We start from the raw sequence: 115,343 nt of genomic DNA, 5'->3' as shown, positions 1-115,343 counted from the left end.
AGCACCGGGACCAATAACACTTGCTTACTGCGGCCCGGACTCACTGGACAGCCAGTACCTTTCCTTGCTGGGCAATGTAACAGCCGTTTCAATGGAAGATGGGCAGCTTGTTCTCGAGACCGGTGAGAACGGGGACAGGATGCTCTTTGTTAAGGGAGAAATCGCCGAGCAATAAGATCACCATTTAACAACTTTTCTTTTTTCGGGAAGGAAGAGTCCCCGGGACCTTTCATCCCACCAAATTTAATTTATACTTAATTGCTCTTTCTCGTTTTAAGATATCCTATGGATAGGGAAGAACACAAACTGACACTTGGGTGGAGAGAGTGGGTCACATTGCCGGAACTCGGCCTTCCTGCGATCAAAGCAAAAGTGGATACAGGTGCAAAGACATCTGCAATACATGCATTCAATGTGGAGCATTACATCGACAACGGCATTGAAATGGTCCGTTTCATGGTCCATCCCATACAAAATAACAAGGACCTACAGGTAGAGTGTACAGCACCCCTGAAAGACCGCAGACAGGTGACAGATTCCGGCGGACACAGGGAAATGAGGTATGTCATCGAAACCGATATCATTGTTGCATCCAGTCGTTATCCGATAGAGATTACACTTACAGACCGTGATACCATGCGTTTCAGGATGCTTCTGGGACGTCGTGCAATAGAGAATCGGGCATTTGTAGATCCTGCTGCATCCTACATGCATGGAAAGCTCGATGCACACAAGATATACAATTTAAAGACCGAGGTTGACAAATGAAGATCGCCTTATTATCAAGAAACCGTAAGCTTTACTCATCCCGCCGCCTGATCGAAGCAGCAGAAGAAAGAGGACATGATGTTCAGGTAATAGATGTTCTAAGAGCCTATATGAACATCACATCCCACAGGCCAACCATTCACTACAAGGGTGAGGAGCTTGATGGATTTGATGCAGTTATCCCTCGCATCGGTGCATCCGTTACTTTCTATGGTACTGCTGTCCTCAGGCAATTCGAAATGATGGGAGTATACCCTTTGAACGAGTCGGTAGCCATAACCCGCTCTAGAGATAAACTTCGCTCCCTGCAGCTGCTTTCCCGAAAAGGCATAGGGCTCCCTGTAACAGGTTATGCCAGCAAGCCTGATGATATTAAAGACATGATCAAAATGGTAGGAGGTGCACCTCTTGTCGTCAAACTTCTTGAAGGTACACAGGGAATCGGAGTAGTACTTGCCGAGACACAAAAGGCTGCAGAAAGCGTCATAGAAGGATTCATGGGCGTAAAGGCCAACATCCTTGTCCAGGAATACATAAAGGAAGCAAGCGGAGCCGATATCCGCTGTTTCGTCATCGGTGGAAAGGTTGTCGCATCCATGAAAAGACAGGCACCTTCAGGAGAGTTCAGGTCCAATATACACAGGGGAGGAACTGCGGAGATCATCAGGATCACACCGGAAGAGCGCTCTACCGCAGTACGTGCTGCAAAGATCATGGGACTCAATGTTGCAGGTGTTGATCTTTTACGATCCAATCATGGTCCCCTTGTAATGGAAGTTAATTCCAGCCCCGGATTGGAAGGCATCGAAAAGGCTACCGGGAAAGATATTGCAGGAATGATCATTGACTATGTCGAGAAGAACTCTAAAACCGGCAAGACCAGGACACGTGGTAAAGGTTAATCTATGCAGGAACCGATAACAATTGCAGGTATAACAGTTCAGCCGGGAACAAGGACATCAATTGAATTACCAATCCCCAGCTTTTATACACATACCTCAGCGTCAATGCCGATCCATGTTGTACATGGAAATAAACCGGGACCTTGTCTGTTGATCTGTGCTGCTATCCACGGAGATGAGATCAATGGTGTTGAGATCATACGCCGTATCCTCACACACAAAACGCTCAACAAGATAAAAGGTACACTTATTGCAATTCCAATTGTAAATGTATTCGGCTTTGTTTCCCAGTCCCGCTATTTGCCTGACAGACGTGATCTGAACCGATCATTCCCCGGTTCAAGATCCGGTTCAATGGCATCCCGTCTGGCAAATATGCTTATGACAGAGATAATTGACCATTGTACCCATGTTATAGATCTTCATACAGGAGCCATTGCTCGGGAAAATCTACCACAGATCCGTGCCTGTTTGAGAGGGGAACCAGAAACCGAAGCTATTGCACGTGCTTTTGGTGTGCCTGTAATTATTAATTCTGAACTACGCGATGGATCGTTGCGCGAAGCAGCTCGTGAACATAACAATATACCGGTCCTTTTGTATGAAGCAGGCGAAGCACTCCGATTTGACGAAGTCTCTATTAGAGCAGGAGTAAGAGGAATCCTCGGAGTCATGTCTTATTTGGGAATGAGACCAAAAAGCAGAAAGAAGAAAGAGTATGAGACTCTTATATCCAGATCTACCCAATGGGTCAGAGCTCCGGAAAGTGGAATACTACGTTCAGTTATTCCTCTGGGAACTCTGGTTAAAAAAGGCGATATATTAGCCTACATAAATGATCCATTAGGGGAGATCGAAACGAACGTAACAAGCACAGTATCAGGGATCGTCATCGGAAAAACGAACCTCCCACTTGCACATGAAGGTGAAGCTATTTTCCATATCGCAAAATTTGTGAAGGAAGAAGAGATCTCCAATTACATCGAAACATATCACGATGAACTTGACCCTCTAACTGATGAAGTAAAAAGTGAGCAAGTGCCTCTGGTGTAAATTTCTGGATTATAATGGCAGTAATAATGAACAGAACTATAGCTCAAAAACTCCAGAAAGCACAATTATACATCAGAACAAGATTGAAGATATCCAATCACACAGAAATTGTTTTATTTCGTGCCTGCATATTATGATTAACACTGTTTCATACACGGAGTGAATCACTTAATCATGAATGATATCATCATCTGGTTACTCATACTTCTTTGCCTGAGCCAATCGGCTCTGTTTTCGGGATTGACCATCGGTCTTTTTGGATTAAGCCGCCTCAGGCTTGAGATCGAGGCTGAAGCTCACAACATACATGCAATAAAGGTCCTGAAGCTGAGAAAAGACCCGCACTTGCTGCTTTCCACCCTTTTGTGGGGTAATGTGGGTGTCAACGTACTGCTCACCCTCTTAACGGACTCAGTAATGATAGGTAGCTCTGCTTTCATCTTCTCCACGGTATTCATTACCTGTTTCGGAGAGATCCTTCCACAGGCATATTTCACTAGGAATGCCCTGAAGATGGGAGCTTCACTGACACCTATTGTAAAATTCTACATAATGCTGTTGTATCCTGTCACAAAACCTTCCGCAATGGTGCTTGACAGATGGCTTGGTACGGAGAAACTTGAGTTCTTCAAGGAGACATCCCTTAGGATAATGCTGCAGAAGCACATCAGGGAGGATACCAGTGACATCGACAGGCTGGAAGGCGTTGGTGCCCTCAATTTCCTTTCACTGGATGACCTCAGCATAAAGCAGGAAGGTTCCATTATAGACCAGAATTCCATAATTGAGATCGAATCATATAACAATCGACCGATCTTCCCCGAGATAGGGACCCCGGAGTTCGAGGAACTGCTACAGAAGATAGCCAAACCTGCCAAGAAGTGGATAATCGCTGTCGATGAAAACGATCATCCTGTCGTGGCCATCGATTCCACGTCGTTCATAAGGGATGCGATCTACAAAAGGCCATTCTATCCACTAAGATATTGCCATGTCCCTATAATCGTAAAAAGCCCTAAGGAAAAAATAGGGGATGTAATCCATAAGCTGAAGGTATATCCTGTCGATTCAGAGGATGATGTCATCGATAACGACCTCATACTTTACTGGAACGACGAAGATCCTGAAAAGATCGTCATAACAGGTTCTGACATCCTTGGTCGGCTGTTCAGGGGTATCGTAAACAGGATGAGATAACAAAGACGATTGACTCATTTTATTGATGACACATTGATGTCCTGAGTTCTGACCAAAGCAGATATGTTTTTATCCTATATCCTGTATTATGAACCATTCCGGAATGCACATAAATAAAAAAGTATTTGTTTTATCGAATGATGCATTAAATTCAATGGAAATAGCTATCACCAACAACAAGACAGGATACTAAAAAATGCGAGATTTTGTGATAATTGCCCATAAAGCTGTGACAAAAGGCGACTTTTCCCTGAACGACATGCCCGGTTCAGCCGGCCGCATGGACATCCTTTGCAGATGCATCAACTCATCGTTGTTCCTGTCCCATGACCTGAGAAGGGACGTTCAGGTACACCTCGTACTGCTTGGCGATCCGGATCCCGGGAAGATAGTACGTTTTGATGGTGAATACATAAGATATCTTAACCCTGACGAAAGAAGCGCGGGATCGCTTATTAAAAAAGCACTCCAGAAGGAAGCCGGGGAAAGGGAGACACGCTCCACGCCGGGAGTTTTCATGAGAAAGGGCGGACTTGACACCCTCCTGTCCGAGTTCAGTGAAAAAGGGCGCAGGTTCATCTACCTGCACGAGAACGGAAAGGATATCCGTGAGATGACGGACCTTGACGACAATGCTGTATTCATACTTGGTGACCATGTGGGCGTCACGGAAGAGGAAGAGCAGATGATAGATGAAAAGGGTGCAGAAACAATCTCACTGGGCCCGATACCATTACATGCAGACCACTGCATAATACTGATCAACAATGAGATCGACAGGACAATGGCAGAGAAGGTCCAGTAATTTAAGGAACAGGAACAAGGAAGTGACCAGGTGAACATACTCGATACTGCAAAGAAGATCGTCCAGGAAGGACCTATTTGTGACCACTGTATGGGAAGACAGTTTGCAAAGCTCTCCACCGGACTGACCAATGACCAAAGGGGAAGTGCCATTAAGCTGGCACTTGCCATGGAAGGAGACCGCCTGAGAAAGGACGAGGGTGACAAGGAGATACTGGAAGAGCTGAGCAGCTCAAGTGTCAACGCCCGCAAATCATTGAGAAAAGAAGGCGAAGATGAGAAATGCTGGGTATGCCTGGGACTTTTTGAGAAGCTTGACGATTGGGCTGAAAGGGCCGAGATCGCACTGAAGAATTATGAGTATTCCACATTCCTTGTGGGAACAAAGATGAGCGGGCTCCTGAGCGAGAACGAGGAGATCCTCTGGACCGAGTCTGAAGCAACCCATGCAGAGCAGTTCAAGTCCGAGCTTAACCGTGAAGTGGGCAAGCTCATAGCAAAAAGGACGAACAAGGAAGTAGAGCTTGAGACACCTGATATACTTGTAACACTGGACCTTGCTAATGAGGAAGTAATTCTCCAGGTCCGCTCGGTCTATATCCTCGGAAGGTACAGGAAGTTCGTGCGAACCATCCCGCAGACACGCTGGCCATGCCGATCATGCAAAGGAAAGGGATGTGAGGCCTGCAACTTCACAGGAAAGCAGTACCCTGAATCCGTGGATGAGCTTACCAAAGCTCCTGTTATCGAGGCCCTCAAATGCATGGACACTAAGTTCCACGGTGCAGGCCGTGAGGATATCGATGCACTTATGCTGGGAACCGGCAGGCCTTTCGTTGTAGAGGCTGTGGAACCACTGCTCAGGACATGTGACCTCAAGGAAGTTGAGAAACAGATCAATGACCAGGCTGAGGGCAAGATCGAAGTTATCGGCCTTACCTTTACACCAAAGGGCACTATCGAGGCTTTGAAGACCTCAAAGGCGGATAAAGTTTATAACCTTAAAGTTACATTCAAAGAGCAAATTCCAGAAGAGAAGCTCAGATCGGCAATCAATGAACTAATTGGTGCACAGATCGGCCAGAGAACACCACAGCGTGTTTCCCACAGGAGAGCGGATCTGGTACGTAAGCGAACGGTTCATGACATGAAGCTTAATGAACTGACAGAAGACCATGCAATGATCGAAGTCCATTGCGAGGGTGGTCTTTATGTCAAGGAATTAATATCCAGTGACGAAGGCAGGACAGTGCCAAGCCTTACAGGACTTATCGGAACCCAGGCAACTGTTGCCGAGCTGGACGTTATCGGTGTCGATATCTAATCGGCAAACCATCAGATTTATCAAACATAGGTCTTATCCACGACCTGAACAACGGAGGAAAATAATGCCAACATCACACGGTGAAAGAGCCTGCACAAGGTACAAATTGAAGAAGACTGTTAGGGAAAGAGGACTCTCCCCTGTAAGCAAAGCGATCCAGGAATTCGATAACGGACAGATGGTCCACATCGACATCGATCCAAGCGTACAGAAAGGAATGCCAAACGCAAAGTTCCAGGGCAAGACCGCAAAGGTCATGGGACAGCGTGGAAGAGGATACCTCTTACAGGTCAGGGACGGAAACTCCATGAAGGAAGTTATCGCCCTCCCACAGCACCTTAAACCACAGAAATACAACTAAGTTAATGTTCCAGACTAGCAATAGTCTGGATACTTACTCATTCAGATATCGTAAGATATAGTCGATAGTTATATCTGTATCGACATCTATCTGAAAGAGTACGTCTGCTACAACTGTGGCCCTCAAAACGGTAATCTATACTTAATTTCAAAGAGTGTATTTTAATGATAGTCAAACAAGTTCAGAGTGAAGAGTTATTGACTGTTTCCGAAGTCAAGGAAATACTTAACGATATAATGGAAGAGCGCACGGAACGTGGCGAAGAACTGGGATACGAGCTACGTAAGGCCATCAACCATGCAGACATGTTCGCAAAGATCAACGCGGAAAAGTCCAGAGAACTTGTGAACAAACTTCTTGAGCTGGAGAAGATGAAACCTGAGATCGCAATCCATATTGCTGATATCGTTCCTCAGAGCAGGGATGAGCTCAGGGCCCTTTATGCAAAAGAGAGATTTACCCTGACCGAAGAAGAGCTGGATGCAATATTGAATCTGGTGCTTGAGTCAATGGAATAATTTATATCTCATACTTACTTTTTTTTGATGGAAACAGTAAGTTTCATCATCGATGCACAACATACGGGAGGATACTATGAGAAAGAGGGGAACACCACCTGAGAAAGAGGACTACGCATGGGTTCTTGACTACCTGCCATACGGCAGCACAACGGACAAACGTCCATCATACCAGAAGAAACCCCTGGTCCAGGCTATTGGTGACAAACACTTTGTACTTATGGAACTTGTTCCAAAAGAAGGAGCAGCTCCGGAGATACAGTCCCGCGTTTACATTGGTGACGGGGACCGCGATGTTATCGACCACGTAAAGCACAGGATACACTATGCGGAACTGAGCCATGGTGCAGAGCTTGAGATCCCTCATGTGCTTGAGGAATGTGTCAGGCATCAGGAAGAGAAGTTCGTCAAGTTCTTCAACGAAGCGCATCCGATAACAACAAGGCTGCACATGCTTGAGCTGCTTCCGGGTATCGGGAAGAAGCTAATGTGGGCAATAATCGACGAGCGTAAGAAAGGCGAGTTCAAGAGCCTGAAGGACCTTCACGACCGTGTCGGAGGTGTCCATACACCTGAGAAGGTAATTGTGAACCGCATACTTGAAGAGCTTAAGGATGACAACATCAAATACAGGCTCTTTACAGCAGCAACGCATCCGTCCAAAAAATAATTAAAGACAGGTGTAATCGCCTTGGTAAGAAAGATCCTGCAAAAATATGGCATCCGGGGCGGGTGCCATGACCAACATTTTTTGATCGACGAACGAATTCTCGACTCCATTGTCGAAGAGGCCAATATCACCGAAGATGATGTTGTACTTGAGATCGGCGGCGGGATCGGCAATCTTACGGAAAGGCTTCTTGAAAAAGCAGGAAAGGTCATAGTCATAGAGCTCGACCCGCAGCTTGTGGATGTCCTTCATGACCGGTTTCCGGACAATGAAAAACTTGAGGTCATACACAGCGATGTCCTGAAGGTCGATCTCCCTAAGTTCAACAAAGTTGTTGCAAATCTTCCATATTCCATATCCTCACCGATCACTTTCAAGCTCTTTGAGCAGGACTTTGAACTGGGCATACTGATGTACCAATACGAGTTTGCACAGAGGATGGTAGCCAAAGCCAATACAGAAGACTACAGCAGGCTTTCTGTGAACACTCACTATTTTGCTGATGCATCCATCATTATGAAGATAGCACCATCCGCATTCTCGCCACCTCCCGAAGTGTGGTCCGCAGTCGTCAAGGTTGTCCCCCGTCCGGCACCATTCCATGTGGATGAGCCGGAGTTCTTCCTGAACCTTGTCACAGCCGGATTCCTCCAGAGAAGAAAAAAGCTCAGGAATGCGATCATCAAAGGCAACCATTTGCTGAAGGTACCAAACATCAAGCAGATCGTCGATGAACTGCCAGAGGAACTCATGAGCAAACGTGCCGAGAACCTTGAGCCGCAGGAACTGGCAGACATTGCAAACCACATCTGCAAAATGAAGAATGCGATGTAAAGACCATGGTAACGATCACCTACCGGAACGCCGACATAAACCTTGATGAACAGGTCTACGACCCTGCCGAGGATTCCTACCTTCTAGCCGATGTTGCGATCGATAGTGCAAAGCCAGGAATGAAAGTCCTGGAAGTTGGCGCAGGCACCGGTTTTGTTTCAGCTGTTCTCCAGAGCAATGTTGATGTTGATCTGATCGCCACTGAGATCAGCCCCCTCGCCGCCTCATGTGCACGTTCCAATAATGTAGAGGTTATACGGGCAGACATGTTCAGTTGCTTCAGAGCCGGAACAACATTCGACCTGATCCTTTTTAATCCCCCATACCTACCCACAGCAGAGGATGAGAAAGTTCCCGGGTGGCTCAATTATGCCTTTGACGGCGGACCTGATGGCAGGGATGCAGTTAACTGTTTTATCGACGAAGTCCCGGAATACCTCAACGCCTACGGGATGGTGCTGATCCTCATATCCTCACTAACAGGTATAGATCAGGTAAAGGAACGCATGGAAGACCATGGTTTCAAAGTTGAGACCTGCGGAAGTGACAGGGACTGCTTCTTTGAGGAACTGGTGGTCCTGAAAGGTATTCTTCAACCCTGATATTTTTGGCCTGCCACAATACGTCAGCACATTCTAAACATAGGCCACCATAGGTTTTGCACACATTCCACACAACTCTTATATACGAGTCCTTACCATTTTTATTTAGGGAAACCGTATATAGTTCTAATTATAACCTTCATGCGAAGTGAATTCTGATATTGGAGTAAAAGGAGTGATTAAAAGATGCAATACAGCATGGGCATTGACGCAGGCGGAACATATACCGATGCAGTCATAATAAGGGATTCTGACGGAGAGATCATCGACTCTACTAAAGCCAGAACAACCTATCCGGACCTTTTGATAGGAATTCAGAACGCACTTGACGGACTGGACCAGGATTACCTGAAAGATGTAAAGCTTGTCTCCGTATCCACCACACTTTCCACTAACACAATTCTTGAAGATACCGGCTACCCGGTCGCACTTATAATGGCAGGAGACTATGTTATACCAGAAAGCCATTCCATTAGAAATTACATAATTGTTGAAGGCGGGCATGGGCCCAACGGGGAAGAACTAAAAAGACTGGACCTCGATACTGCCAGGGAGTTCATCCTGGAAAACAAGGACAAGGTCTCTGCATTTGCCATTTCATCCTATTTCAGTATCCGTAATCCTGAGCATGAGCTTGCCATAAAAGAGCTCATCAAAGAGCTGACAGGACTACCCTCCGTTTGCGGACATGAACTGTCCCAGGACCTTGGAGCTTACAACCGCGGAATCACAGCATACCTTAATGCACAACTGATCCCTATCACAGACCATTTCATAGAGACCATTATCGGCGAGATGGAAAGAAGGAGTATAAAGGCAAGGCTGCTTATGCTCAAATGTGACGGCTCTGTGGTGGGTATCGATGAAGCAAAGGAGAAACCTATCGAGTCGATCTTCTCAGGACCCGCAGCAAGTCTTGTGGGAGCTGCATACCTCAGCAAGGCTAAGACCTGCACCGTAATTGATGTAGGAGGCACCAGTACCGATGTCTCTATGATAGAGAACGAGCTGCCTGAGCTCTGTGATGAAGGTGCGATCGTAGGAGGCTGGCAGACAAAGGTCAAGGCCATCCGTATGGAAACATCTGCAATGGGCGGTGACAGCCACATCTGGATAAAGAACCAGCAACCCAACATTGGCCCCAGGAGAGTTATCCCGATCTGTGTGGCTGCAACAAAGTATCCTTCAATGATCGAAAAACTGAAGATGTCGAGGATACCCTCAAGAATGCTTCTCAGCGATAACATACAGCCCACAAAGTTCTTCATCCGGTCAGGAAAAGAACCAACATCCGAGCTCAGCCCCTCTGAAAAGGAGATCTTTGACAGGATAGGGGATGATCCGGTATCCATTAACAGTATTTTCCTTGAAAAGCTCCCATCGCCTGCATTCCTGGACTCACTGATCCAGAAAAGGCTGATACAGGCAATCGGATTCACCCCAACGGATGCACTCCATGTCCTTGGCGACTATAACGAATGGAACACTGAAGCTTCTAATACCGCTGCCACTGTGCTTAGCCGGATGACTCACCAGAGCAAGATGGAGTTCTGCCAGCAGGTAAAGAGCGAGGTTACTAAGAACATGGTCATCTACCTGATGTCATACCTTCTGAAAAATGTCGAACCGGAAGAGATCAGAAAGGTCATTGAAGGTGATTTCCACACCAAGTTCAAGCTTGATGTCCCGGTAGTCCTTCTGGGAGGACCGGTAAGCGCCTACGTAGAAGATGTAAGGAACCTGATTGATGCAGATGTTATACTTCCGGAACACTCGGAAGTAGGTAATGCTGCAGGGGCTCTTGTAGGAAAAGGCATCAAGAGGATCGAGATACTTATCAAGAACGTCAGGAAGAAATCTAAGATCAGTAATATAGTGTTCGCACAGGGTCAGCGTACAGTCTTCCAGACACATCCGGAAGCCCTCAAATATGCAGATAAGCTTGGACGGGAACTTGTCCTTGGCTATATGAAAGAAGCAGGACTTGATGCTGAAGATGTGCGTATAGAAGTGACCAGGAACGACATAACAATGCATGGCGACAGCCTGCCACTGGAAACAAAGCTCGTTTTCGTGGGAATTGGCACACCAAAGAGGGAGATCTGAGAACAAGGATGAAAATGACCACAGCCTGCCGATATGAATAATGATCTCTACGAGGGGTCAAACTGGCATCAGCAGGATATCAACTGGCAGGCTGTAATCTGAGATCATTGAGATGTCCTCATTATCATTGAACTTCTCAAACTTCACAACAAAATCCGAATGTTCATATACCAGGAATCATTCCTAACTTGCTGGATAACGATTACAATGTTGATCAGCAATTGATTCTGCTTTTTAGTGCTACTGGTAAAATGGCATGTTTCGGCAATATGATATGCTGTTTTTGAAACTGATTGCACTAAGCAATAAAATAAATTCACTATAAAGGAATAAGATCATGAAATACAGTCTTGGCATTGATGCAGGAGGAACTTATACCGACGCCGTTCTCATAAGCGACGCGGACGGAAAGATCGTTGATTCTACAAAAGCAAGGACAACATACCCGGACCTTTTGATAGGTATACAGAATGCTTTTAATGCCCTTGACCAGTCCATTCTCGAAAAGGTAGAACTTGTATCTGTATCCACTACACTTGCAACCAACACTATCCTGGAAAAGACCGGCTACCCTGTGGGACTTATCCTTGTCGGCAAGACCGATACACCGAAGAATTCAGCGATCAAGTATTACATTTCAGTAGACGGCGGACATAGTTCCGGAGGTAATGAGGCCGCCCCATTGGATATCGATTCGGTAAGGGAGTTCGTAGAGGCAGTTAAGAACAAGGTCTCAGCATTTGCCGTTTCATCTTATTTCAGCGTCAGAAACCCTGAGCACGAACTCAAGGTAAAGGAAGTCATTACAGAACTTACCGGAATGCCGGTTGTCTGCGGACACGAGCTTTCCCAGTCCCTTGGAGCATACGACAGGGGAATTACCGCATTCCTGAATGCTCAGCTGCTCCCCATAGCAAACCAGTTCATGAATACGGTGGCTTCTGAGGTCAAGCGCCGTGGGATAAATGCAAAGCTGATGATGCTCAAATGTGATGGTTCCATAGTAGGAATGCAGGAAGCATTGAAACATCCGATAGAATCAATATTTACAGGACCTGCCGCCAGCCTTGTGGGTGCAGCTTACCTTTCAGATGAACCCAGTTGTGTGGTCATCGATGTGGGCGGCACAAGTACCGATGTATCCCTGACTGTCAACGGACTGCCACAGATATCCGATGTCGGTGCTATCGTAGGTGGATGGCAGACAAAGGTCGAGGCCATCAAGATGGAAACATCTGCAATGGGCGGAGACAGCCATGTATGGGTCATGAACCATGTGATCAGCATTGGACCAAGAAGGGTCGTACCCCTATCTGTGGCAGCTACAAAATATCCGAGGATCATAAAGAAGCTGAAACAGGGCCAGTCAATTTCAAGATTGAAGCTGGGCGAGAACATCCAGCCGACAAAGTTCTTTATCAGGACAGCGCAGGAACCTATCGAACTTACACAAAGGGAAGAGGAACTGCTGAACAGGATCGGGGATGAACCACTTACTGTAAGTGAAATTTACTGGGACAAAAATATAATGCCTTCTCCGATGCTACTTGACAGCCTTATACAAAAGAGGCTCATCCAGGCCATCGGATTTACACCGACCGATGCATTGCATGTGCTTGGAGATTACGACGAGTGGTCCACAGAAGCGGCAATCCTTGGTGCGGAACAGTTGTGCATCTTTGCAGATATGGAAGTAAAGGAACTATGCACACTTGTCAAAGAAAAGGTTGCAAAGAACATGGTATTGAACCTTTTATCATACCTCATGGAAACCGTAGATGCAAAAGAGATCGAAAAAGGTCTTGACGGTGAGTTCCTTGCAGGTTTCAAGGTCGATGTACCGGTTGTTCTCCTTGGAGGACCTGTCCGTGCATACACCGAAGAGATCAAGAAATTCGTAGCTGCAAAGATCCTTCTTCCTGAATATGCTGAGGTAGGAAATGCTGTCGGCGCCCTTGCAGGAAAAGGTGTGAAAAGGATAGAGCTCCTTATCAGGGCAACCTTCGGTGAATCAAAGTATAATCTCAAACCAACATCCATAACGGTCTTTGCACCTGATGGAAAACACGAGATGAACAACTACGAGGAAGCAATTGAATTTGCAGAAGAGCTTGGTCACAAACTGGTCATGGACTACATGAAAGATGCAGAACTGGACGACGGAAATATCAGCATAGAGATGACAAAGAAAGTTATCAACCCGCTGAATACCGGAGTTCCTCTGGAGACCAAGTATGCATTCATGGGAATTGCTGAACTCAACAAGTAAGTCATATCCTTAAATATCAAAATCCCGTATTCTATTTCCGGGAATTTGATATGACACTCACAGGACATGCCTATGCACTAGGTGCAGGAACCATCATTAATGCAATCGCAACATGGAAAGGAGCCGCTTTCGGCGTCGACCTGAAGACCTTTGCCGATGTTGAACTTACAAAGAGCAGCCCGGCAATAAGCGGCACCATTGAAAATGTTCCACAGGGAGATACAACACTGATCGAGAGGTCAGTGGAACTTGTCCTTGAGCATTTTGACATTGAGATGGGAGGCACTGTCCACACCAGCAGTGAAGTACCACTGGCAAGCGGCCTCAAAAGCAGTAGTGCAGCTGCCAATGCAACTATCCTTGCAACTCTTGATGCCATTGGCGAGACAATGGAACCCATGGACGCAGTACTTCTTGGCGTAAGGGCTGCAAAGGATGCAGGCGTTACCATCACAGGCGCCCTTGATGATGCCTGTGCTTCTTTTTTTGGCGGTATCGTCGTAACGGATAACAGGAAGAACGAGCTGGTCAGGCGTGCAGAGAAAGAGATGGACGTTATCATCTTTGCGCCTGACAGGCAATCTTTCAGTTCGCAGACCAACGTACAGGACTCCGAGCTTATAGCTCCCTGGGTAGATATGGCATATGAGCTTACGCTTGAAGGTGAATATGAAAAGGCCATGACGCTTAATGGTTTCCTCTATTGCGGAGCACTTGGTTTCAGCACAGACATAATGATGGATGCACTGAGGATCGGAGTCAAAGGCGTCAGCTTATCAGGCACGGGACCTGCATATTCTGCACTTGTGGAAAAGGATCTTGCAGAAGAACTCATAAAAATATGGGAAGAGTGTGGTACGAGCGGAAAAGTCATAAATACCAAGATTAATAATGAAGGTTTAATGAAACCTTAATTTACGTGGGTGAACATGACCGCTATAGATGAAGTTCGCAGTAAGATCGAGAAACTGGATCAGGACATCATAAGCCTGATCGCGAAAAGGACCGATCTTGCAGAAGAGGTCCTGGAAAGCAAAAAGGAAGAACACCGTTCTATCAATGATGATACACAGAACCAGGTAGTTCTTGACAGGGCAGCCAACATTGCAACCGAAAAAAACCTTGATTCCGGCGCTGTAAAAGAAATATATGAGATCCTTATCAGGATGAGCATTGAGCGCCAACATGAACTTAGCGGGGAAGGAAACCTTCCCTGAATGGAGACAAAATATGGTAGACATTTCAATACTAATGGGTTCCGAGTCAGACCACGCGATCGCAAACCGTGTTACAAAGGTGCTGGATGATACAAAATATTCATATGAGGTCAATGTGATCTCCGCACACAGAGACCCGGAAAAACTTGAGGAGCACATCGCTGCCAGTGATGCAAAGGTCTTCATTGCCATCGCAGGACTCTCAGCCGCACTCCCCGGAGTGATCGCTTCCAAGACAATGAAACCTGTTATAGGTGTGCCTGTCAGTGCAAAGCTAGGCGGACTTGATGCATTGCTCTCTGTTGTGCAGATGCCACCGGGAGTACCTGTTGCCAGCGTTGGTATCGATAACGGTGCAAACGCCGCAAAGCTCGCAATAAGGATACTTGACCTTATTGAATGATAGAGCTGATAAAAAAGCGATCAAAAAAAAGAAACTTAAATTCCAGTATAAATGGATAATCGGGCAGGTAGGCTACTACCACCTCTTTTCTATATTTTTTTAACAAGCTTCGCACTTAATTGAATGCTTTTTTTAGCTATTGCTAAAGAATATATAACAGAATTCAGGCTTCATAGCAATCTTAGCATTATGCCTATGAAGAGATCATCCGGTCATATATAAAAAATACATCTGAAAACATACCGTCTCATACCTTTCAGAAAGGTTTGAAATAGTTAAATATATTTACTTGAATGCCTCTAGTATAATAATAGCGAAAATTCTCGAAATAATTATGTTCATACATATTTCCTATAGACAACTGCATATCATACTGTTTAAATTGTGAGTTAACCATGGACAACGAAATGACTGCTAATGAAGAAGCCGAACTTTTCGGTGAAGATTTTAACACTACAAGTTCAATAGATGTACCTGAGTTACTGATAGACCAGGTCATCGGGCAGGACCACGCCGTTGAAGTTGTAAAGAAAGCAGCCAGCCAAAGGCGTCATGTAATGATGATAGGTACTCCTGGTACCGGTAAATCAATGCTTGCAAAGGCAATGGCTGAACTTTTGCCAAAGGAAGAACTTGAGGATATAATGACATATCCGAATCTTGAGGACAATAATAACCCCAAGATCAGGGAAGTACCTGCCGGAAAAGGCAGGGAGATCGTGCTGGCCCATAAGATGGAATCACGAAAGAAGGCACAGTCACGCAACATGCTGATGATGTTCCTGGTCTTTGGTATTGTGATGTATTCCTTTTACGTCGGCCAGTTACTGTGGGGTATTATTGCAGCTATCATGATACTGATGCTGACAAGACAGTTCATGCCAAAAGAAGAGATGATGATACCAAAGCTCATCGTTTCAAATTACCAGAAAGAGCACGCACCATACATCGACGCAACAGGAACACACGCAGGTGCACTTCTTGGAGATGTCAGGCACGACCCGTTCCAGTCAGGCGGACTTGAGACCCCTTCCCACGACAGGGTCGAGAGCGGAGACATTCACAAATCACACAAAGGCGTTCTCTTCATTGATGAGATCAACACCCTTAAACTTGAATCCCAGCAGAGCCTGCTCACAGCACTGCAGGAGAAAGAATATGCAATTACCGGGCAGTCCGAACGCAGTTCCGGTGCACTGGTAAAGACCGAGCCTGTGCCATGTGACTTTATCATGGTAGCAGCAGGTAACCTGGATGCCATGGAAAAAATGCATCCTGCACTTCGCTCACGTATAAAGGGTTACGGGTATGAAGTCTTCATGAGAGATTCCATGGAAGACACAATTGAGAACAGGAAAACACTGGTCCGCTTCGTAGCACAGGAAGTTGTACGCGACGGTCACATCCCGCCATTTGATAAGGAAGCTGTGAACGAGGTCATCAGGGAAGCCAGAAGAAGGGCAGGTCGTAAAGGTCATCTTACACTTAAGTTCCGTGACCTTGGCGGACTTGTAAGGGTCGCCGGTGATATCGCTCACTCCGAAAATGCAGAGGTCACAACTGCAAAACATGTACTTGCAGCAAAGAAGATCGCACGTTCCATCGAACAACAACTGGCAGACAGCTATCTGGAAAGGCGTAAGGACTACCAGCTCTTCACAAAGATCGGAGCATCTGTAGGAAGGGTCAACGGTCTTGCGGTCATGGGCGGAGATTCAGGAATTGTGCTTCCTATCATGGCAGAGGTCACACCAACACAATCTACCGGACATGGACACGTTATCGCCACTGGTATGCTGAAAGATATAGCAAAAGAAGCTGTGCAGAACGTTTCAGCCGTCATCAAGAACATAACCGGAGAAGACCTGATCAATCACGATATTCATATCCAGTTCATTGGAACCTATGAAGGTGTGGAAGGTGACAGTGCATCAATATCCATCGCAACAGCTGTGATATCCGCAATGGAGAACATTCCGATAGACCAGACAGTTGCCATGACAGGTTCCCTCTCTGTAAGAGGAGATGTACTTCCAATCGGAGGAGCCACCTACAAGATAGAAGCTGCAGCACAAGCAGGTATCAAGAAGGTCATCATTCCAAAGTCCAACGAAGCTGACGTCCTTATTGAAGAGAACTACAAGGACATGGTCGAGATCATACCGGTAACAACCATTGCCGAAGTTATCGAGCACAGCCTTGTAGGTGCTGACAAAGCAAATATTGTCGAAAAGCTGAAGAAACTGACCGAAATGAACGCCATTCCTAAATCCGAGATGGAAGCGCTCACAGGAAGCAACAATGTCTGAAGTTTGTTTTTACGACGTCAGGGTGATCGATGGTACATCCACCTCGATCGTCCTTGACAACGGCAATATTGAAGAGATATCTGTAAACTACAGCAGGGGTTGCGGGGCACGCGCATTATGCGGAGGTTCCTGGGGATTAACCACAGCAGAAGGTAATTTTGAAATCAAGGATGCCATCACTTCTGCTTCAGAGCTTGCAGGGCAGATGGACACGATCTCACCAAAGGAGAAAGTTGAGCTCAAGTCCATGGAAGCTCCTATTCTAAAGGACATCCCGGTCGCTGAGATCGACCCACAGGACATTCCAATTGAAGAGAAGGTCCAGTTGCTAAAGGACATTGACAGCCACGCAAAAGTGGACGGTATAAGCAGCACTTCCGCAGTCTATTCTGAGACCTCTGTTAAAATTCAATACATCAATTCAGAGGGTATTGATTGCGAATATGACCTCATCAGAACAGGATTTGCCATCAGTGCAGTAGCAAGCGAAGGAGGAGTATACCAGGTCGGCAGGGAAAGCCGATTCGGGGTTTCCGGCTATGAGCTTTTCGAGAAGAACGACGTTTTTGCTCTTGCAGAATCAGCAGGTAGGACTGCAGTTGAACTGCTAGGTGCAAAAGCTGCAAAGGGTGGAACACTACCCGTCATACTTGACCCTGAACTTGCAGGCGTATTTGCCCACGAGGCAGTGGGCCATGCTTCCGAAGCAGACCTTGTCCTTGAGGGAAGTTCCATACTTGCAAACCGCATAGGTGAGCAGATCGCATCACCACTTATCAACATAATAGATGATCCAACTCTTCATGAATATGGTTACTATCCTTTTGATTCAGAGGGTGTACAGTCATCAAAGACCACGATAATAAAAGATGGTGTCCTGAACTCATACCTGCATTCAAGGGAAACAGCAGCAGCCCTTGGTGGAATTCCAGGAAATTGCCGTGCACAGGGATATTCATCACCTATCGTCAGGATGAGCAACACATATATCGACAACGGAAATTCTAATTTTGACGAGATGCTCGAGGAAGTAAAGGACGGAATGTACCTTACCGGCTCACGTGGTGGCCAGGTCAATACAGGAGAAGGAATATTCCAGTTCAATGCCGAGAAAGGTTATCTTGTTGAGAACGGGGAAGTAACAACATTGCTACGTGACGTATCCCTTTCCGGCAAGACCCTTGAGATACTCAACAATGTAACACTGGTCGGAAACGATCTTAAGATGCATTCGGGAAGATGTGGAAAAGGCGGCCAGCTTGCACCTGTATCGGACGGATCTCCACATATATCCATTTCAAAAGCGCTGGTAGGAGGTGCCTGATATGTTCGATCTTGCTGAAAAGACACTGAAAATAGCTGAACAACTGGGCGCCGATGAAGCCGAAGTTTTCATCATTCACAACCGTTCGATCACTGCGGACCTGAAAAGGAGAACGATCGAATCAGGTAAAGAAAGGGTCAATGAGGGAATAGGCATCCGCACTATCGTCAATGGTGCAGTCGGTTTCGCAAGCACTAACATAGTGGAACGCATCGATGATGCTGTAAAAGTAGCCGTATCTTCTGCAAGGATAAGGGAAAGCGATCCGGACTGGACATCCCTGCCCTCAAATTCAAAATATCCTGAAGTATCGGGGACCTTTGACAAAAAAATAGACGAACTCGGGCTGGACGAGTGTATCTCACTTACCGGAGAGATGATCAATGGTGCATTATCCATACCAAACGTCAACACGACCTCAGGTAGCTTCTCTACAACGGTAACCAGACAGATGATAATGAACACCAACGGTGTTGAAGTGGTCGATGAAGGCACAGGAGTTTCCGGTTTTGTGGATGTGATCACAACAGAAGGAGACATCTCCACAGCCTATGACTTCGAAGTCTCACGCTCTCTTGACATTGATACTTTCAATATCGGAAAGAATGCGGCAGAGCTTGCATTAAGATCGCAGAACGGCATGTCCATCGAACCGCAGAAGACAAATGTGATACTACATCCATTCGCATTCTCAGATATCCTTGGAAATACCTTTGAACCATCTCTTGATGCTGACAATGTGCAGAAGGGAAGATCATCACTTATAGGTAAGATCGGTGAGAAGATCGCCACATCAGAACTTACAATGATCGACGATGGAACCCTGCATGGGGGGATCGAGACCTCTATCTCCGATGAAGAAGGCACACCTTCCCAGCGAACCACGATCATCGAGAAAGGGATTTTCAGCTCTTACCTCTATGACAGTTACACTGCAGGAAAGGATAAGACCACAAGCACTGGAAATGGAATACGCCACTCCTATGCTTCCACGCCTTCGATCGGCTCACGCAACCTAATTATGGACCATCCGCAAAGCGACATCATTGATGAAACTGAGGAAGGCGTCTTTATCAATACCGTAATAGGCGCACATACGGCAAATGCTATTTCCGGAGACTTCTCTGTGGAAGCCAGGAATGCTTTCACAATAAAGGACGGGGAAATAGACAAACCGATCAAGTCCCTTATGCTTTCAGGCAATATCTTTGACATGCTCAGCAATATAACAGGAGCTGGAAAAGACATTCGTAAGGTTGGTGGAACAGTGACGCCCTCACTGAAGATATCAAATATGAGCATTGTAGGATGAAGATGTGAATAATTTCGCTATCAAGCATAACTATATACTATAATAGTAATGATTATATATTGTTCATTACAATAATGACTCTGTAGAAGAGACCCTGTTACTAGGTGTTAATATGGCTGAGAATGGTAGAACAAAAATACTTGTTGTCGACGACGAACCTGATAATGTCGAATTACTTACTGCATACCTATCATACGATTATGATATAATTCCAGCATACAGCGGCAGGGAAGCTCTAAATATACTGGAAAATTTACAGCAGGACCTTCCGGATCTTGTTCTGATGGACATTATGCTAAAGGACGGAATGGATGGTGTGGAAGCTGCTGACCATATCCATGTAAACTACAACATCCCACTTGTCTACATCACCGCATATGCTGATGAAAGCATTATGCAAAGGGCTAAACTGACAGAACCTTTCGGATACATACTCAAGCCTTTCGAGGAAAGTGAACTCAGAACCAATATCGAGATCGCCCTCTACAAGCATGAGATGGAGAAAAAACTGAAAGAGAGTCAGAAGTGGCTTACTGCAATACTGAACAACACAGGCGATGCAATGATCGCCACTGATGAAGCAGGTTATGTGAAGTTCATGAACCCATTCGCAGAAGCACTTACCGGCTGGAAGCAGGATGAAGTCCTCGGAAAACAACTAAAGGACATATTCTATGTCGAAAGTGAAGAGACCGGCAATGCCGTTGAGGACCCTGTCGAGAAGGTCATGCGTGAAGGCGCTTTCTACGGACTGGCAAGCCAGACACTCCTTGTCACAAAGAGCAACGCAAGGATTCCTGTCGATATAATAGGATCACCTATTAAAAGCGAGAACGACAAACTGATAGGAGTACTGATAACCTTCAGTGATATTTCCGAAAGGAAAAAGATCGAGAACCTTATCTACAAAGAAGGAATGTGATCGGAATTGAAATTATTTAAATCGCTTTTTCCCGATCAGTTTCACTCTTATTTAGCATGGTAACCTTTTGATAGTACAACATACAAAATCGTTAGCAATACGAGTAAAATAATCATCAGTATTGCAATGAACAGCATATTTGTTCCTGAACCAGTTGCTTTTTCAGATTCGGTTACGTTCCCTGTTTCTACTGAGGTTTCAGTGATCGTGGAAGTACTGGAAACATTAATACTTCCGGATTCCTCTTCTGTTAAAACGGTAACATCGTTTACAAGTCCATCGTCCACTTCTGCTGCAATAGCAAATGGTGAGAAACCCGGGGTTTCTGCTTCAAAGTAAAGATACAATACATCTTCTCCAATCTTCCCGGTATTAAGAGCATTCCATTTGCCTTCACTATAACGATATAGGACAATTGAATTCTCATCAATGTCATTCTCTGACAACCACTCCTTTGATACGCTAAAACCTATTACAGGATCAGCAATGTTGTCTTCCGTAGCAAAACCTGATTTACCGACCCAGATATTAAGGTTGCTATAAACAGTTCCATGAACCGTTGTATCGACCATTGAAGATCTGTTTTTAAGCACCTCTATAGTTGTTGAAATTCTTCCACTATTCTTCAATGCAGAGAAATTGATGTATCTAATTGGATTCTGTTCATCATCGAAGACATAGTTAATTGCAAGTCCAGTTATGATGTTCTCTGTCTTCACGTCCTTGAATGCGATGTTCTCAAAAGCTTCACCGGTAGCTCCGCCTCCGCTACTCCCACCTCCGGAGCCGGTGCCCGACCCTGGCTTTGAGACTGTGATATAATTTGATTTCTCAGCAAGATCGAAATCTCCTGAATTGCTAACATTTAGAGAAACATTATAAGTTCCTTCAGAAATGTAAGTGTGAATTGGATTTTGCAGAGTTGAAGTGTTGCCATCACCAAAGTTCCAGGACCAATTTGCAGCATTAATGGACAAATCTGTGAATTGTACTTCTAAAGGATAATCACCTGATCTGGGAGCTGCTGCAAAATCGGCAACCGGTATTATTGGAGCAGCTGTCACATTGATGTAATTAACCTTTAATTCGGAATCAGTGCCATTGATGTTACTGACAGTCAGATTCACACTATACAGACCAACTTCATCATATGTATGGACAATATCCTGAGTGGAATAATCCTCAGTTCCATCATTGTCAATATCCCAGGACCAGGAAGTTGCATCACTTGAAAGGTCACTGAATGAAACGGTAAGTGGAACGTATCCTTCGGTGACATTAGTACTAAAATCAGCAACAGGAAGAATTGGGACAGGCGTCACATTGATGTAATTAACCTTTACTTCGGAAGCAGTGCCATTGACGTTACTGACAGTCAGATTCACACTATAAAGATCAACTTCATCATATGTATGGATAATATCCTGAGTGGAATAATCCTCAGTTCCATCATTGTCAATATCCCAGGACCAGGAAGTTGCATCACTTGAAAGGTCACTGAATGAAACGGTAAGTGGAACGTATCCTTCGGTCACATTAGTACTAAAATCAGCAACAGGAAGAATTGGGACAGGCGTCACGTTAATGTAATCGGCCTTTACTTCGGAAGCAGTGCCATTTATATTGCTTACAGTCAGATTCACACTATACAGACCAACTTCATCATATGTATGGATAATATTCTGAGTGGAATAATCCTCAGTTCCATCATTGTCAATATCCCAGGACCAGGAAGTTGCATCACTTGAAAGGTCACTGAATGAAACGGTAAGTGGAATGTATCCTTCGGTCACATTAGTACTAAAATCAGCAACAGGAAGAATTGGGACAGGCGTCACGTTAATGTAATCGGCCTTTACTTCGGAAGCAGTGCCATTTATATTGCTTACAGTCAGATTCACACTATACAGACCAACTTCATCATATGTATGAACAATATCCTGAGTGGAATAATCCTCAGTTCCATCATTGTCAATATCCCAGGACCAGGAAGTTGCATCACTTGAAAGGTCACTGAATGAAACGGTAAGTGGAACGTATCCTTCGGTGACATTAGCAATGAAATCAGCAACAGGGTAAATTGCCTCTGATTCATCATAAAGTGCTCCGGATAGTACAAGAGCAAACGGTTGTGGACCCTGTGGGATGGTGGTCCCTTTTACATTTATTGTATACCAGCCAACATCAGGAGATAATAATTCAACCTGCTCTACATTATTTAAGTTGTCAGGCTCGCTACCACCGTTCCCAAAATAAGTATCATTTGAACCTATCACTATTAAATCTAGATTGTTTACCAAAGTGGTCGCTGCATAGGCTTCCGAAGGATAATCTGTCCATACCAGAGTTACCTTAAGTGGTTCAGAGCCGTTATCTACATAGTAACTGATATTCCACTCTTCCGAGGTGTTCAAATCGGGAGTAGAGGAAGTGTCATTGTAATAGATTTTTCTAGGGGATACCGGAAACAGTGATTTCTCGATATCCACACGTCCCCAACCCTGAGCATCATCCGGACGTGTTTGAATCTCCTGTGCAGAACCTGTCCCGTACTGTCCAGGAGTCATATTATTAGCACCATTTATGATTGTGGCTTTAAGCAATGCTGCAGATGGTGTCTTTAAGCTTTCATTTTCTACGTAATATTGTCTCACAAGTGCAGCAGAACCCGCAACAATGGGTGTGGACATGCTTGTCCCTCCCATATACAGATAAAAATCATTGTAGACCCCCCATCCAGTCCCACTTGCCACGCTTGACCTTGTTGATATGATAAATGTACCTGGTGCCACAACATCAGGCTTGATACGACCATCATCAGTGGGCCCCCTGCTACTAAATGCTGCAATACCCTTGGTATTGTTTGCCATGTAATCGTTATATATAGGGTTTACCGGAAAAACTGCTGACCATCGATCACCATACGTATCAGTTCTGTCGATCCTGTAATTTTCTGATGAACCAACAGTAAGGCAATTCTTTGCAGTTGCAGGCGAACCTATAGAATCAGCATCAACCACACCATCAGAATTAGAATCCTCACCGTCATTTCCAGCAGAAAAGAGTATCAGCATATTCGGATGATCCCATGCAAAGATATCAAGGCTTTGTGAACCTGAAGTATAACTTCCATAGACCGAAGCTCCCCAACTGTTGGTGTGGATTCTTGCATTATGGTCGTATGCCTGCTGGAAAAGCTCACCATAGTCAGTAGGAATGCCTCCGAGACTTCCATCTTCATCCTGAATTGCCTGGAAAACAAGTTGTGCTTCTGGTGCCATTCCTGCGAACTGACCACTGGAGTTTGCACCATTCCCAAGGACAGATCCTGCAACATGCGTGCCATGTCCATGTGTGTCTGCTGCACCATTATTAGAGAGGTCAATCAACGATAAAATTCGTCCTTCTAGATCATCATGTATGGACTCGTTGTTGAAACCCGTATCCAGACCTGTGTCAGCCACTGCAACAATCTGTCCACTACCAGTTAATCCATGTGTAGTGCGCACATAAGAAACACTGATGATATCAGCAGCAACATCATTCAATATCACAGGCTGCACATATTTCTCTATCCAGCTGACTCCGTTCAAAGCTGCAATATCGGAAATATTCTTTTTATCAATCCTGACCCGAATTATGCCTCCAGCATTGTCAACTATTTCGCCTCCAAAAGCACTGATCTCATTCAAAATTCGAGAATTGTCCTTCGTATCGAACAGCATCACAATGATATCTTCCTGACCTGATTCTTCAGAGGCAGATATAAGAACAGGGCTGACACTATATGATGGATAATAGGGACCAACCCACTGTACACAATCCAAATTTTCAACTTGTACTCTTACTGAAGGCTCCATCCGTACAATAAAAGCATTGTTTGGAACATAATGAAAAATAGTTGCACCGCTATTCCTTACATCCTGTTTCCACTCTTCAAGTATGTAGCCTCTGAACTGAACAATATAATAGTCTTCGGATGAAGAAGAAGAAGTTTCACCCATAGTTGACATACTGGAAATAGAGGGAACTTTTTCGCTGTTAAATTGTGCAGCTTTGAGCAATATATAGCGACCATCATTAGAAATATTGGGAATTGATCTACTGCTATCATCAACTAAAGACAAATTAGAATTCTCAGACAATGCAGTTCCCGAAGATAATGCAATTATGGAAACCATTGTTGCTATCACTAAAAGGATACCTGAAATCCATATCGTTTTGTTCTGCAACTCGATCTCCTCTTATTAAAAAGCAGTAATCACAATACATTTCTATAACAGTGGGTCAGGTTAAGTAAATTAGTTATTTCTATACTTTCAAAACCATATATAATATTTCATGAACACTTTCACACTAAAAGTGATCAAACTTTGAAATCATAGCTCGATCTATTCTTTATTATTGTTAATAATAGATGAGAGATTTCCATAATTTCCCCCTCCATTAAGCATTGTATCAATTTATACTGAGTGGGTTTCATTTACCCTTATCATGGGGTTCATTCTTAACATCTTTGCCGGAGATATCCTTTGCTGCATTTCTATCTGCAATCTTTTCAGAAGCATTATCCTCTCCAACTTGCTTGTCATTCTGGATACCCCAACCATTCCCAACTGATCCAATATTTTCTTCTTTTGTCGTACCATAATAAGAACTGTATAACACCACAAGCACCATAAGTATCGGTATTGCAAAAGTCAACATATTTAGATCCGAGAGATCTGCTTCTTCGGCACCACTTCTATCAGTGTTTTCAATTCCTTCCGAAGCCATATCAGAACCATCATTTAAAGGATCGGAATCCATACCATCTTCAGCAACTGAATCTTCACCAACATCTGAAGAAACAGGTTCTTCCTCCATGTATTCAACTATTGCAAAATGTGTGCGTATCTCACCTGATGTATTCGCCTCATAGTAAACGTATTCAGCATCTTCATCTATCTTTTCTGTGGGTAAAAGATCCCAGTTTCCACTATGATAGATGCTCAATCTTACAGATTCTTCGGAAACCTCATTGTCTTCCAGCCAAGTGCGATTCACCTTGAATCCTACCTCCGAACTTACTAACCTGTGCTGAAGTTTACTATCGCCAACCCAGATATTGATATTCTTATAGACATTTCCTTCCGGAGGGGTTGATACCATTGAGGAAGTCGATTTTAGACATTCCACTATTGCTTCTACATTACCTACATTCAGGTCTGTTGTTATATTGATATAAGTGATGTCAAGGGCTTCGTTCCTGAATGTGAATGATCTTTCGAGTTCCCTCAGCACATATATTGATCTGGCATCCTTTTCATCTATGTTCTCAAAGGCTTCAGCCGTAGCATTGCCTGCTAACAAGGATAGAAATAGCGTTGTGATAATTAAGACAAAGAAAAACCAGATGGTTTTATTCTGCAACTTAACCCTCCCCTCATATTAACAAAGAAGTACCCACTTTACATTCTTGTAACTTTAGATAGATGTAGTTTGCAATTAAATCTATGTTATCAAAACCATATATATTCTTTCATAAAAAATAACTTTTAATCAATATCAACATGTATAGCACCATTTCTCTAAAGATAAAAATTCAAATTAACGTGAATTCAACTTCTTCAAAATAAGTAAATTAAGAAAACATAACTTCCAAAAAACCAAAAAGAATATCATCCTACAATAACACATAATTACCTATGAGTGGGGAGATCAAATGGCACCGTGTGCCTGTGGATGAGGTTCTGACACTGCTGGATACCGATAAAGATGGTATTACTGATGAAGAGGCACAGATCCGTCTTTCAAAGTATGGGTTCAATGAAGTTGAAGTAAAGGAAAAAGAGAGTTCGATCCATCGATTTGCAAGACAATTCGCAAGCCCGCTCATATATGTCCTCCTTGCTGCTTCACTTGTCACATTCATTCTTGAAGAATATGCTGACATGGCCGTTATCCTTGGAGTTGTCCTTGCCAATGCTGTTATAGGTTTCATCCAGGAAAGAAATGCTGAAAATGCCCTTGAGTCCCTTGCAAAGATGCTGGTTCCCGAAACCAGTATTCTAAGGGATGGGAAGAGGATGATAATTCACAGCAGGGAACTGGTTGCAGGTGACATTGTACTCCTGGAGACAGGGAACAGGATACCTGCTGACCTGCGACTGATGTACGTGAAGAACCTGCGTATCGATGAATCCATGCTCACCGGTGAATCAACGGCTGTGGAGAAGATAATAGACCCCATCGAGACCAAAACTCTTCCAATAGCCGAGCAGAAGAACATCGCCTTTGGAGGCACACTGGTCACCCAGGGAAACGGACTTGGAGTTGTGGTTGCAACTGGCTCTGAAAGCGAGATCGGGAAAATATCCGAACTGATCCGGAAAACGGAGAATATATCCACACCTCTTGTCAGAACAATAGACCAGCTGGCAAAAACACTTGCCATCGTTATCCTTGGTCTTTCAATATTCACTTTTATCGTCGGTAAGCTCAGGGGTTTTGACAATCTTGATATCTTCTTTGCCTCTGTGAGCCTTGCAGTTGCAGCTATCCCTGAAGGACTGCCTGCCCTCATTACCATCTCACTGGCATTCGGCATTAAAAGAATGGCATCCCGAAATGCCATAATTCGTACAATGCCTTCTGTGGAAAGCCTTGGCTCGGCCACTGTCATTTGCTCTGATAAGACCGGTACCCTTACCAAAAATGAGATGACGGTCAAAAGGATATATACTCTTGAAGGGGAATTCGATGTGACCGGTGTTGGTTACAACACAGAGGGAGATTTCGAACTTGAAGGAAAAAAGACCGATCCGATAAAACATCCGGCATTGATGGAAACACTCAAGGCCGGAACACTTTGCAATGATGCTTACCTGAGGGAAGAAGGCGGCATCGATGGAGACCCTACCGAAGGAGCACTTCTTGTATCTGCTGCCAAAGCCGGAAAATTCTACATGCAAAGAATTGACACCATACCATTCGAATCCGAAGAAAGGTACATGGCAACACTTCATCAGGACGAGGACAGGAACAGCTGGATATATTTGAAAGGATCACCGGAAAAACTGGTAGAACTATGCAGCCACCAGTTTGACGGTAAAGAACTGTCACCTATCGATCCTGAAAAGTTCCTTGACGCTGCAGAGGACATGGCATCCGAGGGTCTGCGGGTGATTGGAACAGCATACAGGAAACTGGAGCAGGGAAAGGATGAGATCACAGAAGAGGATGCAAAGGACCTTATATTCCTCGGCCTCCAGGGTATGATCGACCCACCAAGGGAAGAAGTAAAAGCATCCATCTTCAAGTGCAACAACGCCGGTATCAGAGTTATAATGATCACAGGAGACCACATCCTTACCGGACACACCATTGCCAGGCAGCTGGGTATACGAACAAATGGTGCTTTGTCAGGAAGCGATATCCAGAAGATGTCAGATGAGGAACTCACAGAAACCCTCAAAACGGTCTCTGTCTTTGCAAGAACATCTCCTGAAGATAAATCCAGAATTGTTGGCCTGCTTAAGCAGCAGGGAGAAGTCGTGGCAGTTACCGGTGACGGGATCAACGATGCACCGGCACTTGAGAATGCAGACATTGGCGTTGCCATGGGAAAAACAGGCACAGAGGTTGCAAAGGATGCATCCGACATGGTACTTGCAGATGACAATTTTGCATCTATTGTGAATGCAGTGGAAGAAGGAAGGAATGTCTACAACAAGATACAGAAGGTCATACTCTGGACACTCCCGACAAATGCTGCAGAAGGGCTGGCCGTTCTTGCAGCTGTGATCCTGGGACTGAAGAACCCACCGTTGCTCCCGCTACACATCCTCTGGATCAACACGGTCACTGCACTGGGGCTGGGAGTTCCCATCACACTTGAACCCATGGAAAAGAAGCTGCTTAACAGGCCACCAAGGCCCCCGAAAGAGCCGCTTCTACTGCCGGTAATTAAACAAAGGATAGTCGCAGTGGCATTACTGGTGGTGACCGCCACGTTCCTGCTTTATTTCTTCGAGATGATGCAGAACGGCAGGGATAGCAACACTGCCCAGACGATCGCACTCAATACGATCGTTTTCTTTGAGATATTTTACCTGTTCAGCTGCAAATCGATACATGAGAATGTATTCAGGGATCTCTTCTCTAACAAGTTCATGCTGGCAGGCATTGCACTGGTCCTTTCCCTGCAGGTATTCATCACATATAGTCCTACTATGAATTCGATACTCCGGACAAGTCCCCTTGAAGCTACGGACTGGGTGATAATAGCACTTACATCAAGCTCAGTATTCTTCCTGATAGAACTGGAGAAATATGTAAAAAATAAAAGGAAAACGGATCAATCGACCAATTAAAAAAGCCGGAATGTTGAGATAATTGAGAAATTGATCCGTTGTCTGGTCATTTAAAGATGAAAGAGAGGGAAAGTCATTCCTCGTCGCCACAGCAACTGCAGGATACATTACCTTTGAGTATTTCTTTCCAGTCCCCGACGACATCATGTGTCCAGCAGTCATCGGCACCTGCAGCTTCTCTCATTGTCAGGGCAAAGATATACGAGAGTTCCTTGACAGTGGCACCTGCTTCAAGAGCACCTTTGAAATGCTTGAGCACACAGGGCTTTGACCTTGCTTTGATAGAAAGGGCAAAGCAGATGAACTGATAGGTCTTTTCATCGATCGTCCTCGTATCGGCATATAATTTGTCGATCTCATCCAGTTTTTCAGTGAATTCCGGGAAGAATTCTTCTAGCATTCTCATTTTGATCCAATCCTTATTTTTCTGTTATGATAGAGTACCAATATTCTACCAATAGTCAAAATAAGAATGGACAATATGAGCATTTAACAGCTACGCTTCAAATAATGTTGAAATACTTTTGTAAAAAAGAGATGAAAAATGAAAAAGAGATAATCGATCTTATTTCTTTTTCAGTTTTGCGAGCTTCTTCTTAGCGGCTCCATCACCGGCAGCTGCTTTTTCTTCAAGCTCAGCAAGTTTCTCTTTCTTCTTTCCACTTTTCCTTGCCAGATCCTTCTTAGACATTGCCATAGGGTGCTTATTTTGAAGTCCAAACTATATAAAATGATGGCATTCGATTCTGATATGGAATTTTTTAGATCCGGGATCAGAAACTTTAAAGTTTAAGAACAACACATTTAATGTATGGACAGATACCGGATAACATCCATAAATCGTTCACTGGACCCGGACTATCCTACCAACCGCCTTATCTTGCTGATATGCCTGATCGTCATTATCATTTCTTCACTCTTTAATTTTGCTTCTAACAAAGATGTCATCGCTGCAGCCATATATGGCTTAAAGGCAGGCATATCCGTATTTCTGGTCTGGGCAATCTCTAGAGAGATCGATCCTGACCATGAGATAGCAGCCTTTGTTCCTGTTATACTTTCACTCATCCCTGCAATGATCTATGGAATACAGCCATTGCTTGCCATGTATTGGATCCTTCTTATATCACGCATAGTGAACCGTTCGACCGGATCAAAAGCAGGGATACTGGACATCATGGCTGCATTACTGATAGCGGCGTATCTCTCCCACGAGATCTTCTGGATCTTTGGAATACTTACAGCTGCTGCCCTTTTTATTGACAGCAGGCTATCTGGTCCTGAGAAGGTCCATCTGTCCGCAGCGATAATAATGGCAGTTATCACTTTATTCATGATCCAAAAAGGAAATGAGAATGCAATTGCAGAGTTCTCAATAACAAGAATTGTAGCCCTCATTTCCATGATATTTTTGTTCCTGCTTCCTTTACTCAGCTCGGAAAAGATCAAAAGCAAAAGTGACCGGACCGGTGAACCTCTTGAAACAATAAGAGTAAAACTTACAATGGTACTATTCCTGCTGACTGTAATTACATTTACTTTGATAGATATCGATCAAAACGGATTCTGGCCTTTACTGTGGTGCATTGCAACAGGAATAGGGTTATACCGACTTTTTATCAGGAATATATCTATTGACTTCCACTAAATATATCGAGGATTGCAAAACATTTCAAGTTGCAGCGCCATCAAATATTTATACACATAATTTTATAATTGGGTTATATAACTGAACCCCTGATAATTATGATAGAACTTATCAAAGCAATGATCCTGGGATTTACCATCGGCGTTTCTGCTGCACTGATCCCCGGACCCATGATGTTCGCCACAATTGGATTGTCGCTTGAAAAAGGCTGGCGTAGCGGTCCATTTGTCTTCATTGGGCACTCACTGGTAGAGATAGCCCTGATACTCCTGATAATCGGAGGAATATCCTCCCTAATCGGAAATGATACAATTGCCTACATGTCAATTGTTGGTGGCATTATAATGATACTGTTCGGCCTGGTGATCTTTAAAAGTGCAAAAGACATCTCCACCATGGACATATCCGGAGCGGCCAGAAAAGCTAAGATAGTAAAGAATCCGATCCTTGCAGGAATTCTGACCTCTGCACTAAACCCAACCTATGTACTCTGGTGGCTTACAGCAGGAAGTGCCATAATACTTCAGGAATACCTTATAGGAGCTGTTGCAATAGTTGCATTTGTGATCGGACACTGGATTGCTGATCTTGGTTTCCTTGTTACAGTATCCTCATCAGCAGCAAAAGGTAACGAGTTCATCTCCAGAAGAACCCACAAGAAAGTATTGTACCTATGTGGTAGTCTCATGATGATATTTGGTGGCTGGTTCATTTTCAATTACAACAAAATTTCCATGCTGATGTGATAAAAAAGAAAGATCAGATGAACCTTTCAAGAAGTTCATCCACTTTCTTTGGATCAGCTTTATTGGTAACCAAAGGCCCTGACCTCAACACATCAAGATGGTCTTCGAACGTAGGTTTCTCATTCACGTAAAAGACACCAAGAGGTATCCTTTCTCCCCATTCCAGTGATCTTTCAAAGGCCTGCACCCGATCACCCGGATCATACCCATCACCCTCTTCTTCCATCCTGTAGACCCTTTCCGAGTACCAGCTGAAAGTGTTGAGCTTGTTAAAGGAAACACATGGCTGAAGCACGTCCACAAGAGAGAAACCCTTGTGCTGTATGGCTTTTTTGATAAGCTCTGTAAGGTGAGAGACATCACCTGCAAAACCCCTGCTTACAAATGAGCAGTCAAGAGAGATAGCAAGGGACAGTGGGTTCAGCGGAGTGTTGAATACTCCATGTGTCTGCACCTTAGTTTTCATTCCAGGCTCACTTGTAGGCGAAGCCTGCCCTTTGGTAAGGCCATATATCTGGTTGTCATGCACGATCAGGGTTATATTTGGATTTCTCCTGACGTTGTGTATGAAATGATTTCCACCTTCACCATAGCAATCACCGTCTCCCGTAACAGCAAGAACCGTCAGTTCATGGTTTGCAACCTTAGCACCTATCGCAGGAGGCAGGGACCTTCCATGAAGCCCATTGAAGAGATTGCATTTCAGGTAATGTGGCAATTTGCTTGATTGTCCGATACCTGATGTGATCAATACCTCATCAGGAGATCTTCCAAGTTCTGCAAGAGCACGCTTCACAGCCTTTAGTATCATGAAATTCCCGCAACCGGGACACCATTCCGTCTCAAATTCACCGTAATCTTCCACACTGACCATATCAGATCACCTCCTTTTCTCTCAGCTCACGAATTATGGATTCCGGACTGTATGGTTTACCATCCGACCTCAGGATCTTTTCGGAGATCTTTACCCCGGTCTCACATTCCAGCAATCTTGCGAACTGTCCTGTTGCGTTGTTCTCCACGCAGACGATCTTCTCTGAATTTCCAAGAACGTCACTGACGGACTCTACAGGCAGAGGGAAAACATGGGTGAAGTGCAAGTGGTTCACCGAATGTCCTTCATTTATGAGGATGTTCACAACCTCCATGAGAGGACCATAGGTGGAACCCCAGCCAACAAGTGTTATCTGAGCATCTTTGGGACCGTACAGATGTGGTGGTTTAATCTCCTCTCTCAGGAGCTCAAGTTTCTTCATCCTCTTTTCGTTCATCAGGATGCGGTTCTCAATGGTCTGGTCAATGTGACCGTATTCATTGTGTTCATCACTGTCAGCTGCCACCAACGCTCCTGCCTGGCCGGGAATAGCACGCGGTGATATACCTGTCGGGGTGATCTCATAACGTTTATACTCACCTTTTTCGTCCAGTTCTTCGTCTGATAGGAGATACCTGTTGATCGTAACCTTTGACGGATCGAACTTCTCACACGTGAAAAGGGAATCTGCAAGATACTGGTCGCTCATGACGAAGACCGGGATCTGGTATTTGTCAGCAATATTGAACGCTTCAGCTGTCAGGTAGAAGCAATCATCAGGTGTTCCCGGAGCCAGCACACAGCGAGGGAACTCACCCTGTGCTGCGGTCAGCACGAACTGAAGGTCACCCTGCTCGGTCATAGTAGGAAGTCCCGTAGCAGGCCCGGGCCGCTGGGACAGGAATATTACGGCAGGCGTCTCTGTTATTCCGGCAAGTCCCAAGGCCTCGGCCATAAGGGAAAATCCGCCACCCGAGGTCGTTGTCATCGCCCTGGCACCGGCAAAGGAAGCGCCGAGGACCATATTCAGAGCAGCGATCTCATCTTCCGCCTGCTCGACGACAACGTTGAAATCATCAGCATTTGCAGCCACATAGGTCATGACCCCGGTAGATGGTGTCATGGGATATGCTGCCAGGAACTGTAAGCCTGCAGCAAGAGCACCAAGTCCTACCGCATCGTTGCCTGCAATGAGCATCCTCCCATCCCTGTCCGTAGGTTCACCCACAGAGAACTTGCAACCTGAAGAGTAGTTCTCCCTGGCATAATCATAACCTGCTCGTGCTGCCTTGACGTTGTTATCAACGATCTCATCACCTTTCTTCCTGAAAGCTTCTGTCAGCACCTTTGCAAGGTAATCGAACTCAAAGCACATCAGGCCGAGGGCAGCACCACTTGCCACGGAATTGGAATAGATCTTGTTACCACAGACATCCTTTGCGATCTTCAGCATCGGGACGTGGAAAAAGAGACCGTTGTTAGTATCAGTGTTGTTATCGATCTTAATGACATCACTATCAAATATGATGACCCCATCGGTCATTTCCTCGACCTGCTCCTCAATGGATTCCTCATCGAGAGCTATCAGTATATCCACCCTCTCGGTCATTGCCCTTATTGGTTCATCGCTTACACGTACCTGGAACGTGTTATGACCACCTCTTACCCTTGAAAGATAGAACTGTGTGGCAAATACGTTGAAACCGCTTTTCTTGAAGGTCTTTGCAAGTGCGACCCCTATGGTCTGCAATCCCTGGCCTGCGGTTCCTCCTACTCTTATTACAAGATCTGTACTCATTTTGTTTCCCCTTTAGTCAGTAGCAGATCAGACCAGATCAAATTGAACTTAAGGCGCCTATCAAGATCAATTTATCCAGATCACGACCTTACTCTGCGTTCTCATCAATTTCCCATAAACCAAAAGTGTTCTCTTCGGTATCCATGCAAACTGCAAGATAACCATAGCCCGGCACGGGCATCTTTGTCTGAAGCACCATGCCACCGAGTTCCTTCACGCGGTCGCAATATTCGTCCACCGAGGTTACTTCAACAAAATTGGTTATCCTCTGTTCAGGACTTCCTCGAAGACCCATCCCTCCTGCTACACCTGGATTGCCTTCAAGGTCTGTGGTCTCGATGAAGTAATACTCAAATGGTCCCTCAACTTTCTCTATTTTCCAGTCAAATAGTTCAGTATAGAACTTCCTTGCCCGCTCAAGGTCATCGGCCGGCAGGTCAAAATGTGCAATAGCTGGCATACAATTATCACTCCCAACTCAAATATGAGTTTGAACTGATTTAAGTTTTTGGTGGAGAATGAGCTATATAATTAAGTCCACTAAATCAGCTCACAAATTTTGCCATACTGATTTGATGAGCTCTTAGAAATAAGGATTTACAAAAAAGACAGAAAATGGGCATTATATATGCCCATTGTTAATGCGCTTTGAAATTACGCATTTTAGAAGTATTCACAGATGATTCTACAATTCGATTACTGGTATTCTTCCATCTCATCGAACTGGAGGTACCTGTAGATCTCATCCTGTTTTGGCTCGATCTTCTCTTTGTAAGCTTCCATGTACTCCTCAACAGTTGGCATCCTGCCAAGGTTGGTAACTACAGCTCCAAGCTCTGCTGAACCAAGGTAGACCTGAGCTCCGTCACCCACACGGTTGTCAAAGTTACGGGTGCTTGTGGAGAACACTGTGGATCCATCCGGTACACGAGCCTGGTTACCCATGCACAGTGAGCATCCTGCGATCTCGATGCGAGCACCAACCTGACTGTACACTGAAAAAACGGATTCTTCCTTGAGCTGTGCCTGATCCATTTTTGTAGGTGGGCAGATCCAGGTACGGACGTCAGGATTGAACTTCTGGTCGCTCCAGATAGCTGCAGCGGCGCGGAAGTGTCCGATGTTTGTCATGCATGAGCCTATGAAAACGTCCTGGATCTCAGTACCTGCAACCTCGGAAAGCAGTTTGACATCATCAGGATCGTTCGGACATGCGAGGATCGGTTCCTTGATATCTGCAAGATCGATCTCTATGACAGCTGCATATTCAGCATTCGGATCAGCCTTGAGCAGGCTTGGGGATTCCAGCCACTCCTCAACAGCTTCGATACGCTTCTGGAGAGTATCTGCATCACTGTATCCGTCCCTGATCATCTTCTTCATCAGTGCAAGGTTGGAGCGCAGGAAAGTGGATACAGACTCCTCACTAAGCTGGATGCAACCGGCTGCAGCTGAGCGCTCTGCAGCGGAATCTGTAAGTTCGAAAGCCTGCTCGGCTGTAAGGTCAGGAAGTCCTTCTATCTCGAGGATACGACCGTTGAAGATGTTGATCTTGTTCTTCTTTGGTACGGTCATCAGGCCCTGCTTGATAGCATAGTATGGTATAGCGTTAACAACATCACGCAGTGTTATGCCCGGGTTAAGCTTCCCACTGAAACGTACCAGAACGGATTCCGGCATGTCCAGAGGCATGAAACCAAGGGCACCTGCGAAAGCCACCAGTCCGGAGCCTGCAGGGAATGATATGCCTATAGGGAACCTGGTGTGAGAGTCGCCACCGGTACCTACTGTGTCCGGGACAAGCAGGCGGTTGAGCCAGCTGTGGATTACTCCATCCCCGGGTTTCAAAGCTACACCAGCACGATCGGAAACGAAGTTCGGAAGTGATTTGTGCATCTTCACATCTGCAGGCTTGGGGTAAGCTGCAGTGTGACAGAATGACTGCATGAACATTGGTGCCTGGAACTTCAGGCAGGCAAGCTCTGTAAGCTCGTCAGCGGTCATTGGACCTGTGGTATCCTGGGAACCCACTGTGGTCATTATTGGCTCACAGGCAGTACCTGGGAGAATTCCATCCACACCACATGCACGACCAACTATCTTCTGTGCAAGAGAGTAGCCCTGTCCCTGTGCCGGGACCGGATTATCTGGCTTTGTGAATATGTCTGTCTCAGGCAGTCCAAGTGCCTCACGGGCCTTGGTGGTCAAAGAGCGACCGATAATTAAAGGAATACGACCTCCGGCACGGTATTCGTCTGCAATGGTGTTGGGTTTGAGGTCAAAAGTGGAGAGGATATTGCCACTCTCATCTGTTACCTCACCCTTTACGGTGTTGATGGTGATGATGTCATCTTTGTTGATCTTGCTGATGTCCATTTGAAGAGGCAGTGCACCTGAGTCCTCAGCTGTGTTAAAGAAGATAGGAGCGATGGCGGTACCAATGATCACGCAGCCACGGCGTTTGTTCGGAACGTATGGTATGTCCTGGCCGATGTGCCAGAGCACACTGTTACAGGCAGACTTACGGGAAGAACCGGTTCCCACAACGTCAGCCACAAAGGCAACCTCGTGTCCTTCCTCACGCCATTCTGCCATTTCCTCGATTCCACCGGGGAAGCGGGTATTGCCCATTTCCAGTGCATGAAGAGGTATGTCCGGGCGGCTCCATGCAGCACTTGCAGGGGAGAAATCATCAGTGTTGATCTCGCCGTCGACCTTGAACACCTTTACAGTGATGGTCTCAGGGATGCCCGGTCTGCTTGTGAACCACTCTGCTTTGGCCCAGCTCTCAAGGACCTTCTTGGCAGCTTCATTTGTCTTTGCCAGTTCCACGATCTCGTCAAAGGCTTCGTAGACAAGAGTTATGCCTGAAAGTGCACATGCAGCATCATCTGCTACTTCGCCATCTTTGAGGGCTTCGATAAGGTATTCGACATTGTAACCGCCGATCATGGTCCCGAGGATCCTGATGGCTTCTTTCTTGTCTATAAACGGAGAAGAAGCATCTCCTGAGAGTATCTTACCAAGGAAATCTGCCTTGACCTTTGCAGCCGGGTCCACACCTGGAGAGATCCTTTCAGTGAACAGGTTGAGCAGGAACTCTTCCTTACCTGCAGGAGGATTTTGTAACAATTCACAAAGTTCAGAGGTCTGTTCCGGATTCAGAGGAAGTGCAGGAATACCCTGAGCGTTCCTCTCTTCTTCGTGTTTTAGATAAGCTTCGATCATCTTTTATCCTCCATTAGAAATTGCGTTTTCGCCGCATTGGCAACTGTATAGCTTTTTCCCTGTGTGATTGCCCTAAAAAAAGCATTTGATTGCCTGTAAATATGATGCTGATAATCCGTGTTTGCTATATATGACATTAACGGGGCAACGAATGAAAATGTTAAGTGAATGAGATAGAGAGAAAATAAAAGTTCAATTTTGTTATATTTTCAAATGGAAATTGGTGAGATTATTACAATCATAATTTGTTATAGCAACTTCCTTTACCTTATGCCTCTGACCATCAGCCCTAATACATCTTGTGACTTCTAGTTCATAAAAATTAAAATTATTATTATTATTATTATTATTATTATTATTATAAAGAGAATAAATATAAGGCGTGTATGCATTAGATATTAATACATAACATCCTTTTTTTGTAAGTTCACGTGCAACTATAGCAAGTTCTTCATGATCAGTTTGACCAAATCTATTAACTGTATAATGAGTAAATGAGGAATTTCCATTTATAGAAGGATAGGGAGGATCAAAGTAAACAAAGTCTCCCCTCTTTGTATTATTAACAATTTGTTTATAGTCTTGATGTAAAATTTTTACATTTGAGAGTTTGCGATGTATTTCTTCTATTTCTTCTTTAGAAGGTAATGCAGGTGGTTCTTTAAATCCATAAGGAACATTAAATTCTCCTTTTTTGTTAACTCTATAAATTCCATTAAAACACGCTTTATTGAGATAAATGAATAAAGCAGATTTTGCAAACGATGGTTTAGAATTGTTGTATTTATCCCTCATAGCGTAGTAGTAGGATTCAGAATTATTCTTCAAGTGTTCATGAAGATATCTTGAAATTAAATCTGGCCTTTCTTTTATGGATTTATAGCAATCGATCAAATCTTTATTGCTATCAGAGAGAATACTATTTTTGAATCCAAGTCTAAAAAATAAACTTCCTGCACCCAAAAATGGTTCATGATAAATATTATTTGGGGAAAAATTAGAAGGTATACATTTTTCTAAAATTTTGACGGATTTTGTTTTTCCGCCTGCCCAACGTAGAAAAGGTTTTGTTTTTGACATGTTTTTCCATATTTAAGAAATATTTAAATAAAAATCATATTTTCAATATCATATTGCCAAAAATTTTTAGATGCTTCTACTTCCATTCGAGTATATCCATCAGGAACACGATATGTTATGATTATATTTTTAGATAGGAATCCATGAACACCCATCGCAAGAACATGGGGTTTAGGTCCCACAGTCAGATATGTGATATTGTAATTATCTTTATTCAGATGTGAATTTGTAAGTGCTTTCCATGCCGCTACCGCATCTCCAGCAGGTGCTTCCACAATATTCTCATCTGGTATATAGTACTTGTCCCTTAGAATTTCATATTCAATTATAGATTTTTTTACATATTCAGGTTTAAAACCTGGCTTGGGTACAAGAATACCTATTTCATCTGGTTCATACTGATATATCAGATTTCTATACTTAGATCCTTCGAAGCCTGCTGCTACAACATAGAAATTTTGATATTCTGGGTCAAAGGAGCTGGAAAAATCAGTCATTTCTACAATCTTCCAGTCACCTTCAGAATGAACAAAATTTTTACCACTACTTTTATAGACGCCTTCCGAATAAAAAAAGGATATTTTTTGTGTTATATTGTATTTTAAGCAAAATCCTAAGATACGCAAATAAAAGTATCGTGGACAACTTGAAATATCGAAACCTATCTTTAAAGGTCTATTTAATGTGTTGAAATGATTTATTATAATCTTTTCAAGTTTTCTTCCAATAAAATCCAAATTATCATAATTATCTACTGCTTCTCCAACATTAACAAAAACAGATTTTTTTTCAGCAAAAGATGTAATTTTATCCATGTATGAATCTAAATAACCTTTTTCATCATTCAAATTAAATGACAATATAATAGCAGATTTAAAATTGAAACGACCTTGATCGTATTCGGCAATTTTAGTGCATCTAGATTCCCATCCTACTGAGAAAAAGAACAAATCAAAATTACCATCAATTCCTTCTGATTTATTGATAAGTTTTGAACTGCCGTGTAGATGTTTTTCCATAAATTCAGTTGGCATTGTCAAGACCCCACATCTCAAGCGTCATATTTTGACCTGTTTTTATTAATTTGGAAGTAACTTTGTCAATTTTTGAATTAACATCTTTTTCATTATCGGTTATACAAAGATACAACAAATCTTCACCTGAGATTTTGACATTAGAATATGAACCCCTATATGAAAAAGAAAATTTCGGAGCAAATAAATTATGTAAACGGAAAACAATTGACTCTTGAGATTCTTCTAAAACCTTTATGCAAAAACTATCTCTTGCAAGTTTTAATATTCTTTTCAACCTTTCTTTATCCTTGTTAGATTTTATTAAAGCATAATTGATGTAAAACCGACCTTTTTCATCTCTTTTAAATGAAGAAGAGTCATTGTAAGCAGATTGGACTTCTGCAGTAATTTTGCCAATAGAATATATAAGTTGTCCAATTTCGTATGAAACATCATTTTTTATCCCATCATATCTAGCATTACTTGCATTTTTTAGGGCTTTAAACTGTTTTCTTATGTTTACCGGTTTTTGAACAAACTCTTCTGGAGATTTAGCTTGCACGACATATATATGATGCATTTGTAATAAAAAATCACGAATGCATTGGTCACTCATATCAACAACCATATTATATCCAGCATAAGGTACCGGAAGACCATACTCTTTGCACAAACATAGCATTGCTACTACCATTTCTTTTCTTACTGTAGAACTTTTAAAGGCTCTTATTTCGTAATTTGTGGCTTTTGAGTCGTCAATATTTAAATTTAATTTCTCAACCAAATATGTTTGGAAGATTGGGGGTATTAAGATTTCTTGAGCTTCAGATATTTCAGTTTTTTCACATAAGCCATCATCAATTAATTGATCTAATGGCAAATCTTTTCGATCAAACTCAAAGAACTTATTACCCATATTTAGCTTAGCTCTTTTCAAAAGTTCTTTTGCATTTTTATTTTCTGATTTGTTAATAAGTGGATACAACAAAGTATTAATATCCCACTCTCCCAATATATAAGGGAGGTCTACAGAAATATCATCTTTGCCAGTATATTTTCTAAATCTCAATTCAGATACATTCGAAATAAATTCTTTGAACTTACCAGGTTCTTTTCTATAAATTTCATCCAAGTCATAATGCATTCTATCCGCATCTGTAAGCGGATGATTTGGAATGTACGTAGAAATTATGTCCATGTTTTTCTTTACCGTTGCTATGGCAAAAGAAACGTTAGAACCACTCAATCTTGCAACCATTGTGTTAATTGCCCTCAGTTGATAATTTTCAGGGCTTTCAACTTGATCTAGACATACTTTTAATGTCCAAGAATTAAGCTTAGTATCATCGCCATCATTATAGTCATCACTTTGGGAACAAAGATTCAGTAGAATATCTGCAATTTCATCTAACATTTTTCCCATTTGTAATACAGGATACATTTCTTCATAAGGAAGTTGAACATTTTTTATAGCATAAAGTCTAATTTTTTCATGCATTAGCTTAAAACATATTTTTAAATCATTTAACCTAATTACATCTTTGTCACTAACTAAAAAATGTTTTATTTCAGGCCTTTCCTCTAGTATTTTTTGAACACAATCCTCTTCTTCATTAGGAGTAAAATTGAGAATTTGATTACCTCTCAAATCTTTAATAGCAGCAACAAACAACTGTAGTATTTGGTACTCTATGTACAGTGAATAAACTCGAGCTTTTTCTTCTTCCCATGTCTCATCATCCATATGATTCTCTTTAGGAGGCCAATTTCTGAAGTGGTTTGTAATAAAATCTGGCATACTTAAGTAAACACCAATATAACGGTTTGAAAAGGGATGTTTATCTAATTGTGATTTAAGTGATTCATTGTGTAATCGTTGTTTCCACTCAAAAGCACGTAATAGCGTAGTTTTACCAGTTCCCCTGGAACCACTAATATAGATTGATCTCTTTTTTTCCCATTCAGAAAGTCGTTCTGGAATCCAAATCAAATGTTCAGTATCAGATTCCCATCGATTGTACTGGAAAGGTGATTGATGTTTATTCATTTTGGGACCAACCTTTTCATGCATCTCATTTTAATGTCATCGTCATCATCGCCATATTCGATTAATCCTAACCAACTTAGTCTCTCTAAAATATCTATAAGTTCTTCATCTTCAATATTTTGACCAGACTTTCTGATTTTGCTTGCAACCTTGTTAAAATAAAGATTTGTGTTATCTTCAAGCATACCTAAAACAAATTCATCATCATCTGTTATTAAAGCCATGCTTTTTGGAGGACAAAAAAATGGAATACGTTTACTTATCTTTTCTACTTTATTGTTAATCAGTCTGTAACTTATAATTTCACACCCAATTGGGCTACTATTTCCAGAAATAATTCTGATTTTATTAAAGCCGAATTTGGGACTCCCTCTTATTTTTTCAATGGGAAACAATAAAGGTGCAGAAATACATATTATTTTAGATTTCTCATAATTAGGCGACTGAATTATTTCAATAGGATCGTCATGAATATGTCCATGAAGATACAATATTGGTTTGTTTAACATCAATAATTTCTCACGTAGAATTCCACTATTTATGAGGTCTGCATGTATCGTAACATAATTTGTTCGTTTCAAAGGTAGTAAGTTGTGATGAGTTAAAATTAATGGTAAAAAATCATTATTTTCCATGATAGCTTCAATCATTTTATCGATGTGATCATTTGCTATTAATGGAGTATCCATTACTTCATAATCTGTCAATAATGGAGTTAAGTGGTCTCTGATTTCTGGTGGGAAATATTTATTTTCACCACAACCAATGCAAGAGTTTACTGAGATAACAAGCAATTTTGAAAATGAGTCTTCTTCACATATTTTTTCTACCATGATGTCATCACAAGGTACATCAGGGAAATTTTTAGTCTGCAAGGCATCTATCATTGGCTCAAATTTTGGAATATAATCATTATCGTCTATTTTCTTTCTGTCAATATCATGATTTCCAGGTACTAAAAAAAGCTTTTGAAAACATTCACTATCCAAAAATTCAGAATCTATTCGACTTTTCAAGAAATCTAAACAATCATTATATGATTCAACTTCCCCATTTGTAGTTAAATCACCAGATATCAAAATTGCTACCGTTGAGTTTTGAATCTCAGCAAGTAATGATTCAGAAATTATTTCATATTTATTTCTGCTAACATGAATATTTCGATCAATCACATTCAGAGATTCTTGAGTATCAACTATATTAATGGGCATATCCATTTTGATAATATTTTTAAAATGAATATCCCCAATATGCATTAGAATAATATCTTTCAAATCGTAATCCCCAAACTAAATTTTGATTTATACAAGAGTACAAATTATTTAAATGTTTATCATTGAATTTTTTATTTATATTACTAGTCACCATGTATAAATGGATTTAACCAGAAATAAAACAGTGGCAAAGCTTAACTAAAATATGTGAAGAAGTAAATAATAGTATTTACCTACAGTAGTCTTCCTCTCTCCCTCAATGTTTTTATTTTAAATTAGACATAATATAATCCGTAATTTTCTCACAGACTATTAGCTGACCTGAAATACTAAGGAAAATAACTCCGGAAAAATTCAATCGTCCAGCCCTTTCCTGCCGAAAACATAGTTGGCAACCCGCAAAGCATCACGATCCCCGGTGGCCTTATCCACAGAATCGCTCAGTTTCACCACAGGTATGCCGTCTATCTTATGGAGCTTGATCACCATGTTAAGCGGTGGGCTGTAACTGAAGAAATCCGAATTGTTCGTCAGGCTTGTACCTATACCAAAACTGCAGTTGATCCTGCCTTCACAATACTTTTTCAGCCTGACAGCATCCTTCACGTGAAGGGAATCACTGAATACAAGTGACTTCTTCATGGGATCGATTCCCAGCTTTTTGTAATGCTCAATGACCTCATCTGCAAACTTAAAGGGATCTCCGCTGTCATGGCGGACACCATCATAGAGTTTGGCAAGCTCAAGACCGAAGTTCCTGAAGAAGGGTTTTGACCCGAATGTATCGCTCAGTGCAATTCCAAGGTCACCTTTGTAGACCTTCACCCAGTTCTCGAAGGCGAACAGGTTTGCATTCCGGAGTCCCACCAGAGCGGAATTGCCCATGATCCATTCATGGCCGATAGTTCCTATTGGCCTGACACCATATTTTTTGGCAAGATAGACATTGCTTGTGCCTGCAAATGAATCCAACCTGTGCAATACGTCAACAACCTTGTCGTGGAGCTTGAATCCCCTGCGGCGACGGGTTCCAAATTCAGAGAAGATGCATCCATTGGAGTCGAGCTCTTCACCCATCTCGCTCATGAGGTTTCCATACTCGTTCATTAAGGTTGTCTCAGGGTCATCGCCATTAGATGCAAACCTGTTCAGCCAGTCCTTTTCAACGACAGTGAAATAGAGTTCCGAAATGGTAGCCATAAGGACGATCTCCCAGAGGATGGAACTGTGCCAGGGACCTTCTACCCAGAGGTCAAGGTCGCCATCGTCGGTGAGGGACAGGCTCACTTCTGAAGGATCGAAACGGAAGTTCTTAAGGTATTCAAGATAGGATGGTTTGAAAAAAGGGCAACTTTCCTTAAGCCAGAGGTATTCCTCATCGGTCAATGCCAGTCCGACAATGTCCTCATCGATGGTCCGGCGCATTTCAGCCACGAACTCAGCAGTGAACCGCTGGTCTCCCCGGTTTATGAAATGATACCCTGCACGGGCATCAGGGAAAAGTTCCAGCACAGCCATCTGCATTGTGAACTTGTAAAGGTCATTGTCCAGTATCGATCGGATCACATGAGGTCTTCCTTTTTAGGCGCTGACTTATAGCATTGCCTTATTATGAATGTACATATCGAAACCAATATATAAAAATACAGGCTGTCAAATGCAACCAGGGTACTAACAGATTATTAAAAGTGGTAAAATGGAAGATCGTACAAAAGGAATTCTTTACATGCTGATGGTCGTTGCCATCTGGGGATTCTCATTCGTTGCCACAAAGATTTTGCTTAATTATCTTGATCCTGCGATCATTGCCTTCACCCGCTTTTTTATTGCCACCGTCCTGTTGTTCGCGATCTGCAGAAAAAGGGAGACCTACAGCCCGGATGAGAAAATATATGTTGCTATCGCCGGATTCCTGGGCATCACCTGTTATTACATGTTCGAGAACGTGGCACTGACATTCACAACAGCCACCAACTCATCCCTGATAAGTGCCACAGTACCGGTCTTCTTCCTGTTGACCTTAGATGTTCTAAGGAAGAAGTTCTCAATACCAATAAAGTATATTGGCGCCTTTGTTGCTTTTGTCGGAGTTGCTTTGCTTATACTGAACGGAAAGTTCAACCTCAATTTGAACCCATTGGGAGACTTCCTGATGTTCGGATCGGTCTTCTCCTGGGTCTTCTACACAATGATCATCGATCGCATGGGTTCAAGGAACATTCTCATTGTTTCACGGGACCTCACATTGTCAGGTACTGCCTTCCTCCTCCCCTTCGCACTTTATGAGGCACAGGACCTGCGGGTAGATATATTCTCACAAAACGATCTGCTGGTGGTCATAGCTGCCATCCTCTACCTGGGAGTTTTCTGCTCAGCACTTGGCTTCCTTTTTTGGAACAAAGCAATACACCTTGCAGGATCAAGCACGACCACCAATGGGATCTACCTACTCCCGCTTGTGACGATAATTGGGGACAGCATAATAATCGGCAATGTTCCGAATATCTATGTTATGATCGGTGCAGTGCTTGTACTTGCAGGAGTTTACCTCTCCGAACGTAGCTGAAACTATTTTAAGGAAAATATCGAAAATAAGCAGTAATTAGTGCTTTACTTCAGGACAGGTCACACCTGATAGCCTCTTCCCCGGTCTCAGCATCGCGATATGTTTTCCGCCGCTTGGAATATCTCTCCTTGTATCCACAGACAATGAAGATGCAGTCGATCTTTGTGAAATGTTCACACTTCATGCATTCCAGCAGCTCGATATCCCTGTTAAGCTAGGGACAGTTCTCGATCCATCCTTCAAGAACCGGGAATTTGTTTTTACGTTCTATTGTATCACCCCATAATATGGGATATTAAGAACAGATATATATATTGTCCAGATCGTGCCAAAAGAAAACAGGATCTCATAAACACTGAATTATTCCTTATTCCAGAGTTTCTTTATGAAGAAAAGCTTTCCCTCATAAACAACTGCTTTTCTAATCTTATCTTTACGCATAACATAGAATTACAATTACAAAGTTATATATTTTGTAAGTTTTGACACATATATGTTGGAAAAGAAATGGGAAACAGTTGATCAAAATGGTCGATAAAAGAATCTGCACATGTCTTAATTGTGGAAATTGTTTTTGTGAAAGAAACCCGGATTTATCATTAAAGGAAGGTTGCCAAAATTGCATTTGTAAAGAAGTTGGACCTGGCTTTCATCTTTTCAGTCTGAAAAAATGCTGATCTATTCGTTAATTAGATCTTGATAATAATACGGACTTGCACAAATAGAGAAGACCTGAGAAACAAACCAATGTTCCTCAGTATTTAGTGATCGGTCCTTCTCGACTTACTCATACCTCAAAGCATCCACCGGATTCAGCTTCGATGCATTCTTTGCAGGCATCAGGCCAGCCACCAGGCCAACTCCGATCGAAACGATGGTTGCCACCGCTGTTGCCTTCAGACTCAGTGTGAATGCAAATGGTATCTTCAGCTGCATGGAGATCAGGAACACGATGACCTGAACGATGGCCGTTCCCAGAAGGATACCAAGCAGACCGCCTACAAGACCTATTAAGGCAGCATTGCACAGGAATATCATGAGGATGTCCTCATTTCTGGCACCTATCGCTTTCATTATACCGATCTCCTTTGTCTTCTCAAGCACTGAAGTGAACATGGTGTTGGCAATGCCAACTGAGCCTACCAGCAGGGAGATGCCTGCAATGAAAGCAAGGAACGCTGTCAGAGCGGTGATCAGCTTGTTGGTACCTTCCATTATTTCTTTCTGTGAGGAGATGTAGAAGTCCTTTGTATCCTCATCGACACGTCTTGATAACTTCAGCTTTTCGTCCATTTCATCAAGAACAGAGTTCACATCGGAACCCTCGTAAAGCATCACTTCAATGGAATCGTAGACCCCTTCCTCTTTTGCAAAAGCATCATCCTCGGCCTGAAGATCATATACATCGTCGCATGACATGTATACACTGCTTCCGAACATACTGCTAATACCTCCGAGCAGGCCATCGCCCTTTGCCAGGATACCGACAACCCTGTATGACCTTTCATTCAGGACGATCATCTGGTTAAGCCTTATCTTCTTATCCTTGAAAGCCTCGTTAGCAAGTGAATCAGAGATCACAACAACATTCCTGTCACCTGGTTTTAACATCCTGCCTTCAGCGATCTTCTCCGTGGCCATCTTTTCCCAGACCTTCGGGTCCACACCGCTTATCCATACGGAGGTCTCTTCGGTGCCCATTTCCAGTAATGCACTGCTTTCCACTTTGACATTGATGTACTCGACCTCAGGGATCCTCTCAAGGGTCAGTACATCTTTCCTTGTCAGCTTCGCCTGTGAATCCATGTCAGGGTCTTCAAGGTACTCATTGTACTCCTGCCCCTCAGCCGGATCAGCACCTACTTCTTCTTCATCGATGACCTGGAAAGGAGTGGAAGCGACTATGGTGATTGTATCACCTCCAAACCCTTCCAGTGTCTTTGTAACCTGGTCCTGGAAGAACTCACCAGTGGTCACCACTGTCATAACAGAGGCTATGCCTATGATAACTCCAATTATGGTAAGCCAGCTTCTCAGCTTGTTGCCCTTGACCATGTTCAATGATATCTTTAATATCTTCGCCGGTTTCATTATGAACACCCTGCAAAAGAAGAAGCATCAGAGCTTTTTCTTCTTATAGAACACAAAACCTGCAACACAGGCTACTGCAAAGGCAAGGACCATCCAGCTCTTTGAGCCGCTGTTTTTAGCGGATTCCTGTATTATCACCGGTTTTGATGCAAGAACTGACAATTCCTTGTCCTGGACTTCCCTTTCACCATCACTTGAGGTATATGCGATCTGGAATTTCAGTGGAAGGAATTCACCGTAAGTATCAGGAGTGATGCCAAAATCTGCTATTGTGTAGTCACCCTTCTGGAGACTGCCAAGAACAACAGAATTCGACCCACCGTTCACACTCCAGCCTTCCTGATCAGGAATGGATATGGTCACCGAACTTGCCTTGTTGTTACCGATGTTGGATACGGAGAACGAGTAATCCCCTCTCATGGTCTGCTCAACGAAAACGATATCGAAATCAGTTGTGCCTCCGATGTAGATACCTGCTTTGCTCTCAATTGTCTTGCGTTTCTGGTTCTCCAGCGTTCCGGCCTGTGTGATGGTCTGCAGTTCCTCCACATCATCGTAAACAAGTGTCATATCCAGCTTGTATAATCCGGGTTTTGTGTTGACGTTCGTCAATACCTGATACTCCACTGTGGCATTCTCACCAATATCGATGAAATTAATGTACTTCACATTGCTTGAACCGACAGGAAGAATAAGGTCACTTGTGCTTTCCCAGGAAAACATTGCGTTCTTCAAAGGAGAGTTACCGACGTTCTTTATCACAAAGGAGAGATTGGTCTTCTTCCCCGGAACAAGTTTTTCAAGGCTGATGGATTCGATCTCGGCATTTGATTCACTGTCTACATCGATCATGACCTCCTGTTTCAGGGAAGCATGATCCCTGTTACCCTGCTCATAGACCAGTACCTCCAGAGGATATTGACCTGCATTCACATTGTTATCAACAAGAAGTTCGAACTTTACGACCTTGCTGTTCTCATCCTCATAACGTTTTCCAAGCTTACCGATGTTCTCGATGATCGGCTGTCCGGAAACTTTGCTGAAAGGATATTTGGGTACAAGCTCAACAACAACGTTATCGGTTGTACTTGATCTGGTGTTCTGGACGGAAAACCTGATCTCGAGGATATCACCGGGTTTTACCGGATCAGGGTTCTGGTTCAGGAGATCGACGATCAAGCCCCTGTCTGAATTGGTCAGGGCCATTGCAGTTTGTCCGAATGCCATTGAAATGAAGAGAAATAATACTAAAATACTTGAAAGCTTTTTAAAATTCATATCGATCACTTTGTTTAGATATTGTGATAATCAAAAATTGTCTGTGAACCATCCGCGGAAAAATTATCATTGGGTTCATCGCGAACTATCTGACCGTCCTTCAGGACGATGTGTCTTTCAGCATACTGTGCGAGGTTCATATCGTGGGTTACCATAACCACGGTCTTTCCCTTCTCTTTCCAGAGCCTTTGAAGAATGTTCATCACCTCACGCCCTGTCTTACTGTCCAGTGCACCGGTTGGTTCATCTGCAAGAATAAGCTCAGGGTCACATGCCAGCGATCTGGCTATGGAGACACGTTGCTGCTGCCCACCCGAAAGCTGGTTGGGCCTGTTGTTCAGCTTGTCTGACAGGCCGACCATCTCAAGGGCTTCCTTTGCCCTTTCCATGGCAATACCGTCTTCAACTTCCTGGATCTCAAGGGGAAGGAGAACGTTCTCAAGAGCTGTCATTCCGGGGATCAGGTTATACTGCTGAAATACGAATCCGATGGTCTTTCCCCTGAGTGTGGAAAGGTCCGATTCGGTCATTTCGGATATATTCTTTGACCTGAGGAAGATCTCACCATCGGATGGGACATCAAGACACCCCACAAGGTTCATCATTGTGGATTTTCCACTACCTGAGGGACCAATGATGGCTGCAAATTCCCCCTGGTCTATGGATACGTTCACGTTCCGGAGGGCATTTACCTGCACCTCACCCATCTGGTAGGTCTTCCAGACGTCCCTGAAAGCGATCAGTGGTTCTGACATAGATCGTTGTAAATACTGACATCTATAAAAACGAGAAGTAGTTAAGAAATATAGTTGAAAAATATAGTTCAACTACATTTTTTTTATATACCATTTCCCACATAGGACCGGCCATGGCAATTGATGCTATTGATGCAATACTAACACCGAAGATACTGGAGATGTCAACAGAAATGACATCCATGTATACACTATCGGATGTAATACCAGACCTTATTGCATATCCAGTCATGGCAATTCTTGCATTGATGATCTACCTCGACATTGCCAGACTTTATTCGATCAGCCAGTATGAGGGACTGAAGCATTTCAAGAACGCTTTCTTCTTGTTCGGGGTAGGAAATCTTGCGATCCTGATGGTAATACTATCAATGGCAATTGCAAAACTGTCACTTGAAGCAGGAATACTGTTCTTCATTGTGATCGGGATCCCTGCATTGTTTCTGGCAGGTATCTCTTTCTGGGTGGCAAAGGGTGAACTGCTTTACACCATAACATGGAGGCTTTTTGACAACATCTCTTCGAAAAGAAAGTATAAGATGCTATTTTTCGTCTTTTTGATGACCTTCGTACTGATTGATGCCATAGCATACGGAGTGATCTCTGAGTCTTACGGAATCGCCAGTACAATTATGTACAAAGGAATAATATTTATACTGATACTCCTGTTAATAAGAACTAATATAAGATCTTCCGGAAGGATAGGTTCAATAAAACATCCTTACTATCTGGGTCTCATAATTTTATTTACACTTAACTTCCTGGGAACGTTCAGTGATCTTGTATCGGAAGACACAACCGCAGGAATTATCATAAACGGACTTACGATCATAGCCTATTTTATTATCCTTAAGGGAATTCGAAAATGGACTCGCATTCTAACAATATGAAACCTTTCCAGAAAAGAAGCCGTCTGGAGATCATAAGGGATATACTCAAGGTTATCCGCGAGTCCAATAATACCATCAGTCCTACAAAACTCCAGAGGTTGTCGAACCTTTCCTTCCAGATGTTCGATGAATATGTGGGAGACCTTGAAGCAAAAGGTCTCATCGTAGCTATCCCATACAAGGAGAAGCGTAAGATATATTCACTTACCGATAAGGGAAGGAACTTCCTGGACAAGTATGAGGATTTCGTAGCATTTCTTGCGGATTTTGGACTGTGAAGAACATAGGTGTTTTTCCCTGAACAACGGCAACTCTTTTTATTGAAGATAACAATATAAGTCTGGGGGTTACATGAGAAAGCCAAAGGTAATAATGCATAATTCCATTACACTTGATGGTTCATTCAGGGACATCGAGGTCGATATGGAACTCCATTATGGAACAGCTTCAAACTTTGGAGAAGACATTCACCTGGTCGGAGCGAACACTGCAAAGATCGGGATCGAAATGTTCGGCGGTCTTCCACCGGAAGAGGAAGATGACCTTAGAAAGCAGGAAAGAGATGAAACGATCCCTATATGGGCAATCGTTGACTCGAAAGGTATCCTTAAAGGGTCATTGCATGTGTTCCGGAGATTCGAGATGTGTCGTGATGTTGTGGTGCTTGTATCAGCATCAACGCCAGAGGATTATCTGCAATACCTTAAAGATAGGGATTACGACTTCATCGTAACAGGTGAAAAACACGCTGACCTTAAAGAAGCGCTTAGACTGCTGGCTGACAGATATGAGGCCGGAACAGTTATGGTCGATAGTGGAAGCAGCCTTAACGGAGCCTTGCTCGAACAGGGACTTGTGGATGAGATAAGCCTGATAGTACTGCCCTTTTTAACAGGAGGAGAGACTGAAAGCCTGTTCGCGAATATCGGGAAGATGAAGCATATCGAACTGGAACTGCTCAAATGTGAGAAACTGCAAAAGGGATATGTGTGGCTTGTCTATGGAATTAAGCGTTCTTCTAATAAATGATAATGCAATTGAATTAAACAAAATAATGATGGAGATAAAGAATGACATTTTTAGATGAAAATTTACCGGAAGCAGCTAAAGCATTTGGGGACATGCGTTCAGCAATATTCAGGACAAACTCACTTGATGTTAAAGTGAAAGAGCTTATTGCAGTCTCATCAGCTGTCCTGATGAGATGTGAAAAATGTGTAAAGATCCACTCTGAAAGGGCAAAAGAGAATGGTGCAACAGAGGAAGAGATCGCAGAAGCAATATCAGTAGCCATGTTCATTGCAGCTGGTTCACAGTTGCACTGGACAGATGCGTATGAAGAGATCTTTGAAGGAACGGATGAATAAGTGAATATATAAATCAAGTAAAGGAAATCTGATTGATGGAAAACTTTATTTGTATTGGGGCTATTCTTTTGTTACTATTAAAGGCAATAAATAGCTCTGATATAAGTAATACTTTAGAAGTATAATAACAAGATGAAAAAAACAGAGGGATATTACTTACAGATAATGACAGCAATGACGCTATAAAATACGCTACTAAAATTTCTGTACACGGAAATTCAACTTATTTCTAGAAAAAATTCATTCGATGGGTTAAAATATGGTGGTAAAAAAATCCATTTTAAGCTTGTTACTTATTATCCTACTGATCTCAGGATTTGGCTTTTCAGCCCAGGGTCTGAACTTTGAGGCTATGAAACTTAATGAAGAAGGAACCGTATTTGCATTAAACGGCAGCTATGAAGAGGCATTGGCAAAATACGACATGGTCCTTGATCTGGATCCTGAGTATATTGAAACTCTTGACAATAAAGCATCAGTATATTACCTGCTTGGTGAGTACGATAAAGCAATAGAACAGTATGACCTGTTACTTGGGATCCAGCCTGATGATGTAATGACACTTACTAAAAAGGGGATGGCATTCTCGAAAAAAGGTGACTACGAATCTGCCATTTTAATGTACGACCAGGCACTTGTTTCCATTGAAAAATACCTGAGTGGAGCTGGAGGTCCGAACAATTCCAGTAGCATCGATCCTGAGATGCCAGAATCTGAGATAGAAGATATAAGCTCAGAAGAAGCTATCGTACTTTACCACAAAGCACAGGCATTGGACAATACTGGCAGACATGATGAAGCAATGAAAATCTACGAAAGCTTCCTTGAACTGCAACTGGAACGATCATCCTACATCTATAAAGAAGCTACAAAATCCGTAGAAGAAGGCAAGACTGCAGGAGCTATTGAACTCTATGACGAAGCCTTGAAGATCGATCCGGACAACATTACCATATGGTATCACAAAGGTCATGCATATAATAGCCTTGAAGAATACGAAAAAGCGATCGAAGCATATGATGTGGTGATTGAGTTCGATTCCCAGAACATCGATGTATGGTGGAGCAAAGCACAGGCCTATGAGAAACTTGGTGATACTGGATCAGCAACAGTAGCCTATCAAAAAGTCACTGAACTTGACCCTTACAATATCGATGCATGGCTCAAACTTGGTGAAGCATTCGAATCAACCGAAAAATATCAGGAAGCACTGACAAGTTATGGACAGGTCATCAGTTTAGACCCTGACAATACAAATGCATGGCAAAGAAAAGGAATCGTACTTGATCTTCTTGGAAGGTATGATGAAGCACTAATTAGCTATGATAAGGCTTTAGGTGTCAATCCCGATACCATTGCAAAGATATACCTGCAGGATCCTGCAATTAAACGATTGAATGTTAGCAGCGAGGAGAACTGCTACGACCAGTCCCCTGATTTCAGCATTGAATCCACAAAAATATGGTTCGATAAGGGTACGATCTACCTGAAACAGGGACAATATGGTAATGCTGTAGCAAGCCTTGACAAAGCACTTGAACTTGAAACGAACCACCCTACTGTCTGGTACAACAAAGCTCTGGCCCTTGATGAGATGGACAGGCACACCGAGGCTGTAGAATGCTATACAGCAGCCCTGAAAGAAGATTCTTCATGCTCAGATGCCTGGTATCGGAAGGGTTTTGACCTTGACAAACTCAGCAGGTATAACGAAGCTGTAACCTGTTACAGGAAAGCTGTTGACCGCGAACCTGAGTTCACCCTGGCATGGTATTCACTTGCGCTTGACCTTGATCATCTTGGGAAATATGATGAAGCCATCAACGCTTATGATGCGGTCATCGAACATAAACCTGATTTTGTCGATGCATATTACAGGAAAGGAAGGATACTGAACAAACTTGGCCGATATCATGAAGCTGTTGACTGCTATCAGACCGCTCTGACATTTGAACCGGCAAACAAAGCTGTAAACACCCAGATGCAGGTAACTCTCAGCAAAATGGAAAGGATAAACCGTTCGTCAAGTATTCCTACAGTCAGTGGCTCTTTTGTCGGACCGGACCTGTTTGAAATGTTCCAGGTCGTTGATCTGGAAAATGGTTACTACCATGATATTGCATCTAATGATATTACCACATCTGAGATCGATCTGATAGGTGTTGAACCTCATGCCGAAGATGCATGGTTCGCACAGGGAAATGCACTATTGAATACAGGAGAATATTCGGCCGCCTTAAGCTCATACAATAAAGCGGTCCTGATAGATCCAAATACCAGCAACATCTGGCTTATGAGAGGAAGAGCATTCGATATGCTGAAAAGACATATCGAAGCCATTGATAATTACAGGATAGCAACAGAACTGGATGCTGACAACCGCGATGCATGGTTCTATCTCGGACAGGATTATGACAACATAAGAGACTATTATCATGCAATTGAGTGCTATGAAAATGTTCTGAGGATCGAACCACAGGATACAACTGTATTGTTCATGATAGCACGTTCATACGAAAACCTTGAGCTTTATGAAGATTCATTGGCATATTATGATGAACTTCTGAAATTGGAACCCGAAAACCTTGAAGGCTGGTACTATCAGGGTGAAACATCCTACAAATTTGGGAACTACGAGGATGCAATAGTATCCTATCAAAAAGTGCTGGACACCGACCCCCAGAACGTAGAAATAATATTTGCACAAGCAATAGCATTCGAAAAAGCTGGAAAGGCTGAGGATGCCATCAGATCCTATGATCTGATACTTTCCATAAATATCAATGATTCTGCTGCTTTATACAAACTAGCGGAAGCATATGAAAACAATGGTCTTTATGGAAATGCTATCAAATGTTATGACAGCATACTTACAAGTAATCCTGCAGATACAAAAGCCCTTAACATGAAGGGATTTGCACTCTATATGAACGGAGATTACAACGGTGCAATGGCCCAGTATGACAAAGTCCTTGAGATCGAGCCGAACAATGCCGCTGCATGGTACAACAAAGGAACTGCTGCATACCTGAAAAGTAGTCATGTCGCATCAATGGATTACTATGCAAAAGCACTCGAGGCACAGCCTCTCAGTATAACAGCATGGTACAACATGGGATTCATTGCCAACGTCCTTGGAGATGTGGAAGGAGCAATTGGATACTATGAAAAAGCGTTGCAGATCAACCCTGCATCAAAATCTGTGCTCTACAACAAGAGATTTGCACACTACAGGGTAGGTGAATCAGTGTCTGCAGAAACTGAGAAGAACAAGCTGGATGCTATCGACCCGGCATTTGAAGAAGCATTGGACGGCAGAGGAACAAATTTCTACCTGCCTCAGGAGTATGATCCCATTATTAACTACAAATTGCCTGACAGATGGTACGATGACACTGAGACCAACACGATAAGCACAAATTCAGAATGACGGAAAATAAAAGCTCATTCCTTTTTCTTAAAGAAGAGCCAGTCATTCCCGTACTTACCAAAGTTCGTCTTTACAAGGACGAACTCACCTTTCATTTTTTCACCTGACAGACTGAATACGATCTTCTTTTCTTTGACACTCTCGGGCTCAAATGTACCCCGATCCCATATCTCCACCTTGCCGGCACCATAGCTGCCTTCAGGTATCGTACCTTCGAAATCAGCGTAATCGATGTCATGGTCATTGACCTGGATTGCAAGACGCTTGATACCTTCCACTGTGGGAGGCTCCTTTGGTATTGCCCAGCTTTTGAGAACGCCATCCATTTCCAGGCGCAGGTCATAGTGAAGGTTCTTTGCATGATGTTTCTGTATCACGAATATTAAGGTATCCTTTTCTTCGTCTTTATCAGTCATCAATAATAAAGAGAGAGCTTGAACTTAATAAAAGTTTCACTTCAGAACGTTTTGTTTACAGGGTATTTTGAAAGAAAAAAGAAGAGAAAAGAAGAGAAAAGAAGAGCATATTTTGAACAAATACTTCCGTTCAAATATGCCAGTAATTACCAGAACCTGAGTTCTGTTGATTAACTGAAATCCCCGAGCCCTTCAAGGTCGAGTGTCACAAAGTGATCTTCAATGGTCTCCGCCCTTCTTATCCGGACAAAACTACCGTCCTCCCTCAACAGAAGTTCAGCAGAGCGAAGCTTTCCGTTGTAGTTGAATCCCATTGCATGACCATGGGCACCGGTGTCGTGAATTGCAAGAATGTCACCACGTTCGACCTCAGGAAGCATCCTGTCGATGGCGAACTTGTCGTTGTTCTCACAAAGGGAACCTGTGACATCATACTTGGTTGTTGCAGGCTGATCCTCTTTGCCAAGGACGGTTATGTGGTGGTATGCACCATAGAGGCCTGGTCTCATGAGGTTTGCCATACATGCATCGGTTCCGACGTAATCCTTGTAGATGTGCTTGAGGTGTCTTACTTCTGTCACAAGGTATCCGTAAGGACCTGTGATGGTTCGGCCACACTCGAGGTAGATCTTCAGCGGGTCAAGACCGTTCGCTTTGATCATTGCATCATACTGCTCTTTGACACCCTTTGCGATAACATCGTATGGGACCGGTTCGTCCTCAGGTTTGTAAGGGATACCAATACCGCCACCGAGGTTCACGAAGTCGAAGCGGATATCAAGCTCCTTTGAGATCTCGACAATTGTCTCGAAAAGCAACTTTGCGGTCTCGACGAAGTATTCCGGATCAAGTTCGTTGGATGCCACCATTGTGTGCAGTCCGAAGCGCTTGACACCTTTCTCTTTGAGCATCCTGTATCCTTCAAAGAGCTGTTCCTTTGTGAATCCATACTTTGCATCTTCCGGATTTCCGATGAAAACGTTTCCTCCTTTCAATGGACCAGGGTTGAACCTGAAACAGACGAGTTCAGGAAGTCCTGCGGTCTCTTCAAGGAACTCGATGTGACTGATGTCATCAAGGTTGATGATGGCACCGAGCTCTTTTGCCTTTACGAACTCCTCTGCAGGGGTGTCATTGGAACTGAACATGATGTTCTCACCAACGATACCGGATTTCTCGGAAAGGATCAGTTCTGGCAGTGAGCTGCAGTCTGCACCGAAGCCTTCACTCTTCAATACCTTAAGGATATAAGGGTTTGGCAATGCCTTGACAGCAAAGAATTCCTGGAATCCCTCGAGAATGCTGAAAGCATCCTTGAGCTTCCTTGCGTTCTCCCTTATTGCCTTCTCATCATAGACGTGGAAAGGGGTTGGGTACTGTTCTTTTATCTCCAGTATCTGTTCCTTTGTGAACGGAAGTGTCTTTGAGACCATTTTTTGATATTCTCCTTAAATGGGGGTTTGGTGTATTCTACTTACTTTAAGTTTAATACTATTTTGGGTGATCAAATGATTTGGTTAATACATACACCGTTTTTGTATCTATTTTGTAAAATCTGATACAATAAAAGGTGTGACCCATATATTGATAAAATTGGAAAATGTGGGATTAATGATGTTAAGTGAAAAATGGAGAAGTGATGATTATATGTTCCTCACTGCTCATCAGCCATTTGGCCCGTTGGAACTGTAAATGTGAACGTACTACCTTCGCCTAATTCACTCTCCACCCAGACCTCACCACCGTGCATTTCAACAAATTTTCTGACAAGTGCAAGGCCAAGTCCGGTGCCTCCGTACTCTCTGGTACTTGAAGCATCTACCTGATAGAAAGGTTTGAACAGTTTATCCTGATCCTCTGGTGAAATGCCAATCCCTGTATCCTTAATGGATATATGTACAGAATCATCAGATATTTTACCGCCAATGATAACTGATCCTCCGTTATCTGTGAACTTAATAGCATTGTTTACGAGGTGGTAAAGGATCTGCTTGAATTTTATTACGTCAGCTTTCATGTCAGGCACTTCCATATCGATATCAAATGAAATGTCGATGTCCTTCTCTGATGCAATCGGCATTATCAATGCTTCTATTTCATCGATAGTATCGGCTGCAGAGAAATCTTTAATGTGAAGTTCCATCGTCCCGACCTCAACGTTTGAGAAATCAAGAAGGTCAGTGATCAGCTCCAAAAGGTGATTTGCGTTTTTAAGCACACTGGACGTATACTTTTTCTGATCTTCATTCAAAGCGCCGTAATGTTCACTGTCAAGTATATCTGAAAAACCGATGATCAAAGTAAGAGGGGTTCTTAACTCATGGCTCATATTTGAGATGAAATCAGCCTTGGTGCGATCTGCATTTTCAGCTTCGATCTTTGCATGCAACAGGGCATCCATTGCTTTTTCATTTTCCTTTGTAAGCTTGCCCATGTTATCCAGGATCTGATTGAGACCTACAGGGATCTTCTTAAAATCGACCTGTACGTTGGTATCGGCCCTTGTATCAAAATTTCCGGTTAGTGCATTATCGGATATCAATCTAAAATCATTCAGCATCTTTTTGATGGTCTGGTCTGTTGAGCGACCAACCATATAAGCAACTCCACCCACGAGAACAATTGAGAACAGGGACATGAATATTAGCCTGTTCCTCAGGACCGTTACCCCTGCAAGCATCTCATCTTTGGGTGCACAGAGGACAAAACTATAGGTACCTCCATTAATTGGCTCATAGAACATCACAACTTCCCTGCCGGTGTCAGGGTCTGTTGTTTCAATGTATCCTCTTTTTCCACCTCTGATGTCAGTTGCCATCTCAGAGATCTCGGCAACTCCAAAGTCATCTAGCTTCTTTGTCCCGATCCATTCCTTATGCTCCGGATGGGACAACAGTATACCGCTGTTACTTGTAACAAAAGTATAACCGCTCTCAAAAGCAGTAACATTAGACATGATGTCATCAAAATATTCGAGCGATACATCAACCCCGCCAATTCCAACGAACTCACCATTTCTCATAATAGGAGAGACATAGCTCACCATCAGTATCCCGCGGTAAAAGTAAGGCTCTATGACCACAGTTTGTTGAAGTTCCTTTGGAAGCTGGTAATATTCTGATGTCTCATAATCTTCAAGAGGCTCAACACTTATCGGACCATTTATCGTGTTCCAGAATGGTAGAAACCTTCCGGTCCCGTCATGTCCTTCAGTTCCTATGAAATCAGCATCCCTGCCATCAAAAGCATTGGGCTCATAGGCAACATAAACTCCGATCAGTTGTGGGTTCTCCAAAAGTATGCCCTTTAGCATATCATTCACCTCACCCCTATCAGCTGAATCGTAATTGCTCATTGCTGTCGAGATCGTGGTAGTGATCGCCTGATTTTTTCTTGCATTTCCATCGAAATAATTTGCATAATTCTTGGTTATTTCTATGGACTGCTGATATGCCATTTCCTCCTGTTGACCAGTTACAGTAGAAATACTAACTATTGCAGATACAGATAGAATTAGGAAAGCACCTAAGATGACATAAACAAGGATCTTGTTTTTCAGAGAGATGTTGTTCGATTCCATTTCAAAAGCTCATCGGATTGTATCGTTTTTGGGTGTTCGCTTGGAGGGTTGCATAAATAATCTTAGCATACTTATATTTGTTGCTGGTAGCCAAGTCCGATTGGCCATGATTTTCCTTTTTGTGATAAATTTAGAAAATAGCTTATTAATCGTTACATTTTGTATCTGCCCTTTAAAACAGAGATCGTAGCCAATCTTCCTGAATAACTCACTTATGTTGGTCAAGCTGTAAACAAATCCTTGATCCTGAAATATGGAAACTCTTCAATCTCAAAATAAAAAAATAATAATTGCACCAAGTGCCATGATAACGGCTCCAAAACCTTTTCTCCGAACATTTGTCTCTTTGAATATCAGTATCCCGAATGCTACACTGAACAGTGCATTAAATCGTTTCACGGAAATGACGTATGGGACTATCTGCATGGTCAATGCAATATTTACTGATACAGCGATCAGGGTTATCACGATACCGATCAGAAGGAAACCGGACAAATTATTGACACATGCCGTTATTATGTTGCTGGTCCTCTTGAATAGGGAAATCACAAGGAACGTTACACTAATCAGCAAACATACGATCGATGTGCCAAAGAAGATGTCTGAGTTTAGAACAACCATTTTGTCGTAGTTCGATGAGATACTGTACAGGAACGCAACGACCAGCATGTAAAGAGGACCCCGGTTCCTGAAGATCGAACTTAGAGGCTCTAACATGTTTTGCTGGTCGGCAGTTGAATTCAATACATAGGAGCCCACAACGATCAGCATTATACCGAAAATACCCTCTTGGGAGGGAAACTCAGCAAGCATGATGAATGATGTCAATATCAGGAAAGCGGGTGTAAAGGAGATCATCGGGATAGTGAGGGACAGGTCTGAGATCTTCAATGCCCTGTACGATAGAATAATGGCCAAGATATTGAGTAGCGTGGTCGAAATCACAGAATAAAGAAAAGCATCTCCAAGGGCAGGGAATCCCCTTAACCAGGAAATTGTGAAGAGGATGGCAAAAGCAAAAAAGAAAATTCCGGTAGCAAGAACATACTGGTCAACCTCTTTGAGCAGTTTCTTAACCAGCATAAAATAAGTGGCATCAAAGAAAGCACCCAGGAAGGCAAAAAGGAACCAGATCATATGAAAATATTGATTGGTGATAGTTTATCAGGGTTTCCACGTTAGTAAATTAGTCAATATCTTTTCAACCTCTCTATCCGTTCTTCAATGGATGGATATACATTGTTTTTTGAAAAGTAAAATCTGAAAATAAGCTGCACAATTGAATTATAGCTGTCACGACTCCCTCCATTCTCATTTAAGAGGGGTTTCAATTTCACTAAAGCTGATACCAGAGCATCTTTGTTCCCTAATTTTGCAGATATGCCGTCTGCTTCAAATTCAGATCTCCTTTTTAATTTTATTATCCATTGATTCAACGGGAACCTTAGAATCACAAACAACAGTAATGAAAAAAGAAGTACCATTGTGGAAAGGACCGGAAGAACAGACAAACCAATCCACATAAGCATCATAAATGCTATGAAAGGCAGCATCAGGTAAGCATAAAAGATCCAGTCTTTGTATTTGTTGGATATATGTCCCAATTCATGGTCAATTATCGCAAATTGTTCTTCTTCGGTGAATATTTCCAGAGCTGCAGTTGTGATCAGGATCTTGCTCAGGTTAGTACGAGCATTGGGAAGCCCTCGCTCTTCAACAACGATATGCGGAATGCTACGTAATCCTAAGATCCTGGAACTCTCTGAAATGTGCTCTTCCAGGGATAGTAGCTTGTTCCTGTCATTGCCCATACTAATAAAATTAATTTCTTTTCATTTTAAGTATTCCTATCTTGCTCCCTCAAGCCACAAAGATAAATCATAAACTATAACACCCCTCAAATCTTTAACTCCTCATACAACATTTTCAAATCACGTTATCAAAGGGGTACTCGATCTTGCCATCCACCAAACTTAATCCAGACCAGCAAAAAGCAGTCACATACACCGAAGGCCCGCTCCTCATCCTGGCCGGCCCGGGCTCAGGAAAGACATTCACCATCACAGAGAAAGTGGTGGACCTCACCGAAAATAACCTCTCCCCGGAAAAGATACTGGCACTGACCTTCTCCGAAAAAGCAGCCGGGGAGATGCAGGAGAGGATAGAGATCAAGATCGGTGTCGGCAGCGGAATCACGGTCTCCACGTTCCACTCATTCTGCAACGACCTGATACGCGAGTTCTCCCTGTACCTTGGCATAAACCAGAACGCAAAGCTGATCTCAAAGGAACACTCCCACGTATGGGGGATCAAGAACATAGACTCATTCGACTTTCAGAACCTTGCCATCCCAGCAAAGCCATACGACCTCATTACCAGCCTGCTGGAAGGAGTATCCCAGCTGAAGGACCATCTCGTCTCACCGGCAGAGCTGGCTGAATATGCAGGCAGGAAACTGGAAGATGCAAGCATAGAGGAGGGTGAGAGGGATGTCCTGCTAAAGCTGAGCGACCTGGCAAGGTTCTATGAGCACTACCAGCAGTACAAGAGTGACAACGGGTTCCTTGACTATGACGATATGATCTCCATGGCCTGCAACCTGCTTGAGACGAACGATGTTGTCAGGAACATGGTGAGATCCAGATATGACTATGTTCTAGTGGATGAGTTCCAGGATACTAATTTCGCACAGCTGTTCCTGGTACACCTGATAGCGGATGGCAACAACCTGACCTGTGTGGCTGACGATGACCAGTGCATCTACCGTTTCAGGGGAGCATACCTTGCCAACATCGAGCAGTTGCAGGAATACTACCAAACCCTTGAGAAGATCCCGCTTGAGAAGAACTACAGGTCAAGCTCACAGATCGTGCAGCTGTCCCAGCAGCTCATTGCGAATAACCCCCAGAGGCAGGAGAAGAACCTCACGGCCCACAATGGCGAGAAGAGCGAGGTGAAGGTTGTCAAGGCTCCTGATGATGTGAGCGAGGCAGAGTGGGTCGCTGAAGAGATCACGGACATGATCAATGAAGGCGTGCAGCCGGGCGAGATCTTCATACTTACACGAAAAAGGGCTGACGGGAAGAAGTTCAGCGAATCACTGAAGCAGAGGATGGTGCCTGTGGAATTTGTAGGCAGCCTCCAGCTGAACCGTTTCCCGGTGGTCAGGGAAGCAATGGCATACCTCCATGTGGTGGCCGATCCGTTCAACAACGGGATCGCCTTTGCAAAGATTCTGTCAAGGGAGGGTGTGAGCGAGCACAACCTGCAGAAGATCAACCTTCAGGCACTGAAGATCAGCAGGGATGACAGCGATACAGGCGACGGGATATATTCCGTGCTGCTCTACCACCTTGACGAGCTTGACATCAGCCAGAAGGACCTGATAAGGTCCATCGTTTCCCGGCTCAATGAGCTGATCGAATACAAGAAGAGCAACCTGCCATCGGATACTGTGAAGCACCTGCTGTCCGAGAAGACCGACTTCTACAGGACACAGCTGCAGGAGGATACGCTCTCATCCAGAAGGAACATCTCCATACTGAACTCCCTTGTGACCACTGTGGAAGACCTTGAGCTGGTTGACGGCGGCAGTGAGCTGGAAACAGTGGTTGAGGACCTGGAGCTGGTGTTCGGCCTGGACCTGGACGAAGGCGTGTCCAGTGATGAGGATACTGTGAAGGTGATGACCATCCACCAGTCCAAGGGCAAGGAAGCGAAGGTGGTGTTCGTCTGCGACATGGCCACCAGGCACCTACCCCTGACCTACAGGAGAAAGGCCTTCACCGTCCCAAAGGAGCTGTCAAAGGGCAGACAGAGGGATGTGGACGAGAAGGTGCTGCACCTTGAGGAGGAAAGAAGGCTGGCCTATGTTGCCATGACAAGGGCAAAGGAAGAGCTTTACCTGATGTTCCCTGAAAAGTATGAAGGCAACAAACGGAAGGTCTCTGCGAGCGAGTTCCTCACACAGCTTGATTACACGTCAAACCCGCTGGTCGAGTATATCGAAGCGGAGCAGTTCGAAAGGAAGAGCGAGGTGGAGGATGTCTCGCCCCTGATGAAGAAGAAAGACGAATACCTCCGGATGCTCGGCATGTATTCAAAGCAGGGCCAGTTAAAGCAGGCCCTGGAGTCCCTTGTGGTCCTCGCCCAGCTCAGGGAGATCGAGGATGAAGGCAACCTTGCAGCTTTTGATGCTAAGGATTTCCTGCAGGTCAACCCCAGGCAGCCGCAGGAACTGGAGGACCTGATCGACAACAACATCCCGCCCCTTGTGGACCCGAACATGAGATTCTCAGCTTCAAAGATAAAGAAATACCAGGACTGCCCGCTGAAGTTCAAGTACGGGACAGTCCTCAACATTCCCACTCCGCAGAAGACCTATTTCCAGGTCGGTACAGATGTCCACTCCGTCTACGAACAACTGTCCCAAATGGACATGAAAGGAGAATCCATTGACATCACAACAGCCAGCAAGCTGCTGGATGACATCTGGGACCCCGCAGCCTACCCTTCCAGAACCCAGGAACAACAGGAACACGGCAAGATGAAGCAGATGCTGGACTTCTGGTTCCGCTTCGAAGCCGACAATCCCAACGAGACCGTTGCAGTGGAAGAATTCTTCGACCTCGACCTGAAAGGTGCCCATTTCGGAGGGGTCATCGATCGTGTAGACCGGACACCGGAAGGCGAATACATCGTCATCGACTACAAGACCGGCAAGACCACCCTCCCAAAGAGCAAGCTGAAGGACGATGTCCAGCTGGCCCTCTATTGCCTGGCCGTGAAGGAGATGTACGGGAAACTCCCGGTAAAAGCCGGGTTACTTTACGTCAACCCCGAGGTCCAGGAGCTTCGGATGATGGATGTGGATGAGGGGAGAATCGAGATGGTAGTGGATAGCATCAATGCTGTTGTGGAGAAGGTTCTGAAGGATGATTTCGAGGTTGATGGGGAGCCGAATTGTTATTACTGTGATTTTAAGGGGATCTGTGAGTGGTGGGAGGGGGAGTGATGTATTTTTGAATTCGAAAAGGAAAATGATGAGTTATTGAACAAAGTTGGGCGGAGGGGTGCTTATTAATAAAAACTCATCCATAACAACCATGCGCCTAAGATAAGTAGGATGGCGGCGCTAAGTGGCTGTTTCTTTTTGAATCTTTGTGCTTGTTTATGGATATGTTCTGGAAATCCAATTTTCATAATTCCTTTGATTACAGTGGACCAGCCTAGAATAGTTATAGCGACTCTCCAGTCAGCAACCCAAACATTGTGCAAGATTACGGTAACTAATCCCATGAGTAATGTGGTGTAACCTGTAGATATGACAAAGGCTTTATCATCAGTCATCTCTATGGTCTTTCCCAATTGTCTTGTTACAATAAACAGCAATCCAAAAATCACAAAGTAACTGCCCCAAAGTCTTGCGAAAAAAATAGAAATATCCATCATCATTATCATACCTTTTTCGTTTAATATATAAGAGTATTAGCGGTATAAATGAAATTTGTGGTTATTGGTCTCTCCACCAATCTCCGTCGGCCCAATACGGTCCACCTGTTGACACATCATACATCGATGATCGCAGCTTCCCGCACTTCCTGCATTCCTGTACAATTCTCGGACCAGATTCATACACCGTTTCCCATTTATGGAGACCAATTAAACATAATAGCTTCATCGCTCTTCCCCTCTCTAACATTTGTTATTATGGGCAATAATGTTATTGCACCACAGCATACGACGAAAACTTCTTCTTCCTCATTAACACTGAAGCAGAAGGCTAAAGCTGGTCTGAAACGGGATGAGGATAAAGAAAAATGGACGTTTAAAGACTAATGTTTGGAGATAGCACAAAATTTATTTGATAATCCTAAGCTTCTTGAGCTTTGACTTGATACCACCATCTTTTCTCTCAATAGGATCATCTATTTTTTCACTCGTTATTTCAAATCCGAACTTTTTGTTTTTCAACTTTCATCACCTTGAAAAACAGAAATCCCAGCAGAACAAGTCGTACTTTTGTAAAAGATTATTTAAAGAAATATTAACAGATTAAACTAATAGTCATATTCGAGTTGACGGGGGGTCAAATCAATCATGAACACAACCCAAAGAAATCAAACAATAAAAATCATCACCACACTAACGTTCCTGATAATGATCACCGTCAACGCACTGGCCAACATCCTCCCCATCAATGACATCACCACCGGCCAGCTCTCAGACTCCTACCCCAATCTTTTTGCCCCTGCCGGAGCGACCTTTTCGATCTGGGGACTCATATACCTATTACTGGGAGGCTACACCCTTTACCAGCTTGGCATTTTTCAGGGAAACAAAACCACCGAAAGGACCGAACTCATCTATAAGATCGGAATCCTGTTCTCTGTATCTTCCATTGCCAATGCATCCTGGATCTTCGCATGGCACTATGAAATAATCCCATTATCCATGTTGCTGATGATCGTGATCCTCATCTGCCTGATCCTGATAAATCAACTGACAAGCAGGGAACAGTTTTCTGAAAACGAATATTTCTTTATCAGGCTTCCATTTAGCGTTTACTTCGGATGGATCACCGTAGCAACCATTGCCAATGCAACTATACTTCTTGTCAGCCTGGGCTGGAAAGACTTCATTTTGAGTGACGCTTCCTGGACTGTTATAGTAATTGCTTTAGGACTTGTTATCGGCCTTGCAACAATGCTGAAGAACAGGGATGTTGCCTACGGACTTGTTATTGTCTGGGCTTATTCAGGAATATTGTTGAAGCACACATCGCCTGATGGATTTGGGGGGCAGTATCCTGTGATTATCAATATGACGATTGGGTGTATTGTGTTGTTGCTTCTTGGTGTGGTTTATTTGTTGATTTCAAAAAGGAAGAGGAGGGATTATTTAATTTTTGATTTTTGAAAATTAGTTCTTACTTATTTTTAGTAATTCCATTAACCATTCCATATCCTTCTCTGACATCGGTTCCTTATACAAACCATTAACAAGCCACATTCCACTTTCGCGTATTTTCTTTTTAGGAGAGTAATGGCCAAACCAATCTTCTGAAGGGGCACATTCACTGCATAGAGATATTGTCGATATCAGTTTCTGTTCAATTTCAAGTCTTTTGTCTTTCTCAACAACCGGAAAAACAACAAAACTGAAATTGTTCTGTATATATTTCGTGACTTCGTTTTCTATTTCTTTTTGTTTATCGTGATCAATAGAAAAATTGTATTTCTCTTTTGCTTTTCTGGTTGTTAGATCCAATTCCCAATGTTCAAGAAAAGGATCATCTTTTTTGTTTAAAAGAGCCCGGCCAATATTTTTTCGGAATATACTTCGATCTTTGTTTTCTTTGAGGAAGTGCTGGCGAAGTCTCGACCTTAACTGGTTTTCACCAGTATGGGTACCAACCCGTACAATCCTATCAGTATCGTGTGCATGTTCTCCTTTTTCGAAAAGAATGTATATCCCATTTTGAGGAATATCCTTATTTGCGAAAGGAAAACTCAATTTCTCCATCCCATTGAAATATTGATGTAATAACCTACACTTATCACTCATATAAACACCTTCGAATATCAAATTTAAAGATCAAATTGGTGTTCTTCAACCATCTTTTTGAGAATAACACCTTTCAGGTAAATCAATGCTGCACCATACTTTTTCCCTTCCTCCTTTCCAGCAGGGATAAAATGAATGTTCTTTTGGTCTGGAAGCAACTTTTTAGTTTCCTTTCCCCCCATGGCTATTATTTCAACATTTTCATCAATAGGCCGCGGAAAATCAAGTGATAGAAGGTATTCTTTTCCCAGAAGCAAAATTACTTTATCGTAGTGTTTTATCAATTTGTCAAAATCATCGGGAATGTTGAGTAGTTTTCCTCTACTTTTTACGTATTTCCTGCTTTTTTGAGCAAAAGTCACATCATAAGGAATAATTTTTGTATCATATTTTATAAGACCATATCCAGCAGAAATAATCCAGAAATCAACATTTTTGCCTTGTTCTTGCAACAATTTGAATGCTTCACATGTTAATGTGTGCTGCTTTCCCTGATACATATCAAGTGCATCAACTGTGTATCTGTTTAGTTCCTCTTCTTTCTGCTTTCTTAAAATGGGATCATCCAGTTCATCCTCAGTTGCTTCGTTAAGTGGGGAATACTTTTTTGAACTCGTGCAGGATCCAATTATCAGTATCTTATCATCTGAATTAGTCACAATATCACCACAATTACAGGATTACAATTCAATTATTTTTGGACAGCACCCATTCAATGGACAAGATTTACAATATGGATTTTTTGGTCTACAAAAATCCCTACCGATTTTCCAAGAAGGATAATCCATAATTCCAGGATACTAAGGGTAAATAGCTCTGGCAGAATAAAGTAATTCTTCATCACTAGAATTCTTCCTAATGAGACCAATTCTTTTAAACACCCTTTTTGTCTGAACATCTGGAGATATGTCGATGCCATTACAATCAGCCATCGGAATCTTGAAATCTCTTGCAAGCATATTAGTCGCCATTGTTGCAATTTTGACACCTATACCCTTGAATTCAAGAAAACGTCTAACTACTATAGCGCTTTTTGGATTTGCATCCCAAATTTTTGATGCATCACCCTCATAATCAGTATCAATTTTTTGCACTGCACTGAAAAAGCAGTCTGCCATTTTATTATTATAACGATGCAGTTTGTTATCATTAAAAAGTTTCTCAATATCCATTAAAGATAGATTTCTAAGATTAGAGAAATCGAAATTCCCAATTTTAATTGAAATTTCGTAGGGTATTGCCCAAGCTCTTTCCGCATCAATTCCTCTATCCATTACAGCAGCAAGCACAAATGCATGAGGAAAATCATAAATATTTTTCACTAATTTATCTGCTTCTGGGTCATTCGTGAAATTATCAATTTCATCATTATCCCAAAAAAATTTCCCTTCAGTAATTAGATAATGAGTAATTTTTTCTTGTTGATTCGTAAGCACATCCATTTGCAGACCCCTTATTTTTAGTTTTAATAAAATAACTGGCATAGGAAAAAAGAGCCATCTCGACATCTGCACAACACCATAAACCATTATCACGCAGTTTTGTCTCAACAAAACAGTCTGGATGTGGACAATTCACATCATTTTCATTCATTTGTTTTGCAATGTATCTTAAGACATTAATCCAAGTTCCGTATTCACTTGGCCATTGGGATTTATTTTTAGCAATAGACCATCGCTTCTCTTTATTTTGATGAGACGCTTTAAGGTTCAATAAATTAATGCAGTTCTTAAAATCATCACAACTCCCAAAAACCCTAACAAGTCTTGTATCAATTGCACCATATTCAGAAGGAAGAGCAAAACGAAGCAATTTACTCCCATACGTTGGTCCAAAGTACTTGATGTGAGAACAAATATCATCAATGTATCTTTCCGGCTCCTCTTCAACCCACTTTGCGATATTATGTCCATCATAAATCGGCACATCTATAGTACCATCACATTCAATTCTACGGTTGTTGCCTCCCCACTTAGCTACTTTTATAATGTGGTTTACAGTTAAAGATTTATTTTTAACTGCCTCACCAATGATCATTTCAAGTTCGAAAATATCAGGAAAACCATTATTCCAAGAATCATTATTCCAATCATACTTCTTATACCATTCATCAATATTTATAGTGTTGAGGAATTTATCGATTCTTGTAATTAAATTTGAATCCCATAACCTAGGTTCAAATGGCATTATCTTTACCCCCTGTAAATATATGGTTACAAGGTTCTTTAATTTATTTATTAAATAAATATCATAACCTTCTCTATACAAAACAACAAAAGTAAATCATTCATCCCACCTCCCCCTATAAGTACCATAACCACCCCACCTTAACTCATGCAAGAACTCCTAACCCTCCTCCAAAACTCAAAATACTGCGTCATCCTAACCGGAGCAGGGATATCCACGCTTTCAGGCATACCGGACTTCCGGGGGAAGGACGGGATCTACAACAAGTTTGATGCGGACCTCATCTTTTCGATAGACTACTTCCACGAGGACCCTTCATATTTTTATACGCATTCCAGGGAACTGATATATGATCTTGAGAGGAAGGAGCCGAACATCATCCATAAGGCCCTGGCAGAGCTTGAAAGGAGAGGGATCGTTAAGGCGGTGATCACGCAGAACATCGATATGTTGCACCAGAGGGCGGGGTCTGAGAACGTTATTGAGGTTCACGGGTCTCCGGCGAAGCATACGTGTCTTGCGTGCGGGAAGAAGTATTCCTTTGAGGATGTTGTGGGGCTTCTTGAGAAGGAGGAGGTTCCCATGTGCAATGAGTGCGGGGGGCTGATCAAGCCGGATGTTGTGTTCTATGGGGAGATGCTTGAGCATGATGTGATCGAGAAGGCCATTGAGGAGAGCTCGAAGGCGGACCTGATCATTGTGCTTGGGTCAACACTGGTGGTCCAGCCGGCGGCTACGCTTCCGTTGTATACCCTTGATCATGGCGGTGAGCTTGTGATCGTTAACAACATGCCGACTCCACTCGATGATTATGCCAGGGAGAGGTATGATGACCTTGTGGAGGTATTCAACTATCTGGATGAGGAAATGGGTCTTAATATTTCAGAACATATATAAATGAATAAAGCTTAAGGAACTCAAGAAATATATAAACTGAAAAACGGGGACTATGAAACTGATACCGGATCACATCACAGAAGCTGAACCACAGGCACACGGGCAGTTGATACTATCCTTTGCCTTCATGTTCCTGTTTTTGCTGTTCCCCTTCGTAAGCTGGGAGGTCCTTATCGCACTGTTCTTCGGCCTGCTTATAGCACTCAGGTACCTTGAGGACAGGCCCCACATGTTACGGGGTTTTGAACCCATGCTGAAGATCCGATCGCCACAGTATCTGGTGGTATCCATCTTTATCCTGCTTCTGGTAAGTTTCGTACTGAACTTCTTCTCTGCCACCTATCCGCTCTTCGTGATAGGCCAGACAGTCAGCATAGCAACCATGGGGCTGGGAGTTGCTACCATCGTCCGCTGTCACATGAAATCGAAGTACATTCATCTCACGAACAACGAGTATCCTTCCAAGAAGTACCAGGACGACCCCCATAGTCTGAACCTCATTCCATCAAGCATCTCAATGCTTGTCTCAGGCATTATCGTCGCATCATTGGCCGGCGCCTGGATCGTCTACTGGCAGGACTCCGGCATATCCTACAACCTTGTATTCTTCGTAGCCGTGATCGGTTCAATAACAGCCGCGCTTTTCGAATCCATACCATCGAAGATAGATGAGAACATATCCATCCCGCTTGGAGCCGGAATGGCAATGTGGCTCTTCGTCTGCTTCGGATATTCCATACCGGCTCAGCAGATCATATTAGCCTTTGGGTTCGCACTGCTTCTGGGCTACCTTGCCTACTATGCAAAGATCGCAGACATATCCGCAACCCTGAGCGCCACCCTCATCGGTGTCCTCATCATAGCATTCAGCAATATCTACTGGTTCGTCCTGCTCCTGACATTCTTCATCCTCGGAGGCGCATTCACCAGATACAAGTACAAGATGAAGGAAGCCATGGGGATCGCAGAAGGAAAAGGCGGTGTCAGGACCTACGAGAACGTTTTCAGTAACAGCACAGCCGCGCTCATTCTGGCAATAGCATACGGGATCTATCCTCAATACGGCGAGCTGATCATCTTCGCATATCTCGGTACCGTAGCAACCGCTGCAGGAGACACCCTTGCCAGCGAGATCGGAACCACGTCCAACCAGAAACCAAGGATGATAACCACCCTAAAACCTGTAAAGACAGGTGTTGACGGCGGAGTTACCCTGCTTGGTGAGCTGTCCTGCATAGGCGGATCAGCTGTCATCGCCATCCTTGCAGTGGCCTTCGGAATGGTGGACAACATCACCGCAGCCCTGGCCATAACAATCGCAGGAGGATTCCTGGGAACGAACTTCGACAGCCTTCTGGGTGCCACCCTGCAGAGCAGGGGAGTGCTGACCAACAGTGGTGTCAACTTCGTGGCCACCTTCGCAGGTGCCGTTGTATCCGCAGGACTTTACCTGCTGTTCTTCTGATCCTGCAAAACTATATTATCTTCCAAAACAATTTCTTATTATGAAAGTCAAAGGCATTGCACGTGAAACGCTGGAATTCATCCTGGGTGTCAGCAAGGCCTCGGCCCCCAATGAGTTTGCCGGCCTGCTTCAGGCAGAAGAAGATGTGATCACTGAGGTCCTCATTCTTCCCGGAACCGAATCCAGTGACCAGAACGCTGTCATCAAGCTCTTCATGATGCCAAATGTCTCATCCGTGGGATCTATACACAGCCACCCGGGCCCCATCATAACACCTTCAAAGGCAGACCTCCGGCTTTTCGGGAAGACCGGAAGTTATCATATCATTGTGGGGGCACCCTATGATGAGAACAGCTGGCAGTGTTACAATGCCGACGGGGAGCCTATAGACCTGCCGGTACTTGATGTTGAACTGGATGAGCCTGAGATCATCTGATCTTTTTTCGTATACCGGGTATTAAGAATAGAAGATAGAAATATCAAATGAGTAAGTATAAGCTCTGAACTTACTCTTCCTGCATCTTCTTATGGATGAAACCGCCGAGCCAGAAGCCCACCATTCCAATTGCAAAAGCGGCTGGTACAAGGATAAGCATCTTAAAGCCGAGTGGAACCATAAGAGGGAAGCCCACTGCTACGAAAGCAAGAACGAAAAAGATGTAGCCTGCATACTGTGCCTGTCTTCTGGAGATATTGCTCTGTGACATGATGGTCACTTTGTAATATCTGATATTATTTAAATGAAACAGATTGCATAAGATAACAGGAATTTATGCAAATTCTTAAAAAAGTCCTTTGCTTTCTGCGGATTTGCAGCACATATGAAAAACAAAGCTCACTGCAACTTGATGCTATAATCTGCAGGCATCGTAAAAGTGAACCTGCTACCCTTTCCAACCTCACTTTCAACCCGTACCTCCCCACCATGCATCTCGACAAAGTTCTTCACAAGAGCAAGGCCAAGACCTGTGCCACCGTGTACCCTTGATGACGATGCATCCACCTGGCTGAAAGGATCGAACAGTTTGCCCAGGTCCTTTTGTGAGATACCCATACCTGTATCTTCCACAAAAACAGATATCAGCTCGTTGGACCTGTCCACGCCGATGGTCACAGAGCCACCATTATCCGTGAATTTGATAGCATTGCTCACAAGATTATAGAGGATCTGCTTGAACTTTAATGCATCCGCCACAATAAGGGGATGCTCAATATCGATATTGCATATCAGGTCGATGTCCTTCTTTTGTGCAAGAGGCATCATTGTGGCCCTGATACCATTGATAGCATCAGTAACAACGAATTCCTCAGGGAACAGTTGCATCTTCCCGGCCTCGATCTTTGAAAGGTCAAGAAGATCATTGATGATACCCAGAAGATGTTTGCCGTTAATAATTACATTGGATAGGTACTTTTTCTGGGTCTTGTTCAAAGCACCAAAGTTCTCACCATAAAGCACATCCGAGAAACCGATGATTGAATTGAGAGGTGTTCTCAGCTCATGATTCATGTTTGCAATGAACTCGGTCTTTGCAAGATTAGCTTCCTCAGCTGTAAGCTTAGCATTTATCAGGGCATCTTCAGCATTCCTGCATTCAAAGGCTGCCCCGATTATCTGGGACAGTAAAGAAAGGATGTTGATATCCTCATCTTCCCATTCTCCTGTCTTTACCACATTGTCCATGCCAAGGAAACCTGTAAGTTCACTGTTCATGTAGAAAGGCAGGACTATCAGTGACCTTATACCCTGCATCTCAAGGATGGACTTTTCTGCAGATGCTTCCTCAGGCATCATTGAGACATCTTTGATATGGATCGAAAACCCACCATGCAGTTTACTCATCCACCAGGGGAACAGCTCCAGTGGCATCTCCTGAAGGTTGGCCTTTTGCGGAGAAACACCATCTGGGCAGTACTCATGAGTATTGCTCATGCTTTTCCCGTCACTGCTGAACCTGAAGATATAGCTCCTGCTGCACCCGCATAGTTCACAGATATTCTCAAGAGCAAGATCAATGGTCTTATCGATATCTTTGGGACCTATGAACATGGAAGCAATGGAAGCAATGGTCTTTTCAATTTCGAGCTTTCGCTTGATGTGTAAATTTGCTTTTTTGAGCTCAGAGACATCTACAAAAGAGGACATCATGCATACAGGATTCTCGTTCTCATCGGAAACAATGTTTGCAGAAAGTGTTACTGAAAAGTTAGTCCCATCCTTCCGTTTACCCTCCAGTTCCCCGATCCAGCTTCCTTCGGAGAGCAAAGCCCTCTTTACGTCCTCTGCTTTCCTTTCATCCTGCCATAATCCCATGGAGGAAATTCCAAGGACCTCTTTTTCATCATCATATCCCCACAGCCTGAGGAAAGAAGGATTTACATAGGTAAGATTGGCATCAAGATCAGCAAGAGCCATGGCATTGATCGATGAATCGATGGCCTTCCCTTTTACGAAAAGCTCTTCCTCTGCCTTTTTTCGGTTTGAGATATCAATAAAGCTCTCTATAAGGCACAAACGGCCATTCATCTCAACCTTTTTAACAGTCTTAAGTATAGGTACAGGCCCATGATCTTTATTTAAAAGCAAGCATTCCGATCTGTCCATAACCTTGTCAGGATGGGAAACAGGACAATATCCGGCTTCAGCCGGGCAGATGAACTTATGGCAGACGTTTCCAATAATAGCATCTTTTGGCAGGCCGATCATGCTGGCCGCTGTCTCATTAACATCAACGATAACGTGATCCTCGTTGTCAATGACCACAACGCCTGACATGATCGAATCCAGAACAGTGTCAATATAATTTGTTTTTCCCTGTGACGTCCGCCTCTCTCCCATATAATCAAGTGTATCAATATTTGAGTCCTATTACGATATGGCATTAACTGTTATAAACTTTTTTATGGATGATAAAAATAATATGTACAAAGGGAGAAGCAATATGTAGTTACGTTTATGATGGAATAACTACATAAACAACTTATAGATTTCTTTAAAAGTAGATAGATCGCCTGCTACTTGATGTCATGGTCCCTGACAGGCCCATATCGAAATAGCTATGTACTTTCAGATATGCTTTATTTGTAACTTGTAGCACAAATAATGAAATTTCAATAGACATTGGGAGCAATATCAGGCGTTGTGAACAAACTTATTTGAAAGACAACTTTGATTCAAAACAAGATCTGTAGCAAGAAGGTGTAATATATGGGATTGGGAGATATTATCAGCAACCTGTTCGGAAAAGGAAAAGAAACCAGAACCAGTGAACCTGTAGTAGAAGAACTGGGTACGAACCTCTACGAGATCAACACAGCAGCATTTGAAAGTGAAGTTGTCAGCTCCGGGATGCCTGTTGTGGTGGACTGTTTCACAAAAACATGCCCCCCATGCAAAAAAATGGCACCAATATTTGAAAAGGTAGCTGCAGAATACGACGGGAAGATCAAGTTCATAAAAGTGAACCTGAAGAACTCACCGGAAATTGGAAAGCAGTTCAAGATCATTGGAGTGCCAACACTTTTATTCTTCAGGGGTGGGGAAATGATCACAAACGTGGTTGGATTTGCAGAAGAAGAGAAACTGAAAGAAAAACTTGAAACCCTTTTGGAATAACGGATCAGAAGTCCCGATTCAGAGTGAGAATAATGAGTGAAAAAAAGACAACAAAAGAAGATGTACATGCATGGACATCAAAGTATGCAGATAAAGCAGGATACATGCTTAACCCTGATGAAGAGATGAGGGACCTTGTACTGGAAGGAATAGCAAAGAACAAGGATACTCACGGAAAGAACTATTGTCCCTGCAGGATAGTAACAGGAGACGAGATCGAGGACAAAAAGATAGTATGTCCCTGCATATACCACAAGGACGAGATCGAATCTGACGGATCATGCCATTGTGACCTTTTCTTCAGAAAGGAAGATCAGGAAGAAGATAAAAAGGAAGATTAAATCCACATCTTCCCTGATATTTTATTGATATTAGACTATTTGATCAGGTGAACCTATGACAAATGCACTGGAGATATACCAGCTTCTCCCAAAGACCAACTGCAAGGAATGTGGAAAGGCCTCATGCATGGCCTTTGCAGCCGCCCTCCTTTCAAGAGAGGTTACGGTCGATGACTGTCCGCCCCTGAAAAAGGACAAATTTAAGGAAAACTACGAGAAGCTCTCGGGAATGATCAAACCTGCAGGCGAGGCCTCGGAATCCGGAATGATCGTTCACGAGGACAAATGCATCGGATGCGGGAACTGTGTTGTCGCCTGCCCGGTAAATGTTGCCGAAGACCCACATGGTGCCGGCTCAGGAAAGGCACCCACCAGCGAGAATGTCATCCTTCGCGTGGAAGATGGTGTTGTACGCCTCTCCAACGTGAACCAGTGCCGCCGTTTTGGCAAGAACAAGATAATGTGCAACGGCTGCATCGTAACATGCCCGACAAAAGCAATAGAGTTCGTCTGAAACTACGTGGTGAGATAAGTGGAACAGGAATATTACGTTTGCACAGGTTGTGCACTTCTTTGTGATGATATCGAAATCGAGGTCAATGAAGGGAAGATCTCCAAAGTTAACAATGCCTGCTTAAAAGGCGTGGCCCGCCTCAAGGAATGTGAAAAACCTGCAGAGTGCAGGGTAGACGGCAACAACGTCAGCATGGACGAGGCCATAAAAGAAGCAGCAGGCATACTCAAAAATGCCGAGAAACCGCTGATCTTCGGAATGGGAAATTCCACCACCGGAGCCCAGAAAAAGGCCATAGGGATCGCAAAGAAGCTCAACGCATACATCGACGACACATCTTCCTTCTGCCAGGGGCCTGTCATTGAAGCCATACTCGGGGACAGGATAAAGACCTGCACACTGGAAGAAGTGAAGGACTATGGCGACGTTACAGTCTACTGGGGCGCTGACCCATCCAACTCACACCCAAGGCATCTTTCAAAATACACATACTTCCCCCGCGGAAAAGAAAGGCAACGCGGCTGGGAAGAGGACAGGACCGCCATCTGCATAGATGTGAGGAAGTCCGATACCGCCATCATCTGCGCAGACAAGTTCTACCAGATCCCCCCACAGGCGGATGAGGAACTTATCGATGCTCTAATCGCTGCACTCTCAGGAAAGGTCCCGAAGGTCTCCTTCGGAATGGGACCAAAGAAGATACTTGAGCTTGCCAACATGCTGAAGAAAGCGAAGTTCGGTACCATCTGCGTTGGGCTCGGACTGATCTACTCTCTCCCGGATGTTGAACCTCTTGTCAGACTAATGGAAAAGCTCAACGAGGTCTCAAACTTCCACCTCATACCAATGGTCGGCCAGTTCAACATGCGTGGATTTGACCACAACCTGCATGATGAGACCGGATACATCAACCGCGCAAAGTTTGGGGAAAACGGTGTAGAACATGGGCCGCAGTGCTCGGTGGTAGAACTGTTGAGAACAAAGAGTGTGGATGCAGCCCTTGTTATCGGCTCTGACCCCATGTCAAGCCTGCCCGGATGTATTGCTAAAGAACTCTCCGGCATTCCTGTGGTCACAATAGACCCATGTGTGACCATGACATCCGCAAAAGCAAAGGTCTCCATAGCATCTGCAACAACCGGTTCTGACTCCGGAGGCACTGCCATAAGGATGGACGGTGTTGAAATTGACATAGAACCGATGATAACTACGGACAGCCTGAGCGATGAAGAGATACTTAACCGCATCATGGAGGCACTATAATGGGATTTGGCCAGTTTCTTGCAGCCCCGGAACATGACATAAAGATTGTAACCCACAGGGATATTTTCCAGAACACTGCCCTGGAATCCTCAAGAGGCGGGGAGGAATACATCAGCCGTTCAGCGGTCATAAAGCTGGACGAGAACGACATCAAGAAAATGGGACTTAAAGCCAAAGGCAGGGCTGTCCTGAAGAACAGCTCCGGTCGAGTCGTTGTTACCGTTGAGAAGTCAGAGTATGAGGAAGCCCACGAAGGCATTGGTTACATGACCAACAGCCCGTGGTCCAACGCACTTGTATCCGCTGACACCAACGGCACAGGTGTGCCTAAGTTCAAGATGATAATAGCGACCATCTCTGATGGAAAGGATGAGAAGATAACCAGTTTTGATATCTGAGAAGGAATTTCAGAGATGTGAGAACTGATATCTCACATCTGATTCCCACTTTTTTGACTCTGATCGTCAGTAATTAAAAAAATAATTTGCCAAAAAAGATCAGGCAAGATCTTTCGGCTGTTTTTTCTCAGGAAGCACAGGCAGTGCCATGGTATTCACCAATATCGGGCTTTCTACTTCCTTGGCACGTTCAAGCAACAGTTCCTTTCCTTTCTGCGTAAGTGCGAACAAAGGTACTGCAGTTCCCACCTGTGCCAGTGGCTTAATCTCATCCCTTATGCTCTTTGAGGCACAGGAAGTGATTATATCAAGATACTTGATGATCTCCAGGGCATCCTCCCTGCTAAGACCGGTCGTATGAGCACCAATCATCATCAATTCAAGGTCATTCTCTTCCTCGATCTCACGAAGGTTCCTCGCAGTATCAGGGTCCACAGCAGTGACAGCGATCCTCTTGAATCCCAGGTCGCTGGCCTTCAGGACACCGGCCACAGGGTCAATAGCTGCAGTTGAAGGATCGAGGACTATTCCACCCCTCTCCTCGATACCATTGATTATCTCATCAATAGGCTCGGTCTCCACCAGACCAGAGATCCTCGCACCCATTCCCTGAACCAAGGAAGGATTGTTGGTGATCACAGTACCTGCACCGTCACAAACGGTCACTGTGGTGTCCAGCATATCACGGTTCAGGCCGGTCATCATTACCTCGGAAGCGCCAAAGCCCACGAAGACATCCATCTCGAGCTTGCGTTGCGGAGTGAAAAGGCCGAAATCCTTTATGCGGAATTCCATGTTCTCCTTCACAGCCTCACGGGTTATCTCCTTAATACCCCTTGCCTTTTCAAAAAGCGGGCACCAGTTAAGCTGTGGCTCTCCAACCTCTACAACCTTTCCGTCCTCGACTACAACTCTTGTCTTTCCAAGGATCTCCATAACATGTGGCATGATCTAACCTCTGAAACCTTACGAAATATTCTGAAATAAAAATGAAATAAGAAATAATATGAACTTTTTGGAAAATAAAGAAGGGATCAGATAGCTTCCCTTCTGTCAAAGACCCTCTTTGCCTTGCCTGTGCTTCTCGGGATGGTTCCCTTTTCCACAAGATCGACATTGGCCCTGATGTTCAGGACGCTCTTTAGATCGCCCTCAACTACCCTCTTTACTGCTGCAAGATCACCGATCTCACCGGTGAAAGCATCCTCATCGAGCTCGACCCTTACAGTGATCTCATCCAGCTTCTTCTTGTTCCTGTCAAGATAGATCTCGAACTGGTCGGTGATCTTTTCGATCCTCACAAGGACATCCTCGATCTGAGATGGGAACACATTGATACCCCTTACAATGAGCATGTCATCTGCTCTTCCGAGGATCCTTGAGATACGGTCACTTGTACGACCACATGGACACTCGCTTGCCAGACGCCTGGCAATATCACCGGTACGATACCTGAGAACAGGAAGTGCTTCCTTTGTCAGTGAGGTAAGTACGATCTCTCCTTTCTCTCCTTCTGCGACCTCTTCACCGTTCTCATCAAGGATCTCTACTATATAGTGATCGCTCCAGATGTGAAGGCCGTCCTGCTCCTGGCATTCAAAAGCAATACCCGGGCCCATCATCTCGGAAAGTCCGTAGGAATCATAAGCCTTTATCTGGAAAGCATCCTCGAGTTCTTTCCTTGTGCTGGAGGACCATGGTTCTGCACCAAAGCAGCCTACACGTAATGATAATTTATCTGCAACGCCCATTTCCCTGACGGTCTCTGCAAGGTAAAGGCCATAAGAAGGAGTACAGTGGATAGCAGTGACACCAAAGTCCTGCATCATCTCGATCTGGCGAACGGTATTTCCGGTTCCGCTTGGGACTGCCATGGCACCCAGCCTTTCAATACCGTAGTGGAAACCCAGACCGCCTGTGAAAAGACCGTAGTTGACGGCATTCTGGAAAACATCACTGGCATCCAGGCCGATCATTGTGAAGTTGCGGGCCATCATATCTGCCCAGGTCTCGATATCTTTTGCAGTGTATCCGACAACGGTAGGTTTACCGCTTGTACCGGAAGATGCATGGATGCGGACGATCTCATCCTTCGGGACAGCAAAAAGGCCGAAAGGATAGTTGTCACGAAGATCTGTTTTTCGGGTCATAGGCAATTTCTTGATATCATCAAGGGTCTTGACGTCATCAGGGGTTATACCAAGAGCATCGAACTTCTCCCTGTAGAAAGGAACATTGTCATAGACTGCTGCAGCCGTTTTCTTTAAACGCTTCAATTGCAGTTCCCGAAGTTCATCGTGATTCATTGTTTCAAATTTTGGCTGCCAGTATTTCATGAGATGATCACCTTTTCAGCTCTGATTGGATTCAATCTTTAAATTATTTCCTATCATCCGGACATTGGAAATGCAAACCGGAAATACCTCATTTTTTTATGAGCCACAAAAAGACATTGCAAGATTATATAAAAAATCATACATACATGAAATATATTTTTGTTGACATAAAACTTATCTTATGTTCATATATTGCTGCTTTGTGAACAGACTTGTTTTTTTGAGGGGAAAACATGAACGAAGCATTCAATATAACAGGAAATGGCAGAATATATAGAGAAACATTAGACACAATTAAGGAGCTATGGGCTGATTTCATATATGGAGGACATATCTTCGCATTTGGTGCGATCTGTGTTGCATTTATGTGTTCGATCCTTTTTGAGATACCCATAACATGGGATTTTCTGGTCATAATCTACCTGACCTTCTACATAATCTACCTTTATGACTACTTCAATGGAACAGAAGATGATGAGAAAACAAATTCAACACGTGCAAACTATTTCCGGCAAAATGATTCAAAGACAATAACCCGAATATTATACGGATCCATCGTGTCCATCGCTTCCATTTACGTGCTCTACAGTGACATTCCGAACATGCTCATCGGATTCGCCATCCTCTTCCTCGGAGTGACATACCAGGCATACTTTAAAGGTCTGACAAAGAAGATAACTGCATTCAAAAATATTTTTGTGTCAATGGTCTGGGCCATACTTGTGTATGTTATGTTCATATATTACTCATATCCGATCACAATGGAAGCTCTGATCATCTCCACATTTATATTCCTGAGAATGACCGGGATACAGATCCTTTTTGATATCAGGGACATCGAAGGTGACCAGAAGAAAGGACTCCGCACATTCCCTGCGATCTACGGATACAGGAAAGGTCTTATGACCCTGATCGCCATCAATTTCGTTACTGCTATACTACTTATCTACGGAGCATACATCGAAGCCATACCATACACAGCATTGATGATCGTACCGGTGATCTTCTACGCCCAGAACTATCTTGACAAGGTAGACAGGTCAAGAAAGGACCACAAAAGCTACCTCTTTGCAGCCGGAGAACCATTCATCTGGTTCGTCCTGATATTCTCAGGTTCAATGTTCTTCCGCATGGTCCCATACATATCAGAGATCACAAACGTCCTCTGAGTGAGCAAATAAGAAGTAAAGTTAGTGAGAAAACAGGGAAAGATAATGGACACCATGGCCATACCGGTTATGGTACTTTCCCATATCCCTGATCTTAAATGATATTTTTCCATTCTCTGACTTTTTTGAGATCGACCTTACAAGTATTTTCAGAATAAACTGGTACGGCGATAGACCTGGATCAAGGCACATATATTTATAGCTTTCAAATATTATTATATTGGGCAGGTATTTCCGCAAATAACTGTGGAAATATGATGAGGGCTGTCCCAGAGGTAATCAGATGGGTTTTATAAATAATCTTAAGGATAAACAAAAGGACCAGAGCGCTAAGAACTGGTTCGATCTTGGTGTGCAGACAAAAAGCCTGGATAAAAAGGTCCAGTATTTCACAAAATGCCTGTTGATAGAACCGGAGAATGTGCAGGCACTAAGGCTTCTTGCAGATGCACAGGATGAGCTTGGCATGATTGATGCTGCCATGGGAAGCCGTGCAAGAGCAGATGACATCGAAGGTGCAGCAGGCGCATTCAGCCAGGAACCCGAAAGTTATACAGAAAGCAATTCATTTGATTCCAATAGCTTTAACTCTAACACGATGTTCGCAGAGGAAGAGAACCAGGAGATTGGAAGCTCATTCATGGAAGATACAACGTTCTCAACACCTGAGAACAACGCAACCATGGGTTTTGAGACCCCTGCAAGCGAACCAGAGGCAAACATAGAGAGCTCCGATGCCAACAACGAAAAGTGGGCAATCTTTGAGATCGCAAAAGAGAACGAAGCGAAAAAGAGCGAAGATTCCTTTAGCACAAGCTCAGGATCATACTCCCAACCAGAAACAAATGTGATCGTTGAGGAGCTCAACGAAGTTGAAGAACAGCTAGCTTCAACCCCTGCTCAGCCAGAGACCCCTGTAAGAGCAAAACCTGAACCAACTGTTGTCAGGAAACCGGCAGAAGAAAAAGCACCAGCTCCTGTTAGAGAGCAGCCCGCTGCAAAACCGGTTTCAGAGAGACCGGTCAGCAGACCTGCACCTACACCGGCACCATCCGCCTCACGTTCAGCTGCAGTTCCACAGGCAACACCACAATGCACCATTTCTGAACCGGTAGCAATGAAATTGCCAATGGGCGAGATCATCAAGTTCTGGGTAGTGGGTGCCGTCGTGTTGATCATCGTTGGTATGATTATGAATTCCCTGGCAGTATGATCATCAGGAAATAACAAACAGCTAATAACTTACAGGATCAAATAGCAAAAACTACCAATTACTACTGAATTGGTAGTTTTCTTTTTTATCGGAAAGAGATCTCACCTGCAACGGTCACAGGTCACTGTCACCATCACATCTGACCTCCATGTAGACCGGATAGTGGTCTGATACAGCCACAGTCATTTCTTCGGACAGACCGTATTCAAGATCATACCTGAAAACACCACTATCACCGACAATGTCGGAAGTATCGGTCATGACTATTCTGTCGTAAGTGTAGTCAGTGCTCTTTGTGGTAGTATCAATACTATCATCGATCAACCAGAAGTAACTGTCAAGATCACTGGATGAGTCTTCATCGAAGTAGTTTCCGTCAGCGTTGAAATCACCCATGATGACAAAGTCACCTTCATCAGGATAGGACATCTGTGCATATTCCAGGACATCATCAAGAGCATTGATCTCTTCTGTAGCCTCGTCCGGATCGGTGTGTATCACCATGAGAACTGCATCATAATCTCCACCTACCGCACTGAATGAACTGATATATGGCTGCCTGTGGAACGGATCGGTTCCCTCCGGCTCAGGATAGGTCTCAGGAATTCCGGTTACTGCAACCGTCGTGGTATCGTAGATATATGCATACTGTTCCTTGCTGGAAGTCCTTCCGAGGCGCTCACTTACGACATAATCATATTGTGAGCCATCGCTGTTCACAAGATTCACAAGGTCAGGAAGAGCGGTCTGGGAAGAGTCCCGGATCTCCTGAATGGCAATGATATCGTAGGTGCGGACGATGTCTGCAAGAACCAGCATTACATCCGGTTTTGATGCCTTTGTCACACCGAACACCTGGATGTTGAAGGCACCGATACGGAGATCTTCGCCATCAGACGAGGGATTGCTTATCACAGGTGTTTCTTCATTAGTGTCACCTGCAGTATTCCCGTCTGCATTCTCTTCAATATCATCTACATCAGAAAGTACAGTGTCAACGGACTCGCCAATTTCCTCCAGCTCATTCAATTCATTTTCAATTTCTTCTATCGCACCTGAAACCTCGGCTGCAGCTGTAGCGACTTCCTCCACTGAACCGGCAAGATCTTCTGTGGAATCCGAGCAACCGGAAGATAGCAGGAATATTGATAAAAATAAGATAAGGATTGTTTTTTTTAGCATTTCTATACCTCATTTATGGAAGTATAGATTTTGTGATGTAATATTATAATAAAGTTATTAAATATACAGAAGACTGCTTTGGCATTCCACATCAAATTTCAGAAAAATAAAAACGAGTGGTAGAGGATGTCACCCCCGAACCACTCAGATCATACTCTATTTACTCAATCATTTCAACTACGTCAGTTTCAACTCAGATCTCAGAACTGAAGCCATATCAGAATAACAAGATTAGAGCTCAATTTCCATTTCCACCCTTCCCGATAGACTTCAGGAAACCAAGAGCTTCCTGAGTCCTGCTGAATACAAGTACGTCCTTCTCCCGTATCATTCCACTAAGATCGTGGTCAGAATCAATAACAGCCATTACTGATGGCTGGACACTTGTCAGATAGACCTTCTGACCCATTTTCTTACGGATCGAAATGAAGCTTTTCAGCCTTTCGATGCCTGTGGTATCAATGAAAGGAACATAGCGCATTCGTATTACGATGTGCTTTTTGCTCATTTTGATCTGTTCATCGACCTTGTGCTCGAACACGTTCATCGCCCCAAAGAAGAACGGACCGTTTATCGTATAGACAGCTACGTTCTCATCAAGGTACGGATCGGAATTTATCGTAGCATTGATCCCTTCAGACGGGTCATAGTTCTCCATGGAACTTATGTCAATTATGTTCGTCAGGCGTATGAACAGCAGGACTATGGAAAGGAACATGCCTGCCTGAATAGCAAATACAAGGTCCGTCAGAACTGTCAGTGCAAAGGTTGCAAGCAGGACGAAGGTATCCATCTTACTGATCCTCATGGTGGTCCTGAACTCTTCGATGTTGATCATGTTCACGGATACCAAAATCAGGATTCCTGCAAGGTAGGCCTTTGGAATGTACCTTGCGACGGGGCCGAAGAACAGCAGGATCGCAAACAATACGAGGGCATGTATTACTCCGGACATACGTGTCCTGGCACCTTCCCTGATGTTCACTGCACTTCTTGCAATTGCAGCTGTTGCCGGAATACCTGCAAATAAAGGCAGAAGGACATTTGTAAGACCCTGACCGATCAGTTCTTTCTTGCTATCATGCTTTGTATTTGTCATTGCATCACAGACCACCGCACACAGAAGTGATTCTATGGAACCGAGCAAAGCTATGGTAAAAGCAGCAGGCAGAACTGCATACATGAGCTCAAGGTCGAAATTCAGCATGTGGAACTGCGGAATATTGCCGGGGATGTCTCCGACTATCGGGACATCAAGACGGAAATAATACGTAGCTATCACCGAGATGACAAGTGTCACGATGGATGCAGGAACTTTGTTCAAATAGCGGTATCCTGAGAGCATGCCTGGAAGCAACAGCATCAGGACAATGGTACTGCCGAAGATGAGGACTGCTGTGGTGTTCGCCATTCCAAGGGATATGAATACATCATATACGGTTTCCCAGACATGCTCACGTGCAGGTAGCACAAGGCCAAAGGAATTGGACAGCTGGCCGATCAGGATGATCACACCAATGCCACTGGTAAATCCTGAGATCACAGGCAGGGGAATATATTTCACAACTTTTCCCAGGTTCATGATTCCAAAGAGTATCTGGAACAGACCTGCCAGGGATCCTGCAAGCAACAGCCCTTCCACACCATGAATATTGACAGTGGAAAGGATGATAACGGTCATTGCGCCTGTGGGACCGGATATTGAATAGCGTGAACCGCCAGAAGCGGATACAAGGACACCTGCAATGATCGCAGTATAAAGTCCCATCACAGGTTCCACACCGGATGCCAGTGCAAATGCGATGGCAAGCGGGAGTGCTACAACAGCCGTGATGAAACCTGCTTTAAGGTCGCTCAAAAACTATTCTTCAAAGTAGGTTCTAATTTTATGTTCTTTTATCATTAAGATCAAGTCTTTAAATCCATTCATTTTTTAATCATGAAGCACGAAAGCGAAAAAAAGCATCAGACCGACATAGAAATGACTCAGGACACATGGACGAAACCTGTGGCTATCAAAGACCATATCCAACAGATCAGATGACTGATGAGTTAATTTCCACGGGCTCCATCACCGATTGCTAATTTTTTAAATGCAGTCGATTGATTGCGTTAGACATGTTAATAGGGTAAATAGTTTTTGGGTTAGCAGAATCATTTGTGAATTTAATCAGACAGATGTTGGCAACTAGCTAAAAGATTAAAATTAAATAATGATCAAAATTTATTATTGAAATGCTCACTAGGTAAAAGCACTATATCCTGCAACAACTGCCTGCCCCAGGGAAACACCGCCATCCCCACACGAAATTCTGTTATGAGTAAGGAATTCAAACCCCGAATCCTTTACAACTTCACAGATACGACATATTATGTGCTCGTTGTATGCAACTCCCCCACTGAGCCCTATAACATCAATGTTCCTTTTTTTAGCTGCTGACACAGCAAGTTCGGCAACCCCAACGGCAAGTGCATCTTCTATGGAATATGCCAGATCACAAACTTCATGTGAATCAAGCCTTTCGTACAGACCATACAAAAGGCTGGTAGTATCAAGCACTCCTCGTTTGCAAACGACAGGCAGATCCAGATCATGCACACCTTTTCTTGCAACTGATTCCAGTTTCATTGCAGGCTCACCCTGGTAACTGCGATAATGGCAGACACCAAGAAGTGCTGCAGCACTGTCAAGCACCCTTGCGAAGCTGCTCGTTCTGACAATGTTCACACCATTTTCCAGTTGCTGCAATACAATGTCGCGTTCCGGTTCACCATGCTTGAACCAAAGAGGAAGTTCCCTCAATTCTTCCGCCTCAAGAACATCATGCAGCATCCCCAGAACCATACGTGAAGGATATATCGCAGCCATATCCCCGCCCGGCATCGGCTGCTCCATAAGATGAGCAACTCTTTCATAACCGGAATACGTGGCTTCAAGGATCTCTCCACCCCATATTGCTCCACCTTCCCCGTATCCTGCACCGTCAAGAGCGATGCCAATGATACTTGAATCGGCTGGCAAAAGATTGTCCACCATTAGCGAAACGATGTGTGCATAATGATGCTGCACGAAGACCGTGTTATTCCCACCTTGCTCCTGTGCGAAATGGGTGGTATTGAAATCCGGATGCATGTCACAACCCCATCGCTGTGGGGTGATCTTTGTCAACCTTTCTAAATTGGAAACAACCTTCCTGTGATACTGAGCGGTCTCAAAATGCCTTGTGTTCCCGATATACTGGGAAACATATGCACTGTTGTCCCTTGCCAGCGTAACGGTGGTGTTCAGTTCGGGACCCACACCGATCGCTGGATCTATCGGGAACGGAAGCTCTATCTTCTCAGGTACAAAACCACGGGAGCGTCTTATGAAAGCTTTTTTGCCATTAACAAGTCTGATGACGGAGTCATCGGTTCTGTTCCCGATAGCATAATTATGAAACAGGAAATAATCTGCTATCTTATCGAGATATAACAATGCCTCCTCATTATCGATCAACATAGGGAGACCCGGAAGATTTGCAGATGTCATCACGTAAACATCCGAATCAGTATGGTCTAACAGAAGGTGATGTGTGCCTGAATAAGGTAGCATTACCCCGATGTTGTGCAGACCAGGAGCAGTGTGATCGGATAGTGAAAACTCATCATTTTTATCCAGCACAACGATTGGACGCTGCCTGCTTTGTAACATAGAACTCTCTTCTGCATCGATACAAGCAAAAGAAGATGCATTCTCAACATCTTTCGCCATCACCGCAAAAGGCTGTGCAGGACGGTTTAGGGAACCCCTGAGCTTCAAGACCGCTCTGTCTGAAGTGGCATCACAGACAAGATGGAAACCCCCGTATCCTTTAACCGCAACAATTGATCCATCGTCTATGAGTTCACCACATTTGACAATGCTATCATGTCCAGATGCAAGGACATCACCGCTTTCGTTGGTGAGTGAAAGTACAGGCCCACAATTCGGACAACAAGTGGCCTGTGCATGAAATCTTCTGTCAGACGGAAGTTTGTACTCTAAACTGCATTCCAAGCAGAGGGGGAATTCAGCCATACTGGTATTTTTCCGGTCAAAAGGAAGAGAACTTACCATTGAATATCTCGGCCCGCAGTTTGTACAGGACGTAAAAGGATAATGGAAATGCCTGTCCTTACTATCATACATATCACGCAGGCAATCAGAACAGATAGCAGTGTCAGGTGGGATAATGGACCTGACAGATTCATCCTGTTCACTGTCAAGTATAGAGAAATCGGAAAAGCCCGATACACGGGAAACTTTCGTTCTTACCTGCTCAACAGATGCCAGCGGAGGTCTTTTGCTCTGTAGCTCGTGGAGAAAATGTTCGATATCCTCTATTTCACCTTCTGCGACTATCTCTACATCATTTCCTGTGTTCTTCACATACCCACAGAGTCCGTTCTCTGTCGCAATATGATATACGAACGGGCGAAAGCCAACACCCTGCACTACCCCAGTAACATTGATCTTCCTGCATTGAATTTGCATCTTTAATGTAACTGGTTCAAAATACTATAAATATACCTCATGATTTCCTTGTTCGAGGGACCCTTCTTGCCTGACAATGAAAGTGAAGAGAAAAGCAATGCATGAGTTCTAAAAGAAAACATTGAGCACCAGCCACTCCATGAATGGGTTTCTTCACATGTTATTTCCATAGAAGGCTCATACGAACAGGAATTCAATTTTTTATTATATTGAATTGAGCATTTTGCACCGGCCTTAAATAGAAGGGATAAGATACTATAAGTCGGGAGGTTATGACTTATGACATACAAATTAGCTTGTAAAGATCTTGGGGTTGCTTGTCCCTTTGTTGCTGAAGGAACAACCGTGGATGAAATGATGGAAACTGCTGTAAAGCACGCCAAAGAAGAACATGGTTACACTGATGAACAACTAAATGATCCTGAAACTCAAAAAGAGATCAAAGCAGCAATAAAGGAAGAATAACACCAATCGTCGTAAAATTGGATGACTTGCTCATAACCGGGAAGTAACATCCGAATACAACTATTTTTTTATTCAACTTTTTTTAGATAAAATCTCGAATCATATTTTGAGAGCATGATCTATTTCCTCAACAATATAGGGAATGACCCTGTCCACTGCAGCAAGAACCTCCGGACTTAGGTCCATTGAAATATCCTGCTGGATCTCACCTATCTCTATCCCAAAAATGACGATCTTTGGAAGATTCTGAACATGTTTTGCAATGATCAGGATATCAGAAATTCCGAAATCATGGGCAGAGAAAATTCCAACGTGCTCATTGGCTTTGCTCAAAAGGTCCTCAAGATCAAAACGAAGAATCGAACCTTTTTTTGCAGTTCCAATGCCAACCACTGAATCAACAATAATGACCTTATCAACACCTTCCAGAAGGTTCAGAATATCCAGACCACACACACCGGCATCCAGGATATCAATACCCTTTGGAAGACTATCCCCCATCTTCTCAAGAGCTTCGACAACCCTCACACCAACGCCATCATCACCCATTAAAAGATTCCCGCATCCGATTATGCGAACAGATGGATCATATTCAGACATTCAGACCTCCTGTGTGAATTCCAGTGTATATTCCAGTATGCATTCTGATAACATTTTGATCCCAGAGATCCTCAGAGCAGTCTGACCATGCCGGGTGGGTTCTTCCCTGTCAGATCGATGGTGTGGACAGCACATGTGATACAGGGATCATAGGACCTCCCCACATGTAATATGCCGGTCGGATTGCTGAAATCGACTCCCAGCCAGTTATCAACAGCAGATATCGTGGAACCGATCAATGCATGTTCAAGAGGACCGGGTACCCCCTCACTGTCCCGTGGGCTCAGGTTCCAGGCGCTTGGTGTAACGATCTGGTAATTGGCGACCTTTGCGTCGTTATCTGTTATGACCCAATGACCCAGTGCACCCCTGGGGGCTTCACAAATACCCATTCCCCTGGAATCCTCTGCTGCTGACATGTCAACATCCACCCGGAACCTTCCATTTGGATCAAGGTCTGTTGTTATCCATTGAATCACTTCATTGGTTATTATGAACAATTCCTGCATGCGTGCTATCATTCTGGTAAAGCTGTTGAAAGGAGAATATCCATTGTCCTGGAACAATTGCACAAGACCTGTAACAAGTGGCTCTTTCATGATAAGCAGACGGGAGAACGGACCCACCTCACAGGGGATGCCCTCATAACGGGGAGCTTTGGACCATGTGTATTTTTCCGCAGAGAAATCCTGATAATCGATCCGATCGGGATCGGTAAAAGGTTCAGTAACCCCTTCATACGGATGTTTGTCGCCTTCATAGTCGTCATAAAAGGAATGTTTTACACTTTCCGTGACCTTATCTGAATCAAATTTATGATACTCCAGCGAGCTGGTCATAAAACCGGAGGTCTGGAAACGATCACCTGCAGGACTTGTTGGTTCATAACCTTCGTGTTCCACGTTGTAGAAATCCCCATATGAAAGGAAGCCGATCTTCGAAAGATCATTGTAGCCACTCATTTTGTCGTGCTTGAGACTTATTGGAAGTCCCAGTATTTTTTCACCGATCAGTTCCGAGCCTAATGCGGAATAGAGTTCAAGATCCCCCCAGCCATTTGAACGTGAAAGGTCGTTTGTCCGGAGTGACCTTTCGGTCAGTTCGTGAAGATGTTCAATAAAGAAATCCGCGGCTTTCTTTGGAGAAGATGCCATGTACGTGTTCCCAACCCATTCCTCGAAGGGTATGCCTATCGAAGTAGCATTCAGAAAATCTACCACTTCTGACATGATCGATGACATAGTTTGAACATCCGAAGCCGTCGGGTTGTTCGTAACTCCGCCGGGATACATGACGGTCTGGTGGGGCATCTTACCACCTATAACAGCACCGGCATCGTGCAGTATCTTCTTCATCGGTATTACGCCAACATATGAACTACCGGGAGGAATAGCTTCCCCATCGATCTTGTAGCTGATCGGAGCAAATCTCCCAAGAAATTCTTTCCATACCGAAGATCCCAGGTTCCCGAAAGTGGACAGTACATTACCATAGGCAGGATTTGCAAGATCCGGACCCCACAGGATGTAGAAATGGAGTAAATGATTTGAGATCGTATTGAGTCCATGATTGATATTCCTTGCAACAAGTGCATCCTTTGGAACAGATCCGGCAACGCCATATAAATCATCAAGTGCATTGACAGCAGCTATGGAGTGTGCCACCGGACAGACCCCACATATCCTCTGGGAAAGGAGAATTGAATCCCTCGGGTCCTGACCGCGATATATACGTTCAAACCCCCTGAAGATCATGTTGGAACTTCTGGCCTCCGTTATGATACCGTTCTCATCGACCTCAGTATCAAGCCTTAAAGGACCTACTACCCTTGTAAGGGGGTCTACTGTTACACGGACCATTATTGATCAGCCTCCTTTCTTTTCCTGTTTTTCTTGCTTGAATACAGTGGTCTTGCATTATCAGGAAAATCCGGTTCCACGCATGCAATACAAGGGGAACCTGCCTGCACACAGTAACTGTGCCCGTCATTCCATTTGCGCAGTGCACAGTCAGCATGTGCAAGAAAGGCCTGGCATCCCATTCTCAGCAGGCATTTCTCCCCACCAACACAGGTATCAAATTCCTTATTATCGAAGAACTTCTTTCTGGGACAGTCCTTGTGAACGTTATGATCCGGCGGGAAGAAGACCTTTGGCCTGCCAAATTCATCCAGCACCTCAGGCAGGTCATCGGGTATCTTAACATTACCGGATATAATTGCACTTAACGTATAGATTATCCAGTCAGGATGAGGTGGACAGCCCGGGATGTTGATCACAGGTTTGTCTATCCCGAGAAGCTTCAACATGCCTTTTGAAGGATCTTTCTTCGTAAAGGCAACACCCCGATAATCCAGAATATCAACGATGTCGCTCCCGGCAGTATTTATGCCACCGTATGCAGCACAGGTACCCACAGCTATTATCAGGTCAGCATTCCGGGCTGCCTTTTTGAACATTTCCTTGCTGCTGCGGTTTCCGGACATGAAATATTTCCCCGAACCATGGGGACCGTTCGCAATTGCACCCTCTACCATCAGGATATAGTTGCCCTGTTCACTTATCTCATCAAGAAGTATTTCTGAATTTAGTTCTGAAGTATTGGCAGGCTCCCCATCAACAAATAGCCCCTGATGTGCAAGGAACGCTTCATGACGTTTCAGATCTATGTTCAGTATCTCGAATGCCTTCAGGAGTGCAGGATTGGAAGCATCCAGTAAAGACTCAGAACAACCTGTACATTGGGCTCCCTGGATCCACAGTACACGAGTCTCAGGAAAATCATGATCTCCCGGATCATCATTCAGATAGGACTCCAGAAGCTTGAACCCGCCGCCCGCCTTTCTTGCCTTAAGGAACTTGTGCCAGTCCATTCTTAAGAAGTCAAAATCATTGCCACTGTTATCTGAATTTATATTTTCCTCACTCAAGTGACCATCTCAATATGAATTATCGCTGAAATGGATCCAAATAAATTCACACTAAAATTGATCAATAAAACCCATCCCACTATTGTAGTTATTTTACTTTCAGATATAAATAACAATCTAATCATTACTAGCGGACACCACATATTAAATACAAAAGATTCCATTTTTATAGTATGTGCATAGCCATTCCGGGAAAAATAACTTCGATCCTGAATGAAAATACGGCTACTGTGGATATCGGGGGTATAAAGAGGAAAGTGAACCTTGATCTAATAGGAGGAGCTGATAGCTCCCTTATAGGCAGATATGCACTTGTCCATGTCGGCTATGCCATCTCATTGGTATCTGATGAAGAGAGTGAAGAAATTCTCAAATTGCTAAGAGATGTGATGAACCTCAGTTGATATTATGGAAAACATTGAGCAAAAGCTGATATCAAGGATCAATGAACATGCCACCCCTCTCCGGATAATGCATGTATGTGGAACCCATGAAAGGACCATATCAAAATATGCAATTCGTGATGTGATCTCCGAGGATATTCAGCTGTTAAGTGGCCCCGGATGTCCTGTTTGTGTGACCCCTGCAGAGGATATCAACTTTGCAATTGCACTGGCGAGGTCCGGAAAGGTGATAACATCTTTTGGGGATATGATGAGGGTTCCCGGAACTGCAGGAAGTCTGTTCGATGCAAGGTCAGAGGGATGTGATGTTCGCATGGTCTACAGCATCGATGATGCCATAAGGATCGCAGAAGATAACCAGACTCAAGAGATCGTATTTTTCGGGATCGGATTTGAGACCACTGCACCCTCCAATGCTGCTGCCTTGCTGAGAGGTGTGCCTGAGAACTTCAGTATTCTGACAAGCCATAAACTCATGCCTCCGGCAATGGAGATACTCACACAGGATACGAAAGTTGACGGATTCCTGGCACCAGGTCACGTTTCAACGATCATTGGAACTGATCCATATGAACCCATTTCAAAAAAGGGATTTCCGATCGTAGTAACAGGTTTCGAAGCTCTGGATGTTCTGCTCGGCATAGCCATGATACAAAACCAGATCGAATCCGGCAGCTCCTCTGTTGAGAATGCATATCCACGTGCAGTAAATGCTGAGGGGAATATTAAGGCCCGGGAAATGATGTATCAGGTCTTTAAGCAGACCGATACCAAATGGCGGGGAATCGGGATGATCGAAAATTCAGGACTTGCTCTGAGAACGGAGTTTGAGCAATTCGATGCTTCGAATGTCCATGCTGAGATCTATGAAAAGGTCTTACATGACAGGAAGGTTTCAGAAACCGATAGTAATCGAACTGGCCTTTACGAAGAATGTATGTGTGCTGAGATACTGACAGCACGCGCCCAACCTTCCCAATGTCCTTTCTTTGGCGGAAGATGTTCACCAGAAGATCCGGTCGGGCCCTGTATGGTAAGCCTGGAAGGCACATGCTATAACTGGTACAAATACAGACATAATAAGGGAATATAAAATGCATGAGTATTCACTTGCCTGTGAGATATTTGAAACTGTGATAGAAACAGCAGACAAAAATAAAGCGATTGCAGTAAATTCCATAACACTGGAAATAGGCGGCCTTACCCATGTAAGTCCGGAACAGTTGTTATTCTGCCTTGATGTCCTTTCCCGGAATAGTATTGCCGAAGGGGCGAAGGTCAATGTGAATTTTGTTCCACCATCCGGAGAGTGTGAATGCGGATACAGAGGAGATGCAGGAGTTCCGGATAAACTTCGTGATGAAGATCAGCCATCACTTTACGAATATGCAATTCAGACCTGTCCGGTATGCGGTAAGCTTCTTCAGCTCTTGGGTGGGGATGAGCTCATGATCCGAACGATAGATATCGAAATATGAAATAAGAAAGGGGATTTATCAATGCTGATGCATGTTGTAAACGTTAATAAGGATGTCCTGAAAGCCAATAATGAAATTGCACAGAGCAACAGGAAGCTTTTGATCAGGAACAGGGTTTTCACCATGAACATCATGGGAGCCATCGGTTCAGGGAAGACGACACTTATTGAAGAGGCGATCAATGCACTCGGAGACCGTTACAGGATAGCGGTCATTGCAGGGGATGTTGTTGCAGAGATGGATGCATCCCGTTTCGAAAAGCTTGGTGTGAAAACGGTAGCTGCAAACACCGGACGTGAATGTCATCTGGATGCAAAACTTGTGGAAAGGTCACTGGCGGATCTGGACCTTAAGAACATTGACATCCTGTTCATTGAGAATGTGGGGAACCTCATCTGTCCTGTTGATTACAAACTCGGTGAACGCGTCCGTGTTGTGATCGTAAGTGTAAGTGAAGGTGATGATACTGTTCTGAAGCATCCGATGATCTTCAAAAGCTCAGACCTTGCCATCGTTAACAAAGTTGACATCAGTGAAGCTGTAGATGCTGATCCTGCAAAAATGAAGGCTGACATCAAGCAATTGAAACCATCAATTCCGGTACTGCTAACCTCTAAAAATGACAGGATAAGCATTGACAGATGGATAGAGTATATTGAATCGTATATTGAAGAATAATATACCTGTTTCTGATAGATATAAACCTGAGAGACCTAAGTGAGAATCATGCCAAACGATAATGTCATAAAGATGGAACACGGAGCAGGCGGAGAGCCGATGCAGGCTCTGATACGTGACCTGATCCTCAACAACATAACCGGCAGATCTGCAGGACTTGTGGGACTTGATGATCTCGATGACGGTGCAACGATAAACATCTCAAGTATAATTGAAAATAACAACAATAATGGTAACAGTAATGACAATAGCAATTGCAATAATCCTGGTGAGATCGTGGTCACCACAGACAGTCATGTGATCAAACCAGCCTTTTTCCCGGATTCCAACATTGGCAGGCTTGCTGTCTCAGGCACTGTGAACGATCTCGCAGTAATGGGAGCTGAACCTCTTGCTCTTACATGTGCAATGATTGTGCCTGAAGGATTTGAACTTAGCTCTTTTGAGAAAATAGTCAGATCAATGAGCGAAGCTGCAGAAGAGGTGGATGTCCCTATTATAACAGGCGATACGAAAACGGTGGAAAGAAACGGACTTGACTCTATCATAATTAACACTACAGGCATCGGAATAGCGAATGAAGTGATAAGGGACTGCGGTTTGTGTACCGGTGACAAAATAATACTTACAGGCACCATAGGTGACCATGGGATATCGCTTCTGGCTCACAGGGAAGGATTCGAACTTACCACCGATCTGGTGTCTGATGTGGCTCCCTTGTGGAATATGCTAAAGGACGTTGTTCAGATAAGAACTATCGAAGGAAAGCCTGCCATATCAGCCATGAAGGACCCTACCAGAGGAGGACTTGCAGGCACACTGAACGAAATGGCTCAGAAAAGCGGAACAGGGATCCTCATTGAGCAAAATGACCTGCCTATAAAGAAATCAGTAGCATCTGCCTGCGAAATGCTTGGAATAGACCCTCTTGAAGTAGCAAATGAAGGGAAAGCTGTCATCTGTGTCAAGGCTGAACATGCAGAAGAAGTGCTGGCAATTCTTCGTGAACATGAGTATGGCAAAGATGCTGCTATCATAGGAGAAGCAACAGAAGAGAATTTAGGGAAGGTTCTGATGAGGACACCAATTGGTAGCATGAGATATGTGGACCCGCCTACAGGCGATCTTATACCACGTATCTGCTGAAACATGAATTGAATCTGATTCTCTTTTAACTTTTCAAACGACATGACGTTTTTACGAAGTTGTTTCGTTAAATTATATCCATATTAATCAGTAACTAGTAAAATTTATATAACTTCTTTGCTAATTTTGTTACATATTATAAATTTCAAAGAGGATGTATAATGAATAAAAATATAGGACTGATATTCATCGCGTTAGCAATCCTTGCTTCTGGTTGTGTATCTACGACGACCATATCTCCTGTGACATCAGGAGATCTCATCGTGAGTACAGAACCAATAGTCATGAAGGAATTCCAGGAACAGCAAATATCTGTAATTGTCCTGAACAACAATACCAGCCAGCCGATCGATTCCGTAAGCGTAAGTTCTTTCGGCCTCTTTACGGTTCTCGGGGACACTTCTAACATAAACATCCCTGCAACCAAGCAAGCAACTGTTAATGCCAGGATACAGGCCCCTGCATTTGATTCAGTAGAAGATACCACAATGCTGACCATATCATATGCATCAGGCCTTGATGAAGATGAGAAACCTGTGATCCAGACAAAGAACATTCCAGTCCAGACCGTGGTTCTCCCAGATGCAGAATTGCAATTCGTAGGTTTTGTAGAAGATATAGATAATCTGCTTGCAACTCCACCAGTTTCCACCTGGGAAGCTGAAAAGGGTGAAAATGTTACTGTAAAATTCTCAGTTAAAAATAGTGGACAGAGCACGATCCCTGCAGATAGCCTTGTTGTATATATCGATATTGAGAATGAGCTTATCGGAGGAAATGCAAGTTTCAACATAACCCAGGCAATGGCAAGGGGCGGTACATCATATACCCGTGGTGTTGAACTTCCAATCCTTGAAGATGCACCTAACGGGGAAACTGATGTGTCTGTAACACTAATGCAGGGAGATTATGTTCTTGATACCCAATCCCTCGTGCTTAAAGTAAAACTTTAACCAGGTCTGATTCCCATGGGATTTAAAATATCGGGATCTAAAAGGTCCCTATTTTTATTTTTTATTTCCATCAGTTTGATCGTAATCTCATTTTCCGGGTGTGTTGAAACACCAGACGACCTTTATAGGGAGTATGAGCATGTCTTTATTCAGGACATAGATGTGATGTCCACTACCCAGGAAGAAGGTGCTCTCCTGACAGTAACTCCCTATATCCGAAACGATCAGAGCTCTGACAGTTCAATGCTTTCTGTAAAGATCAAGGTGATTGACCAAACCACACAACTGATCGTAGCAGAAAAGGATCTGGACATGGGATACGTAAAAGCTGAATCCATGGCATACAATAGTGCATCACTTGAGGTTCCGGAAGCCGGAAAGTATGTGGTCGAAGTCCAGCTTTTTGAGGATGACAGACTTCTGGAAGAGATGGGCACTTTCGTTACCGTGAAAGAAAAACCATCAGCTGACCAGCCAGCGAATATCAAGCTCACTGACATGAACCTTGTTATCACAAAATTCGTGAACTCAGATCGAGAAGCCGTGGTTGATGTCTCCCCTGGCATCTACAATGAAGGAGGAGATTCCAGGTCCCTAAATATGATCGTAACAGCAAGGGTGGACCCATACACAGCATATACTGAAAGTGACGAACTCGGGATACTCAAAGGATCGAGCAGGGTTAGGGGAAACGTTCGTTTTGTCCTTCCGAGGAATGACGATTACACATTTACAGTTGTTGTTGAAGAGAACGGACGGGAAGTTGCCATATCTGAAAACCCGGCGCCTGTAAAGCTAGATGAGATCTATAAAATAGACGTTGTCAATACGTATCCACTTGTAGAAGAAGGCACACCAATTGTTGAGGAACCAACAGACGAACCAGTCGAAGAACCAGATGAAGATGCAATGCCGGGATTCCAGATCCTGCTTACACTCACAGCAATCCTTCTGACAGCCGGGATTGTTAACAGAGGAATACTAAGCAGTAAAAAGCAAAGAAAATGAAGGGGGATAATATGACAGAGGAAGAAGACAGGTATAATATGGAAAAACGGGAAGAGGAAGTTCCCGCAATGGAAAATGCGAATACAAAAGGAAGAACTTCAAACCGCAACAACAATGACGAATCTTTCAAAAAGCTCGTTAATGCTGCAGTGGTGATCGTCCTTGTGGCTCTGATATTCATTGCCCTGTTCTCCTTCTTTTTTAGCATGCAGGAAGCAATATTTGCCCTTTTTAATCCCAGGTATCAGGCACTCATGCAGGCAGTCTTTAGTCTGATGGTCGTGGTTATGGGAGTTTACATGATCAAGATGTTTTTGGCAAAATGATCAAGGAGAATGACCTCGCTTCTGCAACCTGATAACGTATCAGTAACGAAAAGCGAGGTTACAAAACCTCCAGATATTCTGAGATATGAAAAACAGGAAACAGGAAACATTATTTCTTTTTCAGAACAACTGCCCTGCTGAAAAATAGATTTGGCCTTTCCACAATAGTGAAACCATTATCTAAAGCCGTCCTGACAAACTCATTAAATCTCTTCGATGAAACATGCAGATATGGTTCTGCTATGAACAGTAACCCGTTGGCCTTTACAATGGAAGCCAGCTCATTGATGGTCTTTTCCGGCTTTGAAACCTCATGGAGCATGTAAATGGCTATTGCGAGATCGACCTTCTCTGATATACCAATGATATCTTCTTCAGACTTGTGTAGTACAATATGCTTCTCCAACTCCGTACCCTGGATCTTCTTTTCGAGTTTTCGAAGCATCCCCTCCTGAAGATCAGCCGCTATGACCAGACCGGAACTACCGACCATTCGGGCCATTTCTGTTGAGAAGTAACCGGGACCGCATCCAAGATCAAGAACTGTCATTCCTTCTTTGATATAAGGATCTAGTATCTCCCGGGGTTTCTGGAACCATCTTCTTATCCTGTTATCCAGAATGCCTGAGATCGCAGCCGGACATACACGATTGTATCGAATGTTCACAATATACCCCTCAAAAATAATTAGATTCCATGGAACATATAGTTAACTTAAATCTGCAAGATGTTCCCTTGAAAAGAACATTTCCCGATCATATCCAATGATAGCAGCAGCCACAATAATGAGAACTCCGGTTTCAATCATCTTTGTGGTCTGGGATATATCCAGGATCTCCTGCGACATGTTAACAATAAAGTGGAAAGCAATTGCAGCAATGATACTTTTCCTGTTCTTTATGCATATCCAGCTGATTATCATTCCCATGGGGACGATACTGACAAAGAAATTCAGGCCATACCAGAAACTTTCGTGGAATATCTCATACTGATAGGAATTGTTGACAAATATCAGAGGGAAGTGCCAGAGTGACCACAGTGTGCTGAAAATAAGCGAGGCCTTGAAGTATGTGTGCCGGCTCTGCAGGCTATCAAAAGCATAACCTCGCCATCCCAGCTCTTCAAAGCCTGCTGCAAGTAAAAGCAGCAACAATACCGGGACAAATCCGGTAGAGAAGGAGAAGCCTTCAGCAAGCTGGAACTGTGACGTAGATCCCCCGAACAACAGGGAGATAAAGATCGATGCAAGGACTGACAGAGGCATTAATAGAATGAATACAGGGAGGATTTTTGGTTGTATAAGTCTTATGTTGATCAGCCTGTTAACAAAATCCCTTCTTAGATCCATATTTTTGGACCTGATGATCATGACAATTGATATCAGAAATGGTGCCATAAGCCCTGGCAGCATGAGCAACATATATAGAGCTTCTCCGCCATCCTGAAAGCTTAGATATGCTCCTGCAAACCAGAGAGCATAGGTTATGATAAAAGTTGAAAGATAATAGATGCCAGGTTTGTAATCGTAGTTGGGTATCATTCCATTTCTCCAGTTCTTAATTACGATGGCTTTTCAACCAAAATACTATTTGGCCATTTGCATAAATTTAATTTAGAAGTATTAGTAAAAACTTGTTATTAAAATATATATTTTCTGTTTGAACACACGCCAGATACACCAGATCTCGCTTCTGCACACGCCAGATCACGCTTCTGCATACGCCAGATCTCGCTTCTGCATACGCCAGATCTCGCTTCTGGAGCGCGGACCGAGGTGATGAGCTTCGCTCAACACCTCACTGGAAGTGGAATGGGAGCTTCAATCATAAATTAAAAAATCACAAAAACAAAGGATTCACCCCCAAATTCAGGGAAAAGGGAGTGGAATAATATTGGTCAGATCCAGACCTATGATACTCAGGAAGGTCATTCTTTTATAGTTTTTATTCGATTCTTTTTTTAGTTTTTTAACATCCATACCTAATCTTTTTTGGTTCATCAAATGACCACAAGAGATAAATATAACCATCATAATTATTCATGATGGATGGGAACTATTAACCTCTGGTTTCACTATCTCTTCCTTATTTGGTTCCATTGACATCCATAACCATCGACAGAATTCTCTGCCTAATGGATATTATTGAATGGTTCCAAAGCTGAGTTCAATGACCTGAACCGAGGTCAGGTCATGTGAAATATCTAATGAATAATAGTTAGGAATAGAGAGAACATGTCTGAGAATTTTGATGTTAAGCTGGACAATGAGAGCTATCTTCCTGATCCATCGGTAAAAGAAAATTCCTGGATGCAGGATTATGAAAAGGTCTATAGTGAATCTCTTAAGGACCCTGAAAAACACTGGGAAAGTGTTGCAGAGGAACTTGAATGGTTCGAAAAATGGGATAAGGTGATGGAATGGGACCATCCTTATGCAAAATGGTTCACCAATGCCAGGATGAACATCACTTACAACTGCCTTGACCGGCATGTGTTCAATGGGAAAAGGAACAAGGTCGCAATGATCTGGGTAGGCGATGGAGGAGAAGAACAGGTTGTCACCTATCGTCAGCTTTACCGTGAGGTCATGAGATTTGCCAATGGTCTCAAGTCCCTGGGGGTTGAGAAAGGGGACAAGGTCTGCATATATATGCCACAAGTTCCTGAGCAGATCGTGGCAATGCTGGCGTGTGCACGTATAGGTGCGATCCATAGTGTGGTATTCGGAGGATTCGGTGCCAAAGCATTGCATTCCAGGATAAAGGATGCACAGGCAAAGATCGTCATTACTGCGGATGCAAGCCTTCGGCGTGGTAAGCGCATTGATCTTAAGTCCCTTGTGGATGAAGCTGTGGTCAATGCCTCATGTGTTGAGAAGATAGTGGTCCTGAGAAGGATGACACCGCAAATGGAACTCTTTTCTGAGATAGAGGTTGACTTCTATGAGATAATGGAAGATGTTGATAAGGAATGTGAGCCCGAGATGATGGACTCTGAGGATCCTCTGTTCATTCTTTACACCAGCGGAACAACCGGTCCGGCCAAGGGGATAGTTCATGCCTGTGGTGGCTACATGGTAGGCACTTACTACACTACAAAGAACATTCTGGATCTGAAAGAGAACGATGTCATGTGGTGTACTGCGGATCCGGGATGGATCACAGGGCATAGTTACATTGTTTATGGCCCTCTTTCCATGGGTGCGACGATCCTCATTTCAGAGACAACACCCGACCATCCTGACCCGGGTGTCTGGTGGAGCATGATAGAGGAGTTCGATGTGAGCGTCTTTTATACGGCACCAACAGCGATACGCATGTTCATGAGAATGGGTGAAGAGTGGCCCGGAAAGTACAACCTGAGCTCCCTGAGGGTCCTGGGTTCGGTTGGCGAACCTCTGAACCCGGAAGCGTTCAAGTGGTACTATCGTGTGATCGGCAAGGAGAAATGCCCCATTCTGGATACCTGGTGGCAAACCGAAACAGGTATGCACATGCTTACCACACCAGTTGGGGAACCCATGAAACCGGGATTCACTGGAAGACCCATACCTGGTGTGATCGCTGATGTTGTGGACGAGAATGGCGATCCGGTGCCGGCAGGAACAGGTGGTTTCCTTGTGATAAAACAACCCTGGCCTTCCATGATGAGGACAGTTCATGGTAATGATGAAAGATATCGTCAGTACTGGACGACAATCCAGAACTACTACAGTGCAGGTGACCTTGCCGTAAAGGACGAGGATGGCTATATCATGATACAGGGCCGTTCCGACGATGTCCTTATCGTTGCCGGTCATAACATCGGCAGTGCAGAGGTCGAGAGTGCGCTTGTTTCTCATGAGGCTGTGGCCGAAGCCGCTGTAATAGGAAAGCCTGATCCTCTAAAGGGGGATTCCATCAAAGCCTTCGTCATACTTCGAATGGGCTTCACATCTTCTGATAAATTGAAGCTTGATCTCATGTATCATGTAAGAATGAACCTGGGACCAATTGCCATGCCTTCTGAGATCGAATTCGTAGATTCGCTACCAAAGACTCGTAGCGGAAAGATCATGAGGAGATTGCTTAAGGCACAGGAACTTGGAATGGATCCGGGGGATGTATCCACGTTGGAGGATTGACGCGCCAGATCACCAGCTCCAGATCTCGCTTCTGGAGCGTGGACCGAGGTGGTGAGCTTCGCTCAACACCTCACTGACAGCAGAACGGAAGCTTCAATAGTAGATTCAAAACAGCAAAACCAAAGCTCTTCATCACAAACTTCAGAGAAATTGAATTGCGGAGGAACCGAGGACAGATGAATAAATCTGTCGCTACCCCTCTTCTTTTGAGTGAATGAAAACTCCCTTTTTTAACTTTTTGTATAAAATTAATTTTTTAATGCGATTACAGTTATCGATGATTAAACTATTAAGTAGGTTAAAAGACCATAGATATACGTATAAATATCTATATTGAGAACGAGTTTTCAAGACACGATGGGCAGTAGATTTGGAAAGGATACTCATGAATAGGGCTGAGATGGATGGAGTTGACAAGTTTGCATTCTGGCTATCTACAATATTTAGATTGATGTTGATCATAGGATGCATAGTGGCAACATTGACGGGTAACTGGATGCACTTAGGTTTCTTCATATATGTTCTGGTTGTGACCTTCCTGCCAAGTCTAATCGAAAAAAGGTACAAGTTCAAGTTCCCCAACGAATTTGAAGTACTGATCATGCTCTATATCTATGCATCTCTCATGTTGGGTGAATACGGAGAGTATTTCGAAATATTCTGGTGGTGGGACCTCTTCCTCCACACATCTTTAGGTATAATCTTTCCAGCACTTGGCTTTATTTTGGTATATGTTTTGAACTCTGAACATCAAGTAAATCTAAGCCCCTTTTTCATAGCATTATTTTCGTTCAGCATCGCAGTATCGTTTGGAGCAATCTGGGAGATATTTGAATATGTAATGGATGGATTATTCGGGCTTAATATGCAAAAATCAGGGCTTGTGGATACGATGTGGGATCTGATCGTCGAAACAGCCAGTGCATTCTTGATGTCTACAATGGGATACTTGTATCTGAAGAAGGATATCCATGTCAATCTTTTCAAGAATGCGGAAAGAAAGTTTATCGAACGGAACCCTCGGCTGTTCAGGAAATAATGTGTGTTGATTTTATTAGGGATTATATATCCTTTTTTTAATTTCGTTGGACAAACGGATGTAAGTGGAACCCTAAAGTCATGATTAAAAATAGAAAATAATATGAAAGGCTCCTCATTGTTTTGCCGTGCACAAGACAATTGGGAGCACTATTACTGATTGTTAAACAAACTTATTTCTAAAAATTAAATGGTTTGTAGATATTCTACAAAACCAATCTTCACTCAAGATTGTGCATCTGAGGCAGGGATATGTCCAACGGCTCTCCATATGCCCTGTCGCCTGCATCGCCAAGTCCTGGGAGGATATAGCCCTTCTTATTAAGCTCCCTGTCGATCTTTGTGACGTATATCTCCACTTCCGGAAGCTCCTTCTTGATTGCATCTATACCCTCAGGAGCTGCAAGAATACCGACAATTATGACCCTTTTGGGGTTTCCGAACTTCTTCAGTTCCTTGACCGTTTTCAGGAGAGTAGAGCCTGTGGCGATCATAGGATCTGAGATGATCATTGTGTCCTTCGAGGTTATATGTGGGATCTTTGTATAGCTCATGTCGATTTCAAAGTCCGGGGCCTTTCCCCTGGAAGCTGAAACAATACCCACCTTTGCGTTCTCGAATGTCTTAAGGAGGCCTTCCATCAGAGGAATTGCGACCCTGAGAACAGTTATTATCAGCACATGGTCCCTGTCGCCCGGAGCCACACCATCGGTTCCTTCCAAGGGGGTTTCTATCCTGATGTTCTCGAAATCCATTGTTTTTGTGAGCTCATATCCCATGTACCTGCCAAGCTTGACAAGACCTTTCCTGAACTTAATGTTCTTTGTCTGCTTTGACCTGAGTGTTGTAAGTATCTCCATAAGGTATGGGGAATCTTCGAATGAATAGACTCCCTCCCATCTTTCGTCTTTGAACATGCATTTTCCTCAATTTATTTTGTAGATTAACGTTATTTTAACAGTTGGTCCATGATTATGGCACATATTGCCCCCACTGCCATTCCTGATGCCAGTATGCTTCCAGCGATCTGTGGAAAATGGGCCAGGAATTCCGGAGGAAGCTGTGGTGCACCAAGTCCGAGGACCAGTGAGCTTGCAAGTATCAGTGTGTTCCTGTCGTTGAGCTCGACCTTATCCTTTATCAGCTTGAGGCCGGTGACGCCTATCATACCGTAGAGTGCCACTGTCAATCCTCCCATAACCGGTGCAGGGATGGTTGCAAGCAGGCCTGAGAACTTTGGTATCAATGAAAGTAGAATAAGTATTCCTGCACCGATCTGCACCACCTGGAGGGTTGAGACCCTTGTCAGTGCTACAAGACCTATGTTCTCAGAATAACTGGTGGTACCGCATGCTCCGAATATACCGGCAATTGAACAGGAAAATCCTTCGGAAGCAATTCCTTTGTTGACCTTTTTGTCATCGATCGGGAGATCTGCTATGGTCGAGATCGCATGATAGTCTCCAACACTCTCAATGATGCTGACCATGAAGGCGAACAGCAGGATGATTATTGCGCTTATGTCGAATACGGGTGTTCCCCATGGCATCAGTTTCGGAAGGCTGAAGAACGGCAGTTCCCTGACAAGACTGAAGTCCACAAGTCCGAGTGGTATGCTTATGATGTAACCCACAAGTGCACCCGAAATTACAGGCATTGCCTTTAAGGTCCCTTTTGCCTTCAGGGAGATCAGTATGGTGGTTGTGAAAGTTAAAAATGCCACAAACAATGAGGGGAATATGGAAGTTCCGGCCGGATCCACAAAGAAGTTGACAGAATATTTAACGGCAACATGAGCAAGAGAAAAACCTACTAGCATTATCGTGATACCGGTAACAAGGGGTGAAAATAGTCTCTTCAACCTGCCGATCAGAGAAAGTCCGCCGGTGATACCTTCGATAATTCCCCCAACTATCAGGGCACCCTGGACAGCAGCCATACCCATTCCGGAACCGATAGCGATAATGCCGGGAATGAATGCAAAGCTCGAGCCCTGGACGATGGGGTACTTAGAACCTAAGAACGTTTGCATAAGGGTCGCCACGCCCATGGCAAGCAGGACGGCCTGTATCAGTACGGCAATTTCCGAGATCTGCATTCCGATGGCAGATCCTACCACCAGCGGGACGGTGATGGTTGCTCCGAACATCGCCAGTACGTGTTGAAATCCTAGAACGATCCGTTTCATTTTTTAGCTCCAGAGAGTAAAGGGGGTTGATAGATGGGGAATATTCGAACTTTTTATAGAATGATAAATACACAGATAAACTGAGATAGTAAATTTGTTCTTTATTCTTAACTTTCACCCTTTATCCATAATATCACTTGACGAAGATTTCGATAGAAATGTCAATTGGACAATCTCCAACCCATACCTCGAAATAATATTCGAATCCCTTGAAAACCAACTTACAATTTTACAAATAAAGACAGATATAAAAAAGTTTATTGTTATACAATATATTTAAATAAAGAGAGTATTTATTTTAAAAATTGGGAGTGACTTATATGAGCAGTGAAGACCAAATTGATGAAAAGTATATTGAAACTCTATTAATTAATGGAAAAGAAGTCTCGAGAAGAAAGGGAACCATTGAGGAGATCCATGATAAAGCAAAAAAAGATGAACATATTCTCGAACCCTCTTATTTTTCTGTACCTGAATTACCAATACCTGACATAACAATGATTGCATCCAAATTAACATGGGAGATAATAAAGTCAGGTAAACCTACAATAGATGCAGATGATTCTGCCCTACATGTGTTCTCAAAAAAAGACAGTAATTGGACAAACTATGTTAATAGTAAAAAAGGGGAATCTGATAAGATTCAGTGGAAATTGGACAATCTGTTTGGAATTAATTGTTTTGATGTCATTTTTAAAATTATAACTAACTACGGAGCTGAAAATCCAAATGTTGGAGGTAAATGGATTCCAAGTACATACGTTCATTTTTTGAAATGTAGCTCTCGATGGCCTTGGAATATTGAAGGAAAAGCTTCTGTTTCTCCTATAATAAATGATGGTACTTCTAATGAACCCATTCCAGTCTTCACTCTCACCGTCAATCTTGCAGCTAACCAAGGTATTATTACTAAGCGTATGCTGAGCTATCAATTTAACATAGACGGTGACAAAGGCATTGAAAGAATTGAAGACGAATTCTTAAATCTCTAACATTATGGCTCTGTAAAATTTCTATAAAATTTACTATTAATAGGTTGAAAATGTCAAATATACAAGCAACTAAAAGTGCTTTTCGGATTATTGCTGATATTAGTTGTGCTCTATTATTGAGGATTTCGACAGAGCCGGACATTCATAATTGATGATATGATCATCCCATCAATTAATTACTACAATAGTACCAATCATCTTATTGTGCCTTCATCAATGAAAGCGCTTAACTAATCTTCGCTACAAACGCGATTGTTGAAGCACACAGAAACGGAGTAAATATGACAGAAGTTACAAAAGTATTACTGCTTCTCAAGAACATGGTCTACGAAAGTACCAGCCCCATGGAAACCCTTCGGTTTGCAAATTACTATCGCAATAAAGGTCTTGATGTTGTTGTTATCATATTCGGGCCGATGGGAGTCATCCTTGGAAAAGCTGATAAATGCGGATCTCCTGCCTACGATGATAAGATAAGGGAATGCATGGAACAGGGTGTACAATTCAAGTGCTGCAAACTTGGAGCATCCATTATAGGAATGAAAGAGGAAGAGCTTATTCCTGGTATTGAGCTTATCGAGTCGCATGAGATAGCAGAGATGCTTCTGGAATACTGTAGTGAAGGACAACTGATCGTTACGCTATGATATGATCAATGATGTGGACTCAAACCTGAATATTGCATAAGGCCGAATTCTTAATGTATGGTATTTCAAGTGTAAGTACTCATTTTCTGTATGTGTTCGATACCACATATCCACTGATCCGACTACCAAAGTCCTATTCACATCTAATCGGAGAAACGGCTCATTTTTTCGAAATCGATAACAATGGAATTCCTTTGCTTGTAATATCTCTCGACAAGAACTTTGATGGTGACAAAAAAGTTATGCAAAAATGTGATAACTCCGACCTTGAAACCCGCCTGACATCCCTCGAAAAACAGATGAAATCGTTAGAGAAATCAATACAGACCAACGGCTCTTCATCACGAAAACCAAAAGAACAAGATTGTGGTGGGCCCGGTGAGATTCGAACTCACGACCCCCGCCGTGTAAAGGCGATGTCATAACCGACTAGACCACGGGCCCAATGTTGCTAATAATGCACATCAGTATCCGCCACAATCTTAGTGGTGTGGGATGTGCAACCCCATAATAGCATTAGTCATATATAATGTTTTTGTGTAGGGCCGGGGATGTGCAGGAATGAATCACAACCATTAATAATCAGTAGTGCATACGTTGGTAGCATGACCGATAATAATGAAGAACCTGAGATAGTGCAGCAGAGTAAGCAGCTTGAGGAGTTCAAGGTTGATCTCAACTACAATGAGGAGATGGGACAGATCGTTATATGGATGCCTGTGGATGGACATGATATGCGTGTAGTTACCACAAGCGAGGACGGTAAGCTGGATTGCGTTTTTTACAGGATGTTCCCCAGTCCGGAAGCAGCTCAGGAAGCCTATGAGGATCTTGCAGTTGCACAGGATATAAGGGATATGTTTACCCGCAGTGGGATTGGAAAGAAATGTAACTTATAATAGTTGATGTTTAGTAACAATTAATAATAAATTTGGAATTTCATAATTCCACACCCATAATTACCTCATATATTAACAAACCTTCAAGAGGAAGCCTATCGCATGCGAATCGGAGTATATATCTGCCACTGTGGATTGAACATTGCAAGTGTCATCAACATGGATGCACTGCACAAAAAGGTCGAGGAGATGGGGGATGTCGCCCTTGTGAAAGACATCCAGTTCATGTGCTCTGACTTCGGGCAGGAACAACTGATCGAGGATATCAGGGAAAACAACATTGACAGGATCCTGGTCGCAGCCTGCACTCCGAAACTCCATGAGCCTACTTTCAAGAGGGTTCTCGAGAAAGCAGGTATCAATCCGTATCTCCTGGAGATCGCGAACATCCGTGAGCAGTGCTCCTGGGTGCACATGCACAACCAGAGTATGGCCACCCAAAAGGCATTCGATCTTATCAAAATGGGAGTTGCAAAGCTGAAGCTGCTCCAGCCTTTGCAGATCCGCACGTACAAGGCGAACAAGGACGTCCTTGTCATCGGAGGCGGTGTTGCCGGTATCGAGGCAGCCCTGACGCTGGCAGATGCCGGAACGCACGTCCACATGGTGGAGAAGGAACCCACCATCGGCGGTAAGATGGCATTGCTCAATGAGGTTTTCCCCACCAATGACTGCTCCATCTGTGTGCTGGCACCCAAGATGACGGACGTGCAGAACCATCCGAACATCGAGATGAGGACCTATGCCGAGATCACTGACATCTCCGGTTCAGTTGGGGATTTCACAGTAAAAGGCATCCAGCGCTCCAGATACGTGATCGTTGACCGCTGCAAGGGATGTATCGACCAGTGCTCCAATGTCTGCCCTGTGGAGATACCAAACCCGTTCGACAGCGGCCTTGGCAAGGTAAAGGCCATCAGCATGGCTATTCCGCAGGCCGTCCCGCAGTCGGCTTACATCAACAACGAGTTCTGCGTTGGCTGCGGACTGTGCAAGCAGGCCTGCCCGGCAGATGCTATTGATTATGAAATGAAGGAAGAGGAGTTCTCGTTCACCGTCGGGGCTGTGATAGTTGCCACGGGTTACCAGGGATTCGATGCAAAACGCAAAGAGGAGTATGGTTACAGCGTCTATCCGGATGTCCTGACCAATATGGAACTGGAAAGACTGCTCAATGCATCAGGACCAACACGTGGCAAGGTTGTAGTGCCATCCACCGGAGAGATGCCTAAGAAGGTCGCCTTCATCCAGTGTGTCGGCTCCAGGGACGAGACCGTCGGCAACCCATACTGCTCACGAGTATGCTGCATGTCCTCCATGAAGAACGCACAGATGATAAAGGAACGCTATCCGGATTGTGATGTTACGATCCATTACATTGATGTACGTGCGTCCGGCGAGATGTATGAGGAATACTATGTACGCTCACAATCAATGGGAATCAATTTTATCCGCGGCAAGGTTGCAGAAGTTCAGCCTGACCCGCAGGGCCAGATGCAGCTTCGCTATGAGGACACACTTGAGTGTGCCATCCGTGAGGATCCTTACGATCTTGTAATCCTGGCAACCGGAATGGAAGCCAGCACAACTTCAGATCCGATAGCAAAGATGCTGAACCTCTCAAAAAGGCCTGACAGGTTCTTTTCAATCGCACACCCCAAGATGAGACCTGTGGATGCACACATAAACGGCGTCTTCATCGCGGGCTGTGCCTCAGGTCCAAAGGAGATCCAGACATCCATCGCACAGGGAAGTGCAGCTGCTGCAAGGTCCACCCGCCTGCTGGCAAAGGGCGAGCTTAAGAATGACCCGTTCAGTGCACACGTGGATCCTGAAAAATGCATCGGATGTCGTATATGTGAAGATACCTGTAATTTCAATACCATCAAAGTAATAGAAGGCAAGGCGGTTGTCGATGAGATCTCCTGCCAGACATGCGGTTCATGCAGTGCATCTTGCCCCACAGATGCGATCACCATGCCCCACAGCACTGATGAGCAGATCATAGCACAGATCAGGGCAGCCCTTGAGGTAAAAGACGAATTTCCTCTGATCATCGCATTCCTCTGCAACTGGTGCAGCTATGGTTCAGCCGACCTTGCAGGAACATCAAGAATACAGTACCCTACTAACGTAAGGATCATCAAACTCATGTGTGCCGGACGCGTGGACCCGGACTTTGTGCTGGAAGCACTGCAGGTAGGCGCTGACGGAGTGCTCGTTACCGGCTGCCGTCTCGATGAATGTCACTACATACTCGGAAACCATGATGCAAAGCACAGGATGGAGAACCTGAAAGAAGTTCTCGACGAGATGGGACTGGACCCGGCAAGGCTGAAGCTGCAATGGATATCCGCAGCAGAAGGCGACAAGTTTGCAAAGACCATAGAGGATTTCGTTGACGAACTGACCGAACTTGGCCCTGTTGGCTCAGAGTTGCCGGAGGTAAATGAATGACCGACGAAGAGAAGCCCATGGAAGTCTCAAGGGAGATGGACATACAGGACAACCACATTCTTTACAAGCTGGTCTCCGACAGGTCTGAAAAGACGCTTGATTACGATTACAAACGATGTATGGGATGCGGGATCTGTGTAAGGATCTGTCCCACAAAGGCACTGGAGCTCGGACCCATCAAGGAAATAGCCACAGGCATGGACGCACCGCCTGTGATGATGGACCTTGAGAAGTGCACCTTCTGTTCCATGTGCGTGAACTTCTGCCCGGTAACAGCGCTGGAAATGCGGACTGAAGGAGATTTCCCTGAAGAGGAGCTTTTCCCTGTACTGGAGTACAAGGTCGAGATGAACGAGAAATGTGTCCCTTGCTCTCTCTGTGAAGCAGCCTGCCCGGAGGATGCCATTGAACTGGAATACACATTCCCTAAAAAGGAAGAGATAGCACCACTGAAGGAGAACGCCAAAGGCGAGATCGAGATAGACACCGATAAGTGTAACCTTTGCGGCATTTGTGCGTATTTCTGTGATGCCTTCCTAATGCTGGAAAAGGAAGCGACACCGACCGACCCCATGCCATTCGAGCAACTTATCGTTGACGAAGACATGTGCGATTACTGTATGCTCTGCCAGGATATATGTCCCGAGAATGCCATCAAGGTCAAGGGCGAGCGTCCCTGCGAACCGCCAGTTGTCTCAGGACATGTCACCGTTGACGATGACAAATGCACACGCTGTGGCTGGTGTGATGCTGTATGCCCTTATGACGCGGTCGACCTGGTCAAGCCGTTCGAAGGCGAACTTGTCCTTGTCGATGAACACGTTGAGAAATGCGACACGCAGGGCTGTCATGCATGTTTCAACATCTGCCCTTCACACCTCTGGTACGTTCCTGAGGACGGAAAGAAGATCGCAGCAGTACACGACCTCTGCACTTACTGCGGAGCATGTGTTAATGCCTGTCCTGTGGATGTTATGAAAGTCGCACGCAGCAAGGTGAATCACACTGAGATACCTGACACGCCCTGGGCAGCAGAGTGGAAAGATGCCATCGATTCACTGCTGACAAAGGAAAGGAAACGACCGGACCTGTCCAGGGCACTTGAAGTCGAACCCGAGCCTCTGAAAGAACATGTGGACATCGCGTTCCCTGATGTCGATGAAGAAATGATGGCAAAGGTTTCTGAAAGGATGCAGAAAGCAAAGGATTCCATCACTGAACCGAAGTTCAGGAGGATACTGAACAAAGGCAAGGCTGAAGAGGTCCACCGGTCAATTCAGAAATGAAATGAAATGAAGAAAGGGAAAACTGGAAAACTCCGGGATTTTCCCCTTTCAACTTTCGCTTTTCATTCATTCATTCATTCATTCATTCATTCACAAGTTTTCAGTCATTTTTTCAGGAAACAGATAGCATCCTGCTTCTCCGGATCTGCCGACACACATGCATGAGCACCTGTAACAGCAGGAACATCGATCAGTTTTATTATATCGCTGAAACTATCGTATTCAGGAAGGACATCTGAGAATGAATTTGCTGATCTCTCAAAGAACCTCTCATTGAACTGAGATTCAGGCTCGTCAGGATACAAAGGCAGGTAGATGATCTCTTCCTCGACAAGATCCAGGAAGAAATGGGTACCATAGGAAACATCAGGCCTGTGCTCGGTGGTCTGCCTTGCTACCTCGATGAGCACGGACGTGTTTCGTATCTCCGAATATGTCACGTTGACACCAAGTTCAAGGTTACTGCTACCCCACCTTCCAGGTCCCATGAGGATGAACTCCTCCCCCTCTTTACCCAGCTTTTCGTTCAGATGACCGATTATCCTTCCAAGGGATTGCTTCTTTTCAAAATCAATATCTGTAGAATATATAACAGGATCCACATAGACGATATAACGGATATCAGGAACAACCCCTCCGCAAATGGTCTTTGAAGACTTGAACAATATTTCATCCGAACTAAGGTCAGCAGGCACTGAAAGTGATTCCACCTTTCCGGGGATCTTCATCGGCCTGCACTGGAGGATGTTAAGCTTGATGTTGTTCGACTTGCCGATAAATGCAGTGAATTCCACATCCACAGGCTGACCATATGCTTTTTCGATGGTCTGGATGGCATTACCGATGATCTCAACGAACTTTGTTTTGGATATCAGATTATTGAAAGTAAGTACAGGCTTCCCATCGGAGGCTGATATGAAGTTTGTGACAGGGTCCCTGAGATAGTCATCCTTCAGTAGAGAAGTATACATTCTCAGCCTGGGATAATCAAAATCCTTAAGCAATGTGGAAACGGGAACCGTCCTAAACTCGTTCCTTTCAAGGTCCAGCAGGTCCACCTCTATCTGGGAATACCTGGCGATCTGGCGACCCCTCTCAGGCCTCAGTTGGGGATGGCTTACCGAGACGATACGTGGATAATCCCGATCAACACGGTCCACGGCCCGCGTACCAAGTCCGAACACCAGACGTATCATACCTTTGTTCGGATCGATCTGCTCACTCCAGGCAAATAGGTTCCTGGAGAATGTCACACCTGCCAGAGCCGGGAAGAAGTAGTTCTTGTAGTGAGTACCTGATACACGCTGTACAAGGATTGCCATCTGCTCATCAGTATTATCAAGGCCATGTACCTTGCGGTAGATCAGCGCATCCGGATCAAGAGCACTGGCATAGACCAGTTTGACGGCTTCCAGGAAAGCAGCCAGTCTTTCCTCAGGGTCTCCCTGGTTCGTGCAGAACTCGCTCCGGTACTTTCCTGCAAATGCATTGCCGAAATTGTCTTCCAGCAGGCTGCTTGACCTGACGATTATAGGAGCCTGACCGAAATAATCCAGCATACTGCGGAACTGCTCCATAATATCAGCAGGGAATGTTCCCTCAAGGAAACGTTGTTCGACCTCCCGGAACTCCTCCTTTGAGAGCCGGTAGCCATTTGAAAGGTCGATCTTCAGACGAAAGAGGTCGTTGTTGATGAGGAATGTAAAGAAAACATCGGAACCGATGTAGAATGAATCATGAGGCTCCATGATCTTTGCGAACTCGCCAGTGTCATCTTCCTTGAGAACAATGTTCCTTGAAAGCAACATTCCGACACTTTTGCCACCGATCATCCCGGAACCGATGATCCTTTCCCTGATATAGAGCAGGTCATCGATATCGAAATATTTCTCGGCGAGTTCCCTGAACCGTGGCCTGTCACCTATGATCATACGGCATAGTTCACTTTTGAGCGCCATCATTTCCTGCAGAGGGATCTTACCTTCCTCATAGAGCATTTGATACTGCAACGCCTTGCTATAGATCGTGTCCCAGGGAGCTATGCTGCTTACCCCCGGATCCAATATGTGGCGGTCTTTCCCTCCGGAGACTGATGCCGCTTCTCCGCTGTTGAACAATGGGACCCACTCGTCCTCCTGCATGAGATGGGGGAGGAACATCTGGCTTGAATAACGGCCATACACCTTTAGCGGATGGATGTATGCATTGCCTTCCACATGGTAGAAGTTCAGGAGCAACTGCGTGGTCTCCCTTATAGCTGCTACCGCCTGATGGCCATGCCTTCCTTTTGTAAGTGCAAAATACGTTACCGTGTCAAGCTCATAAAGATAGGGACATGTGGCCTTAAAGAAATTCGCAAGCAATTCGTCTGTTGCCCATTCAACAACCAGTGTTGAAAGGTTATCGAATACGTAGAATACCTCACGACCATAGCTCTCAATGATCCTGTGGACCTCAGTACTGAAATAATCAAAACCCTTTGCGGGATCGACTTCGACGATATCCAACCCCTTAGTTGGTTCCAGGATCAGCCTGTGGGGAGCAAATCTGATATAGACACACCTGTGCCCCTCTTCTATCGCATTGTCCATGAACTTCTCTGCAAAGAAGATGTAATCCTCAAGGTCGTCAACCTGCCAGACAACGTTGTCACCATACCATAGGTTCTGAAGCAGTTCGTCGAGTCCCTCTAATCCGCTGCTCGCTATTCTTTTATCCATTATAGTACCCGGAAAAATATTTCTGAGTACTGCAATAAGTAATTTTCTATCAGGAGGGGCTTGCCCATAAAGTCCTCTTGACCACAAACTACGCTACTTGACCACAAAGTAGTACGTTTGACCATAAAGTCAAATTTTGACTATAAATTCTCTCTGTCATATGTGCGGCAACAGTTTATGGATTGAACTATTCATTTAGTCCGAAAAAATCGTATTTTTGACCGAAAATTCATGTTATTATTGTTATTCAGTGGTTTCATTGCCTGTCAACATCAATCCAGTTTGGTGGATGAGGGATTAGTCTAAAACGGATTTCAACTTGGGAAATCATTGCCACATTTGAAGGTATATACTCTCCATCTAAGGACTGGATTTTTAGGTAAACAGCATAATTCTGGGTTTAATCAATAAATCCTCTTAAAAAGAATACTACCCATAACAGAAAACAGCATACTGCCAAAAGGTTGTACTCTATTTTTTCTATTGCTGCAAAATAACCTTCCAAACCACCAAGGATAGCAAGGACTCCAAAATAAACAAGAGTATCCATACTGGTAAAGTCTCCCGATATGATCGAACTCAAATTGAAATAGAGGTAAAATCCGATAACAGGTATCACTCCAATCATAACGGATCCGATCTTATTCCTTGTAATCAACCATGTATAATAGGAGCTAGTGCCAGAAGAAATAATCCCAAAGTCTCAATCAGAAACGTCAATGGGCTACCAATTATTATTTTTAATGCATCTTTAAAATACAATACTCCAGTTGTAGCAATGATTATTACTGAAGATATTATGATTGGAATTACTAAATTTTTGATGTTCATTAATTACTCCCACGATGGAATTTCTTCTTTGAAATGGATTTTTCTTTACATATGCAAAATTATATTCTGTAATATAAAAAATAATTGGTATGTTTCGTTACATTAAATGTAGAAAATCCTCCGCATATTGATATTCATAAATGAAAATTGCAACAGCTGTAGCCCTGTTTTTATGACGTGACTGAAAATCCACATTTTTGTCCGAAAAATGATTCAAATAGATGCAAAGTTGTTGACGTTTTCCCATGGAGATTACCTAGCCAGGATCACAGCCAGTTGACAAAGGTCCGTTAGCTCCC

General features: G+C 43.8%; 102 protein-coding genes and 1 tRNA gene (1 of these 103 only partly in view). 58 read left to right on the top strand and 45 right to left on the bottom strand.

Features of this window, described 5'->3' with window-relative positions:
• The 21 genes from WOA13_RS00975 to WOA13_RS00875 form a co-directional block, all read left to right on the top strand.
• Window positions 1-175 carry the 3' portion of an META domain-containing protein gene (locus WOA13_RS00975; protein ID WP_342126136.1) on the top strand. Its footprint begins 326 nt before the window's first position, so only the last 175 of its 501 coding nucleotides appear in the window; the start codon falls outside the window, past its left edge; it ends in the stop codon at window positions 173-175.
• A gap of 110 nt (window positions 176-285) precedes the next feature.
• Complete coding sequence (locus tag WOA13_RS00970; RefSeq protein WP_342126135.1) at window positions 286-768, top strand: ATP-dependent zinc protease family protein; 483 nt, start codon at window positions 286-288, stop codon at window positions 766-768.
• Entirely contained in the window at window positions 765-1,670 is a 906-nt protein-coding gene (gene rimK / locus WOA13_RS00965; RefSeq protein ID WP_342126134.1) for a 30S ribosomal protein S6--L-glutamate ligase, read from the top strand. Before WOA13_RS00970 ends, rimK begins: the two co-directional genes overlap by 4 nt.
• 3 nt (window positions 1,671-1,673) lie before the next feature.
• On the top strand, window positions 1,674-2,723 hold the full coding sequence (locus WOA13_RS00960; protein ID WP_342126133.1) for a succinylglutamate desuccinylase/aspartoacylase family protein: 1,050 nt from the start codon (window positions 1,674-1,676) through the stop codon (window positions 2,721-2,723).
• 174 nt (window positions 2,724-2,897) lie between these two features.
• Window positions 2,898-3,920 carry a CNNM domain-containing protein gene (locus WOA13_RS00955; protein ID WP_342126132.1) on the top strand — a complete coding sequence of 341 codons (1,023 nt, stop codon included), beginning with the start codon at window positions 2,898-2,900 and terminating at the stop codon, window positions 3,918-3,920.
• A gap of 196 nt (window positions 3,921-4,116) precedes the next feature.
• Window positions 4,117-4,725: a tRNA (pseudouridine(54)-N(1))-methyltransferase TrmY gene (gene trmY / locus WOA13_RS00950; protein ID WP_342126131.1), complete on the top strand. Its 609-nt coding sequence runs from the start codon at window positions 4,117-4,119 to the stop codon at window positions 4,723-4,725.
• A 30-nt stretch (window positions 4,726-4,755) separates the two neighbouring features.
• A complete protein-coding gene (locus tag WOA13_RS00945; protein WP_342126130.1) occupies window positions 4,756-6,048 on the top strand; it encodes a tRNA pseudouridine(54/55) synthase Pus10 in 1,293 nt (430 codons plus the stop codon).
• Between the two features lie 64 nt (window positions 6,049-6,112).
• Window positions 6,113-6,409, top strand: coding sequence for a 50S ribosomal protein L21e (locus WOA13_RS00940; RefSeq protein ID WP_048205425.1), 297 nt, complete (start codon window positions 6,113-6,115; stop codon window positions 6,407-6,409).
• A gap of 164 nt (window positions 6,410-6,573) precedes the next feature.
• Window positions 6,574-6,927 (top strand): RNA polymerase Rpb4 family protein, encoded by a 354-nt coding sequence (locus tag WOA13_RS00935; RefSeq protein WP_048205426.1) that lies wholly within the window; start codon window positions 6,574-6,576, stop codon window positions 6,925-6,927.
• A gap of 76 nt (window positions 6,928-7,003) precedes the next feature.
• Window positions 7,004-7,597, top strand: a complete 594-nt coding sequence (locus WOA13_RS00930) for a DUF655 domain-containing protein (RefSeq protein ID WP_048205427.1) — start codon at window positions 7,004-7,006, stop codon at window positions 7,595-7,597.
• Window positions 7,598-7,618: 21 nt separating this feature from the next.
• Window positions 7,619-8,431: a 16S rRNA (adenine(1518)-N(6)/adenine(1519)-N(6))-dimethyltransferase RsmA gene (gene rsmA / locus WOA13_RS00925; protein ID WP_342126129.1), complete on the top strand. Its 813-nt coding sequence runs from the start codon at window positions 7,619-7,621 to the stop codon at window positions 8,429-8,431.
• 5 nt (window positions 8,432-8,436) lie between these two features.
• Window positions 8,437-9,033 (top strand): HemK2/MTQ2 family protein methyltransferase, encoded by a 597-nt coding sequence (locus WOA13_RS00920; protein ID WP_342126128.1) that lies wholly within the window; start codon window positions 8,437-8,439, stop codon window positions 9,031-9,033.
• Between the two features lie 186 nt (window positions 9,034-9,219).
• Window positions 9,220-11,139, top strand: a complete 1,920-nt coding sequence (locus WOA13_RS00915) for a hydantoinase/oxoprolinase family protein (protein ID WP_342126127.1) — start codon at window positions 9,220-9,222, stop codon at window positions 11,137-11,139.
• Between the two features lie 337 nt (window positions 11,140-11,476).
• Window positions 11,477-13,408 (top strand): hydantoinase/oxoprolinase family protein, encoded by a 1,932-nt coding sequence (locus WOA13_RS00910; RefSeq protein WP_342126126.1) that lies wholly within the window; start codon window positions 11,477-11,479, stop codon window positions 13,406-13,408.
• Window positions 13,409-13,458: 50 nt separating this feature from the next.
• Window positions 13,459-14,322, top strand: a complete 864-nt coding sequence (locus tag WOA13_RS00905; RefSeq protein ID WP_342126125.1) for a shikimate kinase — start codon at window positions 13,459-13,461, stop codon at window positions 14,320-14,322.
• Window positions 14,323-14,337: 15 nt separating this feature from the next.
• Window positions 14,338-14,625 carry a chorismate mutase gene (locus tag WOA13_RS00900; protein ID WP_342126124.1) on the top strand — a complete coding sequence of 96 codons (288 nt, stop codon included), beginning with the start codon at window positions 14,338-14,340 and terminating at the stop codon, window positions 14,623-14,625.
• 13 nt (window positions 14,626-14,638) lie between these two features.
• Window positions 14,639-15,028, top strand: coding sequence for a 5-(carboxyamino)imidazole ribonucleotide mutase (gene purE, locus WOA13_RS00895; protein ID WP_342126123.1), 390 nt, complete (start codon window positions 14,639-14,641; stop codon window positions 15,026-15,028).
• Window positions 15,029-15,423: 395 nt separating this feature from the next.
• Window positions 15,424-17,337 carry an ATP-dependent protease LonB gene (gene lonB, locus WOA13_RS00890; RefSeq protein WP_342126122.1) on the top strand — a complete coding sequence of 638 codons (1,914 nt, stop codon included), beginning with the start codon at window positions 15,424-15,426 and terminating at the stop codon, window positions 17,335-17,337.
• Complete coding sequence (locus WOA13_RS00885; protein ID WP_342126121.1) at window positions 17,330-18,661, top strand: TldD/PmbA family protein; 1,332 nt, start codon at window positions 17,330-17,332, stop codon at window positions 18,659-18,661. The genes lonB and WOA13_RS00885 overlap by 8 nt, the downstream gene beginning before the upstream one ends.
• Before the next feature lies 1 nt (window position 18,662).
• On the top strand, window positions 18,663-19,973 hold the full coding sequence (locus WOA13_RS00880) for a TldD/PmbA family protein (protein ID WP_342126120.1): 1,311 nt from the start codon (window positions 18,663-18,665) through the stop codon (window positions 19,971-19,973).
• A 112-nt stretch (window positions 19,974-20,085) separates the two neighbouring features.
• The gene (locus WOA13_RS00875; RefSeq protein ID WP_342126119.1) at window positions 20,086-20,895 is read left to right on the top strand and encodes an ATP-binding response regulator; all 810 of its coding nucleotides are present in this window, start codon (window positions 20,086-20,088) and stop codon (window positions 20,893-20,895) included.
• A gap of 47 nt (window positions 20,896-20,942) precedes the next feature.
• On the opposite strand, the gene WOA13_RS00870 is transcribed toward WOA13_RS00875, so the two are convergent.
• Window positions 20,943-24,899 carry a PKD domain-containing protein gene (locus WOA13_RS00870; RefSeq protein WP_342126118.1) on the bottom strand — a complete coding sequence of 1,319 codons (3,957 nt, stop codon included), beginning with the start codon at window positions 24,897-24,899 and terminating at the stop codon, window positions 20,943-20,945.
• 475 nt (window positions 24,900-25,374) lie between these two features.
• Window positions 25,375-26,307 (bottom strand): PGF-pre-PGF domain-containing protein, encoded by a 933-nt coding sequence (locus WOA13_RS00865; RefSeq protein ID WP_342126117.1) that lies wholly within the window; start codon window positions 26,305-26,307, stop codon window positions 25,375-25,377.
• 275 nt (window positions 26,308-26,582) lie between these two features.
• Here WOA13_RS00865 and WOA13_RS00860 point away from each other — a divergent pair, with 275 nt between their 5' ends.
• On the top strand, window positions 26,583-29,249 hold the full coding sequence (locus tag WOA13_RS00860) for a cation-translocating P-type ATPase (protein WP_342126116.1): 2,667 nt from the start codon (window positions 26,583-26,585) through the stop codon (window positions 29,247-29,249).
• A 73-nt stretch (window positions 29,250-29,322) separates the two neighbouring features.
• Here the strand turns inward: WOA13_RS00860 and WOA13_RS00855 are convergent, their stop codons facing one another.
• A complete protein-coding gene (locus WOA13_RS00855; protein WP_342126115.1) occupies window positions 29,323-29,655 on the bottom strand; it encodes a carboxymuconolactone decarboxylase family protein in 333 nt (110 codons plus the stop codon).
• A 159-nt stretch (window positions 29,656-29,814) separates the two neighbouring features.
• Window positions 29,815-29,946: a hypothetical protein gene (locus WOA13_RS00850; protein WP_269429686.1), complete on the bottom strand. Its 132-nt coding sequence runs from the start codon at window positions 29,944-29,946 to the stop codon at window positions 29,815-29,817.
• Window positions 29,947-30,060: 114 nt separating this feature from the next.
• Here WOA13_RS00850 and WOA13_RS00845 point away from each other — a divergent pair, with 114 nt between their 5' ends.
• Both WOA13_RS00845 and WOA13_RS00840 read left to right on the top strand, forming a co-directional pair.
• Entirely contained in the window at window positions 30,061-30,897 is an 837-nt protein-coding gene (locus WOA13_RS00845) for a hypothetical protein (RefSeq protein ID WP_342126114.1), read from the top strand.
• Between the two features lie 98 nt (window positions 30,898-30,995).
• A complete protein-coding gene (locus WOA13_RS00840; RefSeq protein ID WP_342126113.1) occupies window positions 30,996-31,643 on the top strand; it encodes a LysE family translocator in 648 nt (215 codons plus the stop codon).
• Between the two features lie 13 nt (window positions 31,644-31,656).
• On the opposite strand, the gene WOA13_RS00835 is transcribed toward WOA13_RS00840, so the two are convergent.
• From WOA13_RS00835 to pncB, 9 genes are all read right to left on the bottom strand, one after another.
• Window positions 31,657-32,517 (bottom strand): 2-oxoacid:ferredoxin oxidoreductase subunit beta, encoded by an 861-nt coding sequence (locus WOA13_RS00835; protein ID WP_342126112.1) that lies wholly within the window; start codon window positions 32,515-32,517, stop codon window positions 31,657-31,659.
• A 1-nt stretch (window position 32,518) separates the two neighbouring features.
• Complete coding sequence (locus WOA13_RS00830; protein WP_342126111.1) at window positions 32,519-34,255, bottom strand: 2-oxoacid:acceptor oxidoreductase subunit alpha; 1,737 nt, start codon at window positions 34,253-34,255, stop codon at window positions 32,519-32,521.
• An 88-nt stretch (window positions 34,256-34,343) separates the two neighbouring features.
• Window positions 34,344-34,715: a VOC family protein gene (locus WOA13_RS00825; RefSeq protein WP_342126110.1), complete on the bottom strand. Its 372-nt coding sequence runs from the start codon at window positions 34,713-34,715 to the stop codon at window positions 34,344-34,346.
• Between the two features lie 236 nt (window positions 34,716-34,951).
• A complete protein-coding gene (locus WOA13_RS00820) occupies window positions 34,952-37,483 on the bottom strand; it encodes a bifunctional aconitate hydratase 2/2-methylisocitrate dehydratase (RefSeq protein WP_342126109.1) in 2,532 nt (843 codons plus the stop codon).
• Between the two features lie 201 nt (window positions 37,484-37,684).
• Complete coding sequence (locus WOA13_RS00815) at window positions 37,685-38,563, bottom strand: DNA adenine methylase (protein ID WP_342126108.1); 879 nt, start codon at window positions 38,561-38,563, stop codon at window positions 37,685-37,687.
• A 23-nt stretch (window positions 38,564-38,586) separates the two neighbouring features.
• On the bottom strand, window positions 38,587-39,597 hold the full coding sequence (locus WOA13_RS00810; protein WP_342126107.1) for a hypothetical protein: 1,011 nt from the start codon (window positions 39,595-39,597) through the stop codon (window positions 38,587-38,589).
• On the bottom strand, window positions 39,587-41,650 hold the full coding sequence (locus WOA13_RS00805) for an ORC-CDC6 family AAA ATPase (RefSeq protein WP_342126106.1): 2,064 nt from the start codon (window positions 41,648-41,650) through the stop codon (window positions 39,587-39,589). The genes WOA13_RS00810 and WOA13_RS00805 overlap by 11 nt, the downstream gene beginning before the upstream one ends.
• Window positions 41,623-42,900, bottom strand: coding sequence for a metallophosphoesterase family protein (locus WOA13_RS00800; protein WP_342126105.1), 1,278 nt, complete (start codon window positions 42,898-42,900; stop codon window positions 41,623-41,625). The genes WOA13_RS00805 and WOA13_RS00800 overlap by 28 nt, the downstream gene beginning before the upstream one ends.
• A gap of 294 nt (window positions 42,901-43,194) precedes the next feature.
• The gene (pncB, locus tag WOA13_RS00795; protein WP_342126104.1) at window positions 43,195-44,406 is read right to left on the bottom strand and encodes a nicotinate phosphoribosyltransferase; all 1,212 of its coding nucleotides are present in this window, start codon (window positions 44,404-44,406) and stop codon (window positions 43,195-43,197) included.
• 130 nt (window positions 44,407-44,536) lie between these two features.
• Between pncB and WOA13_RS00790 the strand changes: the two genes are divergently transcribed.
• On the top strand, window positions 44,537-45,406 hold the full coding sequence (locus tag WOA13_RS00790) for a DMT family transporter (protein WP_342126103.1): 870 nt from the start codon (window positions 44,537-44,539) through the stop codon (window positions 45,404-45,406).
• A 49-nt stretch (window positions 45,407-45,455) separates the two neighbouring features.
• Here WOA13_RS00790 and WOA13_RS00785 read toward each other — a convergent pair whose 3' ends face one another.
• From WOA13_RS00785 to WOA13_RS00770, 4 genes are all read right to left on the bottom strand, one after another.
• On the bottom strand, window positions 45,456-45,590 hold the full coding sequence (locus WOA13_RS00785) for a hypothetical protein (protein WP_269078502.1): 135 nt from the start codon (window positions 45,588-45,590) through the stop codon (window positions 45,456-45,458).
• Window positions 45,591-46,189: 599 nt separating this feature from the next.
• The gene (locus WOA13_RS00780) at window positions 46,190-47,497 is read right to left on the bottom strand and encodes an ABC transporter permease (protein WP_342126102.1); all 1,308 of its coding nucleotides are present in this window, start codon (window positions 47,495-47,497) and stop codon (window positions 46,190-46,192) included.
• 27 nt (window positions 47,498-47,524) lie between these two features.
• A complete protein-coding gene (locus WOA13_RS00775) occupies window positions 47,525-48,724 on the bottom strand; it encodes a COG1361 S-layer family protein (protein ID WP_342126101.1) in 1,200 nt (399 codons plus the stop codon).
• Window positions 48,725-48,789: 65 nt separating this feature from the next.
• Window positions 48,790-49,530, bottom strand: coding sequence for an ABC transporter ATP-binding protein (locus WOA13_RS00770; RefSeq protein ID WP_342126100.1), 741 nt, complete (start codon window positions 49,528-49,530; stop codon window positions 48,790-48,792).
• Between the two features lie 113 nt (window positions 49,531-49,643).
• Between WOA13_RS00770 and WOA13_RS00765 the strand changes: the two genes are divergently transcribed.
• The 5 genes from WOA13_RS00765 to WOA13_RS00745 all read left to right on the top strand — a co-directional run bounded on the left by WOA13_RS00765 (window position 49,644) and on the right by WOA13_RS00745 (window position 55,217).
• The gene (locus WOA13_RS00765) at window positions 49,644-50,420 is read left to right on the top strand and encodes a hypothetical protein (protein ID WP_342126099.1); all 777 of its coding nucleotides are present in this window, start codon (window positions 49,644-49,646) and stop codon (window positions 50,418-50,420) included.
• Window positions 50,396-50,698 carry an Sso10a family chromatin protein gene (locus tag WOA13_RS00760; protein ID WP_342126098.1) on the top strand — a complete coding sequence of 101 codons (303 nt, stop codon included), beginning with the start codon at window positions 50,396-50,398 and terminating at the stop codon, window positions 50,696-50,698. The genes WOA13_RS00765 and WOA13_RS00760 overlap by 25 nt, the downstream gene beginning before the upstream one ends.
• 73 nt (window positions 50,699-50,771) lie before the next feature.
• On the top strand, window positions 50,772-51,449 hold the full coding sequence (locus WOA13_RS00755) for a RibD family protein (RefSeq protein WP_342126097.1): 678 nt from the start codon (window positions 50,772-50,774) through the stop codon (window positions 51,447-51,449).
• Between the two features lie 41 nt (window positions 51,450-51,490).
• Window positions 51,491-51,787, top strand: coding sequence for a carboxymuconolactone decarboxylase family protein (locus WOA13_RS00750; RefSeq protein WP_342126096.1), 297 nt, complete (start codon window positions 51,491-51,493; stop codon window positions 51,785-51,787).
• 286 nt (window positions 51,788-52,073) lie between these two features.
• The gene (locus WOA13_RS00745; protein ID WP_342126095.1) at window positions 52,074-55,217 is read left to right on the top strand and encodes a tetratricopeptide repeat protein; all 3,144 of its coding nucleotides are present in this window, start codon (window positions 52,074-52,076) and stop codon (window positions 55,215-55,217) included.
• Between the two features lie 14 nt (window positions 55,218-55,231).
• Here WOA13_RS00745 and WOA13_RS00740 read toward each other — a convergent pair whose 3' ends face one another.
• From WOA13_RS00740 to WOA13_RS00720, 5 genes are all read right to left on the bottom strand, one after another.
• Window positions 55,232-55,633, bottom strand: coding sequence for a DNA polymerase ligase N-terminal domain-containing protein (locus WOA13_RS00740; RefSeq protein WP_342126094.1), 402 nt, complete (start codon window positions 55,631-55,633; stop codon window positions 55,232-55,234).
• Between the two features lie 170 nt (window positions 55,634-55,803).
• Window positions 55,804-57,066, bottom strand: a complete 1,263-nt coding sequence (locus tag WOA13_RS00735; protein WP_342126093.1) for a diaminopimelate decarboxylase — start codon at window positions 57,064-57,066, stop codon at window positions 55,804-55,806.
• A gap of 221 nt (window positions 57,067-57,287) precedes the next feature.
• Window positions 57,288-59,090, bottom strand: coding sequence for a sensor histidine kinase (locus WOA13_RS00730; RefSeq protein ID WP_342126092.1), 1,803 nt, complete (start codon window positions 59,088-59,090; stop codon window positions 57,288-57,290).
• 393 nt (window positions 59,091-59,483) lie between these two features.
• Window positions 59,484-60,350, bottom strand: a complete 867-nt coding sequence (locus WOA13_RS00725) for an EamA family transporter (protein ID WP_342126091.1) — start codon at window positions 60,348-60,350, stop codon at window positions 59,484-59,486.
• Window positions 60,351-60,403: 53 nt separating this feature from the next.
• Entirely contained in the window at window positions 60,404-61,024 is a 621-nt protein-coding gene (locus tag WOA13_RS00720; RefSeq protein ID WP_342126090.1) for a M48 family metallopeptidase, read from the bottom strand.
• Between the two features lie 146 nt (window positions 61,025-61,170).
• Here WOA13_RS00720 and WOA13_RS00715 point away from each other — a divergent pair, with 146 nt between their 5' ends.
• Window positions 61,171-64,227 (top strand): ATP-dependent helicase, encoded by a 3,057-nt coding sequence (locus WOA13_RS00715; protein WP_342126089.1) that lies wholly within the window; start codon window positions 61,171-61,173, stop codon window positions 64,225-64,227.
• A gap of 65 nt (window positions 64,228-64,292) precedes the next feature.
• Here the strand turns inward: WOA13_RS00715 and WOA13_RS00710 are convergent, their stop codons facing one another.
• Entirely contained in the window at window positions 64,293-64,667 is a 375-nt protein-coding gene (locus tag WOA13_RS00710; protein ID WP_342126088.1) for a hypothetical protein, read from the bottom strand.
• A gap of 645 nt (window positions 64,668-65,312) precedes the next feature.
• Here WOA13_RS00710 and WOA13_RS00705 point away from each other — a divergent pair.
• Window positions 65,313-66,131 carry a tryptophan-rich sensory protein gene (locus WOA13_RS00705; protein WP_342126087.1) on the top strand — a complete coding sequence of 273 codons (819 nt, stop codon included), beginning with the start codon at window positions 65,313-65,315 and terminating at the stop codon, window positions 66,129-66,131.
• 3 nt (window positions 66,132-66,134) lie between these two features.
• On the opposite strand, the gene WOA13_RS00700 is transcribed toward WOA13_RS00705, so the two are convergent.
• The 4 genes from WOA13_RS00700 to WOA13_RS00685 all read right to left on the bottom strand — a co-directional run bounded on the left by WOA13_RS00700 (window position 66,135) and on the right by WOA13_RS00685 (window position 68,966).
• Window positions 66,135-66,779: a GIY-YIG domain-containing protein gene (locus WOA13_RS00700; protein ID WP_342126086.1), complete on the bottom strand. Its 645-nt coding sequence runs from the start codon at window positions 66,777-66,779 to the stop codon at window positions 66,135-66,137.
• 23 nt (window positions 66,780-66,802) lie between these two features.
• Window positions 66,803-67,438: a DUF6884 domain-containing protein gene (locus WOA13_RS00695; RefSeq protein ID WP_342126085.1), complete on the bottom strand. Its 636-nt coding sequence runs from the start codon at window positions 67,436-67,438 to the stop codon at window positions 66,803-66,805.
• A gap of 141 nt (window positions 67,439-67,579) precedes the next feature.
• The gene (locus WOA13_RS00690; RefSeq protein WP_342126084.1) at window positions 67,580-68,221 is read right to left on the bottom strand and encodes an HhH-GDP family DNA glycosylase; all 642 of its coding nucleotides are present in this window, start codon (window positions 68,219-68,221) and stop codon (window positions 67,580-67,582) included.
• Complete coding sequence (locus WOA13_RS00685; protein WP_342126083.1) at window positions 68,169-68,966, bottom strand: hypothetical protein; 798 nt, start codon at window positions 68,964-68,966, stop codon at window positions 68,169-68,171. Before WOA13_RS00685 ends, WOA13_RS00690 begins: the two co-directional genes overlap by 53 nt.
• 147 nt (window positions 68,967-69,113) lie before the next feature.
• On the opposite strand from WOA13_RS00685, the gene WOA13_RS00680 reads away from it, so the two are divergent.
• From WOA13_RS00680 to WOA13_RS00670, 3 genes are read left to right on the top strand one after another with little or no spacing between them, the layout of a single operon-like run.
• Window positions 69,114-69,863 (top strand): NAD-dependent protein deacylase, encoded by a 750-nt coding sequence (locus WOA13_RS00680; protein WP_342126082.1) that lies wholly within the window; start codon window positions 69,114-69,116, stop codon window positions 69,861-69,863.
• Between the two features lie 52 nt (window positions 69,864-69,915).
• Window positions 69,916-71,328 carry a TIGR00297 family protein gene (locus WOA13_RS00675; RefSeq protein ID WP_342126081.1) on the top strand — a complete coding sequence of 471 codons (1,413 nt, stop codon included), beginning with the start codon at window positions 69,916-69,918 and terminating at the stop codon, window positions 71,326-71,328.
• 40 nt (window positions 71,329-71,368) lie between these two features.
• Entirely contained in the window at window positions 71,369-71,764 is a 396-nt protein-coding gene (locus WOA13_RS00670) for a Mov34/MPN/PAD-1 family protein (RefSeq protein WP_342126080.1), read from the top strand.
• 70 nt (window positions 71,765-71,834) lie between these two features.
• Here the strand turns inward: WOA13_RS00670 and WOA13_RS00665 are convergent, their stop codons facing one another.
• Window positions 71,835-72,035, bottom strand: a complete 201-nt coding sequence (locus tag WOA13_RS00665; RefSeq protein ID WP_342126079.1) for a hypothetical protein — start codon at window positions 72,033-72,035, stop codon at window positions 71,835-71,837.
• A gap of 128 nt (window positions 72,036-72,163) precedes the next feature.
• Complete coding sequence (locus WOA13_RS00660; protein ID WP_342126078.1) at window positions 72,164-74,167, bottom strand: PAS domain-containing sensor histidine kinase; 2,004 nt, start codon at window positions 74,165-74,167, stop codon at window positions 72,164-72,166.
• A gap of 369 nt (window positions 74,168-74,536) precedes the next feature.
• On the opposite strand from WOA13_RS00660, the gene WOA13_RS00655 reads away from it, so the two are divergent.
• From WOA13_RS00655 to WOA13_RS00635, 5 genes are read left to right on the top strand one after another with little or no spacing between them, the layout of a single operon-like run.
• Window positions 74,537-74,944 carry a thioredoxin family protein gene (locus WOA13_RS00655; protein ID WP_342126077.1) on the top strand — a complete coding sequence of 136 codons (408 nt, stop codon included), beginning with the start codon at window positions 74,537-74,539 and terminating at the stop codon, window positions 74,942-74,944.
• Between the two features lie 32 nt (window positions 74,945-74,976).
• Window positions 74,977-75,285 carry a ferredoxin-thioredoxin reductase catalytic domain-containing protein gene (locus WOA13_RS00650; protein WP_342126076.1) on the top strand — a complete coding sequence of 103 codons (309 nt, stop codon included), beginning with the start codon at window positions 74,977-74,979 and terminating at the stop codon, window positions 75,283-75,285.
• A 55-nt stretch (window positions 75,286-75,340) separates the two neighbouring features.
• Window positions 75,341-75,799, top strand: a complete 459-nt coding sequence (locus tag WOA13_RS00645; RefSeq protein ID WP_342126075.1) for a (Fe-S)-binding protein — start codon at window positions 75,341-75,343, stop codon at window positions 75,797-75,799.
• 18 nt (window positions 75,800-75,817) lie between these two features.
• The gene (locus WOA13_RS00640) at window positions 75,818-77,062 is read left to right on the top strand and encodes a formylmethanofuran dehydrogenase subunit B (protein ID WP_342126074.1); all 1,245 of its coding nucleotides are present in this window, start codon (window positions 75,818-75,820) and stop codon (window positions 77,060-77,062) included.
• On the top strand, window positions 77,062-77,460 hold the full coding sequence (locus tag WOA13_RS00635; protein ID WP_342126073.1) for a molybdopterin dinucleotide binding domain-containing protein: 399 nt from the start codon (window positions 77,062-77,064) through the stop codon (window positions 77,458-77,460). Before WOA13_RS00640 ends, WOA13_RS00635 begins: the two co-directional genes overlap by 1 nt.
• Before the next feature lie 99 nt (window positions 77,461-77,559).
• Here the strand turns inward: WOA13_RS00635 and WOA13_RS00630 are convergent, their stop codons facing one another.
• Together WOA13_RS00630 and WOA13_RS00625 are read right to left on the bottom strand one after the other, a co-directional pair.
• Window positions 77,560-78,408 (bottom strand): methanogenesis marker 8 protein, encoded by an 849-nt coding sequence (locus tag WOA13_RS00630; protein ID WP_342126072.1) that lies wholly within the window; start codon window positions 78,406-78,408, stop codon window positions 77,560-77,562.
• An 86-nt stretch (window positions 78,409-78,494) separates the two neighbouring features.
• Window positions 78,495-79,796 (bottom strand): phenylacetate--CoA ligase family protein, encoded by a 1,302-nt coding sequence (locus WOA13_RS00625; RefSeq protein ID WP_342126071.1) that lies wholly within the window; start codon window positions 79,794-79,796, stop codon window positions 78,495-78,497.
• 233 nt (window positions 79,797-80,029) lie between these two features.
• On the opposite strand from WOA13_RS00625, the gene WOA13_RS00620 reads away from it, so the two are divergent.
• On the top strand, window positions 80,030-80,965 hold the full coding sequence (locus WOA13_RS00620; RefSeq protein WP_342126070.1) for a UbiA family prenyltransferase: 936 nt from the start codon (window positions 80,030-80,032) through the stop codon (window positions 80,963-80,965).
• Window positions 80,966-81,248: 283 nt separating this feature from the next.
• The gene (locus WOA13_RS00615) at window positions 81,249-82,178 is read left to right on the top strand and encodes a hypothetical protein (protein ID WP_342126069.1); all 930 of its coding nucleotides are present in this window, start codon (window positions 81,249-81,251) and stop codon (window positions 82,176-82,178) included.
• Window positions 82,179-82,292: 114 nt separating this feature from the next.
• Here the strand turns inward: WOA13_RS00615 and WOA13_RS00610 are convergent, their stop codons facing one another.
• The 3 genes from WOA13_RS00610 to hypF all read right to left on the bottom strand — a co-directional run bounded on the left by WOA13_RS00610 (window position 82,293) and on the right by hypF (window position 87,876).
• The gene (locus tag WOA13_RS00610; RefSeq protein WP_342126068.1) at window positions 82,293-83,360 is read right to left on the bottom strand and encodes an exonuclease/endonuclease/phosphatase family protein; all 1,068 of its coding nucleotides are present in this window, start codon (window positions 83,358-83,360) and stop codon (window positions 82,293-82,295) included.
• Window positions 83,361-83,598: 238 nt separating this feature from the next.
• Window positions 83,599-85,218: a SulP family inorganic anion transporter gene (locus WOA13_RS00605; protein WP_342126067.1), complete on the bottom strand. Its 1,620-nt coding sequence runs from the start codon at window positions 85,216-85,218 to the stop codon at window positions 83,599-83,601.
• 384 nt (window positions 85,219-85,602) lie between these two features.
• Window positions 85,603-87,876: a carbamoyltransferase HypF gene (gene hypF / locus WOA13_RS00600; RefSeq protein ID WP_342126066.1), complete on the bottom strand. Its 2,274-nt coding sequence runs from the start codon at window positions 87,874-87,876 to the stop codon at window positions 85,603-85,605.
• A gap of 279 nt (window positions 87,877-88,155) precedes the next feature.
• On the opposite strand from hypF, the gene WOA13_RS00595 reads away from it, so the two are divergent.
• On the top strand, window positions 88,156-88,341 hold the full coding sequence (locus WOA13_RS00595; protein ID WP_342126065.1) for a DUF1059 domain-containing protein: 186 nt from the start codon (window positions 88,156-88,158) through the stop codon (window positions 88,339-88,341).
• Window positions 88,342-88,440: 99 nt separating this feature from the next.
• On the opposite strand, the gene WOA13_RS00590 is transcribed toward WOA13_RS00595, so the two are convergent.
• From WOA13_RS00590 to WOA13_RS00580, 3 genes are all read right to left on the bottom strand, one after another.
• Window positions 88,441-88,941, bottom strand: coding sequence for a hydrogenase maturation protease (locus WOA13_RS00590; protein WP_342126064.1), 501 nt, complete (start codon window positions 88,939-88,941; stop codon window positions 88,441-88,443).
• Window positions 88,942-89,012: 71 nt separating this feature from the next.
• Window positions 89,013-90,800 (bottom strand): nickel-dependent hydrogenase large subunit, encoded by a 1,788-nt coding sequence (locus tag WOA13_RS00585; protein ID WP_342126063.1) that lies wholly within the window; start codon window positions 90,798-90,800, stop codon window positions 89,013-89,015.
• On the bottom strand, window positions 90,800-91,870 hold the full coding sequence (locus WOA13_RS00580) for a hydrogenase small subunit (RefSeq protein WP_342126062.1): 1,071 nt from the start codon (window positions 91,868-91,870) through the stop codon (window positions 90,800-90,802). Before WOA13_RS00580 ends, WOA13_RS00585 begins: the two co-directional genes overlap by 1 nt.
• A 173-nt stretch (window positions 91,871-92,043) precedes the next feature.
• Here WOA13_RS00580 and WOA13_RS00575 point away from each other — a divergent pair, with 173 nt between their 5' ends.
• The 8 genes from WOA13_RS00575 to WOA13_RS00540 all read left to right on the top strand — a co-directional run bounded on the left by WOA13_RS00575 (window position 92,044) and on the right by WOA13_RS00540 (window position 97,863).
• Window positions 92,044-92,274, top strand: coding sequence for a HypC/HybG/HupF family hydrogenase formation chaperone (locus WOA13_RS00575; RefSeq protein ID WP_342126061.1), 231 nt, complete (start codon window positions 92,044-92,046; stop codon window positions 92,272-92,274).
• 4 nt (window positions 92,275-92,278) lie between these two features.
• Window positions 92,279-93,367 (top strand): hydrogenase formation protein HypD, encoded by a 1,089-nt coding sequence (gene hypD, locus WOA13_RS00570; protein ID WP_342126060.1) that lies wholly within the window; start codon window positions 92,279-92,281, stop codon window positions 93,365-93,367.
• Window position 93,368: 1 nt separating this feature from the next.
• Window positions 93,369-93,752: a hydrogenase/urease maturation nickel metallochaperone HypA gene (locus WOA13_RS00565; RefSeq protein ID WP_342126059.1), complete on the top strand. Its 384-nt coding sequence runs from the start codon at window positions 93,369-93,371 to the stop codon at window positions 93,750-93,752.
• Between the two features lie 21 nt (window positions 93,753-93,773).
• On the top strand, window positions 93,774-94,430 hold the full coding sequence (gene hypB, locus WOA13_RS00560) for a hydrogenase nickel incorporation protein HypB (protein ID WP_342126058.1): 657 nt from the start codon (window positions 93,774-93,776) through the stop codon (window positions 94,428-94,430).
• 48 nt (window positions 94,431-94,478) lie between these two features.
• Window positions 94,479-95,576 (top strand): hydrogenase expression/formation protein HypE, encoded by a 1,098-nt coding sequence (hypE, locus tag WOA13_RS00555; RefSeq protein ID WP_342126057.1) that lies wholly within the window; start codon window positions 94,479-94,481, stop codon window positions 95,574-95,576.
• Window positions 95,577-95,737: 161 nt separating this feature from the next.
• Window positions 95,738-96,529, top strand: a complete 792-nt coding sequence (locus WOA13_RS00550) for a hypothetical protein (protein ID WP_342126056.1) — start codon at window positions 95,738-95,740, stop codon at window positions 96,527-96,529.
• Window positions 96,530-96,604: 75 nt separating this feature from the next.
• The gene (locus WOA13_RS00545) at window positions 96,605-97,537 is read left to right on the top strand and encodes a DUF7490 domain-containing protein (RefSeq protein WP_342126055.1); all 933 of its coding nucleotides are present in this window, start codon (window positions 96,605-96,607) and stop codon (window positions 97,535-97,537) included.
• 11 nt (window positions 97,538-97,548) lie between these two features.
• Entirely contained in the window at window positions 97,549-97,863 is a 315-nt protein-coding gene (locus tag WOA13_RS00540) for a DUF8060 family membrane protein (protein ID WP_342126054.1), read from the top strand.
• Window positions 97,864-97,972: 109 nt separating this feature from the next.
• On the opposite strand, the gene WOA13_RS00535 is transcribed toward WOA13_RS00540, so the two are convergent.
• Window positions 97,973-98,530 carry a class I SAM-dependent methyltransferase gene (locus tag WOA13_RS00535; RefSeq protein WP_342126053.1) on the bottom strand — a complete coding sequence of 186 codons (558 nt, stop codon included), beginning with the start codon at window positions 98,528-98,530 and terminating at the stop codon, window positions 97,973-97,975.
• 42 nt (window positions 98,531-98,572) lie between these two features.
• On the bottom strand, window positions 98,573-99,403 hold the full coding sequence (mmrce1, locus tag WOA13_RS00530) for an MmRce1 family CPBP family CAAX prenyl protease (protein WP_342126052.1): 831 nt from the start codon (window positions 99,401-99,403) through the stop codon (window positions 98,573-98,575).
• A 693-nt stretch (window positions 99,404-100,096) separates the two neighbouring features.
• Between mmrce1 and acs the strand changes: the two genes are divergently transcribed.
• Complete coding sequence (gene acs / locus WOA13_RS00525; protein ID WP_342126051.1) at window positions 100,097-101,986, top strand: acetate--CoA ligase; 1,890 nt, start codon at window positions 100,097-100,099, stop codon at window positions 101,984-101,986.
• 370 nt (window positions 101,987-102,356) lie between these two features.
• Window positions 102,357-103,025 carry a DUF2238 domain-containing protein gene (locus WOA13_RS00520; RefSeq protein WP_342126050.1) on the top strand — a complete coding sequence of 223 codons (669 nt, stop codon included), beginning with the start codon at window positions 102,357-102,359 and terminating at the stop codon, window positions 103,023-103,025.
• Between the two features lie 220 nt (window positions 103,026-103,245).
• Here WOA13_RS00520 and upp read toward each other — a convergent pair whose 3' ends face one another.
• Together upp and WOA13_RS00510 are read right to left on the bottom strand one after the other, a co-directional pair.
• Window positions 103,246-103,941, bottom strand: a complete 696-nt coding sequence (upp, locus tag WOA13_RS00515) for a uracil phosphoribosyltransferase (protein WP_342126049.1) — start codon at window positions 103,939-103,941, stop codon at window positions 103,246-103,248.
• A 32-nt stretch (window positions 103,942-103,973) separates the two neighbouring features.
• Window positions 103,974-105,212, bottom strand: coding sequence for a uracil-xanthine permease family protein (locus WOA13_RS00510; protein ID WP_342126048.1), 1,239 nt, complete (start codon window positions 105,210-105,212; stop codon window positions 103,974-103,976).
• 320 nt (window positions 105,213-105,532) lie between these two features.
• Here WOA13_RS00510 and WOA13_RS00505 point away from each other — a divergent pair, with 320 nt between their 5' ends.
• The gene (locus WOA13_RS00505) at window positions 105,533-106,204 is read left to right on the top strand and encodes a hypothetical protein (protein WP_342126047.1); all 672 of its coding nucleotides are present in this window, start codon (window positions 105,533-105,535) and stop codon (window positions 106,202-106,204) included.
• A 281-nt stretch (window positions 106,205-106,485) separates the two neighbouring features.
• The gene (locus tag WOA13_RS00500) at window positions 106,486-106,851 is read left to right on the top strand and encodes a DsrE family protein (protein ID WP_342126046.1); all 366 of its coding nucleotides are present in this window, start codon (window positions 106,486-106,488) and stop codon (window positions 106,849-106,851) included.
• A gap of 367 nt (window positions 106,852-107,218) precedes the next feature.
• Here the strand turns inward: WOA13_RS00500 and WOA13_RS00495 are convergent.
• A tRNA-Val gene (locus tag WOA13_RS00495) sits at window positions 107,219-107,295 on the bottom strand.
• Window positions 107,296-107,402: 107 nt separating this feature from the next.
• Between WOA13_RS00495 and WOA13_RS00490 the strand changes: the two genes are divergently transcribed.
• The 3 genes from WOA13_RS00490 to WOA13_RS00480 all read left to right on the top strand — a co-directional run bounded on the left by WOA13_RS00490 (window position 107,403) and on the right by WOA13_RS00480 (window position 111,493).
• Window positions 107,403-107,750: a hypothetical protein gene (locus WOA13_RS00490; protein ID WP_342126045.1), complete on the top strand. Its 348-nt coding sequence runs from the start codon at window positions 107,403-107,405 to the stop codon at window positions 107,748-107,750.
• A gap of 102 nt (window positions 107,751-107,852) precedes the next feature.
• Window positions 107,853-110,207, top strand: a complete 2,355-nt coding sequence (hdrA2, locus tag WOA13_RS00485) for a CoB-CoM heterodisulfide reductase HdrA2 (protein ID WP_342126044.1) — start codon at window positions 107,853-107,855, stop codon at window positions 110,205-110,207.
• Window positions 110,204-111,493 carry a 4Fe-4S binding protein gene (locus WOA13_RS00480; protein ID WP_342126043.1) on the top strand — a complete coding sequence of 430 codons (1,290 nt, stop codon included), beginning with the start codon at window positions 110,204-110,206 and terminating at the stop codon, window positions 111,491-111,493. The genes hdrA2 and WOA13_RS00480 overlap by 4 nt, the downstream gene beginning before the upstream one ends.
• Before the next feature lie 104 nt (window positions 111,494-111,597).
• On the opposite strand, the gene WOA13_RS00475 is transcribed toward WOA13_RS00480, so the two are convergent.
• From WOA13_RS00475 to WOA13_RS00465, 3 genes are all read right to left on the bottom strand, one after another.
• Window positions 111,598-114,213, bottom strand: coding sequence for a PEP/pyruvate-binding domain-containing protein (locus tag WOA13_RS00475; RefSeq protein ID WP_342126042.1), 2,616 nt, complete (start codon window positions 114,211-114,213; stop codon window positions 111,598-111,600).
• 400 nt (window positions 114,214-114,613) lie between these two features.
• Window positions 114,614-114,763, bottom strand: a complete 150-nt coding sequence (locus WOA13_RS00470; protein ID WP_342126041.1) for a hypothetical protein — start codon at window positions 114,761-114,763, stop codon at window positions 114,614-114,616.
• A 104-nt stretch (window positions 114,764-114,867) separates the two neighbouring features.
• Complete coding sequence (locus WOA13_RS00465) at window positions 114,868-115,044, bottom strand: hypothetical protein (RefSeq protein ID WP_342126040.1); 177 nt, start codon at window positions 115,042-115,044, stop codon at window positions 114,868-114,870.
• Between the last annotated feature and the right edge of the window lie 299 nt (window positions 115,045-115,343).

It is taken from the genome of Methanococcoides sp. LMO-2 (genome assembly GCF_038432375.1).
In the GTDB taxonomy this organism is placed as follows: domain Archaea; phylum Halobacteriota; class Methanosarcinia; order Methanosarcinales; family Methanosarcinaceae; genus Methanococcoides; species Methanococcoides cohabitans.
This window is presented reverse-complemented; position numbering and strand designations above follow the sequence as displayed.

Excerpts from the sequence above, each read along its gene's own strand:
- trmY (WP_342126131.1), top strand. The coding sequence starts at position 4,117 with ATGCGAGATTTTGTGATAATTGCCCATAAAGCTGTGACAAAAGGCGAC.
- WOA13_RS00610 (WP_342126068.1), bottom strand. The coding sequence starts at position 83,360 with ATGCTAAAAAAAACAATCCTTATCTTATTTTTATCAATATTCCTGCTA.
- WOA13_RS00815 (WP_342126108.1), bottom strand. The coding sequence starts at position 38,563 with ATGTCAAAAACAAAACCTTTTCTACGTTGGGCAGGCGGAAAAACAAAA.
- WOA13_RS00765 (WP_342126099.1), top strand. The coding sequence starts at position 49,644 with ATGGCAATTGATGCTATTGATGCAATACTAACACCGAAGATACTGGAG.
- lonB (WP_342126122.1), top strand. The coding sequence starts at position 15,424 with ATGGACAACGAAATGACTGCTAATGAAGAAGCCGAACTTTTCGGTGAA.
- WOA13_RS00915 (WP_342126127.1), top strand. The coding sequence starts at position 9,220 with ATGCAATACAGCATGGGCATTGACGCAGGCGGAACATATACCGATGCA.
- WOA13_RS00740 (WP_342126094.1), bottom strand. The coding sequence starts at position 55,633 with ATGACTGATAAAGACGAAGAAAAGGATACCTTAATATTCGTGATACAG.
- WOA13_RS00655 (WP_342126077.1), top strand. The coding sequence starts at position 74,537 with ATGGGATTGGGAGATATTATCAGCAACCTGTTCGGAAAAGGAAAAGAA.
- WOA13_RS00850 (WP_269429686.1), bottom strand. The coding sequence starts at position 29,946 with ATGGCAATGTCTAAGAAGGATCTGGCAAGGAAAAGTGGAAAGAAGAAA.
- mmrce1 (WP_342126052.1), bottom strand. The coding sequence starts at position 99,403 with ATGATACCCAACTACGATTACAAACCTGGCATCTATTATCTTTCAACT.
- WOA13_RS00940 (WP_048205425.1), top strand. The coding sequence starts at position 6,113 with ATGCCAACATCACACGGTGAAAGAGCCTGCACAAGGTACAAATTGAAG.
- WOA13_RS00935 (WP_048205426.1), top strand. The coding sequence starts at position 6,574 with ATGATAGTCAAACAAGTTCAGAGTGAAGAGTTATTGACTGTTTCCGAA.
- WOA13_RS00625 (WP_342126071.1), bottom strand. The coding sequence starts at position 79,796 with ATGAAATACTGGCAGCCAAAATTTGAAACAATGAATCACGATGAACTT.
- WOA13_RS00645 (WP_342126075.1), top strand. The coding sequence starts at position 75,341 with ATGACAAATGCACTGGAGATATACCAGCTTCTCCCAAAGACCAACTGC.
- WOA13_RS00755 (WP_342126097.1), top strand. The coding sequence starts at position 50,772 with ATGAGAAAGCCAAAGGTAATAATGCATAATTCCATTACACTTGATGGT.
- WOA13_RS00840 (WP_342126113.1), top strand. The coding sequence starts at position 30,996 with ATGATAGAACTTATCAAAGCAATGATCCTGGGATTTACCATCGGCGTT.
- WOA13_RS00810 (WP_342126107.1), bottom strand. The coding sequence starts at position 39,597 with ATGCCAACTGAATTTATGGAAAAACATCTACACGGCAGTTCAAAACTT.
- WOA13_RS00875 (WP_342126119.1), top strand. The coding sequence starts at position 20,086 with ATGGCTGAGAATGGTAGAACAAAAATACTTGTTGTCGACGACGAACCT.
- WOA13_RS00835 (WP_342126112.1), bottom strand. The coding sequence starts at position 32,517 with ATGGTCAGTGTGGAAGATTACGGTGAATTTGAGACGGAATGGTGTCCC.
- WOA13_RS00780 (WP_342126102.1), bottom strand. The coding sequence starts at position 47,497 with ATGAAACCGGCGAAGATATTAAAGATATCATTGAACATGGTCAAGGGC.
- WOA13_RS00805 (WP_342126106.1), bottom strand. The coding sequence starts at position 41,650 with ATGCATGAAAAGGTTGGTCCCAAAATGAATAAACATCAATCACCTTTC.
- WOA13_RS00675 (WP_342126081.1), top strand. The coding sequence starts at position 69,916 with ATGAAACTGATACCGGATCACATCACAGAAGCTGAACCACAGGCACAC.
- WOA13_RS00760 (WP_342126098.1), top strand. The coding sequence starts at position 50,396 with ATGGACTCGCATTCTAACAATATGAAACCTTTCCAGAAAAGAAGCCGT.
- WOA13_RS00475 (WP_342126042.1), bottom strand. The coding sequence starts at position 114,213 with ATGGATAAAAGAATAGCGAGCAGCGGATTAGAGGGACTCGACGAACTG.
- WOA13_RS00855 (WP_342126115.1), bottom strand. The coding sequence starts at position 29,655 with ATGAGAATGCTAGAAGAATTCTTCCCGGAATTCACTGAAAAACTGGAT.
- WOA13_RS00775 (WP_342126101.1), bottom strand. The coding sequence starts at position 48,724 with ATGGCATTCGGACAAACTGCAATGGCCCTGACCAATTCAGACAGGGGC.
- WOA13_RS00470 (WP_342126041.1), bottom strand. The coding sequence starts at position 114,763 with ATGGATACTCTTGTTTATTTTGGAGTCCTTGCTATCCTTGGTGGTTTG.
- WOA13_RS00770 (WP_342126100.1), bottom strand. The coding sequence starts at position 49,530 with ATGTCAGAACCACTGATCGCTTTCAGGGACGTCTGGAAGACCTACCAG.
- WOA13_RS00510 (WP_342126048.1), bottom strand. The coding sequence starts at position 105,212 with ATGAAACGGATCGTTCTAGGATTTCAACACGTACTGGCGATGTTCGGA.
- WOA13_RS00465 (WP_342126040.1), bottom strand. The coding sequence starts at position 115,044 with ATGAACATCAAAAATTTAGTAATTCCAATCATAATATCTTCAGTAATA.
- WOA13_RS00615 (WP_342126069.1), top strand. The coding sequence starts at position 81,249 with ATGGGTTTTATAAATAATCTTAAGGATAAACAAAAGGACCAGAGCGCT.
- WOA13_RS00505 (WP_342126047.1), top strand. The coding sequence starts at position 105,533 with ATGAGCAGTGAAGACCAAATTGATGAAAAGTATATTGAAACTCTATTA.
- hypE (WP_342126057.1), top strand. The coding sequence starts at position 94,479 with ATGCCAAACGATAATGTCATAAAGATGGAACACGGAGCAGGCGGAGAG.
- acs (WP_342126051.1), top strand. The coding sequence starts at position 100,097 with ATGTCTGAGAATTTTGATGTTAAGCTGGACAATGAGAGCTATCTTCCT.
- WOA13_RS00730 (WP_342126092.1), bottom strand. The coding sequence starts at position 59,090 with ATGGCATATCAGCAGTCCATAGAAATAACCAAGAATTATGCAAATTAT.
- WOA13_RS00790 (WP_342126103.1), top strand. The coding sequence starts at position 44,537 with ATGGAAGATCGTACAAAAGGAATTCTTTACATGCTGATGGTCGTTGCC.
- WOA13_RS00700 (WP_342126086.1), bottom strand. The coding sequence starts at position 66,779 with ATGAGTGATAAGTGTAGGTTATTACATCAATATTTCAATGGGATGGAG.
- WOA13_RS00960 (WP_342126133.1), top strand. The coding sequence starts at position 1,674 with ATGCAGGAACCGATAACAATTGCAGGTATAACAGTTCAGCCGGGAACA.
- WOA13_RS00930 (WP_048205427.1), top strand. The coding sequence starts at position 7,004 with ATGAGAAAGAGGGGAACACCACCTGAGAAAGAGGACTACGCATGGGTT.
- WOA13_RS00620 (WP_342126070.1), top strand. The coding sequence starts at position 80,030 with ATGAACGAAGCATTCAATATAACAGGAAATGGCAGAATATATAGAGAA.
- upp (WP_342126049.1), bottom strand. The coding sequence starts at position 103,941 with ATGTTCAAAGACGAAAGATGGGAGGGAGTCTATTCATTCGAAGATTCC.
- WOA13_RS00575 (WP_342126061.1), top strand. The coding sequence starts at position 92,044 with ATGTGCATAGCCATTCCGGGAAAAATAACTTCGATCCTGAATGAAAAT.
- WOA13_RS00665 (WP_342126079.1), bottom strand. The coding sequence starts at position 72,035 with ATGTCACAGAGCAATATCTCCAGAAGACAGGCACAGTATGCAGGCTAC.
- WOA13_RS00900 (WP_342126124.1), top strand. The coding sequence starts at position 14,338 with ATGACCGCTATAGATGAAGTTCGCAGTAAGATCGAGAAACTGGATCAG.
- WOA13_RS00670 (WP_342126080.1), top strand. The coding sequence starts at position 71,369 with ATGAAAGTCAAAGGCATTGCACGTGAAACGCTGGAATTCATCCTGGGT.
- WOA13_RS00660 (WP_342126078.1), bottom strand. The coding sequence starts at position 74,167 with ATGGGAGAGAGGCGGACGTCACAGGGAAAAACAAATTATATTGACACT.
- purE (WP_342126123.1), top strand. The coding sequence starts at position 14,639 with ATGGTAGACATTTCAATACTAATGGGTTCCGAGTCAGACCACGCGATC.
- hdrA2 (WP_342126044.1), top strand. The coding sequence starts at position 107,853 with ATGCGAATCGGAGTATATATCTGCCACTGTGGATTGAACATTGCAAGT.
- WOA13_RS00920 (WP_342126128.1), top strand. The coding sequence starts at position 8,437 with ATGGTAACGATCACCTACCGGAACGCCGACATAAACCTTGATGAACAG.
- WOA13_RS00825 (WP_342126110.1), bottom strand. The coding sequence starts at position 34,715 with ATGCCAGCTATTGCACATTTTGACCTGCCGGCCGATGACCTTGAGCGG.
- WOA13_RS00680 (WP_342126082.1), top strand. The coding sequence starts at position 69,114 with ATGCAAGAACTCCTAACCCTCCTCCAAAACTCAAAATACTGCGTCATC.
- hypB (WP_342126058.1), top strand. The coding sequence starts at position 93,774 with ATGCTGATGCATGTTGTAAACGTTAATAAGGATGTCCTGAAAGCCAAT.
- WOA13_RS00830 (WP_342126111.1), bottom strand. The coding sequence starts at position 34,255 with ATGAGTACAGATCTTGTAATAAGAGTAGGAGGAACCGCAGGCCAGGGA.
- WOA13_RS00540 (WP_342126054.1), top strand. The coding sequence starts at position 97,549 with ATGACAGAGGAAGAAGACAGGTATAATATGGAAAAACGGGAAGAGGAA.
- WOA13_RS00955 (WP_342126132.1), top strand. The coding sequence starts at position 2,898 with ATGAATGATATCATCATCTGGTTACTCATACTTCTTTGCCTGAGCCAA.
- WOA13_RS00690 (WP_342126084.1), bottom strand. The coding sequence starts at position 68,221 with ATGGATGTGCTTACGAATCAACAAGAAAAAATTACTCATTATCTAATT.
- WOA13_RS00595 (WP_342126065.1), top strand. The coding sequence starts at position 88,156 with ATGACATACAAATTAGCTTGTAAAGATCTTGGGGTTGCTTGTCCCTTT.
- WOA13_RS00710 (WP_342126088.1), bottom strand. The coding sequence starts at position 64,667 with ATGATGATGGATATTTCTATTTTTTTCGCAAGACTTTGGGGCAGTTAC.
- WOA13_RS00480 (WP_342126043.1), top strand. The coding sequence starts at position 110,204 with ATGACCGACGAAGAGAAGCCCATGGAAGTCTCAAGGGAGATGGACATA.
- rimK (WP_342126134.1), top strand. The coding sequence starts at position 765 with ATGAAGATCGCCTTATTATCAAGAAACCGTAAGCTTTACTCATCCCGC.
- WOA13_RS00725 (WP_342126091.1), bottom strand. The coding sequence starts at position 60,350 with ATGATCTGGTTCCTTTTTGCCTTCCTGGGTGCTTTCTTTGATGCCACT.
- WOA13_RS00750 (WP_342126096.1), top strand. The coding sequence starts at position 51,491 with ATGACATTTTTAGATGAAAATTTACCGGAAGCAGCTAAAGCATTTGGG.
- WOA13_RS00500 (WP_342126046.1), top strand. The coding sequence starts at position 106,486 with ATGACAGAAGTTACAAAAGTATTACTGCTTCTCAAGAACATGGTCTAC.
- WOA13_RS00705 (WP_342126087.1), top strand. The coding sequence starts at position 65,313 with ATGAACACAACCCAAAGAAATCAAACAATAAAAATCATCACCACACTA.
- WOA13_RS00820 (WP_342126109.1), bottom strand. The coding sequence starts at position 37,483 with ATGATCGAAGCTTATCTAAAACACGAAGAAGAGAGGAACGCTCAGGGT.
- WOA13_RS00650 (WP_342126076.1), top strand. The coding sequence starts at position 74,977 with ATGAGTGAAAAAAAGACAACAAAAGAAGATGTACATGCATGGACATCA.
- WOA13_RS00785 (WP_269078502.1), bottom strand. The coding sequence starts at position 45,590 with ATGAAGTGTGAACATTTCACAAAGATCGACTGCATCTTCATTGTCTGT.
- WOA13_RS00885 (WP_342126121.1), top strand. The coding sequence starts at position 17,330 with ATGTCTGAAGTTTGTTTTTACGACGTCAGGGTGATCGATGGTACATCC.
- WOA13_RS00490 (WP_342126045.1), top strand. The coding sequence starts at position 107,403 with ATGTGCAGGAATGAATCACAACCATTAATAATCAGTAGTGCATACGTT.
- WOA13_RS00635 (WP_342126073.1), top strand. The coding sequence starts at position 77,062 with ATGGGATTTGGCCAGTTTCTTGCAGCCCCGGAACATGACATAAAGATT.
- WOA13_RS00970 (WP_342126135.1), top strand. The coding sequence starts at position 286 with ATGGATAGGGAAGAACACAAACTGACACTTGGGTGGAGAGAGTGGGTC.
- WOA13_RS00910 (WP_342126126.1), top strand. The coding sequence starts at position 11,477 with ATGAAATACAGTCTTGGCATTGATGCAGGAGGAACTTATACCGACGCC.
- WOA13_RS00685 (WP_342126083.1), bottom strand. The coding sequence starts at position 68,966 with ATGCCATTTGAACCTAGGTTATGGGATTCAAATTTAATTACAAGAATC.
- WOA13_RS00565 (WP_342126059.1), top strand. The coding sequence starts at position 93,369 with ATGCATGAGTATTCACTTGCCTGTGAGATATTTGAAACTGTGATAGAA.
- WOA13_RS00905 (WP_342126125.1), top strand. The coding sequence starts at position 13,459 with ATGACACTCACAGGACATGCCTATGCACTAGGTGCAGGAACCATCATT.
- WOA13_RS00720 (WP_342126090.1), bottom strand. The coding sequence starts at position 61,024 with ATGGGCAATGACAGGAACAAGCTACTATCCCTGGAAGAGCACATTTCA.
- WOA13_RS00735 (WP_342126093.1), bottom strand. The coding sequence starts at position 57,066 with ATGGTCTCAAAGACACTTCCGTTCACAAAGGAACAGATACTGGAGATA.
- hypF (WP_342126066.1), bottom strand. The coding sequence starts at position 87,876 with ATGCAAATTCAATGCAGGAAGATCAATGTTACTGGGGTAGTGCAGGGT.
- WOA13_RS00880 (WP_342126120.1), top strand. The coding sequence starts at position 18,663 with ATGTTCGATCTTGCTGAAAAGACACTGAAAATAGCTGAACAACTGGGC.
- WOA13_RS00860 (WP_342126116.1), top strand. The coding sequence starts at position 26,583 with ATGAGTGGGGAGATCAAATGGCACCGTGTGCCTGTGGATGAGGTTCTG.
- WOA13_RS00630 (WP_342126072.1), bottom strand. The coding sequence starts at position 78,408 with ATGCCACATGTTATGGAGATCCTTGGAAAGACAAGAGTTGTAGTCGAG.
- WOA13_RS00845 (WP_342126114.1), top strand. The coding sequence starts at position 30,061 with ATGGACAGATACCGGATAACATCCATAAATCGTTCACTGGACCCGGAC.
- WOA13_RS00870 (WP_342126118.1), bottom strand. The coding sequence starts at position 24,899 with ATGGGTGAAACTTCTTCTTCTTCATCCGAAGACTATTATATTGTTCAG.
- WOA13_RS00585 (WP_342126063.1), bottom strand. The coding sequence starts at position 90,800 with ATGGTCCGTGTAACAGTAGACCCCCTTACAAGGGTAGTAGGTCCTTTA.
- WOA13_RS00590 (WP_342126064.1), bottom strand. The coding sequence starts at position 88,941 with ATGTCTGAATATGATCCATCTGTTCGCATAATCGGATGCGGGAATCTT.
- hypD (WP_342126060.1), top strand. The coding sequence starts at position 92,279 with ATGGAAAACATTGAGCAAAAGCTGATATCAAGGATCAATGAACATGCC.
- WOA13_RS00550 (WP_342126056.1), top strand. The coding sequence starts at position 95,738 with ATGAATAAAAATATAGGACTGATATTCATCGCGTTAGCAATCCTTGCT.